Origin of the sequence: Armatimonas rosea, assembly GCF_014202505.1 — a bacterium.
In the GTDB taxonomy this organism is placed as follows: domain Bacteria; phylum Armatimonadota; class Armatimonadia; order Armatimonadales; family Armatimonadaceae; genus Armatimonas; species Armatimonas rosea.
The window spans coordinates 1-112,011 of the sequence record NZ_JACHGW010000004.1 but is presented as its reverse complement, the minus strand read 5'-3'; the positions used below and the strand labels follow the sequence as shown (position 1 = coordinate 112,011).

Below are 112,011 nucleotides of genomic sequence, written 5' to 3'. Positions count from 1 at the left end.
CACTCGGACCGGCCCATGCCCACACGATCTATGCGGGAACTCCAGCCAACCTGAGGGACTTCTTGTTGCGGATGCAGGGCAGCGCCAGCGATGTGGTCAACCGGCAGATCGAAAAGTTCCTGGACAACGCCCACGCGGGGCTCCGTAAAGACGCGGAGATGGAGACGATCAAGAGCTACAACTCGGCGCGGCAGATCTACGGTGCGCTGGCGAGCAAGGGGAAGAAGCTGGACCGTGGGGCGCTCTCGCGCCTCTTCACCGACCCGGTGCTGAAGGAGAAGTTCAAGGTCAAGCCGGTCGATGAGCTCATCACCTACCGCTCGGTCAATGGGAACAAGGCACGCACCAAGTTCTGCCCGGCGACTAATGTCCAGGCAATGATGACCTATGAGCTGATGCGCGAGAACCTCTCCTGCTCGTACTTTATCGAGACCCGTGATATCCGGCACTTCGACTCCCACCACAACCGCAAGAGCCTCTGGGCGGCGGATGGGGTGACTCCCAAGGGCCAGCCAGACCAGACCACGGGGCTGAAAGAGGAGCTCTGGGAGCCGCTCTTGACCCTGGTGGAGCTGCTCAAGAACACGCCGCATAAAGTGACCGGGAAGCCGATCTGGGACTACACGACTATCGTGCTGACCAGCGAGTTCGGGCGCTCGATCCACGGCGATGTCGATGACATCATCAAGTCCAACCTGCCGCTCTCCGAGAAGAAACAGAAGATCGACGGGCAAGATATCTCGGAGCACTGGTTTGTGACCAGCGCGGCGTTCCTTGGGCCCAAGGTCAAGGGCGGCACACAGTGGGGCCGCGTGGGCACCAAGACCATGCAGGCGATTCCGCTCCTGCCCGACGGCTCCCTCCACCCCGATTTCCATCCGGTGACGGGCGAAGGCCCCGTGGGCTGGAACGACAAGTCCAGCGCTCGCTACAGCCTCGCCAAGGAGACGGAGTACCGCAACGCCATTCCCAACCACGGCGATGTCTACGCCACCGCGCTCTATCTCTGCGACATTCCCAAGCGTAGCCAGACCGGCCGCAACGACCGCAACCCGCTGACCTACATCAAGAAGTCCGTGTGAGAGACGACGGGGCGATATAATGCCCCTCGTGATTGAACTGAAGCGGGTCGGGGTGACCTATCCTACCGGCAAGGTGACCGCCTTGTCGGATGTCTCCTTGAGTATCCCGGCGGGGGACTTTGTCTTTCTGGTGGGGCCGACCGGGGCGGGGAAGTCCACGCTCCTGAAGCTACTCTACGCCGATGTGCGGGCGACCGAGGGGAGCCTGACGGTCGCGGGGCGCGAGATCACCCAGATCGCGACGAAAGACATTCCTGCGCTCCGGCGGCAGATGGGGATCGTCCTTCAGGACTACGGCCTGCTTCCCCAGCGCACGGTCTGGGAGAATGTCTTGTTCGCCTGTGAGGTGCTGGGACTCCCGCGCAAAGACGCTCGCCAGCGGGTGAAGGAGCGCCTGGAACAGGTCGGGATGCTCCACCGCTGTGATGCCTTTCCCGCCCAGCTCTCCGGCGGCGAGCAACAGCGCGTGGCGATTGCACGCGCACTGGTAGGTAAGCCGCCGCTGCTGATTGCGGATGAGCCAACCGGCAACCTAGATCCCGAGACCAGTGCAGGGATCATGGACGCGCTCTTAGCCGTAAGTGCGGAGGGTACAACCGTCGTGGTGGCGACCCACGACAAGAATGCTGTCGATCGGCTCCGGCGTCGCGTGATCGCGATTGAAAAAGGGACCCTGGCCCGCGACGATGCCGAGGGGCAGTACGGGTACGCCGAGTGACACGCTCCTTCCCCTTCCTCCTACGCGAGGCGCTCATCAACCTCCGTCGCCATGGCCTGATGACGGTCGCGGCGGTGACCACGATTGGGGTGGCGCTGACCTTGATTGGCTCGTTCTACCTCACCTTTGTGCAGCTACGCAGCATGAGCCGGCGCACGGTCGATGCCTTTGAGATGCGGGTCTTCTGTCGGCCAGAGCTGACGGCGGAAACGCTCAAGTCGACCGAAAAGAAGCTACGTGCCCTTCCTGGGGTCGCTGGTGTGACCTACCGCTCCCGTGACGATGCCTTTGCAGACGCGTCGAAGAGCCTGCCAATCGACACCGAGGGCCTCCCGAACCTCATGCCCGATACGTTTGTGGTGAAGCTCCGAAGCGCCGAGCAGACCGCGGGGATCGCGGCGGAGATTCGGAGCTGGATGGGCGAGGTCGAGAATGTCGATGTGCCAGAGGAGGAGCTCAAGGTCGTCGTGCGGCTCGCGGAGTTTATCCGTAACCTCGGGCTCTTAGGGGGAGGCTTTCTCTTGCTGGGGGCGCTGGTGGTGGTCGTGAATACCATCCGGCTCTCGGTGTTCTCGCGGCGGCGTGAGATCCAGATCATGAAGATTGTCGGGGCGACTCCTGGGTTTATCCGCCTCCCGATGCTTATCGAAGGGCTTCTCCATGGGGTTGTCGGCGGGATCCTTGCCACTTTAGCGCTGGCAGGGCTGCTGCACTACACCAACACCCTCACCGCCGCGATTCCCCTCCTGGCGAGCTACCTGGAGCCGGTCAGCCTCCCCAAGGTCGCGGCCTCGCTGATTCTTGGGGGCGGAGTGCTGGGCGCGGGTGGCGCGCTCTTAAGTGTCCACCGCTATCTGGGCCGCTAGAGAAGCTCGCGCAGGGTGAGGGTCACGCGGCGGGTGCGGCCACTCGGGGCGCGCAGGAGCAAGGGAATCTTGGTGCCCGTGGGCCGTCGGAGCAGCTCATTGAGCGCCGAGGCGGTCAGCCGCGCGGCAGAGCGCCCATCGACGAGGAGGAGCTGATCGCCGGCTTGGATGCCAGAGTCGCTGGCGGGGGAGTCGGGGAGTACATGGAAGACCACCCAGTCTAGGCTCTCACGGATCGGGAGGAGCCCTGAGCGGGAGAAGACAAATGGCTCCGCGAAGCGTGTGTTGGGGGTGAGAAAGAGCCGCTTGCCGGCGTAGTCGAGGGTCACTTGAAACCGGGAGAGAATCTCCCCCCCGATCCTACCATCCACCTTGGACGACGCATCGGCCCCGCTTTTCTGCGACGAGAGATGGACCAAGGGCTTTGTGAGGGAGAAAGGGCCGAGCTCTAGCCGCTCCGCACGGGCCACCTCCCCGTAGGTCACCCCCCCAACCCCGACGCCGGTTGGCATGGCGATCTGCTTGGGATAGCGCTCCTTCACCTCATTCTTGACCACAAACGGCGTGTTGAGGTCGAGCTCACCGCTAGAGCCCGTGTCGAGCTCAACCCAGGCGGCGAGGCCATCGAGGCGCACCTCAACCTGCGGGATATTTCCCACGATCCGCAGGGGAAGGCTGGCCGCGTTGGCTGGCGGCGTGAAGGCGGTATAGGGCGTGAGGGTGACGGTCGCTGCCTCGTAGTCCAGCGTGACAGCGAGCTGGGCAAAAAGCGGGTAGCCAAGGAGACCATCCCCACCGAGGGAAGCGGGGAGCGCAACCATCACACCATCGGTGTCCGCGAGAGCGGTCGTGCCCAGGGTCAGGTTGGTGAGCTTGAGCGAGCGGGCCTTGACTGTCGCTGCCGTACCCGTGACCGGGCGGTCGTCGGTGTTGGTCGGGTAGATTCCCAGGCGCACGGCGGCATCGGGGGTGACAACATGGATACCCGCACCGGAGTCGAGGCAGAGCAGGAGCTTCTGGCCCGCCCGCTGCGCCTCAAGGAAGAGATAGGTTCCTTGTCGGATCGCACGGAGGCGCTCGCTCACCCGGCGGCTCCGTGACGGAGAGCGGCCTCCACTCCCTGCGCCATCGTGTCCACGCCAAACCGGGCAAAGACCGCCTTCTGCCCCTCCGCCCCGAGGGCGAACGCCGCTTGTGGGTCGGTGACGAGAGACTCCAGCGCGTCGGCGAGGGCGGCCGGGGTGAGTGGGTCGTAGAGGAGGCCGCCGCGGGTCTGGGCGAGGAGCTCGGGGAAGACCGCGTGGCGCGGCTGGACCACGGGTACTCCTGCGGCGAGTGCCTCGATCACGTAGAGCCCAAACGACTCCCCATAGGTCGCGGGAACCGAGAGCACGGTCAGGCTCTGTAGAAACTGAATCTTTTCCTCGCGACTGATATTGGGGAGCCAGCGCACCCGGTCGCCGAGGCCAGCTGCGGTCAGCTTGGCGGTGAGCTGGGCGACATAGGTCGGGTCGTAGCCCACTTGAGCGCCAGCCACCGCGAGCCGGAGCGCAGGCACGCGTGGCGCGAGGAGCAGGAAGGCATCGACCAGGGTTCCCAGGCCCTTGGGCTCGTACATCCGGGCGAGGTAGCCAAGTGTCAGCTCTTGTGGCGGCACAGAGCGCGGTGTGTAGCCGGTCAGGTCGATCCCATTGTAGACCACGTGGAGCCGCTCAGACGGCAGCCCCGCGCGGCGCTGCATCAGACCGCCGTGGTAGTGGCTGACGGGGATCAGAGCATCGAACTCCGAGCCGCGCTCCCCAATCAGCTTCCAGCACTGCTCGCTGTAGGGGGCACCGAGAGCATCGAGAAAACCGTCCTCGCCTTGGAGCGTGCAGGCGATCTTCGCGCCGGTCGCCTCGCGAATCCGGCGGCCCATCCCGATCAGGAGCGCGTTGGAGAGAACCACCCAGTCCGGTTTTTCATCGGCGAGGAAGGCAACCAGGCGCTCCAGCTCCTTGACCTGGTTGCCCTCCTCGCCTTGGAGCATGGAGAGTGTCATCGGCCCCAGCTCACTTGCCCGCGTCATCCCCGAGCGCTTACCTGCCGCCGCCAGCATCCCCGGCGCATCAAAGAGCTTGTCAACCCAGCGCGGCGTCTTGCGAAAGAGCGGTGAGACCTGCTGGAGATAGGAATTAATGCCTCCAAAGAACACCGGCACGTTGTCTGCTGCCGACGCCTCATCCAGGGTCAGCGGAAGGTACATCGGCACGAGCAACGCATCGTGGCCGCGCGCCCGGAGCGCCCGCACCAGCGCATTGTCCCGCATACAGCTCCCGCAGTAGAAGCTCCCTGTTCCCGTCGTGAGATAGACCAGCCGCATGGCTAGATACTACCCGATTCTCACGCCGATGTGGGCAATCGTGTGTCGCCCTCGGATCACGCTTGTCAGGGACAGATTTGTTCCAACGTTGTTGATGAAATAGATCTAGTCTTGAAGAACTCGTCGTTGGTGCTCAATCTATGCGAGTATCTCAGACGAGTTCCAATCGCCATCTAGCTCCCAATCGAAAAGTGTCAGGAAAGCAACCCCCATCCCTGTCAGGTTATTTCGGGCTCCTGTTTCTCTGTAGCCAACCCATCCTGCGACAACATCTCTGAGTTGACTGAATTGTGAGTCATCGCAGTCTTCAAAATTTACGACCTCGTCATACAGTCGATCTACCTCGTCAACCAAATTAAAGTACAGCGCAGACAAGTGTTCGATGGGCGCGTCTTTTACCTTGGTGACAATACGGGCGATGAGAGTGAGTGATTCCTTAGGAAGATTGGGTTGAGTCTTCTCGTAGGTTCGATCAAGTAAATCCAAACCGAAACGTCTACAATGTTCGTCGGAGGCATCTTTTAGCCAGCCGATCAAGCCAACTTCGTACTCTGTATAGTTCAACAGGAACACTCTCTTGGCTGCGAAGGCAGCCGTCGCCCTCTGAAGCCGGAACACTCGTTGTTCCGGCTTGATTGAGTTCGCTACTTCGGCGGAAGGGTTAGGATAACGGGGCCGTTCTCCGTGACCGCGACCGTGTGTTCCCAGTGGCAGGCAATCGTGCCGTCTTGGGAGACAATGGTCCAGGGGTCTTCTTCGATATGCGCGACCTCGTGCTTGCCAAAGATCACCATGGGCTCGATGCAGAAGGTCATCCCGAGCTGAATCACGGTCTTGTCGGCGTCGCTACCCACAAAGCAGGGGACATCGAGGCCGTCTTCGTGGGGCTCGCGGCCGATCCCGTGCCCGACCAGCTCGCGGACGACGCTCATGCCGTTTTTCTCGACATGGTTCTGGATCGCCCAGGAGACATCGCGCATGGTGTTGCCCGCGACCGCCTTCTCGATCCCCAGGTACATCGCCTCGCGCGTGACTTGGTTGATCTTCTTGGCCTTGGGGAGCACTTTCTTCCCGACAATCGTGCTGATGGTCGAGTCGGCGCACCAGCCATCGAGCTCGGCGGTCATGTCCAGGCTGACGAGCTCCCCCTCGCGGAGCTTGCGCTTCTTGTTGGGGACCCCGTGAATGACCTCATCGCCCACGGAGATGCAGCTATTGTGCAGGTAGATATCGTCGGTCCAGGGCGGCTTGTAGCCCAGCAGGGCCGACTTTGCCCCGTAGCGCTTGAGCACCTCACCCGCGATCTCATCGAGCTCTCCGGTTGTGGTCTTTCCTGGCACGATTGCATCTCGCATCGTCCGCAGCGCCGCTGCCAGCGCGATTCCTGTTGCCCGCATCGCCTCGATCTCACCGGGCGTCTTGACTGTCCACTTCTGAGCCACTGTCTGTCCCATCCTCCATCAATCGGATAAAGGCATCTTCCAGGCTCTGGCGGGCCGGGGTCACGGCGCGCACCTGCGCACCGGCTCCCACGAGCGCACTCACCAGCGCGGCGGTCGCCTCAGTCTCGACTCTCAGCCACGTGTCCGTGTGCTCCACGGGACCAAAGGCCTGTGCCGCCAGAAGCTGCCTCTCCGAAATGCCTTCCAACTCTATCACAACTGAGGCCGGTTGTGCTGTCAGCTCCGCCAGTGTCCCTTGCTTGACCACGCGTCCGCGCCGGATTATCGCCACAAAATCACAGGTCGTCTCCACTTCTGAGAGCAGGTGGGAGTTGAGCACGACGGTAGTGCCTTCCTCCTTGAGCGAGACAATCAGCTCGCGAACAATGCGCCGACCGAGCGGATCAAGGGCGCTGGTTGGCTCATCGAGGATCACGAGGCGTGGCTTGTGGAGCACGGCCTGCGCCAGTCCGGCGCGCTGCTGCATGCCCTTGGAGAACGCCTTGAGTGGCGTCTTGGCTTTTTCGCCGAGCCCAACCCGCTCCAGTGCCTCCGGGATGCGGGCCTTGCGCGTGGCGGCGTCAAGCCCATAGAGCCGCCCGTGCAGGTCGAGAAACTCGGTGCCGGTCAGAAACTCATGAAACTGGAACTTCTCGGGGAGGTAGCCGATAGAGCGCCGCGTGTTGCGGTCTCCGATCGGCTTTCCGAGCACGGTCGCCGAGCCACTGGTGGGGCGGACATTGCCCAGCAGCATCCCGATAGTCGTGGTCTTGCCTGCCCCGTTGGGCCCTAGAAACCCAAACACCGCGCCCTCGGGGACACTCAGGTCGAGGGCTTCGACCGCCGCTTGCGGGGCGCCAGAGTAGACCTTGCGGAGCTGGTGGGTTTCCAGGGCCAGGTTAGGCATTAGCCGAGCAGTGCAGACACAGGAAGCGCCGCGAGGGCGGGGAGGCTTTCGGGGCGCTCGACCGTGGTCTGCATGGCGTAGTGGGTGCCGCTCTCCGACGAGGTGTGAAAGCCGATCATGGCCTCCAGCACGTGGCAGGCAAGGTCGCCCGAGCAGCGATGCGCACGGTCCGTCTGGATGGCGACCGCGATATCGGCAGCTCCAATTCCGCGGCTGTTGTTGGTATAGCCATGAGTCAGGGGAACCTCGGTCCAGTCGTCCTTGCCGCGCTTGAGCTTGACCGGGCCACCAAAGCCATTGGGATCGGGCACGGCGAGGGTTCCCTCGGTGCCAAAGACCACGATGGGCGAGAACGGGGGGACGCCGTAGACATCGAAGCTCTGGACGATCTGTGCGATTGCGCCGCCGGCAAAGTCGATCACACCGGAGTAGTGGGTGGGAACCTCGACATCGATCACCGTCCCATTGAGCGGCTGGCTGGTGATAGTGCGCTGGGCAAAGGTCGTTCGCGTGCTACCCGTGAGGCGCTTGATCGAGCCGAGCATGTTGACCAGGGCGGTGAGGTAGTACGGGCCCATGTCCAGCATCGGGCCGCCGCCGGGCTTGTAGTAGAACTCCGGCGCGGGGTGCCAGGTCTCGTGGCCGCGGGAGAGCATGGTCGCCATCGCCGCCACGGGCTCGCCAATCGCGCCATCGTCGATTAGCTTACGGCAGGTCTGGTGCCCGCCACCCAGAAACGTATCCGGGGCGCATCCGAGCCGTAGCCCTTTCTCTTTGGCCAGCGCGACCAGCGCTGCACCCTCTTCAAAGGTCACCGCGAGAGGCTTCTCCAGGTGGACATGCTTACCCGCCTCCAGCGCTGCCTTGGTGACCGCATAGTGGGCCTTGGGAATGGTCAGGTTGATGACAATCTCAATCTCCGGGTCGGTGAGAAGCGCATCGACCGAGAGGGCGCGGCAGCCATTTTTCTCTGCGGCGGCCTCGGCACGGGCCAGATCGAGGTCGGCGCAGGCGGCGATAGAGAGGGTGGGGAAGAGCTTTGTGGCGTTGAAGTAGGCTCCGGAGATCGCTCCGCAGCCAATGACGCCAAATTTCACGGGTCGCAGGTCAGACATACTCTCAGGTTCGACATGGACCACGGTTTTCCTGCTGTGTGCGGGGATTTCAATCCCCGTTTCAAGGGTGGGAGCGCCCCGTGGGCGCGGAAAACGCGAATCCTGCGCGTCCTCGGGACGCTCCTAAATTTGGTGCCGGGGATTTCCAATCCCCGCACACGGCGGCGCTAGCGATCCCGCGCGACCACGTAGCCGGCGAGGCGGATGAGGGCATCGCGGTAGGCGGACTCGGGGAAGCGGTTTAGCTCGGCGAGGGCGCGCTCCATGCGCTGCTCGGCCTCTTGGCGTGCGACCTCGAAGCCTCCAAGGCGGGCGATCACAGCCGTGAGGGCCGCGATCTCCGAGTCGGTGAGGGCCTGGCCACGCTCCAGGGTGGTGAGGAGTTCGGCGCGGGTTGCCGGGTCGCAGTGGGCGAGGGTGTGGATCAGCGGGAGGGTTACGCGGCCGTCCTTGAGGTCCGTTCCCAGCGGCTTGCCGGTCTGCTTGGGGTCGCCTAAGAAGTCCAGAAGGTCATCGGCGATCTGGAACGCGATTCCGAGGTGGTGACCAAAGGCGCGCATCGCGGCGGTCTCGGCCTCGGTGCCGCCCCCCAGATAGGCTCCCGCCTCGGTGCAGCCCGCGAGGAAGCGGGCCGTCTTGCGCTCGATCACCTGCTCGTAGGTGGTGAGGTTCAGGTTCCAGTTTCGCGCAACCGCGGCCTGGAGCACCTCCCCCTCCGCCATCGCGATCGTCACATCGGCAAAGAGCCGCACCAAATTGAGGTTTTCTTCATCGCGGGAGAGCAGCCAGATCGACTTCGCCAGGAGGAAATCGCCCGTCAAGATCGTGATGCTATTGCCATAGACCGCGTTGGCGGTGGGGCGGCCACGGCGCTCGGGGGCCTCATCGACCACGTCATCGTGCATCAGCGTGGCCATGTGGATCAGCTCGACCGCCGCGGCGGCAGCGTAGGCACGGTGTGTGTCAAACGAGCGCCCGACACAGCGTGCGGCGAGGAGCGCAATGGCGGGGCGGAGGCGCTTCCCACCCGAGAGGAGCGTGTGTCCCGAGATCGCACGAACCTCGCCGATATCCGAGCGGGTCTCTGCGACCAGGCGCTCTTCGACTTTTGTGAGGTCGTCTTCAATGCACGCAAGCAACCCTTCCGGGCGAGTGGCTGTCATTTCTTTATTCCTCGGTGGATCACCACCGTTCCCAAGTTGAGGTCCGTCACCGTGACGGAGTGGAGGCCCGCGGTCTCCATGAGTGTCTTAAGCTGCTCGCGGGAGTGGAACGCATCGATGGAGGCTGGGAGATAGACATAGGCGCTCCGTCGGCCCGAGATCATCCCGCCAATTGCCGGCATGAGCCTCTGATAGAGCCCATAGCCCCAGGCGACAACCGGATTGGTTGGGCGATTGAACTCCAGGATGACCACACGCCCTCCTGGCTTGGTCACCCGCGCCATCTCGTTAAGTCCCTGCTGCGTATCGGCGACATTGCGAATTCCAAAGGCAACCGTGACCGCCTCGAAGTGCGCATCGGGGAAGGGGAGGGCTTGGGTATCGGCCCACTGGAGTGTCACATTGGGGTGCTTGGCGAGCTTGGGCTCCCCAAACCGGAGCATCTCCTTGGAGAAATCGGTCCCGATCACCTCTCCCGTGGGGCCAACCCAGCGGCCTAGCTCGCAGGCAAAATCCCCCGTGCCAGTGCAGACATCCAGCACCCGATCTCCCGCTTTGAGCTCTGCTTGACGCGCCGCCGTGTGCCGCCAGCGTCCATGGAGCTTGAGGGAGAGCACCGAGTTGAGCAGGTCGTAGCGTGGCGCGATCGCATCAAACATCGCCTCAACGTAGTCGTGCTTGGCTTCGGGCGCAGGGAGGGGCTCGGAGACTGGGTGTGTCATTTGCTTTCTTCTACCGACTTTGTGAACATGTTCACAAAGTCTTACAAGCGGATTATACCGTCCCTTTGTGCCCAATGCAATGGACTTCAAGCAATTTTTCCGGAAGGCTTGCGCGGCCACTGTAGGCATGGTATAACCCAGTTCGCCGTTCCCTTGTAGCTCAGCGGTAGAGCATTCGGCTGTTAACCGAAGGGTCACTGGTTCGAATCCAGTCGGGGGAGCTTTAATCGAGATAATCGATTTTGAGGAGAGGTGTCGTCGCAAAAGTGACGCCATCTCTTCTTTATTTTTTAAACGGATTGTCTCGCCTGGCGGTTTGCTTAGCGGTTTGACGCCACGGGGGGACGCCGAAGAATGTAGTCTCGGAGCTCGGAGATGGGCCGGGGGGAGTTTGCTTCGGTCGCCTTGATAATGTTGTACATCTCACGGGCCGTCACATAGTGGAGGCGGTAGTTTTTACCGTCGTTGTAGCGGCTCTCGGCATCGCTAAACATCGTGTCAAGATCGTGATCGAGCAACGCGGCTCGGTTGGCATCGGCGGCCCCGTGGCAGTGAAGCTTGATAAAGACCCGATCTGGTCTGCCCTTCACTTGGATGCCTGTCTGTACCCAGTTATCTAAACGTGCCGGTGTGTACCGCCGGTAGGAGGCTAGGTCGCCATCGTCCATCGCGAGCCGAGGGCCCTTGCGTGTACTTTTCCAAGAGACGTGCAAGGGGCCCTGGACGAGTAGCAGCGTCCCCGATGCCCTACCGCCGCACCGGATCGTCACCCCCGTGTCGTACGACTTTGGCTGCGTGGGATCGTCGGCTGCGTAAAAAATACTATTGATCTGCCGTGGTTGCGCACTCTGTTGCCAGGCGGGAAAGGTAAAGTCCGCGTAGCAACCTTCTTCGGCAAGCAGGGTGAGCTCGTTATTGACGCCACAAAAATTTCGGCCATGCTCGTGGCGCGAGTTGTCCAGAGCCCAGTTGCCATGAATAAAGCCCCAGGCGGGCCTATCGTCGGGCCAGAGGGGCAGCACGCCCGACTGATGGTAGAGCTGTATGGCCGCTCGAAACTTCTCCCGAAGCGAGTCCGACGTATCATCACGGTGGTGGAGGTGGAGGTCGATCTCGCCCCAACCCTGAGCGCAGAGCTCGGCGAGTTGAGAGAACTCCCAGGCATCAAACTCATCGTAGGGATAGAAAAAGGAGTGGGCAGGGTGCACGCCGTCGGCATCTTGGTGGCGCTGCGCGATCTGGGGATACCGGACCATCCAGTCCTCCATGCGAACATGCGCTTGCTCATCCGACACTTGCCCGACGTGTGGCTCAAAGTGGTCAACCAGGCAAAGGAAGATATCCCGTGTTCTGGTTTTAGGGGGAAGGACGCACTGCTTCGCCGCTCGGAGCCCAAGCTTGAGCACGATTTCAAGATTTAACAGTGACTGTTCCAAGGACATGTTCACGTTCGAGGTAGACAGAGGACACTACCTATTTTCTGACATAGGTTTAGATACACCGGAATTGGTTGTTGTGCAAGACCCGTACCTATAACTTCAGGCGCGCGAAGTTTTTGCGCCCTACTTGAAACTCCGCATTGTCCGTGATGGTAATCAGGGCCGCGGGGTCGGAGATTTTTTCACCGTTGAGCTTGACACCACCTTGCTCAATGAGGCGTCGGGCCTCGCCGTTGCTGGGAGCAAAGCCGGCGTGGCGAACGAGTGCGACAATATTGATAGGGCTCTCGGGGACAACAAGCTCCGGTGCATCGCTGGGGAACTGCCGCGCCGAGTGAATGCGCTTCCACTCGGCGCTCGCCGCCTGGGCTTCGTCGGGGCCGTGGTAGATCGTCACGATCTCCGTGGCGAGCCGGTGCTTTGCCTCCATGGGATTCGGGGCCTTGAGAATCTCCTCAAACGCCGCGACGGGCACATCGGTGCAGAGCAGAAAATACATCGACATCTGCTCATCGCCGAGGCTCATGACCTTGGAGTACTGACTCAGCGCGGGCTCGGCGATTCCAATGTAGTTGCCCAGGCTCTTGCTCATCTTTTTCTGACCGTCTAAGCCGACCAGGAGCGGCATGAAGAAGCCAATCTGCGGGTCCTGTCCGATCTCTGGGTCGCTCTGGAGCTCGCGGCCCGTGAGGATGTTGAAGGTCTGATCCAGCCCCCCCATCTCCACATCGGCCTGGATCGCCACGGAGTCGTAGCCTTGGGCGAGGGGGTAGAGGAGCTCGTGGAGAGAGATCGGCTGGCTGGCGTCCCAGCGCTTCTTAAAATCGTCGCGAGTGAGCACCTGCGCGACCGTGATCTTGCTGGTGAGCTTGACCAGGTCTGCGAAGCTGAGCTTGCCCAGCCACTCGGAGTTGAAGCGGACATCGGTCTTCTCCCGGTCGAGGATGACGGAGAGCTGCTCGACATAGGTCGCGGCGTTCTCGGCGATCTGCTCGGACGAGAGCATCGGGCGGGTGGCGGAGCGCCCCGATGGGTCCCCGATCAGGGTGGTGTAGTCCCCGATAATAATGGTCACACGGTGGCCCAGGTCCTGAAACTGGCGCATCTTGCGCAGGACCACCGCAAAGCCGAGGTGGATATCGGGCGCAGTGGGATCGAGCCCAAGCTTGACGATGAGGGGCTTACCGGTCTTGGCGGACTTCTCTAGCTTGGCTTTCAGGCCGTTCTCAGGGACGATAAGGCTCGCGCCGCGCGCGAGGAGTTCAACTTGCTCTTCAATGGTCACATCGGACATTCTACCGCGCCAAAACGCCAAGACAAAGGGGAGAGGGAACTTCCAAGGCGGGGCCACGGTACAATAGGCGACGTAGAAAGGAGGTTCGTTTGATGGTACTCAATCGCGTTGTCTTTATCCTCTCCATCTTCGGGCTCGTTGTCGCCGCCTACATGTGGAGCATGCACTCTCATCCTCTTGACATTCCCTGTGGCGAGACCCATGGTGCACCATCGCCCTGTGCGGGTGTCGCGCTGAGCAAGTACTCTCGATTTCCCGTGGGGGACGGCCCCCCGGTGGCGATGTGGGGGACCTTTGGCTATCTCGCCCTCGCCGCGCTCTCGTTCCTGCGGACCGGCACCGACGACCTCAAGCGCAGCCGGCAGATCTTGGGGGTCAGCTTGGCTCTCGCCGTGGGAGCGCTGGGGTTCTCTCTCTGGCTCACCTACATCGAGGTCAATATTCTCCGTCAGATTTGCAAGTGGTGCATGACCAGCCAGGGCATCATTGCGGGTATATTCCTACTACTCTTGACCGACTGGCTTCGGCCCCTTGTCGGTGGAACGACAAAGAAATCATGAAATCAGAGCAAAAACTTTTTGCAATCATGGGAGCCATTGTTGCGCTGGGAGCAGGCTTTCTGGTCTTCAATAAGGATGGCGTCCCGGAGACCCCACCAACCCCCAGCCCGACTCCGGCTCCCTTAGACGAGGCGAAGTTCGATGGTTTGAAGAAGACCACCCAGCACTTCAAGGGCAACCCGGATGCGCGCATAACGATTATCGAGTTTGCGGACTTCCAGTGCCCGTCGTGCCGGTTTGCCTACGACTCCGGGGTTAAGCTCTTTGGAAAAGAGTTTCCCGAGGTGTACTTCGGGTTTCGGCACTACCCGCTCGATGAGCCGCACCCGTTTGCTCGCCCCGCGGCGATGGCTGCAGAGTTCTGTGCAAAGCAGGGGAAGTTCTGGGACGTCTACGCGAACCTGATGAAAGGCCCCAAAGAGGACCTAACCGAGGAGATGATCGTCAAGGCGGTCCAGGCGACCGGAGTGGACATGGCGGCATTTGAGGCTCAGCGCAAGGACGCCGCCCTCAATAAGCTCGTGGATGCGGACAAAGAGGCGGGAATCGCTGCGGGGGTCTCGCAGACCCCGACCTTTATCGTCCATGACAAGCAAACCCATCAGGTCTCGATCATTACGGGCTACCGGCGGCTGGTCGAGGCGCTTAAGGGTGTTGTGAAGCTACCGCCCCCGCCCGACGATGGCTCCAAGCCCGCGCTGATGCCGCCACCACCGTAATGCCCAAGACACTTTTATTGGTGCGGCACGGTGAGACCGACTGGAACGCGCAGAACCGCTGGCAGGGGCAGTGCGATGTCCCGCTCAATGAAACGGGGCGGGCACAAGCACGCTTGCTACGGGACCGCCTCCAGCGGCTCTGGGAGCGGGGAGGGCTCCCACGTCCCGAGCGGTTGGTCGCCTCAGACCTCTCCCGAGCTGTTGAGACGGCGACGCTTCTTGAGACCGGGCTTGCCCTCCAGACCGACTCACGCCTCCGGGAGCGGGGGTTTGGCTCATGGGAGGGCAGGACCCATGCGGAGGTGGGGTATGCCCCTGGGAGCCATGAGCGCGCCGCCGATGCAGAGTCTCAGGAGAGTGTCTGGGAGCGCGTGCTGGACGCCATTGCCCCGCTGGAAAGAGTCGCCCTTGTCGTGGGACACGGTGGCGCACTCCGGGCCATTTTGGCCGCCGCCGCCGGGCACTCGGTGGAGGGAATGCGCTACTTCACCCTGGGAAACACCAGCCTCTCGGTTGTCCAGCTGGGCGAGGGAGACAACCGACTGGTGCGGGTCAACGATACCGCGCACCTTGAGAGCTAAGATGCAAGAAGACAAGAAAAACCTACCTAACTTCGCGGTGGTCGAGCCCGGCATCTGTCGCGGTGCCGCCCCGACCGCCGCGGGTCTCAAGCGGCTCAAAGACCTAGGGGTCAAGCTGGTGATCGACCTGCGGATCGAGAAAAAGGGCCAGGCCGAAGAGGAGGCCGCGGTGAAGGCACTGGGGCTCAAGCGCGTTCGCATCCCGCTGGGGGCCGAGGCACCCACGGAGAAGCAAGTCGCCCAGTTCTTGGCGCTCCTCAAGAACGCGAAGTCTGAGCCAGTCTTTGTCCACTGCCAGCACGGTGCCGACCGAACCGGAGCGATGGTCGGGATCTGGCGGGTGACCCAGAGTAAGTGGGGGTTCGCCCAGACCTACACAGAGATGAGAAAGTACGGCTTTAAGACCTATCTCAAGGACTTGAAGGGCGCTGTTGAGAAGCGAGCGACAAAAAAATAAGACCGGGGCCACGAGGCCCCGGTCTTATTTTGGGCAGCGACTTACTTCTTGCCGCCCAGCTTGAGGGCTTCTTCCTCTTTGATGAACTTGCCATTCAGGCGCCAGCGGTTGGCCTTGGCATCCCAGACAGGCTTGTCACCGGACTTGGCTGCAGGTGCCATCTTCGAGCCACCGGCCATCTTGCCACCGGCCATCTTGGAGCCCGCTTCCGCAGGCTTGCCGGCAGTGTCCGCCTTGACGAACTTGCCATCGGGTCCGCGCTTGGGACCTTCTTTTTTGGTCTCGTCCTTCTTGGCATCTGCCTTGACGAACTTACCGTCTGGGCCGCGCTTTGGGCCTTCTTTCTTGGCAGCAGGTGCCATCTTACCGGCGGGCTTCTTATCACCCGGTTTGGCGTCTTGTGCCAGTGCGGAGAGCGAGAACACACCCAAGGTGCTCATAGCAATCAAGGACGAAATCATACGGAAACGAAGCATGGTTGGCTCCTCTAAACTTCAAAGATCTATGTGTCGGAAGACACAGTTATTTGGGCGTCCGAGGAACCGATTTTGTTCCACGAACGGGTATATTATAACATGCCTTCTTCCCTCCAGAAAACTCAACCGCGCCGATGGTATCTGGATGGTCTCTCTGCGCTCGCTTTCTTGGCTCTGGCCGTTTTATTGCTTCGTCCACTCAAGGCAATCCCTGCCCTCGCTGTTTTCGTCGTGCTATTTTGCCTGGGTATGGCCTATTTATTGGGCCGGAGCGCACTTCGTGGGCTCCTGAGCATTCGGGATGCTAGCCTAAAGTAAATGTGACTTTTTGCCGATAAACCGTGAAGTAGGGGAAACTTTTTGGCCTCTTACGGTGTATATAGGACAGGCACAATGCGGATAGTAACCTCAGAGGGACGATTTATACAGGGACAGCCACTGGAGCTTGTCGCGCAACTCACGGCAGCGGTGCGTACGGGGACGCGGGTTCCTGTCGGTGCTCAGAGCCGCGAGAGCATGCTTCTACAGCTGGAGTGCGACCGGGTGGGACGCTACTCGTCGGAGATTGGTCCGTTGTTTGCTGAGTTTGCTGCCATAAAACTCTTGGAGAGCCTCGAAGAAGACGGCCTCCTTCTCATCCACCGCTAGGGCCTAAGGAGAGCGACGGAGCTCCGCGAGGCACTCCGTTGCCGCCTCACGTACCGACTCGGTGAGGCTGGAGCGCAGAAGAGTCTCCGCGAGGGGAAGGACCGCCACCTCCTGCGCAGAGCCCAAGACCAACAAGGCGCTGGTTGTCAGCTCCGGGCTCCGGTTGTCCTCAATCGCTTGAAGCAAAAACTGCCGGCTACTCTCGGGCAGGAGGGCCCCGTCATCTGCGGAGAGCCGCACCAGAATCTGCGCGATTCGCTGACGGAGCAGCCGCTCCACCTCCGCCTCCCAAGGATGCCGCGCGCCATCGACCAGCTGGGCGGCACTGCACAGTGCCTGCAGGCTCTCTTTTTCGTGAACATCGGTGACAACGCTCCGTAGACCCGTGAGCGCATTGTGGCGAAGCGGTCGGAAGCGTCGCGCTCCGAGGACAGCAGCCACGACGATCAGCAAGGGGCCAAACAGAAGGATTGCCCAGTCGCTTGCGGTCATGTAGCCCCCCGAGCCATTGAGGGCGATCCAAAGGACCAGTCCGATCAGCGAGAGCCCGATGACCAGCCGTTCCTGGCGCTGGCGCTGTGTGCGCTCCTCGGCGAGACAGGCGCTCAGGTAGCCTGCAGCCAGGTCAGGGCTAAGACCAGCCAGGCACCGCAGTACCTCGTCTTGGGGAAGCTGCTGGCCCTTGAGCTTGTCACGGAGCGCGGCGTAGGCAGGGCTATCTCGCTGGGTGGCAAGCATGGGCTAGTCCAGCCTCTGCCAGCGCAGGGACTTCTGCAGGAGCGCCTCGGAGAGCGTCGTGCGCTGGGCAAGCTGCTGGCGTGCCGCTGCGACCCCAAGTCGGCTCGCCTGCGCGAATGCATCAGGGAAAAATCCGCTACAGCTCCCCCAGAGGTAGCCATAGGTCCCACGCCCACGCCCCGTGAGCCCGACCTTGGTGATGAGAAAGTGCTGCTGGAGCTGGACAAGCGGGGGCGTCTGGCTCGTGTTGGGGGGATACGGGAGGCTCTTCTTGGCGCACGGTCCCTGGGCCTCGATGTGCTCACACAAGGTCAGCGCGACTCGGGTGAGGCGGTTCTTCTCGTAAAGATCGCGCGGGTCACAGTCCCCCTGTGCAGCGATGAGGGTGGGGAGGAGCTCTAAAGACACAAAGACCGGAGTCCCCGCGCCCCAGAGCTGGCCGTAGTAGAGCCGCTTCTCGATATGAAGATCGTCTTTCCAGAACCAGGTGTGGAGCATCGCCTGATCGCCCCAGGGAGTGTTCTCGGCCACAGACGGCAGCGGCGTCCCCGGGCTCCACGCACAGAGCCCGACTTCGTTCACAAAGGCCACACACTCTTCGGGAGTCGAGATCATCGCACTCATTATAGCCCGATTTGCACTGTACAATGGGAGCTGTGTATGCCTCGCTGATCGTCAATGTGGAAGTCCCTGACCTTAAGCAGCCCTTGACGTATCGCGTCCCGGAGGACTTGGACGAGCTGACGGTGGGGGACTGCGTGGTCGTGCCGTTTGGCCGCCAAGAGGCGATTGGCTATGTCATCAGCCGGGAGGACGAGCCGCCCAAGGACCTCGACCCGGCGGTTATCAAGCCCATCAAGGCCAAGGTGCTGGGCGATGGCGCGAGCCTGCCGCGGGCGGTGCTCCAGACCGCGCAGTGGATGGCGCGCGAGTACCTAACCGACCTCGCCACCGCCGTCCGCTCCGTGATCCCCGATGCTCAGGCGGCCCACCTCACGCGCCGTGTCCAGCTCTTGTCCGGCTGGGAGGAGCGCCTTCCTGAGCTCACCACGGCATCGCACCGACTCGTGATCGAGACGCTGGCGGGGTGTCCCAGCGAGGCCGCGACCCTGGAGGAGCTGGCAGAGCTCGTCGCGAGCCGTGTGGACTCGCCGGTCAAGCTGCTCCGAGAGCGCGGGCTCCTCCGCGATATCTGGACGGTCGAGCCGCCACGCACGGGGGCACGGCGCGTGAAGGCCGCGCGCCTGCTGGTGGTCTGGGACGATGCCGAGGAGGCAGCGAAGGTGCGCGAGGCCAAGGCACCGGCACAGGCGAAGCTCCTTCGAGCGCTCGCCAGTGCGGGAGGTGCGATCGCGGTCTCGAAGCTGGTCGCGGAGGCGGGAGTCTCGCCCGCTGCGCTCAAGAAGCTAGAGGCCGACGGCCTGATCCAGACCGAGACCATCACCGAGCGCCGTCGCCCCTACTCGCTCAGCACGAGTGCCGTGGTCGCCCCAGAGCTCATGCCCGAGCAGAAAGTCGCGCTCGACGAGATCAAGCGGCGCCTGGACTCCCGCGCCCACAATGTCGCGCTGCTCTATGGGGTCACGGGCTCAGGGAAGACCGAGGTCTACCTGCGGGCGATCGCGGAGACTCGCCGGCGGGGGCGAACGGCGCTGGTGCTGGTGCCGGAGATCGCGCTCACTGCCCAGGTGGTCGATAGCTTTCGCAGCCGCATCGGCGACCGGGTGGCGGTGCTCCACTCCCAGCTCTCGGTGGGGGAGCGGCGTGATGAGTGGCAGCGGATCGCACGCGGCGAGGCGGATGTCGTGGTTGGGGCACGCTCGGCGATCTTTTGTCCCCTGCCCAATGTCGGCCTGATCGTGGTCGATGAGGAGCACGAGGGGAGCTACAAGCAAGACCAGCCCGCGCCCCGCTACCACGCGCGTGAGGTCGCGATCGCTCGTGCCCGTGCCACGGGAGCGACCGTGATTCTCGGGTCCGCGACACCATCGGTGGAGACCTTCTGGCGCGCCGAAAAGGGCGAGTACGGGTTTCTGCCGCTTCGGGAGCGTGCTCTCTCTCGCCCGCTGCCCAGTGTGGAGATCATCGACCTGCGCGAGGGCTTTAAGAAAGGCCAGCCGGCGCTCTTTGCTCCACAGCTCCTCGAAGGGATCACCGAGCGCCTCGCCAAGCGCGAGCAGACCATTCTCTTTCTCAACCGGCGTGGCTTCTCGATGTTCTTGCTCTGTCGCGACTGCGGCTACACCACCCGCTGCCCCAACTGCGAGGTCTCCCTCACCTACCACCAGCGCTCCGCGCGGCTGGTCTGCCACCACTGCAACTACGAGCGTCCCGCCCCCGACATGTGCCCGACCTGTAACGGCAACCGACTCCGACCCTTTGGGATAGGCACCGAGAAGATCGAGACGGAGATCAAGCTGGCGTTTCCCACCGCGCGGGTGATCCGCATGGACCGGGACACGACCATGGAGAAGAACGCCCACATGAAGATGCTCCGGCAGTTTCGCTCCGGCGAGGCCGATATCCTGATCGGAACCCAGATGGTCGCCAAGGGGCTGGACTTTGCGGGGGTGACTCTGGTGGGGGTTATCTCGGCCGATACCGCGCTCAACCTCCCGGATTTTCGTGCCAGCGAGCGGGCCTTTCAGCTCCTGACCCAGGTGGCCGGGCGCGCGGGGCGTGGGCGGAAACCGGGCCATGTGATTCTCCAGAGCTTCAATCCCGAGCACGAGTCGATTGCCGCTGCCGCCGAGCACGACTACGAGCTGTTCTACAAGCGGGAGATTGTCTTTCGGGAGGAGCTGGGCTACCCGCCGTTTGCGCGTCTCGCCAATATCATCGCCCAGGACGAAGACGAGCGCCTGCCGGAGACACGGCTCCGGGTCCTTGCCGAGCGACTGGGGGATGCCGAGGGGCTAAGAGTTCTGGGGCCAGCGCCGTGCCCGCTCTCGCGGCTCCGGGGCAAGTTTCGCTGGCACCTGCTCTTGAAATGCGCCGATGGAGACGCACTCCGCGCCCACGTGCGGCGCGGAATGCTCTCCCTGAACTCATCGGAGCGCTTTGGCTTGACAGTCGACCTCGACCCGATGAGCCTGCTCTAGCCTAGCGGTTCCAGGTGGTCGCCGCCAGGGTTCCCACCGTGTCGCCAACCGCAATCAGCCCGAGGCGCACGGGGTACTTTCCAAGGGTTCCGACATGGCCGACGATCCCCAGCGAGAGCTTCTTGCCCTCCCACTGGGCTGAGGCGACGAGCTTATTCTTCAGGAGCGGGACGGCTGCACCCGCGAGAAGCCGAGGGGCGCTCTCACTGCTGACCTTGGCAACTCCCAGGTAGCCCGACCAGGTGATCGGCCCCATGTCTGAGATCGTGCGCCCCGCTGTGGCGTAGAAAGCGGAGCCCTTGCCCCCAACGCTGCTGTCGTAGTAGCCGATATTCAGCGACGGCGACTCGACCGACTCGGGGGTGAGGGTGTAGTTGACATTCGGGCGCAACGTTGCCTGCTTCTGGAGATGCATCAGCCCCACGGAGAGCTTCTCCGTGACAGCGTAGCGGAGCACCGACTCCGTCTTGCCCCCGATAGCGGAGTTGGTCAGGGTCGAGAAGGCAAAGAGCCCCTTGTTGAGGATCGCCGCCTGTGAACCCACAGGCCCGACACCCGCCTGCTGTGCCGCCCAGCCCGCCGAGGGGGAGAGGGGGCCACCCGGGGCGCTCTGTGCCCAGGCACTCGATGCGCTCAAGAGAGAAACCACTGCGATGGGAAGTACTGTCTTCATAGCAATTATCATAGCAGACCGAGCGGGATATTGGCTAGGGAGAGGTAAACTGACCCTGATGTCCCGTGACCCCTACGCCGCTCTGCGCTCCCCCAACTACCGCCTCTTTGCCCTGGGCGGGTTTGCCTCGGCACTGGGCGGACAGATTTTCTCCATCGCCCTCGGCTGGGAGCTCTACGAGCGAACCCACGATCCGGGCGCACTGGGGCTCCTGGGGCTCCTTCAGGCGGTTCCTGTGGTCGCACTCGCACTGCCCGCAGGCGATCTGGCGGACCGAAAAGACCGGCGGGGGATTCTCCTCTGGACACTGCCGTTTGTCTTTTTCTGTATGCTGGGCCTTGCCTATCTCTCGTGGAGCAATGCGCCGCTCTGGAGCCTCTATGCCCTCCTCTTGGTGGAGGCACTCTTCCAGGCGACCGCCAATCCCGCCCGCTCCGCGCTCCTGCCGCAGCTGGTAGAGCAAGAGGACCTCGCCAATGCGATTGCCTGGAATACATCGCGCTGGCAGCTGGCATCGCTGGGAGGCCCGGCACTCGGTGGGTTCTTGCTCGCCATCTTCCATGTCGCCTGGCCGAGCTACGCCATCGCGGCGGGCGCACTGTTTCTCTTCTGGATCTGTGTGTTTTTCCTTCGCCCCTTGCCAATGGCGGAGCGCGAGGTGACCACGGAGGGAGTGCTGGAGCGCCTTGCCGCAGGTGCGGCGTTTGTGCGGAGCCAGCCCCTGATTCTCGCCGCCATCTCCCTGGACATGCTTGCGGTGCTCTTTGGCGGCGCGACCGCGCTGCTCCCGGTCTTTGCCAAGGACATCCTGGAGGTGGGGCCGACCGGCCTAGGCTACCTGCGTGCCGCGCCGGCGGTCGGAGCGCTGTGTGTCAGCCTGACGATCGCCTACCGCTCGCCGCTCAAGCGCGCTGGGGTTGCGCTCCTCTGGGCCGTGGCGGGCTTCGGTATCGCGACGATTGTCTTTGGGCTCTCCAAGAACTTCTACCTCTCCCTCCTGGCGCTCGCCCTGACAGGAGCCACGGACAATATCAGTGTGGTGGTCCGCCACACCCTGGTCCAGGCCACGACGCCACGCCACATGCAGGGGCGGGTCTCGGCGGTGAACTCGGTGTTTATTGGGATCTCCAATGAGCTGGGAGCCGCGGAGTCGGGCTATGTGGCGCGGTGGCTCGGGGCGGTGCTGTCGGTGCTGACCGGGGGGATTGGGACGGTACTCGTGGTGCTCGGGGTCGCAAAAAAGTGGCCCCAGCTCCAAGAGCTAGGGCCACTAGAGAGCCTTCGACCCGAAAAGGAGAGCTAGTGCGCGCCCTTGGCGGCTTTCTCCTGCTGGACCATCTTGTCCATCTCGGCCTTGATCTCTGCGGGGGTCTTGACCTTGCTGGGGTCGATTCCCGTGACCAGATTGCCCTGGGCATCCCGCTCGACCGAGGGCTCGGTGGATTTTTTCCAGAGCATCAGGCCAATTCCCAGCACCAGTACCGCCACGACCGCGATAATAACGCCCGTGGGAATCTCTTGTTTCATTGGTTCAGCGGCTCCAGCACCAGACGCACGAGATCGAGGAACTTGCCGTTCTTATACTTCGCGTGACCATCGGCAAAGACCGCGAGGGTCGCCCCATTGGCGTTCTCACCCGTGCCGCCAAAGCTGGCAGGGATCACCGCTGCATCCTTGACGGCGGCATGGGCACCGTAGGAGTTACAGAAGATCATCACGACATCGGCGGGACGAGCCACCGCTGCGATAGACTGCCCGGCAATAAAGTGGTTCTGCGGGTTCTGGTCGTTGTAGGGGGCGCCCAGCGACGGCCCTACCAGGCGTAGGAAGAGCTCCAGCGGGGTCATCCGGGGGGAGGGGGCCAGGCCGATGCCTCCCCAGGAGTAGCCGTAGGAGCCGTACTGGTTCATGGGGAGCCCCGACGCATCCAGGACCGGCTTCGACGGCTGGAGAGTGGGGCAGTTGAACAGCCCGAGGTTCTTGACATAGGGCTGAAGGGTGTAGTCGATAAAGAGCCCACGAATGCCATTCAGATTGGGCGTCACCCCCGCATTGGTCATCTGTCGGCTCAGTCCGGTCGCATTGTCGTTGTTGCGGCCGTCTTGCATGAGCCAGGGATAGGTCTCGTCGTAGTCCTGGACATACATGAGCATAGCGGTGCCCATCTGTTTCAGGTTGGAGAGGCAGGTTGTCTTGCGTGCCTGCTCGCGGGCACGGGCAAAGACGGGGAAGAGAATGGCGGCAAGAATGGCGATAATGGCGATAACCACTAAGAGCTCGATGAGGGTGAACCCTCGTTTGGGATGCGGTCGTAGCATCAGTGTTCGTTCCTCCTGGAATCAAGGCACGGAAGCGCTCCCATGCCCGTGGTCTAGGGTTCGACACTCGCCCTCAGAATTCCTTTGTGGCAGGTATAGGTATTCCCTGGTAGACTGAGCCGTGCTCCAAGTGGGTGATGACCTTCACCGACTGGTATTGAACCGACAGCTCTAGTAGATCGCCTGCTTCTCGCTCCCTCTGCTCTTCTGCTCGCTCCCGTGCTGCACTATATTTCCAGGTCAACAGAGGACAGATACTATGCGTATTTTCGTAGGGGGGCTCCCTTATAACACCAACGACGACAGCCTGCGGAAGCTCTTTGAGCAGTCCGGCACGGTCAGCGATGTCCATGTCGTGCAGGATCGTTTCTCGGGCGAGAGCAAGGGCTTTGCCTTTGTGGAGATGCCCAACGACGGCGAGGCACGTGAGGCGATCTCCCGGCTGAATGGCTCCGCTCTCGGTGGCCGCAACCTGACTGTCAACGAGGCTCGTCCTCGTGAAGAGCGCAGCGGTGGCGGCGGCGGCGGTGGACGCAGCGGTGGCGGCGGTGGTTACGGTGGAGGTGGTGGTCGCGGCGGGCGCTACTAGTTGAGTACTGCTCCGTTCTTGGGTGGACGACGAGAGATCGTGATTGTCTGCCCAGCCTGCGAGTTCCGCTCAAGCATCCCTCCGTCCGCTATTAGCCGCAACGCGTACTTCTGTTCGCGTTGCGGTAAAGCCGTGGAGCTCATGTCGCAGATTTCTCGTCAACAGGGACCTTCCCCCGATGGAGCGCCCGCGCCCCGTCGTGACAAGGGCACCTCGCGCTACAAAAGCGCTCGTAAAGGACGTCGTTAGTCCGGTCTTACCACCGGGCAAGCGGCAGAGAGATAGCTTCCTATGCCTGCCCCTGTCCCTATTCCCCCCGGTGCGGCGGCAGGAACGAGCGCCCCGGATCGCAAGCTCTATCTTCCCTACAGTACGTTGCCCGTACTGGTCGGCCCTGGCCGGGGGAAGATAACGTTCCACTGGTTCCGGGTCGACCGCACCGAGCCCATTGGTGACTACGCCCGCCTGATCCTAGGCTACCGTGCCCTCGCCGAGGACGCCGCACGCCGCGCGGAGCGCCTCGTCGATGAGCTCTTTCGTGAGGATGAGTTCCATCTCCTGCGCACTTACCTGGAGTCTCGCCACGGGGTCGAGGTGCGGACCGGAATGCTCACCACGCCCCTTACCTCCGTCAAGCCCGATACCTCCACACGCCTGGGGACACTACGCCCCTGGCACATGGAAGGTGCCGAAGAAGCATCGGAGATCCTCCTGCACCGGCTCACCGACGATGAAAACTACGGCTTGCCGTTTGCGGTCTGGGGAGCCTACCTCAGCACGACCCGTCCCAGCCGCGCCGTATAGTATAGTAAGAGGGTGAACCCAACCCTCCTGCTTGCCACGGTCTGTGGCGCTCTGTTCTTGCTCGTGATCGCCCTCGCCCGCCGCATCCGCCAGCTCTCCGAGCGCCTCGATGCCGCCGACTTTCAGCAGCGCTCCCTCTCCACAACCTACGGCCGCATCACCGAGCAGTGGTTTCCCCTCATGGACCAGTACCCCTACGACCCGCAGGGCTTTCGCTTCCTTGGCACGCCCATCGACGGTGTGCAGTTCGAGGACGACCGCATTGTCTTTGTGGAGTTCAAGACAAACAAAAGCCAGCTCTCGAAGCTGCAGAAGCACTACCGAGAGCTGGTCGAGGCGGGCGAGGTCTACTTCGAGGAGTTTCGTTTCACCGACAACGGCTGAGCGTCCCTAGCCAAACCGCCCATTGATGTAGTCGTCGGTCTCTTTCTGGCTGGGAGAGCTGAAGATCTTCTGTGTGGTGGTGAACTCTTTGAGCTCACCCTTGAGGAAGAAGCCCGTGTACTCGGAGACACGCGCCGCTTGCTGCATGTTGTGGGTCACGATCACGATCGTGTAGTCCTTGCGTAGCTCGTTGATGAGCAGCTCTATCCGGTGGGTGGAGTTCGGGTCGAGCGCGGAGCAGGGCTCGTCCATGAGGAGCACCTCGGGCGAGACCGCTAAGGCGCGGGCGATACAGAGCCGCTGCTGCTGACCGCCCGAGAGCGCGAGTGCGGACTGCTTCAGCTTGTCTTTGACCTCGTCCCAGAGCGCGGAGTGGTGCAGGCACTTCTCTACCAGCTCATCGAGCTCCTTGCGCCCCCGGTGGGTTCCGTGAATCCGCGGTCCATAGGCAATGTTATCGTAGATACTCATCGGGAAGGGATTCGGCTTCTGGAAGACCATCCCGACCTTCTTGCGTAGGAGCACCACATCGACACGGGGATCGTAGAGGTTCTCGCCGTCGAGAGTCAGCTTGCCCGTCAGCCGCGTGCCATCGATCAGGTCGTTCATCCGGTTGATGGTGCGCAAGAACGTGGACTTGCCACAGCCCGACGGTCCAATAAACGCGGTGACACTCTTGCGGGCAATCGGGAGTGTGATCCCCTTGAGTGCCTGGAAGCTCCCGTAGTAAAAGTCAATATTCTCCGCCGCGATACAGATGTCCTGAGGGAACTCGGGGAGGTCATGTGCATCGATCGATGCGATCACGCTCGGGAGAATCTCTTCGTCTTTACTGTTGTTTACGTTCATCTTCAGCTCTATTTATCTTCCTGCATGCGGTTTCTCGTGCTTAGGCGCGCGATAATGCTCAGACAGAGCACCATCAGGATCAGCACCAGCGCAGCCGCCCAAGCGATCTGGTGGTGTGTCTCATCAACATCAGTGGCGTACTTGAAGAGGCGCAGCGGGAGTGCGTCCATCTGCCCATCCATCTTGCCCATAAACTCATTGCCCAGGATCGTGAAGATCAGCGGCGCGGTCTCTCCCGCCACACGGGCCACGGCGAGCAAAATTCCTGTGAGGATCCCCCCACGCGCCGCCGGCAAGACTACCGAGACCATCGTGCGCCACCGAGTCGCGCCCAAGCCTAGCGAGGCCTCGGATAGCGCGCTAGGGACGAGCCGCAGCATCTCTTCGGTCGTGCGCATGATCAGCGGGAGCATCATGATCGCCAGCGCGACACCGCCCGCCCAGCCACTGTAGCCCTTGCCGGGAAACGCCTGGGAGATCGGGAGCACGAGCGCGGCGTAGACAAAGATACCAATGACGATCGAGGGAATCCCATTGAGCACATCGGTGAGGAAGCGGACCGTGTTGGCGAACGTCCCCTTGGACTCCTGCTGGTAGATGCCGCCCATGATCCCAAGCGGCACCGCGACTGCACACGCCACCGCCAGGATCTGTAGGGTTCCGCGCAGGCTCTGTGCGAACCCATCCCCATCCCCCGAGGCGACCGTGAAGAGCTTGAGGTTGAGGTGCCCCAGGCCACGCTGGGCGAGGAAGAACAGCACGAGACCCAAGACGAAGATTCCGACAAGGGCGGCGAGGCTACACAGAGTCAGCATGAAGAGGCTCTGCGCGCGGCGGAGCTTGACCCGACCATCTGCTGCGTAGAGGCTCATTTATTGACGCTCTTTCCGGTGTAGCGCACCAGCAGGCGGGCACAGGTATTGACCAGAACCGCCACCACGAAGAGCACGAGGCCGATCTCGATCAGCGCGGCGGTGCTCAGGCCGGGCTGCGCCTCGTTGAACTTATTGGCAAGCGCGCTGGACATCGTGTAGCCCGGCTCGAAGAGGTTGAAGCTGATCCCCGAGTCGGTCTGGGCGGCTTGGTTGCCGATGAGCATAGTCACTGCCATGGTCTCCCCAAACGCGCGCCCCAGCCCGAGCATGATGGCACCGATAATTCCGGAGCGGGAGTAGGGAAGCACGACCCGCGAGATGGTCTCCCACTTGGTTCCGCCGAGGCCATACGATGCCTCGCGCTGTGCCTTGGGGATCGCCTGCAAGATATCGCGGCTCACGGCGGTGATAAACGGGAGGATCATGATCGCGAGGATCACGCCGGCGGCCAGCATCGACGGCCCATAGCCCGCGCCTTGGAGGAGGGGAATGTGCTTGTCGGCCAGCGGGGTCATGAGGCGATCACGCAGAAAGGGAATGAGCAGAAAGATCCCCCAGAGGCCGTAGACCACCGATGGAATCGCGGCGAGGAGCTCGATCAAGAACGTGATCGGAGTACGGAGCCACTTGGGGCAGAGCTCCGCCAGGAAGATCGCTGCGCCGAGACTGACAGGAACGGCCAGAAGCAGGGCGATCAGCGACGAGTACAGGGTACCAAAGAGAAACGGCCAGATCCCGTAGGTTCCCGCCGCATCGTCCCAGACCGACCCCGTGACAAACTTAAAGCCCGTTGCCTGGATGCTCAGCCGGGACTGCCAGGCCAGAGTGGCGGCAATCCCGACGATAAGCAAGAAGAGGATGAGCGCGGAGAGGCTGAGCACACCCAGGTAGACCCGGTCACCCAGGCGGCTCTTGCTCTGGGCGTTGTGTATACTGGGTGTGTTCATCGTGCCTTTCGAGAAGGACAGCGCCACGAGGGGCTAGCCTCCGATCTTCGCCAGTGCTGCCAGAGCGCGCTGCTGAACCGGTGCGGGAAGCGGGGCATAGTCGTACTTGGTGGCCGACTTCTGACCCGTGGTGAGACACCAGCGGAGAAACTTCTTGACCTCAGGCTTGGCATCGGGGTAGACCAGGATCCAGGTGAAGCCGGAGATGGCGTAGCCCTCAGCATCGCTGGTGTTGGTGATCATGGCACGGAAGTCGGAGGGGAGGCGCACACTGGTGGCCGCCTCAGTGACCGACTTCAGGCTGGCCTTGATAAACGCCCCCTTGGCGTTCTGGACACTGGCGTAGCTGATCTGGTTCTTGTCCGCAAACGCGGCCTCGATATAGCCAAAGGCTCCCGGAGTCTGCTTGACCAGCGCCGCCACACCCTGGGTCCCCTTACCGGCGATACCGGGCTTGGGCCAGTTGACTGCCTTCCCCTCACCGACACCGCTCTCAAACGCGGGGCTGACCTTGCAGAGGTAGTTGGTGAAGATCGCGGTGGTTCCCGAGCTATCGGCGCGGCTGACCGTCACGATGCGGGTCGGGGGGAGCTTGACACCCGGGTTGAGTGCGGCGATCTTGGGGTCGTTCCAGGTGTTGATCTTGTGCAGGTAGATATCGGCGATCACGGCCCCCGTGAGCTTGAGCTCGGTGACTCCTTGGATATTGAAGGCGGGGACAACCCCACCGATACACATCGGGAGGTGCAGGATTCCCGGAGCGCCCTGGAGCTCCGCGGGGCTCATGGGGCCATCGCTCGCCCCAAAGTCGACGGTCTTGGCCGTGATGGCCTTGATCCCACCGCCAGAGCCGATTCCCTGGTAGTTCACGGCTGAACCGCCGGCCGCCTTGTACTCCTTGGCCCAGTTGTTGTAGAGAAGCTCAGGGAAGGTCGCGCCGGCACCAGAGATCTGGGCCTGGGCAACTCCCGCAATGGCAAGCAGTCCGCAGACTGCGAGGGATGCTGTGGTTTTCTTGTTCATGTTGTTATCTTACGTTTCGTCTGCACGCGTTTTGTTAACTCAGGGTTAAAACTTGACCTGAACCTCAAAGGTGTAGAAGGGAGTGTGGTTCTGGAAGTCCGGCTTGCCGGGGAGTGCCGGGTTATGGATGGGGTCTTCGTACCAGAGGCGCAGACGGGTCACGGCATCGACTTGGTAGAGCAGACCGGCATGGATACGGGACTCCTCAAACATACTCTTGCTCACTCCCTGGATATTCGGAGCGGCTGCCGTCCCTAGGTTGATCTGGCTGAATGCGCCGGTCTTGGCGGGGTTGGCATTGCGGTTGTAGTACTCGTAGGCGGTGACGACCTTGAGCTTGGGCAGAGTCGGCTTACCCGGCTCGACCACAACTGTCCCGAAGTGGCGGTTCATCTCCACATACCAGCCCTCGACCTCAGCGTTGTCCACATAGGCATAGAACTCTTTGGGGACGACGGTCTGGTTGCTCCCGACCTGTCCACCATGGCCCTTGACATACTCAAACTTCAGCTCCGACGAGCTCCCGACAGCGTACTGGGTGTCGAAGCCAAAGAGGTGGCGCCGGCGCTCCCGGGTACTCAGGACCACCGGGTTGTTGCTTGCATTGAGCTTGGTACCGTCAGATGCCGTGGTGGGGGTCTCGGTTCCCACTAAGCCGATGTAGCCATTTGCCGCCACCTCTGTCCCAAAGGTCGAGCCATCACCGTCGTAGGCGGAGACCCCGACGCGCCAACCAGGGGTGACTTGCTTGCCGATCTGCCCGATAAAGTCCTTCTTGCGGCCTAAGTCGTTGCTAACCACGCCATTTCCATTGAAGAGCCCCATGTGGAACTCGTAGGCATTGAAGAGCTTCCCCTTGAGCGATGCGCCTTTGTCGTAGTCCTGGTTCACAAAGAGACCAGGGCCGGCATCGGAGAAGGCGATGTAGCGCTCCGGGGCGGAGCGATCACTGGACGAGTACGGGAGGTAGTGACCAAAGGGGGTGACGCCCTGCCCTAGCCACATGTCGGCCTGAAACCAAGGCGTGACCCCCGGATTCTTGAGCTGGAAGGGGAAGTTTTTGACGATCACATAGGCCTCTTTGACCGTCAGCTCCTGCGCGCCTGCGGTCGGGGCCGTACGGGCATCGAGCTGGATGCGGTAGCCACCACGCGTGGGCTGGCCCTGGGCATTGACCAGATCGCCGCGGAAGTTCAGACGTGCACGCCGCACATGGAACGTATCGCGGTCGCCGCCATTTCCTCGGGTGGTATCCTGCGCGACATTCTCGGGGGCGCGGAGCGGGTCCTCAGTGCCACGGCGGGAGTAGCGCGCCTGGATATAGCCATCCGCCTTCTTGGCATTGAGGATATTCAGCTGAGCTTGGTGCGCGGCCCCAAGGATCTTCATGTCCTTGATGTCCTGCTCAAAGTCCACCATCTTGGTGTCGAGCGCATCGAACTTGTCTTGTAGGGCCTTGAAGTTGGTGTTCATCACCAGTAGCTCCGGCAAGAACTCTTTGATCAGCTTGCGCAGCTCCGCCACTTCGTCCGACGAGAGCTGGACTTCTTTGAGAGCGTCTACAGAGAGCTTCAGGGCATCCACTTCCGCCTTGGTTGCGGTAGGGGCCTTGGGCGTGGTCGGCTTGGGAGCGGCGACCTTAGGCGGGTTCACCTTGGGCGCTTCGATGACCTTGACCTGAGTCTTGGCAAGGTAGTCCAGCATGCGCTTAACCAGTGATGCCATCTCGTAGCGCGTCAAGGTGCGTTCCCCTAGGTACTTGCCATTGGGGAAGTTCTGGATCAGGCCCTTGGAGATCAGGTCTTGGACCGCGGGGTAGGCCCAGTGGGTTGCAGGGACATCGTCGGGAGCCTGCTGTGCAAAGCCAGCAGCGGGCAGGGCGAGCAACGCGGCGAGCCCTACCATCCTATTAAGAGAGTTTTTCATTCCAGTGGGAGTTTAAGAGCACATCCACTCGTCCGTGTTAAGTACAGATTAACCCACGAAAGCTTAACAATTCATGTCCTTTTGGCTGATTTATTAACAAATAAATAACAAATCGCCGTTGAGGAGCTCCTCAACGGCGATGAAGGCATTGGTGCGGGGGGTTAAAACTCGACCTGTAGCTCCCCGATCACTTGCCCAAGCTTCTTGCGTGCGGCAGTGCCTGCGGCCGCCGATGGGTCGTAGGGAGTGAGGCCCTGAACATACCAGAGGCGCAGGCGGGTTCCGGGGGCGAGCTGGTGGAGGACGCCGCCTTGGAGGGTCTTGCGCCGGTACTCGCCCGGTGTCAGGCCCGCGACGGTCTGGTTGGTCGGATCGAAGACATCGTAGGTGAGAGAGGCGACCGTGTGCGGGGCGATAGGCTGACGCACGGTGGCATACCAGGCATGAATGTTGTTTCCCGCAAGATAGAGAGAGCGATCGGGGGTGACATCGTAGCGACCATCGATTCGCTCGTAGCGTAGCTCGGTGCCATTCTTGCCCACCCAGCGGGTTTCGAGGGCCGTCACCCGGCGGGCGGCGTTCTTAAAATCGGCGACCGTGGTGCCGACCGGCGCGGCGGCACGGGCGGGCCACTGGCCATCGTAGCGCGAGCCTCCCACAAAGACATCTCCCTTCGCGGCAGGAATGCGCTGCTCGACTCGCCCCATGAACGTCAGGTTGCCATTGATGGGCCTCTGCCCGTTGTTGTCGCGGCCCTCGCCGTTGTAGAGACCAAAGTAGCTGGTCGCACGCTTGGCCTTGTAGCTAAACATCGCCCCCTGATCGCGGTCCTGGTTCAGCAGAAAGGGAATCACCGTCCCCGCCGTGACCGTCCCCCCGGTCGCTGAGACCGTGTCTTTAAAGATGAAGTTGGCGTTGCTGCTGTCCGAGAAGCCTAGAGCGCGCTCGGGCGACTCTCGCACACGGCTACTCGACGGCAAAATGTAGGTGAACTGGGGCGGAAACTGCCCAACGCGTAGCTGCCAGTTGTGGGGCAGACCACTCTTAATATCGGCGTACATATCGCGGAGGTGAAGCGGGCCGACTGAGCCAAAGTCGAACTGGAAGGTAAAGGCATCTTTGGGATTGAGTGCGCCATCAACCTTGAAGCGCCCTCGTCGCAAGATAAACCCTTGCGATGCACCGCCCACATGGGGCGCCCCGACGGTCGGCCGTGGTCCTGTGCCGCCTGCACCCTGGTTCTTAAAGAGGGCTGCATCTCCGAGGAGAGCATCGTAGCGAAGCTGGAGGTAGCCACTGAACTTCAGCTTGGAGAGCAGATCGAGTGCCTTGACCTGCTCTGCGGTGAGGGCGGGTGGCGCACTGTTCTTGGTCTGGGCCGCGGCAGGGTGGGCACCGAGAAGGGCAAGGGCAAAGAGAGGAGCTGTATTAAGAATCGTCTTCATTTCGGCAAGTAGTTTAAGAGGCGAATAAGAACGCTCTGTTAAGAGTGAGTTAAATATCGGTCTCTTAATCTAAATCGCCCCATCATCAGGAAAGGTTAACATTTGCTTAACAGAGTCCGGTAAGGGAGATGGCATGATAGGGAAAAGGAGTCAGATAGAAATAGATTTATGGACATCGCAACAATTGGCCTGCTGGGGCTCTGCCTGGTGATCGCGCTGGGCTTTGAGTTTGTTAATGGATTTCACGATACCGCCAACGCGGTCGCGACCGTGATCTACACACGCTCCCTGAAGCCGACCGTCGCGGTACTCTGGTCCGGGCTGGTCAACCTGCTTGGGGTCCTGAGTGTCTTTGGCGCAGGAGCCGGAGTCGCCTTCAAAATCGTGGGCCTGCTTCCCACCGACCTGTTGGTGGGGGCGAGTGGCGCGATGGGGATCTGGATGCTCCTCTCGATCCTGATTACTGCAGTGCTCTGGAACCTGGCTACCTGGTTTGTCGGGCTTCCTGCATCCAGCTCGCACACGCTGATAGGCTCTATCACCGGAGTGGGGATCACGTGGGGCATGCTGGCGCACAAAGATGTCAACCTGGAGAAGTTCTACGACACACTAAAAGGCCTGGCTCTCGCGCCCCTGGTCGGGTTTGGGGTAGCGGCCTTGATCTTCCTGGCGATGAAGCTGATTGTCAAGCGCCCCGAGCTCTTCCAGTCGCCTGAGGATGTCGATAACATGGCCCCGCCGCCCTGGCCGATTCGTTTGATGCTGATTGGGACCTGTACCGGGGTGAGCTATGCCCACGGCTCCAACGATGGCCAGAAGGGGATTGGCCTGATGATGCTGATCCTGATCGCCCTGCTCCCCGGCCAGTTTACGGTCAACCCTAACTTCGGTGCGGAGAAGATCGCCAGCACGGTCGCGGTGGTAAAGCAGGTAGAGACCCTGGTCGAGAGCCCCGCGCTGGCCTCCGTGGAGAAGGCTGCTGAGGCCGACAAGCGTCTCAAGAAGATCGAGTCGCTCCTCGCCAACCGTGCGAGCCTGAGCGAGCTTCCCGCCGCCGATCAGGCAGAGCTCCGCAAAGAGGCACTCAAGGCCGCCTCCGCCCTCAAGAAAGTGGCAAAAGAGAAGGGGCTCAGCGCCGACGACAAGGACCTCTTGGAGAAGGGGCAGAAAGAGATCAAGGGCACGGTGGAGTTTGTCGCACCCTGGGTGACAGTCGCTGTGGCGCTGGCGCTGGGAGTGGGGACGATGTTTGGCTGGAAGCGGATCGTGGTGACGGTCGGGGAGAAGATCGGGAAGGCCCACCTCACCTACGGCCAAGGTGCCGCCGCGGAGCTCACCGCGATGCTGACGATCATGGTCGCCGATAAGCTCGCCGCTCCCGTCTCCACGACGCACATTCTCTCGTCGGGAATCGCGGGGACGATGGCGGCCAATAAATCGGGGCTTCAGCCCAAGACGATCCGAAATATCCTGATCGCCTGGGTGCTTACCCTGCCCGTTACCATGGTGGTCTCCGGCTTGCTGTTCTGGCTCACTGCGGGGCGGTTTATCGGCGGGCATTAGTCGCGGGCATTAAAATACCCGCCTGATGAAAATAGAGCGTCCCGTGGACGCAGGAGAGTTAGGTTTCCTGCGTCCACGGGACGCTCTTGTCTTGAGCCGGGGTCTTCAGCCCCCAGCAATCCCCAGCAGCTAGTCCCGGTCTTCGCGGTCTTTGGCGGCCTTGCGGCAGATGATCTTGAGGGGGGTCCCTTCCAGGCCATAGGTCTTGCGGAGCTGGTTCTCTAGGTAGCGCTGGTAGGAGAAGTGCATCAGCTCTGGGTCGTTGACAAAGAGGACAATGGTCGGAGGCTGAACCGCCGCCATGGTCGCGTACTTGACCTTGAGGTTTCGTCCCTTGGTCGTGTACGGGCGGGAGTCGACGGCATCGCGGATGAGCCGGTTGAGCTCGCCCGTGGGGATGCGCATCGAGTGGTTCTCTGCGGCATGGATCGCGGTCTCTAGAAACGCACCAATCCCCGTGCCCTTGAGTGCGGAGCAGAAGGCGACCGGCGCATAGCTACAGAACGGCAGCTCATCGCGGAGGGTCTGGGTGAGGATGCGCATGGGGTTCTTGCCCGCGTTCTCCTCCAAGACTCCCTTGCGGCCCTCGTCCCACTTATTCACACAGATCACACTTGCCTTGCCGGCTTCGTGTGCCATCCCCAGGACGCGCTTATCGCCATCGCGGAGGCCTTCGATGCTATCGATCACCGTGACCGCGACATCGCAGCGCTCGATCGCGCGCTGGGCACGGAGCACGGAGTAGTACTCGACCGTCCCCTGGATCTTCCCGGAGCGCCGGATGCCTGCGGTGTCGATCAGCAAGATGCGCTTGCCCTCGAACTCAAAGTAGGTGTCGATGGCATCGCGCGTGGTTCCGGCAACCGGGGAGACAATCGTGCGCTCCTCACCAAGAATGGCATTGACCATCGACGATTTCCCGACATTCGGGCGGCCGACCAGCGCGATCCGCACGGTCTCATCCTCGTTGTCCTCTTCGGTCTCGGGGGGGAACGAGGCGACGACCTCATCGAGAAGGTCTCCCACACCGCGGCTGGAGATGGCCGAGACCGGGTAGATCTCGCCCAGCCCGAGGCTGTAGAACTCCATCGCGTCTTGGTCGCGGTTGGGGTTGTCGGACTTATTGACCACCACAAACAGCGGGACATCCACGACACCACGGAGCTCATCGGCTAGCTCGATATCGTTGGGCGTGATTCCCTGCGATGCATCGCAGAGCATGAGGATAACATCTGCCTCCTCCATCGCAATCTCCGCTTGGATACGTACCTGGGCCTGCATGGGATCGTCCTCGTCCATGCTGATTCCCCCCGTATCGATCAGGGTGTAGTTTCGTCCGTTCCACTCGCCCTCGGCATAGAGCCGATCACGCGTAATTCCTGGGGTGTCCTCGACAATGGCAATTCGCTTGCCGGTGAGGCGGTTGAAGAGGGTGGACTTGCCGACGTTGGGGCGTCCAACGATGGCGACAATCGGTTTAGGCATAAAACGCCGCCTCCTTTCTGACAGAGTTAGGGCCGCCTGGCAAAGCGCCACGGCGGCCCATCGTGACAGTATATCATGCCCGTGGCCGCCGCCCCACTCGCTCCTGACGCCACGCCAGAATCATCGCGAGGCCGACAACGACGAGCATGCCTGTCGAGGGCTCTGGGACCGTGGCGAGCTGGAAGTTGTCAAACTGGACGGTCTGGTTGGTGGCGGTATTGTAGTTCCAGAGAAAGCCAAAGTGGGTGAGCGGTGTCGCGGTGTAGGCCGTATCGAATGCCGTTCCTACCGAGGTGCTCACGGTCTGCGGATCGCCCCACGCACTTGTGCCATCGTCGCGCACCAAGAGCTGCCAGTCGTTGGTGTTTGGGTTGTAGAGCACTCTCACACTAAAGTAGTCGTTCACCGCGGCGAGGTCCGATGCGCCACTGGAGATCAGGGTGGTCAAGTTCGCATCGGCGTCCAGCCCGCCGGTGAAGCGCACAAGCCGGATCGGGTCGGGAGCGCCCGCGTTGCCGTAGGCGATGGCGTACCCGTTGGCGGTCGTGAGGTCACTACTGGTGGCCCCAAGAATGACCGCCATACTATAGAGGTTCGCATCGAAGCCACCGGGGTTCGTCGTGCGGTTGTAACGGGCATTGAAGCTCCAGCTCAAGGCTCCCGCGTTGCTACTGAGCGTGGGGCTGAAGCCCGAAAAGCTCATGGTCTGCCCGGCCACCCAGACGCGGCCGCTCGCGTTCGCCGCGGCCGTACCATCGTTGGTGAGCTGGAGGAAACTTCCGCCCACAATGCTGGCGTCGCCGTCGCCGCTGGTCACGGTGGTGGTGTAGGTTGTCGGGGCGCCGACCGTTAGCGCGGCGCGGTTGAAGTCATCGCGAAAGAGCACCTGAGCAAGGGCGTCGTAACGGCAGAAAGCGATGAGGAGCAAGGCAAGAAGAGAGCGAGTGTAAGCGTTCATAAAAACTCCGGTTTCCCATCTGGGTTGTCGCCCCTATAACGGGTGGGAGGTGCCAAATCTGATAAAACCGGACAAGTTTTTTTTCGGTACAATACGGGGCATGGACCCACTGGCAGTGACGCGACGGCATTTTTTGAAGAACTCGACTCTTGGGTTGGGGGTGCTGGGGCTAGGAAGCCTCGAAACGGGAGCATTTGCGGCCCCGCACTTTGCACCCAAGGCCAAGCGGGTGATCTATCTGTTCCAGAGCGGCGGCCCCGCAGCGCAGGACCTCTTTGACAACAAGCCATTGCTCCGCGAGAAACACGGCCAGCCCCTGCCGGACTTTATCCGCCGCGGCCAGCGCCTGACCGGGATGAGCGCCAACCAAGCGGAGCTACCGCTGGCGGGCTCGGCGTTTAACTTTGTGCGGGCGGGCAAGTGCGGGATGGAGCTCTCCGAGATCATGCCAGAGACCGCTAAGATCGCCGATGAGCTGTGTCTGGTGCGCTCGATGTGGACTGAGGCGATCAACCACGACCCCGCGATTACGTTCTTCCAGACCGGGAGCCAGATCGCGGGCCGCCCGTGCCTCGGCGCGTGGGTGAGCTACGGCCTGGGCTCGATGAACGAGAACCTGCCCAGCTTTGTGGTCTTGGTGACGGCCAATCAAGGCGACCAGCCGCTCTACTCGCGTTTGTGGGGCAGTGGCTTCCTCGATGCACGCTACCAAGGGACACAGTTCCGCGCGGGCAAGAGTCCCGTGCTCTATCTCACCAACCCGGAGGGCGTCTCGAACCAGAGCCGCCGTGCGCTCTTGGACACGCTCGGACAGTTAAGCAAGCTACAATCCCAAGCGACACTCGATCCCGCGATTGAGAGCCGCATGGCGCAGTACGAGCTCGCCTACCGCATGCAGACCAGTGTCCCCGAGGTCACCGACACGTCCACGGAGCCCGACGAAACGTTCGCCCTCTACGGCGAGGACGCCCGAAAACCGGGGACGTTTGCCGCCAACTGCCTGCTCGCGCGCCGCCTCGCCGAAAAAGGGGTGCGTTTTATCCAGCTCTACCACCAGGGCTGGGATCACCACGGCGGGCTTCCCGGCGCGATGCGCGGCCAAGCAAAGCTCACGGATAAAGCGTCCGCCGCACTCGTTCTCGATCTCAAGCGGCGTGGGATGCTCGACGACACGCTGATTATCTGGGGCGGGGAGTTCGGGCGGACGAGCTACTCGCAGGGGAAGCTGGAGAAAAACAACTACGGCCGTGACCACCACCCGCGTAGCTTTTCTCTCTGGATGGCAGGCGGGGGAGTCAAGCCCGGCTTCACCTACGGCCGCACCGACGACTACGGCTACAATATCGCCGACGCGCAGGGCAACCCCATCACCCCCAACAAAGCCGAGTTCACCCCCGGCGTCGTGCACGTCCACGATCTCCAGGCGACTATCTTGCACCTGCTCGGATTTGACCACACCCGCCTAAGCTACCGCTACCAAGGCCGAGATTTCCGATTAACGGACGTGCACGGGCACGTCGTAAAGGATTTGTTAGCATAATAATTTGAATTTTTAGACGGTGAGTAAGTTATGCACGACTCCAGAATATTTGGAGGATATATTGATATTATTGAATCAGCATTAATCGCTCCTTGGTGTGATGATGATCAAGCGGATTTGATTCGTTTGCTGAATGATATATTTGTCACGAAATTTACTACTCTGAAGGAGTGGAGGGATTACTTGATTCGTAAAGAATCTATCTTGGAGGAAATGGAATATTGTCAATTTCGTAAAAGCTACGATGCGCTATTTGTTAATCACTCTAGGTGTGAAATGTAAAAAATGGATAGAGAGAATCTTATAAAGCGTTATTGTGGTGTTGAATCGGTTACTTTTGTTTCTTCTGATGAGTTTGATTCACTCGTACTGCATCAAGCATTTCATCATCTTTGTGACACACAAGAGACGTCATTTTTAGTGATTCGTCAACCGAGAACTGAACGATTCAGTAATGAACTAGAAGATAAATTGATTCAAAAATTTAAAATAAAGCATCCTCCATTTTTTGAATCAGACTTTAAAAAAGGGAAGATCGAGATCGAATCTAATAGTGGTGTGATTTATACTATGTTTCAAGATGGCAAAAGAAAAGATTTCCTGGAGGAGATAATGAAGATGAAATGTGTTTCTTTGTATCATGTAAAATTTCAATATTGCAGTCGTGAGTTCCAGAAAATTATCATCAAAATATTTCTGAACAAATTAAATACAGTGCAAATTCCTAGTGATGTCATGGAAAGATTTTACTCAATTTGAGTGAATGATTTTGCTGGTTCATTGTTGTTCGAAATAAAGGCTGGTAGTTCGATAATTTAAATATAGTGGGATGGACGTAAAACAGATCCATCCCACTACCTGTTTTAATGTAAAATGTCTATACAGTGACGGGCCAAGAATAAAAGTAAACCTTAACTAGAAGATTTTTTAGTTCTAGGTTTTCTTTCACTCAACGGTGTTCCACCTGCTTGTTTGTACTGAGCAGAATCAGCTCCATACGTGAACTTAATGCCACTTCGTGCCCGAACGGCTAGATCATTTCCACGTGATGCTTTATCATCGCGGCGATCAATCATTCCGGTAAGCTTGGTACGCTGAACTTCGATATCTTCATTATCGCTGATAATCTCGGACGGCTTTGTTGCACAATGGTCTAGCCAGTAGTTTTTCCAGGTAGTCACGGGCACGATTCTGGCAGTCCAGTAATCTGTGAAAAAAACAAAACCTCAGTACCGCACCCGCAACTGGAAACAGTATAACACCGCTCTGGTCAACCGTGGCAGGGTCACCCTCTGGATCAATCAAGAAGTCGTCAAAGACTTGTTGGCATAGGCAACAGCATTTGCTCGCCGATTTAAAATCGGTAACAATCTAATATTAAGAATGTTTATTGAGATAATTTTGAATGGTTTTTGGATCAATATACTTGGAAAGAGCAGTGATATCTATCTTTTCTCCTTTGAGTATGTCAGGATCAATGTAGCGGCTAATTACACTAATTCTAAGATTGATCTCTTCGATTTGATTACATAATGAAAGAAGTAAGTTATGACGGTTTGTCCTGCAACAAAAATCACAGGTTGCTTCTATTGCGTAATCTTTTTCTAAGCTACTCTCCATAGAATCAAGAATAGAGATCTCTCTCATAAAATACAAATCCGATTTATCAAGATTCTTTTCTTCAAAAAAATGAACACTCAGACTAGAATTTAAGTAAAGTAGATCCCATTTTGATGTCACATATTGAAAATATTTATCCGATTCTGGATGATCTGATTTTACGAGTAGAAGGCATAGCTCTAAGTATACAGTTTGCATTGCTGCTTTTTGAAGATCAAATAAATTAAGGAAAGTCAAACTATCGTCTAAGTTATTTGTCGATACAATGTATTCTAATACCCGAAAGGACATCGGCATGAATATCTCATTCACAAAATCATATTTATCTATGAATGAGACACCATGTGTTCGATAAGAGTTAATTAACTCCTCGTACTGAAGTATATACCGATGATTACTTCGCATAAATCTAAGTACGTCTACATTGAGCTTGATCTTCGTACACGGGGTTTTCGTTCACTCAACGGCGTTCCACCTGCTTGTTTGTACTGAGCAGAATCAGCTCCATACGTGAACTTAATGCCACTTCGTGCCCGAACGGCTAGATCATTTCCACGTGATGCTTTATCATCGCGGCGATCAATCATTCCGGTAAGCTTGGTACGCTGAACTTCGATATCTTCATTATCGCTGATAATCTCGGACCGAAGTTGTTCTAGTTGCTGCCGTGTCGTTCCATCGGGGAGCGAAAAATCAGGGTTCTCTCCCCAGGTGTTAATGATCTTCTCCAGATCGTCAATGACTTTTGATACTGCTACTTTCGATGCCATGAGAGTTGCCTCACTTCCTCATAACGCTGAGATTTTTTGTGTATACCATAGACATGGTTTATCTTGCAAGGGCATTACCAAAAAACGTCAGATAACGCTTATCTTTCAAGATTTTGAATCAAATCTGTCTGCCTAGAACGACAATTTTGAATTTTAATTTTAGGCTCGATTCCGAAGTATTAGGATAAAAAATTTGACTTTAGGATTGGTGCCGATGATCTAGGAATCATTCCCATGATCTTGATTTCGATATTTCGTTCTGATCTTGCCTGATGTCAATTTCAGAGAGAGCGGGACGGGCTCGAACCGACAAGCTCCCCTATGCTATTTGTCATACCTATCTCACGGGAAACGACGTTGCCATCGAAGCACGCGTGATCCAGTACACCCTGGGCATTCTTCCATTTTGAACTACTACTCTCTACGGTCATTCTAAGCAACGCGAAAAGCCCGTGCCACCTCGCACCGGGAGCCCGTACGAAGCAAAAATCGGTCAAAGTGGCGTGAACGAAGGACTGCAATCGGCACGAGGAGCAACGCAAGGCAGCATCCCATTGCGAGGGTGGGGTTGGTCTTCTTCAGGGCGATGCAGACAACGAAAAGAAGTACCCCACAGAGAATTGCGATCACGGATTTGAGCAGCTCGCCAAGGGTCACGGGATTAGCTCAAAAGCTGCGCGATCGAGAGACTCGCTTGTGGAGCAGCGAGGGGGGCGATATGCTCTGTCTCCCCAAGGTTCTGGATTGCTCCCCATCCCGACGCATTAGGGTTACGGTGAACGTAGAGGCGACGATTTTCCAGATCGAGAACCCAGTACTCTGGGATTCCCGCCTGAGCGTAGAGCGCGGCTTTCACGCTAAGATCATCACGGAGCGTTGTCGAGGACACCTCTACGAGAAGTCGAATATCTTCTGCGCCAGGTTGTTGGCTAGCATAGTCGGCGACGGTGCCTGCCGTGACGACAATATCCGGTTCAGGTTCATTGAGTGGACCAAGAACGATGGGCAGCTGCGTGCGGACGAACTCAAGCCCGAAAATAGGAACGAGCGCGAGGACGAGGCGCATGATACCGGTAGAGTGGGTGGGGCTTTGTGGCATGACTTCGACGATCTCTCCCTGAATCAGCTCCCAGCGCAAGGTGCCCAGCCAGCCCTGCTCCGCGAGGCGGTGGTACTCGTCGCGGTTCCAGCGTTTACGGCGGGGAGAAGGGGTGGGGGCAGGAGCGGTCAGGGGGGTCATAGCGCTATTTTATCACTGCACCTAAGAACAGAAAAGCCCGCCCCAAGCTCCCCAATTAGGAGCCCGGCACGGGCTTTGCGGCGGCCCCGAAGGGGGCATTTGAACGGCGCTTCGCGCCCGCCACTGCTGACGCCCAATTCTATTGGGCGAACTACATCCCCAGCGCTTTTTTCACCAGCCCCGGAATGTCGGCGGTGGTGTCGGCGACGGGGGCTCCGGCGGCGTTGAGGGCGGCGATCTTGCTGTCCGCACTGCCACTGGTGGCGGAGACGATAGCACCGGCGTGGCCCATTCGTTTTCCGGGAGGGGCGCTGCGGCCGCCGATAAAGCCGACCACGGGCTTGGTCATGCGCTTGATGACCTCCGCCCCGGCCTCTTCGTCTGCGCCGCCGATCTCACCGACCATGACGACTGCTTTGGTCTCCGGGTCGTTCTCAAAGAGCTCCAGCACATCGGCGAAGCGCATCCCAAGAATGGGGTCGCCGCCGATTCCGACCGCGGTGGTCTGGCCGAGGCCTGCGCGGGTGAGCGCGTCCACGATCTCGTAGGTGAGGGTGCCCGAGCGCGAGACCAGCCCAACCGGGCCTTCAAGGAAGATATTCTGGGGAATGATCCCGATCTTCGCCTTGCCCACCGAGAGCAGGCCAGGGCAGTTAGTGCCGATCAGCCGGGTCTTCTTGACGCGCTTGACATAGTCGGTGGCTGTGATCATGTCCTGCTGGCTCAGACCGTCGGTGATGCAGACAATCAGCTCACAGCCGGCGTCCGCGCCCTCGATGATCGAGTCGGCGGCGAACTTGGGCGGAACCACCACAAAGTGCGCATTGGCACCCGTCTTCTCGACCGCCTCGGCGACTGTGTTGAAGACCGGAACCGTGTACTTTCCATCATCGCTGGTCCAGGTCTGACCACCCTTGCCGGGAGTCACACCGGCGACGACCTGGGTGCCGTAGGCGAGCATCTGCCCGCTATGGAAGGTGCCTTCTCGGCCGGTGATGCCGGAGACGACAACCTTGGTTGTTTCATCAATCAGAATTGCCATAGTTTTATAGGTTCCCCGTGATCGCTCCCGTGAGAGGGGAGCGTCAACGAGCGTCGCAGGCTCCGCTAGGAAGGCCTTCGGCCATAAACTAGCCCGATGGCCGAAGGCCTTTCCAGCCGAGAAACGAGGCTCGTCGACGCCCCGCTCCAACCGGGGCGATGCGCGAGGGGGTTATTTCGCTCGCTTGAGGTAGTAGGTCGCCACTTCCTCGACGTACTCGTCGCCTTCTTCGCTCTCGGCGTTCTCTTCGACGTAGGTCACTTCGCTGATCTGCACCGAGATAAGCTCCCAGCCCTCAGCACCGAGCTCATTGAGCATCGTCTCATCGTCGGTGTCCTCTGCGGAGGTGATAATTTTATATTCCCAGGCCATGGTAGGTTTTCTTTCTTGTGGCTGTTAGAGCAGCGCGACAACTTTCTGAGCAGCTTCCTGCATCGTGGCGGCAGGGACCAGGTTGGCATCCTTGAGAAGCGCAAGGCCCTCCTCCGAGTTTGTCCCCGCAAGGCGCACGACCAGCGGAACTTGGATGTCCATCGTGCTTGTCGCCTCGATAATCCCCTTGGCGACTTCATCGCCGCGGGTGATACCGCCGAAGATATTGATGAGGATCGCTTTCACGTCTTTATCGAGCAGGATCAGCTCCAGCGAGGAGCGCACCAGCTCGGCCTTTGCGCCGCCGCCGATATCGAGGAAGTTTGCCGGCTGGCCGCCCGCACGCTTGACCTCGTCCATCGTGCCCATGACGAGCCCGGCGCCGTTGCAGATGATGCCGACATTGCCGCCGAGGTGAACGTAGTTATTGATCCCGCGCCGACGTGCTTCTTTCTCGAAGTCGTTGAGCTCGTCGGAGTCCTCGCCGTGGGCGGCGAGCTCTGGGTGGCGGTAGAGCGTGTTGTCGTCGATATTGATCTTCGCATCGCCCGCGATAAAGTTCCCATCCGCGAGCACAACCAGCGGGTTGATCTCCGCGAGGGTGGCATCGGACTTGAGGCAGGCGTTGTAGAGGTTCTTGACAAACGGGGCCAGCTTGCCCAGCTCGGAGTCCGGGATGCCGCCCTTGCGGGCCAGCTCACGGATGTGGAAGTCCTTGACCCCAATGGCCGGATCGACCGGGTGGCGTCCGATGGCATCGGGGTGGGAGTGGGCCACTTCCTCGATATCCATCCCGCCCTGCGACGAGAGAATCAGCACGTTGCGCTGGGTGTCGCGGTCGACCACCATGCCCAGATAGTACTCTTTGGCGATGGGGAGGAGCTCCTCGACAAGAAGCGTGTTGATCGCGAGCTCTTCCTTGGCCTGCTCAAAGTAGAGCTTCTTGCCCAGGATCGAGCCCGCAAAGTCCGCGCACGCCTCGGCGGTCTTGGCGACCTTGACGGCACCGGCCTTGCCTCGCCCGCCAGCGAGAACCTGTGCTTTGACAACAGCTCCGCCCCCGAGCGACTCGGCAGCAGCCTTGACTTCATCGGGAGTGGTACAAACAATTCCCTTGGGCGTCGGCACTCCAAACTGCGCCAGGAGAGCTTTGGCCTGATATTCCTGCATTTTCATAACGCAGGCATTGTACCCGACGATTAGAGAAAGCGTTATTAAACCGATGCCCTGCGTACAAAGCGGCTGGGGGCCTGCTCTTCCCCAAAGCGGTCTACCCCATCGGCGAGGTCACAGGCAAGGTCCAGGAGAAAGCGTAGGCGCTCGGGGCGGACGGTGTCGCAGGAGATCTGGAGGGTCTTGTCGCGGAGCTGGATGTGCCAGCGGTCCCAGACTCTCTGGGCGAAGGCAAGCGTGCTGAGCTGCATCGCCGCGAGCTCGCTGATCCAGGGCAGGGCAGGGACAGGGGTGTCGCTACTGAGCTCATCGAAGAGGCGCGCTTCGTTGCGTGTACGAATCGAGATCGAGACGAGACTACCCTTGCGTGTCACTTGGATCGCGCGGCCTCGGTAGATCCCCGCTCCCTTGCACCCCAGTCCCAGAACTTTGAGGCTCCGCTCCCACCGGGTCTTGGGAAAGCTGGACAACATCAGTCCCCCCACGAGGGCGATACTCAGTACCGCTCCGTAGGTTGTCCAGAGTGCAATATCTCCATTCATAGTTCCAGGAATCATGTCTTACAAACGACTCCACCTGGTGTGTTGTTCCCTGCTGTGAGCAATTGCATTCACACCACCCCACAATCGTCGGGGAGGCGACGTTTAGTTGGGCAGTCGGGAAAAAATCCTAGGGAACGGGGGGGAGATCGTGGCCCATGCGGGTGCGCTTGGTCTCGAGATAGCGGGCGTTGTGGGGGTTTGCCGTGATGGGGAGGGGGACCCGCTCCGTGACAACGAGATCAAAGCCCTGGAGACCGTCGCGCTTGCCGGGGTTGTTGGTCATCAGCCGTAGCTTTCGCAGGCCGAGATCCACGAGAATCTGCGCCCCGATCCCGTAGTCGCGCGAGTCTGCCTTGAAGCCCAGCATGGTGTTGGCATCGAGCGTGTCGGCACCTTGGTCCTGGAGGGCGTAGGCGCGCATCTTATTGACCAGCCCGATCCCACGTCCTTCTTGCTCGATATAGAGCAGCACGCCACGCCCCTCCGCCGCGATCTTCTCCAGCGCGAGCTGGAGCTGGTCGCCACAGTCGCAGCGGAGGGAGCCCAGGAGGTCGCCCGTCACGCAGGAGCTATGGATCCGGCAGAGAATGGCATCGTCGGGAGCGATCTCACCCAACACTAGCGCGAGGTACTCGTTGTTGTCCACCTCGCTGAGGTAGGCGTGGGCGGCAAAGGTTCCAAAGCGCGTCGGTAGGTCCGCGACCGCGAGCTTCTTGACGAGCTTCTCCGTGCGGCGACGGTAGCGGATCAGGTCGGCGATGGTGCAGAGCTTCAGGCCAAGCTCTTTGGCAAGCTCGACAAGGCCCGGCAGGCGCAGCATCTCGCCATCGTCGCCCATGATCTCACAGATCACCCCGACCGGCTGGAGCCCCGCGAGACGCATCAGATCTACCGCTGCCTCGGTGTGCCCGGGGCGCTTGAGGACGCCCCCGTTGCGCGCCATGAGCGGGCTGACATGGCCGGGGCGGTTGAAATCCGCGGGAACAGCGCTAGGGTCGGCGAGCTTTTGGATAGTGAGCACACGGTCTTGGGCGCTGGAGCCGCTGGTGGTCCCAAAGCGGGCGTCGACCGCGACATGAAACGCCGTGCGCATCGCCTCGGTGTTGTCCTGGACCTGGGCGGGGATATTGAGCTCGTCGAGGCGCTCGGCCATCATCGGGACCGTGATGATCCCACTGGCGCGCCGGTTCATGAGGGTGATGATCTCGGGCGTCACAAACTCGGCGGCCATGACAAAGTCGCCCTCGTTCTCCCGGTCTTCGTCGTCAACGAGGATGATCAGCTTTCCCGCCCGAAGGTCCTCGATAGCGTCTTCGATCCGGTCGAAGTGAAACTCAGGCTCGTGTGTGGTGCTCATAAACTCTCTCGTGCTTCCCAGAACCGCCCGATCTCGCGCAGGGTCGGCAGGGGGTCTTGCCAGAGCCAGGCGGTCTGAAGGGTCAGACCCGGAACGGCGCGGCTGGTGTAGGTTCCGTCTTGCGGAAGGATTCGGCGGTAGCGCCCGTTGTCCGCAAGGCGGTAGAAAAAGATCGCATGGTCGTCGGGATCGACAATCCAGTACTCCGAGATCCCCGCAGCCTCGTACTCCTGAAACTTATCGTTGAAGTCCCGGTCGGCGCTCTCCGGGCTGACGATCTCGATACAGAGGGCAGGAGCAGTGTCTAAGTAGGTGTCGTTGAGCAAGGGAAGCTGTTCCGGGCTCACGTAAAAAACATCGGGCTCCCTACCCGAGGGGCGTGACGAGAGGCGAACCGCAAACTCAGGGCCGAGCACCTCACCCCCAAGTGCGTTTTCTTCGAGCCAGGAGACGAGTAAACGTGAGAGGAAGAGCTGTAGCTTTTGATGGATGCGACGAACCGACACGAGGCTTTCTCCCTGGTGATTTGTGAGCACGATCAACTTCCCCGCAACCCACTCGGCGCGGGCTTCGTGCTGGAGTGCCCAGTCGTGGAAGGCTTCAAAGGTCTCAAACTGGAGCTTCTCAGAGGACTCTACCATCGTCGCGATGCCTCAGGCTCGGGCTGGGGCTCGATGTAGCCGCTCCGTGCCAGCAGGTCCATGGTCACACCACGCCCGCCGCCCGGAGCCCAGCCGCCCATGAGCTTCTCCACATACTTACCCACAATATCGGTCTCCAGGTTCACTTGGTCGCCCGCCCGCCGGTCCTTGAGGGTCGTGTTGTCCCAGGTGTGGGGAATGATCGAGAGCGAGAAGGCTTTATCGTCGGCGTCCATCACCGTGAGCGAGATGCCATCGACACAGATGCTTCCCTTGGTGACGACATAGCGCAGGAGCTCGCGGGACGCCTCAATATAGACAAACCAGGAATCCCCGACCGGGCGAATCGAGGCGATGCGGCCGGTGCCGTCGATATGCCCCTGGACAATATGGCCGCCAAAGCGCCCGTCGGCCTTGAGGGCGCGCTCTAGGTTCACGGGATCGCCGACCCGGAGTGAGCCCAGTGTCGTGCGGCGCAGGGTCTCGTAGACCGCCTCGAAGGTGAGCTGTGGGGCCGCGATCTCCACGACCGTCAGGCAGACCCCGTTGATCGCCACGGAGTCTCCGATCGCGACATCCTCGGCCACACGCCCCGCTGCCGCGGTCAGCCGCACCGAGTCTCGCCCCGAGTCCAGCGCGACCACTTTTCCCACTGCCTCTACGATTCCTGTAAACATGGTTTATTGTACCGCGCCAGCGGGGTTGTCGTCGGTGAGGGCCTTTCCGTATAATGCGCCATGGCTCCGTCACGTGTTTCCCGTCTGTCACTTGCGCTCTCCTGCTCGCTTCTCTTTCTCTCCGCCGCCTACGCCCAGCAGCCGCTCCCGGCGCGGGTGAACGGCGGGGGGACGATCAACCAGCTCCAGCCGGCCTCCACTACCCCGGTTGCAACAAAGCGTCCGCTTCAGCACTACGACTACGAGCTCTGGAAGAGTATCCAGCTCCCGCAGCTCTCGCGTGATGGCAAGTGGGCGGCCTACGTCATCGCACCGACAGAGGGCGATGGGACGCTCTTTATTCGGAGCACCAACAGCCCGACCGAGTACAAGATCCCCCGTGGCCGTGCGCCCCAGCTCACCCCCGACAGCCGCTTTGTGATCTTCACGATCGGCGCGCCGTTTGCCGAGAGCGAGAAGGCACGTAAAGAAAAGAAACCGCCCCTTCCGTCGGCGCTGGGCATTCTAGACCTGACCACGGGCAAGACCGAGACGATTGAGAAAGTCCGGCGATTTACTCTGGCGAGCGAGGGGAGCCGCTGGCTGGCCTACCAGCTGGAGAAAGCCGCCCCCCCCGCCCCCACAGGTGGGGGCGGGGGGGGCAAAGATCAGCCGCCCGCGGGGCGACAAGGGCGACGACCTCAAGGTGCTCCGCTCCCAGGAGGGGCAGACGGGCCGGCGGGCGGCGCACCGAATCAGCCGACAGGTGCGGAGCTGACGGTGCGGGATCTAAGTACGGGGCAGAGCACAACCATTTCAGACGTGGTTGAGTTTGTATGGAACAAGGCGGGTACCCGGCTGGCCTACTCGGTGGATAGCAAAGACGACACCAAAGACGGGCTCTTTGTCCGAGAGCTGGGCAAGGTCGGCGATGTGGCGGTGAGCGCAGGGCCGTCGGAGCTGCGGGGGATCGCCTGGGACGATGCCGGGGAGCAGCTGGTCTTTGTCCGAACGCCAAAGGCTCCTGCCGCCGCCGCACCGACGCCCGCCTCAACCGGCGCACCTGCGCCACAGCCGCCCGCGGCGGCTCCGACGATCCCTCCCGCTCCGGTGCGCGAACGAGTAAGTAGCCTCTGGCACTGGCGAGTGGGGGAGGGCAAGGCCACGGAGCTGCTGACCGAGAGGTCGCCCGGTGTGCCTGCGGGCTGGCAGCTCGCCGACGGTAGCAGCGCGCGGTTCTCCAAGGACGGGAGCCGCTTGAGCCTCTCGCTGGCACCAAAGCCCGCGCCGAAGCCCAAGGACCCGGTCGAGCCGCTGGCCGTGGATATCTGGTCGTCGGGGGACGGCCTGCTCCAGACCATGCAGAAGCTCCGCGCGGGGGCACGCCCCAGCTACCCGGCACTGCTGAGCTTGAAGAGTAAGAAGCTCACCGTGCTCTCGGGGCCAGACCTACCGACCGTGTTTGTGGGCGATGAGACCAAGCGCTGGACACTCGGGCGGGATGCCAAGCCCTACCAGCAGCTGACGTCGTGGGACCAGAGCTACGACGATGTCTACCTCGTGGATATCGAGTCTGGGGAGCGCAAGAAAGTGCTCACCAAGGCTGGGGGCGCGGTGCTGCTCTCGCCGACCGAGAAGTATCTTGTCTGGTGGGACCAAGCGCGGCGAACCTGGCTCTGCCGGGGGGTGAACAGCGAGAAGGTCGTCAATCTGGGCGAGAAGGTTCCGCAGGCGCTCTGGGACGAAGACGACGACCATCCGGCCCCGCCTCCGCCGTACGGGTCGGCAGGTTGGACCGAGGGCGATAAGTCGATCCTGGTCTACGATAAGTTCGATCTCTGGGAGGTGAACCCGGAGAATGGCGACGCGCGTCAAGTAACCGGTGGTCGAAAAGCAGGGCTTGTCTTCCGCATGAGCCGTGTTGGGTTTGATCCCGAGAAGCCCGCCGTTCCCACCGACAAGCCCATCCTCTTCACCGTCAACGACCTCGCCAGCCGGGCCGAGGGCTACTGGCAGCTCCCTTCGCTCCGAAGTGGGCGCCCCAGCAAGCTCCTGATGGACGACTGCTCGTTTGGGCCACCGACAAAGGCGCGCGATGCCGAGACCGTGCTCTTCACCCGCGAGCGCTTCGACCAGTTCCCCGATCTCTGGCTCGCGCCCAGCGTGGCCAAGATTCCCCAGGCGGAGCGCATCACCGATGCCAACCCGCAGCAAAAAGACTTTGTCTGGGGCAAGAGCGATCTGATTACCTACACCACCGGTGATGGGCAGAAGCTCCCGGCGGTTCTCACGCTCCCGGACAACTTCGACCCCAATAAAAAGTACCCCCTGATGGTCTATATCTACGAGCGCATGGCCGACCAGCTTCATAACTATGTCCGTCCCGGAGTTGGCACCAATATCAATGTTAGCCGCTATGTCAGCAACGGCTATATCGTCCTGCGCCCCGATATCACCTACCGCACGGGCTACCCCGGCGAGTCCGCGATGAAGTGTGTCGTGCCCGCGGTGCAGGAAGTGCTGCGGCGTGGCTATATCGACGAGAAGCGCATCGGGATTCAGGGACACAGCTGGGGCGCCTATGAGATCACCTACATGATCACCCGAACCAACCTCTTCCGCGCGGTCGAGGCGGGGGCGGCGGTCTCCAACATGGTGAGTGCCTACGGCGGGATTCGCTACGAGAGTGGCATGAGCCGCGCCTTCCAGTACGAGCGCACCCAGAGCCGTATCGGTGGGCCGCCCTGGACCGACCCGCTCAAGTACATCGAGAACTCCCCGATCTTCTGGGTGGATAAGGTCCAGACCCCGTATCTCTCGATGCACAACGATGCCGATGGCGCGGTGCCGTGGACCCAGGGAATCGAGTTTTTCTCCGCCATGCGCCGCCTCGGTAAGGAAGCCTTCATGTTCAACTACAACGGCGAGGGCCACGGCCTGACCAACCGGGACATGATGAAGCACTGGACCGTCCACCTGGCCGAGTTCTTCGACCACTATCTCCTAAACGCACCCCGCCCCGACTGGATGAAGACCGGCGTCCCGTACACCGAGCGCGGTGCCCGTGATCTGCGCCCCTTCTACACCCGCCCGGAAAGTAAGACCCCATGAACTACCCTCTGACAGTTTCGTTTAAGCTGCTTGCGCTTCTTAGCCAGCTCACGGTCACGGATGCGTCTGGCAACACCGTGTGCTATCTCAAGCGCAAGTTCTCCTGGAAAGAGAAGATCACGATCTTCACCGACTCCGGACAGACCGAGCCGCTCTATCATATTGAGTCCAACAAGGCGATCGCTCTCTCCCCGGTCTACACCTTCGTGGAAGCCGCGACAAACAAAGAGCTGGGAACCGTGACCTGTAACGGCTGGAAGTCGATCTGGAACATCGACTACCAGATTCGCCCCGTGGGAATGGAGAACGCGACCCTTGCCATCGACGAAGAAAACCCGTGGATCAAGGTGATCGACCATGTTGTCGGGGAGATTCCTATCATTGGCCTCGCAACCGCCTTTCTCTTTCACCCCGCCTATCTAGTCAAGCGCGGCGATACCAAGGTCCTGCGCCTGGTGAAGAAGCCGTCGCTCTTTGAGAGCAAGTTCGAGCTGGAAAAGCACGCGGACCTCTCGCCCGACGAAGAAAAACTCGCGCTTCTGGGCCTGATGGTCATGGTGTTGGCAGCACGTAGCCGGGGGTAGTATAATAGCCCCTAGCGTATGCAGTACTTCTCTCGCTGTGGCGGAATCGCCCAGATTATCCAGCGCTCCTGAGCAACACACGGTTCGGGACGGGCAGTGTCGCTCGTCCCAGGGTTCGGCGAATCGTGGTGTTTGCTTCCAGGGGCGCTGTTGTTTTGTCTCCGCCGCCGACCCCGTGACCGTTTCGTTATTTCAAGACTATGGACTACTCAAAGACACTTAACCTGCCGCAGACGGAGTTCCCGATGCGCGCCGACCTCCCGAGCCGCGAGCCACTCTTTCAGGCACGCTGGAAGTCACTCGACCTCTACCAGAAATCGCTCGACAAGCCCGCACCGAAGGGGCAGTTCTTGCTCCACGACGGCCCCCCGTACTCCAATGGCAATATCCACCTTGGGCATGCGCTAAATAAAACCCTCAAGGATATCGTCACCCGCTACAAGACCATGGCGGGCTACCAGTCGCCCTATGTGCCGGGCTGGGACAACCATGGGCTGCCGATCGAGGTGCAGGTGATGAAGGAGTTCCGGGAGAAGAAAGAGTCCTGGACCCCCGACACGCTCCGGGCACGCTGCCGCACCTACGCCGCCGAGTGGGTGGCGACACAAAAGACGCAGTTTCAGCGCCTGGGAATCCGTGGCGACTGGGACAATCCCTACCTCACCATGGCCCCCGCGTTCGAGGCGAAGATCGTCGAGACGTTTCTGGAGATGGCGCGCAAGGGCTATGTCTACCGCGGCCTCAAGCCCGTGCTCTGGGACAGCGCCAACGAGACCGCGCTCGCCAACACCGAGGCGGAGTACAAGGACCACGTGAGCCCGGCGATCTATGTGGGCTTTGAGAGCCTCGCCGAGCCGGGCCTGCGCGCCGTGATCTGGACCACGACTCCGTGGACCATCCCTGCCAACCTAGCCCTGGCGTTCCACCCGGACTTTGACTATGTCGTGGTGGAGACCGAGAACGCGGGCAAGCTGGTGCTCTTGGGCGAGCTACTGGAGGCCACGGCGACGGCCTGTAATCTCGGCGCAGTCACGGTGCTGGAGACCCGCAAGGGCGCGAGCTTCGAAGGGGCACGCTTCCGTCACCCGCTTCCTGAGCTGGACCGAGACTCTGTGGGCGTGCTGGCGACCTATGTCACCACCGACACCGGAACCGGTATCGTCCACACCGCGCCCGGCCACGGTGCCGATGACTATGTCACAGGAATGAAGTACGGCCTGCCGGTGCTCTCGCCCGTGGATGGCCGGGGGCGCTACACCGACGAAGCAGGGCCGTTTGTGGGCCTGAGCACCGATGAGGCCAACAAGGCGATCCCGGAGCGCCTAGCCGAGGTAGGGGCGCTGCTGGGGAGCTACAACTTCACCCACAGCTACCCGCACTCGCCGCGCGCGCCCTACAAGCCGCTTTTGTTCCGCGCGACAGTCCAGTGGTTTGTCTCGGTGGAGCACGATGGGCTGCGCCAAAAAGCGCTCGATGGGATCAAGAACGTGGCGTGGTACCCGGCGCAAGCGGAGAACCGCATCACGGCGGCGGTCGCCGGTCGGCCGGACTGGACAGTCTCCCGCCAGCGCCACTGGGGCGTCCCCATCGCGCTGTTCTATGCCAACGGCGAGGCAGTGATGGACGAGGTGGCGTTCGATGCGGCCGTCGCGGTGATCCGTAAGGACGGTGTCGAGGGGTGGTACAACACGGCTCCTGAGGCGATCTTGCCCGAAGGCTTCACCTACAACGGGGTCGCGGCCAAGGACTTTGAGAAAGAGAAAGATGTCCTGGATGTCTGGTTCGACTCGGGCTCGACCAGCTTTGCCGTGCTGGACTCCGGTGTCTGGCCCGGCCTGCGCTGGCCGGCGGACCTCTACCTGGAGGGCAGCGACCAGCACCGCGGGTGGTTTAACTCATCGCTGATGATCGCCTCCGCGCTCCGGGGGACACCGCCCTACAAGGCGGTGGTGACCAACGGCTTCACGGTCGATGAGCGTGGGATCAAGATGAGCAAGTCCAAGGGCAACACGGTCGACCCGCTCGGGGTGATCGATGAGCTAGGCGCGGACGTGCTCCGGCTCTGGGTGGGCTCGATCGACTTCACCGAGGACACGCGCCTGGGCAAGGGAATCCTGGAGCAGCTCGCCGATAGCTACCGCAAGCTGCGCAACACCCTGCGCTTCCTCCTGGGCAACCTCGCGGACTTCAACCCCGACACCGACCGTGTCGCCGCCGATGCGCTTGACCCACTCGATGCCTGGATTCTCTCCAAGCTCTCGGGTGTGGTGACCGACGTGACGGCGGCCTACGACGAGTACGCATTCTACAAGGCGACTCAGGCACTGATCGGCTTCTGCAACACGGAGCTCTCGGGCTTCTACTTGGATGTCCTCAAGGACCGCCTCTACACGCTCCTCCCCGAGGACCCCAAGCGCCGCTCGTCGCAGACCGCGATGCTCGAAGTCGCCACGGCACTGATCACCATGCTCGCGCCGGTGCTGGTACACACCGCCGACGAAGCCTGGGAGTTTCTGCCGAGCTGGGAAGGCAAGGCCGAGAGCGTCCACCTCGCCGACTGGCCCACGCCGGGCACGGCGGAGGCTGCTCTTGAGGCACGCTTCGAGGCGATTCTTGCCGTGCGCGATGCCTTCAACCTCAAGCTGGAGCCGTTCCGTGAGGCGCTGGCCGCCGCCCGCAAGGCCAAGGAATCGACCGAGGGCCTGATCTCCAAGTCCACCGAGGCCCACGCCGAGGTGACGCTGGATGCCAACCTGGCGGCGCTCTTGGCGGGCGACGATGCGCTTGTGGCGGAGTGCCTCATGGTCGCCAAGCTCACTCTGACATCGGGTGATGCGCTCTCGGTGACGGTCTCACCTGCTCCGGGCAAGAAGTGCATGCGCTCCTGGTTTATCCGGGAGGATGTCGGCAGCGACCCGGAGTTTCCGGAGATCTCCGCCCCGCAGGCGGCCATCGTTCGGGAGCTAGTGCGCCGCGGAACGATCACGCCCGACGGAACGGTATAATAACGCGTTATGCCAAAACGCCTCGCGCCTGCCTGGTTCTATCTCCTGGCAGGCGCTATTGCCGTCGCCGATCAAGCCGTTAAAGCGGTTGTCAAGGCACAGATCCCCCTCCACACCACCGTGCCCCTCTGGCCGGGGGTCTTTCACCTGACCCATGTCCAGAACGATGGGATCGCCTTCTCGATGCTGGAGAAGAAAACCTGGCTCATCATCTTCGCTTCGGTGATTATCATGGCGGGGATTGTGGTGACGGAGCGGCGGGCAAAAGGCGGGCTAGATCGCTTCAGTGGGATCGCGTTGGCACTGCCCCTAGGTGGCGCGCTCGGCAACCTCATTGATCGGCTCCGCACGGGCCTCGTAACCGACTTTCTCGACTTTCGCGCTATCAACTTTGCGATCTTCAATGTCGCCGATATGGCTATCACGATTGGAATCTGCCTCCTCGCCGTGCGTAGCTTCCTGCTGAGCGAGCCGACGGCGACGCCAACACCATCACCTGCGGCTCCTGTCGGGGAGGAGAGCTAATGCTTCCTGTTCTTTTTCATATCGGGAGCTTCCCCCTGCGCTCGTGGGGCCTGCTCCTGATGATCGCCTTCCTCATGGCCGCGTGGCGCGCCGCGAGTGTCGCCCCGCGCTACGGCCTCAAGTCTGAGGACTACTGGGACGCGTCGCTGGCCGGCCTCTTTGGCGGCGTCTTAGGCGGGCGGCTTGGCTATATCCTCCAGAATCTTGATACCTACAAGAGTGATCTCCTGAGTATTGGGGCGGTCTGGCAGGGGGGAATGACCAGCTTCGGCGGCCTGATCGGGGGCGTCCTGGTGGGCATCCTGGTCTGCAAGAAAAAAGGCATGAACCCCTGGGATGCCATCGACACCGCGGCACCGTCGCTGGCGATTGGGATGTTCTTTGGGCGTATCGGCTGCCTCCTCAACGGCTGCTGCTACGGCCACAAGTGCGACCTGCCCTGGAAGATGAACTTCTACCCCGACGAGCACACGCAGATTATCGGAGTGCATCCCACCCAGATCTACGAAGCCATTGGAGTCGCGATTGCGTTTGGTATCTTGGTCTTGCTGGAGAAGCACCGCACGTTCCGGGGGCAGATCATCTGCGCCTTCATGGTCCTCTATGGCATCGTGCGGTTTATTGTCGAGGTCTGGCGCGAGCAGTCTGGCACGGAGTCGGTGAAGGCTGGCCTCTCGACCGGTCAGTGGGCCAGTCTCTTCGTCTCGCTCGTCGGCATCGTGCTTGGTCTGGTGCTGGCAAAGAAGAACGCACTTAAGGGGGCGTAACCCAGTGCCCAAGAGCCGTGGTACCGGGTTTGTGCCGCCACGAACACGCGACGAGTACCACGCCCAGCGGGTTACGATTCCGGCGGGTGCGTTTCTGCGTGGGGACGATACCCGTGACGATCAGGCCCCTCGGCAAACGATCACGCTTGCGGAGTTTCAGATCGGAAAAACGCCGGTGACTGTGGCGATGTACCAGGAGTTTGTGCGCGAGAATCCCAATTTTCAGTCGTCGCAAGCCAGCCAGCCTGGGGAGATGCCCAAGCCTCCTGGGGGGTTCGGTTGGGGGGGGAAGTGGGACGGGAAAGAAGGGCACCCTATGGTAAAGGTCAACCACCGGGATGCGCTTGCCTACTGCTCTTGGGCGGGGCTCCTGCTCCCAACCGAGGCCCAGTGGGAAAAAGCGGCGCGTGGTGAGACAGGCCAGCGGTTTCCTTGGGGGGACAGCTTTATCCCCACGGCGCTGCGTTTTAGCACGCACGGCTTTGGAAGGGGCAACGGAACCGTCCCTGTTGGTTCGTACCCCACTGGGGCGTCTCCCTACGGTGTTTTAGACATGGCAGGATTGGTGTGGGAGTGGTGCCAGGACTGGTACGAGGCAGGATACTACCAGCACTGCAAGGCAAGCAACCCGCATGGGCCAGAGGACGGCACCCACCGTGTCGCGCGGGGAGGGGCCTGGGATACGTCGGGGGAAGACTGGTTCCACTGCGCCCATCGTAGCCGATTCTTGCCGCACTCGACCTTTACCAACCTCGGATTTCGCGGGGTATTTCTTCCGGATTCGCCTCTTGAAAGGGCATTATGATTGAGTTAGTGGTTGCAGAAGCGGGGGGACGACTCGATGCGTTTCTCGCCGCACATCTTCCTGAGGTCTCACGGGCACAGGCGGCGCGCTGGATCGACGAGGGCGCGGTGCTGGTCAATGGGAAAGCGGTTAAGGTTTCCTACAAGACCCAAGTCGGGGACACGATTGCCGTGACCCCGCCGCCGGTCAAGCCCACGGAGCTGGTTCCTGAGGCGATTCCGCTGACGATTGTCTACGAGGACGACGATCTCTTGGTCGTCAACAAGGCCAAGGGAATGGTGGTGCATCCTGCGCCCGGCGCGCGCACAGGGACACTCGTGCATGCGCTACTCGCTCACTGCAAAGGGAAGCTCTCTGGGATCGGGGGGGAGGAGCGTCCGGGAATAGTCCACCGACTGGACAAGGACACATCGGGCCTGCTCGTGGTCGCCAAGAACGATGTCGCGCACCGCAAGCTCCAGGAGCAGATCCAGGACCGGAGCGCCAAGCGGACCTATGTGGCCCTCGTCTGGGGGAGTCCCCACTTCGACGATGCCGTGATCGAAGCGCCCATCGACCGCCACCCCGGCGACCGGCACAAGATGGCGATCAGCGAGCCCGGCGAGGGCCGGGATGCCGCCACGGAGGTCCATGTGCTAGAGCGGCTGGGGCCGATGACCCTGATCCAGTGCCGGCTACGGACCGGGCGCACGCACCAGATTCGTGTCCACTGCCAGTTTGCGGGCTATCCGGTTGTGGGTGACTCGGTCTACGGTGGCCTACGCAAGCTCGATATCGAGACCAAGGGCCAGGCGCTCCATGCCTGCAAGCTGGAGTTCACCCACCCCCGCACGGGCGAGGAGCTCTCGTTTGAGGCACCGCTTCCCGGCTACATGCGCGGAATCCTCGCCGCCTACCGCCGCAACCATCCCAGCTGATCGCCCCGGTTAGAGCGGGGCGTCAACGGGCGTCGCAGGCTCCGCCGCAAAGGCCTTCGGCCATAAGTGAGCCCTATGGGTGAAGCCCTTCCCAGCCGCAGGCTCGTTGACGCTCCCGGGTACCCTCTGGGTGAACGGGAGCGCCCCTAACCGCGGGACAAAACGGTATAATCCTGGCATGCAACGACTTGCCGGAATTCTTGCCGCACTGGGGCTGGCTGCGACCGCGCTCCTGCCCGCACTCTCCCAGGACAAGGCCAAACCCGCCCCCGCCAGCCCTGAGGTCGTCCAGCTCTTTGAGACCCAGGTCCGCCCGACTTTTGTGGCGTCGTGCCTCGGTTGTCATAGCAAGGACAACGCGCTCGGCGGCCTGCGGCTCGATGCTCCCGTCACGCCCGCTATGGCCGCGGAGATCGTCAAACGTGTCAAGGGCGAGGGGGGGAAGCCGCGCATGCCGCAGGGCAACGCGGTGCTCGCACCGGAGAAGATCTCGGCGATCGAGGGCTGGGCCAAGGCCGGCGCACCCTGGCCGGAGCTCAAGGGAATGGTAGGCGGAAAGCTCTGGTCGCTGGAGCCACTCAAGAAGCCTACGCCACCGGCAGTCGTACTTAAGGCCTGGCCGCGAAACAGCATCGATAACTTCGTCCTTGCGCGGCTGGAAGGGGCGAAGCAGAAACCCACTGCCTACGCCGACCGACGAACCCTCTTGCGCCGGGCGAGCTACGAGCTCACGGGCCTGCCGCCCAGCGCCGATGAGATCGCCACTTTCGTGGCCGATAAGGCACCCGATGCTTGGGGGCAGGCAGTAGACCGACTCCTGGCATCGCCCCGCTACGGGGAGCGGATGGCGCGCTTCTGGATGGATATCGCCCGGTACTCCGATACCAAGGGCTATGTCTTCACCGACGACCGCAACTACTACCATGCCTACACCTACCGTGACTGGCTGATCCAGTCGTTCAACGAGGACCTGCCCTACGATCAGTTCTTGCAGTACCAGCTCGCGGCGGACCGGTTGGTGCAGGGCGACGACCGGCATCATCTGGCGGCACTGGGGTATCTGACCCTTGGGCGGCGCTTTATCAATAACCTCCACGACATCATCGACGACCGGATTGATGTGACGATGCGTGGGATGCAGGCCATGACGGTCGCCTGTGCGCGCTGCCACGACCATAAGTTCGATCCCATCCCCGCCAAGGACTACTACGGGCTCTACGCGATCTTTGCCTCTAGCGACGAGTACGAGCCAGCGATCTCCCCCAAGGCGGTCCGCGAACCGTACGAGCAGCACGATGGAAAGTTCCAAGCGGCCAAGAACGAGCGAGAGGCGACCCTTCGTAGCGAGGTCAAGCGCCTGCGGGAGACCGTGAAGGCAGGGACCGCGACACCGGAGCTACAGAAAACTCTCCAGGGCTTCCGGGAGAATGAGCTCCCCAACGACGCGCAGCGCACGGCTCTCTTACCGTCGTTCGATCCCGCCAAGAGAGACCGGCTGGCGGAGCTTGACAAGACCATGGAGACGCTCAAGGGGAGCTATCCCCCCAAGCCTGAGTTTGCCCATGCCCTGCGTGAGGGAAACCCGCGGCCGGGCGTGGTCTTCAAGCGAGGAAATCCTGGCAGTCCCGGCGATCCCGCCCCACGCCACTTCCTGACTTGTGTCGCGGGGGACAACCAGCCCGAGTTCCCCACGGGGGGGAGGCTGGAGCTCGCCAAAGCGATCACGGACAAGAACAACCCCCTCACTGCCCGTGTGATCGCAAACCGTATCTGGCTCCTGCACTTTGGCACCGGGATCGTACGGACGCCGTCGGACTTTGGACGTCAAGGGGAGAAACCCACCCACCCGGAGCTGCTGGACTGGCTAGCGTCTAGCCTGATGGAAGAGGGCTGGAGCCTCAAGAAGCTCCATAAGAAGATCCTGCTCTCGGCGACTTGGATGCAGAGCAGCGATGCCACCGAGGCCGCGTTTCTCAAAGACCCAGAGAACCGGCTCTACGGGCGACAGAACCGGCGGCGCTTGGAGATGGAGCAGCTGCGCGATAGCCTGCTCTTGGCGGCAGGGACGCTGGACATGAGTAAGGTGGGCGGCAAGAGTGAGGAGCTCTGGACGGGAAGCTACACCAAGCGCCGTGCGGTCTACGGCTTTATCGAGCGCCAGAACCTCCCCGGAATCTTCAAGACCCTGGACTTTGCCACGCCCGATCAGAGCAGCCCCCAGCGCTTCAAGACCATCGTGCCCCAGCAAGCGCTCTTCCTGATGAACTCGCCGCTCGCCGCCGATCAGGCACGCGCCTTGGCAAGCGCGGTGACGGGCAAGGACGAGACCGAGAAGGTGGTGGTTCTCTACAAGCGGCTCCTGGGCCGGACTCCCACCAAGGCGGAGCTGGATCTGGCGCTTTCGTATCTCATCGCCCCCGACAAGGCCGCGCTCAAGGCGGACTCGCAGAGTGGTGGAGCATGGCGCTACGGCTGGGGGCTGGTCGATGATGCCCAAGGACGGACCGCGGCGTTTCATGAGTTCAAGGCCTTTATCGACGGCCAGTGGCGAGTGGGGACAAAGCTCCCGGACCCTGTCGATGGCTGGGTGTTCCTGAGCCGCGAGGGCGGACACCCCGGCGACCCGAAGCACCAGGTGATCCGCCGCTGGGTGAGCCCGCTCGAGGGCACGGTGAATGTGAGTGGGACCCTCAACCACCCTGGAGCCGTGGGTGATGGGGTGCGGGGGCGGATTGTGCACTCGCGCAACGGCGTGCTGGGGGAGTGGATCGCCCAGAAGAGCCAGGCGGAGACAAAGCTCACCGCGGTCGAGGTCAAGCGGGGCGACACGCTCGATTTTGTGGTGGACTGCCGCACCAACGAGAACACCGACGGGTTTGCCTGGGCACCTGCGGTCACCCTCACGGGGGCCAAGCGCCAGGCCTGGCGCGCCGAACGCGACTTTGGCGGGCCGCCTCCCGCTCCCCCGGTGCCTCTGAGCAAGTGGGAGCGCTATGCCCAAGCGCTCCTGATGACCAACGAGTTCCTCTATATCGACTGAGGCTCCGGTAGGTGGGGAGTGCCCGTGCAGACGGCCACTCCCTCACCCCCGAAGATCTGCCCCGAGATTCCGGCAAAGATGCGCCCCGTATCGCTCCAGAACCGCGCGGGAGAGACACCGGTCGCTTTTAAGATGGCGCGGTGGTCGAGCAGGACCGCAAGGCAGGCGGCCCGGTAGAAGCCCCACCACAGGAGCCAGATCATGAGGCACGCGGGGGCTGACCATGGCCGAAAGGCCTCGGTGAGGTAGGCTGTATGAAACGCGAGATGCCCCTCCTCATCGAGACAGATCTGCGCGAAGAGCCGCTGGCACTCTTCGTCGGGGATCCCAGCGCGGAGGGCGGCGTAGTAGCGCTTGGCGATCATCTCCGCTACCAGTAACACACAGAGCTCCGTCTTGAGCCCCATCCGCCGCCGCAACCAAACAAAGAGGGCATCGCTCCAGTGCCAGGTTAGCGGGGAGACATTGAGGGTCGCGAGTAGCTCTCCAAGCCACCGTGCGTGGTCTTGCTCCTCCTGGATAAAGAGAGCGATCGCTTGTTCATAGGCGGGCTCCCCAAGGGCGGCGGCATGCGCCTTGAGGCGGTTGCCATCACCGGACTCCCCAAGCTCAAAGCGGCGCAGCGAGTGCACGAGCGCCTGCTCGGTCATGCGAGAGAGCGCCGGTGGCGTAAACGAAAAGTGGGGGCGGGTCGCACGTCGTGCCTGGAAGTAGTCGAGCCAGTCTTGCATTTTTAACAGCCTTAATCAAAGTACTTTGTTTTGCAAAGTTTATCGAAAGACAGACGCGCTGTCAAGGCAAGACGAAAAAATGGGCGCATGTCCTACAAGCGGTGGGGCGAACGAAGGCGAGGGATTTTCAACCCCTCGCACTGCCCGAAAAAAACGGGCTATTTTACAATTGCGGCTTTGTCGTGGGCCGAGTCCTCGGGCCAGAGGACACCGATGGTGAGGAGGAGATTGGCGTAGGGCTGCTGCTCGCCGGTCGCGATCAGGAGTGCGACATCGGGGGCGAGGGCGGCGGTATAGAACGCGGGGAGGGGGCGCTCGGTGAGGGCGAGCTCGGGGAGCAGGGCGCAAAACCCCGACCAGATCGGGGGCTCGGTGCCATCTTCGGACTGCATCACCTCGGCACTCTCAATGGGGATGACACTCGTAAGGGCCGCGAGCACCTCGGTGACCTTTACCGTTCCCGGTGCGAGGTTCAGAAAGACCCGCGTCGCGGCGGGGTTGGACTTCGTGCTGTGCGGGTAGTTACCGTCGGTGATGAGCACCTTCGCACGGTGGCCCGCCATCGCCAGGGCACGGAGGATCTCGGGGTGGAGGAGGCGTGTGCTGAGCATTGGCTAGTCCCGAGACTCCAGCAGAGCGACCTGTCGCTCGTACTTTTCGTAGGCGGTGAGGCACGCCGTGAGCCAGGGAACCGCCGCGGCGTAGCCTGCCAGGACATCGCTGGGGTAGTGGACTCCCAGGTAGACACGGCTCGCTCCGATCAGGGCGATAAACTTGGTCGCCAGGGTCGCGATCCAGAGCCGCTGCTTGAGAGGCTTGCCCTTCATCCACCAGTAGGCCAGGGTTCCGTAGAAGCACAGCGCGATAAACGAGTGGCCCGACGGAAACGAGAAGGTCTCCTCGACCGCGAGCGCCTCGACCAGGTTGGGACGCTGCCGCCCGACCCGGTACTTGATCGTCCCGATAATCGCACCGCCGCCCGAGAGCACCACCGCCATCAAGACCGCCTCGTTGCGCCACTTCTTGCTCCGCCAGGCGATAATCATGCTCGCGGCCCCGAGGGCAGACATAATATCCGGGCGCGCAAGATCCGATACCGTCCGCATCAGCGCCGTTCGTTCGGGGGTGCGCAGGGACTCCGCTAGGTTGAGACCATCGTGGTCGAAGCGCCAGACCCCATCCTGCCCCCGGATATCGTCGGCGATATTAAAGAACAGGGCCACCGCCCCCGCCGAGACCGCCGCCCCCAGCGCCACGGGCGTGATCGCGACCTCGACCAGGGGCAGGAGCTTACGTGCGGCTTTTCTTCCGAGAAACGCTGCCGCAGTCGCCCCGGCCGCTGCGGCAAGCCGCCTAGCCAGACTCATTCTTGCTCATCCTTGTAGCCTGAGTTTCGGAACATCTCGGCGATTTTCTTATCCCTCTCCTGGCGCTCGCGCTCCTCACGTGCCTTCTTAAACGGGTTGTTGGTAGGGCGGGCCCCACGGATGTCCTTGTCTAGGTCCGCAAAGCGCAGGTTCGGGGTATTTTTGTGCTTGCCAAAGCGCTTCTCCGCCCACTCCTGCCCGCCGCGCACCCACCACCACGCTGCCGCGCACCCGCTCAGGCCCGCGAAGCCGGCAAAGGGATTGCCCAGCGCCGATGCTGTCCCAAAGAACACAAAGGCCGCGGTCAGGGCCGCGATCCAGAGCGCCGGGATGGGAAAGATAAAGTTAAAGAGAATCGTCTCCCGCCGGTTGATCCAGCACCAGGCCAGCGCCACTGGGGAGAAGCCGATACTGAGTCCGGCAAAGACAGCCCCCCGCGTGCCCAGCAGGAGGAGCACCGGCAGTACCGTCAGGCTGGTCACCAGGGTCGTGGCGAGGAAGAACTTGAGCAGGCGCTCGGTGCCCCAGGCGCGCTCCATGCTTCCGCCCAGGGTCCAGACCCACAGCCCCGTGAAGATCGTCCCCAAGAGCCCCGTTCCCAGCAGCGGCCACGTCACCACGGTCCAGGGAAAGTGGAGGCTCTCGGCAGTCAGGGCGAGGCCACGAATCAGCCAGTCGCCGCGCAGAAAGAAGTCCAGCAGAAAAGTGAGGGCACTGGCTCCGATGAGGATGATCGTGAGGGGGGTGTCGCGTGAGCTGAGGCGCGGAAGCTGGGGCCGAGACTGCTGATTGTACATCAGGCCTATTTTACCAGAAGCGGAAAACTGGTAATCAGGTCAGGGCCAATCCTGGTAAATGCGCGGTGGAATGGGCCTTGGGTCGGGCCGAAGATTTCTGTACACCATGAAGACCCTATTTTTACTGTCTCTCACCTGTCTCTTGGGGCTAACCGCCTCTGTCGCCAATGCAGAGGCACAGGCGCTCCAACAAGAGGTGCGTGTGCTCAGTGGGGCGACAGTGCATGTGGTTCGGGTCAGCCTGGACTCCGATCGCGTGCTCGTCCAGCCGATGCTCGCTCAAGGCGGCGTAGGACGCTCCGAGAGCCTGGCGTCGATGGCGACACGGGGCGCTCGTGTGGTGCTCACGGGGGCATTTTTCGATACCAAGAGCCTCCAACCGATGGGGGATATCGTCATTGGCAAGAAGCTGGTCCACTTTGGGGGGCGTGGTGCGGCGCTCTGTCTGCGCCACGTGAAGAAGGGCGAGGGCTGGGTGGCGTCGATCCGCAGCAACGATGGGATCGACCGGCACACCGACTGGGGCAAGAGCGATATCGTCTTGGCGGGGGGGATTGCTCTGCTCAAAGACGGCAAGAGCGTGGTCAATCCGCGCAAGTCTGGCTTTAGCCCGCTCCTGGAGAGACCCGACCCCCGTGCCGGTGTGGGCGTCCTCAAGAACGGCGATCTTATCCTCTGTGCCACCAAGACTCCTGTCACGCTGACCGAGTGGGCAAAGGTGCTCAAGGCCGCAGGGGCGGTGGAGGCGCTCAACTACGACGGCGGCTCCTCGACCGGGCTCTACCTCGACGGCAAGGCGCTCGTGGCTCCGGGGCGCAAGCTCACCAATGCGCTGGCGGTCTATGTGGAGCGGCCGGTGGCGCTTGCGATGCGCAAGAAGCCGATCACGGTGGCGAAGCGGGACTAGGCTCCCAATACGGGGTAAGATACCCCTTGTGCGTACACGTGTCTGGGCGGAGGTCTCTCTGGAGGCCATCGCCCTTAACTTTCGTCTCCTGACAGCCCGCTACGGCGATGTCGCTGCGGTGGTCAAGGCCAATGCCTACGGCCATGGGCTCGTCCCTGTGGCCCGTGCGTGTGTCGCGGCGGGCGCGCAGCGGCTGTGTGTGGCGACCCTCGACGAGGGACTGAGCCTGCGCAAGGCAGGGATTACCGAGGCGATCTACCCGCTCAGCGCCCTGCTCCCGGAAGAGGCGGAGGACTGCCTGCGTGCCCACCTCACTCCCTTTATCTCCAGCCCCGCGTTCTTTCAGGCCTTCGCCACCGCGGCACAGGGCGCGCCCCTTCCCGCGCCCTGCTTTCTGGTCCACGACTCCGGGATGGGGCGGGAGGGCATGGACAGCGAGACCCTCGCCCAGCTACGCGCGTCTTGCCCGCCCCAGGTGGAGATTGTCGGTGTTGCGACCCACTTTGCCAGCGCCGATGAGCCGGAGCTCGCACCGACAATCGCACAGTGTGCGGCCTTTGCCGAGGCGACCCGCACCTGGCAGGGCGAGCGTTCCCTGAGCAACTCGCCGGGGATGTTACGGGTGCCCGGCGAGGGCTTTCCCCGAGCAGGGGCTATTCTCTACGGGATCGCGCCCTATCCGGGTGCTCTGGAGCAGTGCCCGGTCGTTCCGGCCATGACCGTGAAGGCGCGCCTGACCCTGGTAAAGCCACTCCCGGCGGGGGCGACCGTGGGCTATGGACGGACCCACACCCTCGAGCGAGACTCCGTGATTGCGACTGTCCCGGCGGGCTACGGTGACGGCTGGCTCCGGCGGCTGGGAAACCAAGGCTTTGTGAGTGTCCGGGGCGTGCGCTGCCCGATCGTGGGGCGGGTCTCGATGGACCAGTGCCAGATTGACGTGACCGATGTTCCGGGTGTTGAGGTGGGCGAGACGGTGACCCTGATCGGGGAGGGGATCACGGCGGAGGAGGTGGCGCAGTGGGCGGAGACCACGGCGCACGAGCCAACCACCCTGCTCAATAGCCGCGTGCCCCGCTACTATGTCACGGGGTAATCACGGAGAGAAAGCGCTCTAGGGCACGGCTCGGGGTGCGGCCCTTGGGCAGGAGAACCCCGGTCGGGCGCGTCAGCTCTCCATCGGCGAGGGGGCGGACGATAATCGTGCCATCGCGGGCCTCGCGCTCGACGGTCGGCTCGGGGAGGATGCTGACCCCCAGTCCAATCTCGACCACGCGCTTGATGGTCTCGATATTGTCGAAGGCCTGGGTGATGCGCACCGAGACATTGTGCTCGGCGAGGAAGCTGTCGATCAGGAGCCGCGTGGGGATGTCGGCGTCGAAGGCCACAAAGGGCCGGTCGGCGAGGTCACTGGCGTGGATGACTTTCTCCTTTGCCAGGATATGCCCCGCCGGGAGAGCGACCACCATGCGCTCGGAGTGCAGGGGCAGGACCGTGATTCCCACCCGCTCCCGCGGGCAGGCGACAATTCCGCAGTCAATGGTCCCCGCCAGCAGCGCCTCGTAGATGCGGTCGGTGCGCAGGTACTCCAGGTGCAGGTTCACCGTGGGAAACTGCCGCAGAAAGTCCGAGACCGACGGGGTGAGTGCGTGCAGCCCGATGGAGTAGACCGTCGCCACATTGAGCGCACCGCCAATCTCACTCCCGAGGTCTATCAGCTCACGCTTGAGGGCATCGGCGCGACCCAGGATCTCCCGTGCATAGCTAAGGGTGCGCTCGCCCGCCTCGGTGAAGTGCGCGCCGGGACGGCCTTTCCCGCGCTCTACCAGCCGGTGACCAAGCTCTTTTTCAAGGGAGCGCACCCGCTGGCTCACGGCGGACTGGGAGACGAAGTGTTTTCCTGCGGTTTTGGAGAAGGAGCGTGTCTCTGCAAGATCAACAAAGAGGCGAAGGGCATCGAGATCCACGCACGGATTCTACCGTCCTTAGAGAAAACTGTCCAAGGTACCGCTATATATAGTGTTTGCAGAACCTATCAGCAAGATCGGCGAGCGCTCGTCGCCATCCCAGCGAACCTGCACGGTGCCGCCCTTCGACGTGACCTCCACGGGGAAAACGGGGCTGGCCTTCCCCTCCACAATGGCGAGCACGGCGGCCGCGCAGGCTCCCGTCCCACAGCCGAGCGTCTCCCCAACCCCGCGCTCCCAGATACGGAGTTTCAGCGCATTGCTCCCCGAGACCGTGGCCCACATCAGGCTGGTCTTCTCGGGAAATGCCGGGCTATTCTCCACCCGCGGCGACCACGAGAGAAACTCCTCGTCACTGGGCAAGTTGCTACGAAACGTGACACTGTGGGTGGAGCCCGTGTTGACCGCGCTAAGCGCAAACGAGCCCCCGGCGACGGGAACCGGCATCAGGTTTCGTCCATCGAACAGGGTCCGAAAGCGTTCCCCCCAGGCTATAAGGTCAAGAGGAATGCTATCACAGTCGAAGCGCGGTGGGGGAAGCGTGAGGGTGATCTGTGTACCGTCGATAGCGTAGGGAACCTCCCCCGATGCCGTCTGGGCGATCCCGGTCAAGGGAACCTGCCCTCGCTCCGTGGCCAGCCGCACGACACAGCGTAGCCCGTTGCCGCACATCGTGTCCTCGGAGCCATCGGCGTTGAAGATACGGAAGCGGAACCCACCCCAGCCCTCCCTTGCCGCAAGGGAGGGTGCCTCGGAGAGAGGGACGAACGGAGAGGCGGGTGGGTTCGCTTTGTAAGTCAGCATGCCATCGGCCCCGATCCCAAAGCGCCGATCACAGACCTTGGCGGCGAGCGCGGAGAGGTCGATGTTTTCCGGCTCCTCGATCACGACAAAGTCGTTGCCGATCGCCTGCATCTTGGTGAAGGCGATCACACCAGCTCTTCGAGCCGTAGCTCTGCGGTATCGGCGACTTGGTTGAACCAGCGGCCGCTGGGATCGACCTGGGGGAACCACCACGCGGAGGGGCGCTTCTCGGTGTGAGGGAGCCCGTGGACCGTCTGGAGTGCGTTCTTAGCGAGGCGTGCCTTGGCGATCTCCGCCTCGGCCTCGATCCGGCGCAGGGTGGTGCGGGCGGCGAGGGCGCGGGGGGAGCGCTCGATAATCACCCGCTCGCGGTGAAGCTGCTTGGCCTGGAGAAGAAGCTGGCGGACCCGGCGGCGATTCTGGGCGAGCGGCAGATCGAAGCGCTCACGGCGCTCCTGCACGGCGGCATCGTCAAGGACCGAGCCACGGGCACGGAAGTCGTCCCCCTTGGCATGCTCGAGTGCGTTCGATGTTGCGCGGAGCTGGCGGACCTCGGTGAGTACAGAGCGCTCGTGGTCGCGCAGGGTTCGGGCCTGCTCCCAGAGGAGCTGGAGGGTGTTGTTGGCGCGGGCGTACTCCGCAGCGCTCATCAGCAGGCAGTGCCGCTCCAGGTAGGCCAGCAGCGACTTGGGCGAGCGCAGACCGGCTAGCTCGGTGAGGCGGCGGCTCTCCCACTCGCTGCCCCGTCGCCAGCACGCGGCAAAGTCATCGGCATCGAGTGTCTGGCGTCCGAGTGCTTGGGTAAGGTGCTCGGGGAGGGTGAGGCGGACACCGGGCGCGGCGCTGAGGCTGTCCCAGGTGTGGTAGGTGATGCGCAGGATCGGGCGAAGCGTCGGGTGCGAGACCCGCAGGCGGCGCAGCTCCGCCATCAGCCGCGCCGAGCGCCAGGAGTAGCCGCTCGCTCCCTCGTGGAAGACCAGAACCCACTCCGCCGTCAGCATCGGCAAGAGCGCGACTGCCTTGCCAATCAGCACACAGTCCGGCCCGAGCGCACTCTCTATCCGCTCGGCAAGCTGCCGGACGCTCGTGATGACCTTCTCGCCAGGCAGGTGGATCGGGTCGGGCGTATCGATCCAGACCGAGCCATCGGCGCGGACACGGAGCGTGCCACGGCCACGGCCGGGGACGACCAGATCAAAGGGGCGGGCACCGGGGCCGAACTGGTCCAGGGTGTACTGCTCGCCGCCCTCGACCGCCAGATCGTAGGCCTCACGGGCTTGGGCGCGGGTGGCAGGATCGAGGAAGGCTTGCACCAGCCAGAAGCGGGGGTGGGAGCAGGTCTCGGTGTTGAAGCGTAGGAGGGTAGTCGTGCGCGTGGTGGCGAAGTTCTGGGGTAGGGCTCCCAAGAGCTGCTCGTAGAGGCGTGGCAGGAGGTACTGGTAGAGACAGGGAAGGAGGGCATCGGGGTGCGCGGCGGAGAACTCCTCGACCCAGCCGATCAGGGTCTGGCCCACCGCACTTCCCTCGGTCGCCCAGCGAATCTGCTCCGTGAGGGTAGGGAGGATCTCGGCCAGCTTCACCTCTGCGGAGATCTGGCGCTCCCAGCCCGCATGGAGAATGCCCGTCCAGCCCCACGCCATGGTCAGTTCCGAGAGGAGTGCATCGGGATCGTCGGCGAAGGCCAGTGCTTTCTTGAGGGAGACCCCTGCCTCGCGGAGCAAGAGATCACGCGTCGGCACGTCCTCGGAGCCAAAGAGCTGACTCATCTCCCCAGCGGCCGACCAGAGCGCACGGGTCTTGTGATCGTCGTGGCCGACCAGCGCAAACGCCTCGCCGCCGGGCTGGTGGAAGCCATGGAGCTTGGCGAAGTAGTCGGTGTCGTGGACCCCCGCCAGGATGCTCGCCTCGGGCCAGAAGTGGTCGAGGCGGCGGCGCAGGGTTGCCTTGGTCGGCTCATCCCAGAGCGCGGTCTGCCCGAGCGCCAGGAAGGTGGTGTTCGGGAAGCGAGTGCGAAGGGCGCAGAGAGCGTCCTCCCGACAGTCTCCTTCGAGGGGGGCGGTTTCGGTCATGGCAGGGTTTAGTATATCAAAGATACTAATAAGGATACAAACGCCTGTTTAAGAAGTTCCGCTTAATTTCCGTCCACCTTGTCGCCGACAAGCGCGTGTGCCGCGGCGCGCCACGTCGGGAAGGTGAAGGTAAAGCCCGCCTTGGTGAGCCTGCCCGGAACCACACGGCGGCTCTTGAGAAGAAGCTCGGTCTCGGTCTGGCGGAGGTAGGCACCGAGCTCCAGCATCCAGCGCGCCGACGGTAGCCCGATAGGCATCTTGAGGGCACGGCGCAGCTCAGTGAGGAACACGCGGTTGGTCACCGGCTCGGGAGCGGCGAGGTTGACGGCACCAGAGAGCTCCTCGTGCTCGATCAGGAAGGCGATTGCGCGGCAAAAATCTGTAGCATGAATCCAGCTCACAAACTGTCCACCGCCTGCCATCGGCCCACCCAACCCAAGCTTGGTCAGCCCCAGAAACGCGCCGAAGACACCGTCGCTCCCTGGCCCCATCACCATCGCCGCACGCAGCGCCACTTTCCGGGTATGCGGTATTGGCGCATCCGCGAGCGCTTGCTCCCAGCGGGTAGCCACATCGACGGAGAAGCCTTTTCCCACCTCGCCCGTTGCCTCGTCCATCTCTCTGTCCTGTGCATCGCGGTAGATGGTCGCCGTGGACGCGTTGAGCCAGACCCGTGGCGGATTCGGGCACGCCGCAATCGCCTCGCCCACCGCCCGCGTCGTGTCCAAGCGCGAGGCATAGATCGCCGCGCAGTTGTCCGCCGTGTAGCGGCAGTTCACCGAGCGCCCCGCCAGATTGATCACCACATCGGCCCCGTTAAAGAGCTCCGCGAGCCGCGCCCAGCCCCCGTTTTGCCGCGAGACCACCACGACCTGGTCGCCACGCTCCGTAAAGAACGCCGTCAGAAGTTTGCCGCAGTACCCCGAGCCGCCCGTGATGATGAGTTTCATAGTCGTTACCGGTAGCGGCTGACGTTTTTTGTGGCAGCGTAGCAGGCAGTCCCCCCCGTGATCGCGCCCGTAAGAGCATCGAGCAGGAAGAACAGATTAACTTCCTTCCACGCACCAGTAACTGCAAGGAGGGCTGCTACCAACAAGCCACCCGCCGCTGCTCCCAAGGGGAGGGCAAAGCGTGCCTGCCAGAGGAAACTTTCTCGAGGCAGAAAGAGATAGAGTGGCAGGAGCACAAGGAGCCAGAGGGGAAGGATCACAAAGCCCATGTAGAAGAAGGCAATGGGTGCCCACACCAGCCAACAAGCCGCGCCGACACTCCAGCCGATCAGGGTTGCCAGAAAACTTCCTCCTACAGCGCGTAGCATTGGCCTCAAATTCATCCTCGAAACATTTTTGAACACGTTCAATTTTAATATATCCGTGGCAATCAACTCTGTCAAGAGGTAAAATGAACAAAGTTCAAAAAACAATCCAAAAACTTCCGTAGGCGCATTTGTGGGTCCTGCTGATCACCCAGCGTCCCTCCCGAATGCGCCCGAAAACAACCATGAGTGAGATAGCCACCACAGTTAACGAGAAGGTTTCCAAAGGGGAGCGCACCCGCGAGCGGATCTTAGCCGCGGCGCTGGAGCTCTTTGCCGAGCAGGGATTCGAGGGCGCGACCATGCGCGGGATCGCCGAGCGCGCCGAGTGCTCGCTGGGGCTTGCGTACCGCTACTTCCGCACGAAAGAGGAGATGGTCCTCGCCCTCTACGAGCGGCTGGTGGAGGAGCTGGCGACCGAGGCGAAGCGGTTGCCGCCCGGCTCGCTGGCGAGCCGCTGGGCGGCGATCGAGCGGGCGGATATCGCGCTGCTCCTGCCGCACCGTGCCACTCTCACCGCGCTCTTTGGGGCCGGGCTCACTCCCGGTAGCCCGACCCAAGTGCTCGGGGAGGGGGCGGCGCACTGGCGACGGCGGATCCATGGGGTCTTTCAGGAGGTGGTGGCGGGGGCAAACGATGTCCCCAAGGGCCCGATCCGTCAGCAGCTCCCGACCCTGCTCTACACGGGGCATCTCCTGTTGGTTCTTTTTTGGGCACAGGACCCAACCCCCAACCAGAAAGCGACCGCGGACTTACTTGCCTTTGGCGAGGAGATGCTCGGGCGAATGTGGCTTGCGCTGCGGCTCCCGTGGGCGGCGCAGTCGGCGGCGCGCCTCGGGGCGATTTTAGAGCCGCTCTTTGGCAACCCCGCCCTGCCGCCTCAAGAGGGAAGCAGCACGACCCCGCCCGAGTGAAGCGTAAACCCGAGCCGCTCGACTCCCTCCGCTTGCTTGCCCCAGTCGGCGAGGCGGTCGTTGGTGAGCAGGGGCGCTTGGTGCGCGTGGGCCTCGGTGAGGAGAAGCTCATCGGCGCTGGTTCCGGAGAGGGTCTCACGGACAATGTGCCGCTCGACAAGGGAGTCGTAGCGGGCCTTCTCGGTGACAATGTGCCGCAGGTTGGCATCGGCGATCAGCAAGACCGGAAAGAAGCCATGCCGTAGCAGAAAATCCCGGACCTGGAGCAGCTGTGCCGCGGAGCCGGTCGGTTTTTTCTTGGCGTTCATAAACGCCGCCATGGGATCGGCGACATGGCGTGCAACATTCGACGCGTCCACGACAATGGGACGAATCCGCTTGGCGGTCAAGACCGTGAGGGCGGGCTCGGAGAGGGCACCAACTGCGTTGTGGAGCGCGTCGGCAAGGGGCGGGTTGGTGCCGCGGAGCTCCTGAAGCCCGGCGCGGACCCGCGTAATCAGCACCACCTCGCCTTCGTCGATTGCCTTGACCAACTGACGCGCCGTCACACTGGCCGCGCGCTTCGACGCCGTGGGGAGCGCGACCGGCTCATCGGGGGAGAGCTTGGTGACACTCGGGCTGGGCAAGAGGTTCGGGTAGCGCCCCCCGACTGTCTCCAGCGCGGTAAGCAGGCACCGGTAGCCCGTCGGCTCGGTGAGGCGCTGGCGAGCCAGGCTCCGGCCCAGTGCCTCCAGCTCGCCGCGCCGCTCTGCTAGGGCGAGGAGCCGCTGGAGCAGGGCGCGCTCCGCAGTGCTTGGCTTGGGGCGAGGAAAGGCGCGGAGCAGGGTCTCGGCGGCATCGAGCACACGCCCGGCACTCAGATACGCCTCCGTGGCGACCCGAAACTGCTCCGGTGCATCGGTAGCCCCTAAACTCCCCAGCGCCATGGCATAGACTCCCTGCACACCGGCACGCGCCGCAACCGGGAGGTCCTTATCCGAGAGAAGCTCCCGGCAGAGCCCCAAGACGCTCGCATCGTGGCCGCGCAGCAGCAGGCGGTTGAGGGCATCAGGCATCCACTCAGCCTTGTCGTCCGGTGGGACGATTGGTGGTGGTGTGGGTGGTGTGGGTGGCGCGACAACCACGGCAGCGACCGGCTCGGGGGCCTTGCGCCGCAGTTCCCGCTCCAAGCGCACCTCGACAGCCTCCCGTGCCCTACGCTCGCTGTCACGCTCCGTGAGGGCGGCATCGCGCTCTTTCTCCAGTTGCGCGAGTCGAAGCGCCTGCTCGGCAAGGAGCGCTTCCTTGGCCTTGAGCGCAGCACGCTGCTCTTTTAGCTTCGTCTGCAGCTTCTCCGACGGCTCCACGCTCGGCTCGGCCTTGGCTTGCGTCGGTGGCGGCAGGGGTTTCGGCTTGGCTTCGACCGGCTCTGGTGCCTCCTGGCTCTGGAGTGCCTCGGCGAGCTTGGGGTTCTTGGGAAGCGCCTCGGCGAGCCGGCGCAGGACGACCGGGTTCTTGAGGGTCTCCGGGCCAGGCCGGAAGCCCGTGCTGATCTGCGCGGTCAGGCCTGGCTCGGACTTGAGCAGGCGATTTATCTCTTTGGTAGGGAGAGTGGCGAGCTTCTCACGCCACTCATCGGCGGTCATGCGGCCTGCTCCGGGTCTGAGATCACGTCGGCGACCGGGGTCTGGAAGAGAGGAAGCGGGCGCATGGCGGAGCCGGGCTTGAGGGCGGAGCGCTTGAGCTGCCCACACGCCGCAGCGATCCGGTGGCCCTTTTCGTAGCGCTGGGTGATGGTAACCCCGTACGATGCCACGATCTCTCGGAAGAGCCGCGCTGCCTCGGGGGTGGGGCGCTGGTAGCGGGCGGCGACATCGGTGGAGTTGTAGGGAATGGTGTTCACGGCGCAGAGCGGCTGGCGCTTGAGGAGCTCGCCGAGCTCGTGGGCCTCCTTCTCCGTGTCGTTGATGCCGGCCATGAGGACATACTCAAACGTGATGCGCCGCTTGGTGGTGTTCACATAGTCGCGGCAAGCCTCCATCAGACGACCAATCGGGTACTTCTCATTGAGCGGCACGAGCTCGGAGCGCAGGGCGTTGTTGGGCGCGTGGAGCGAGACCGCAAGCGTGATAGGCAGGTCCTCTTGGGCGAGCTTCTCCATCCCCGGCACCACCCCGACTGTCGAGACCGTCATGTTTCGGTACGAGAGCCCGACCTCGTCGTGGAGCACCTTGAGGGCCTTGAGGACATTGGGGAGGTTGATGAGCGGCTCGCCCATGCCCATGAGCACGAGGTGCGAGATGCGCTGCTCGGGGTGCTTGGCCTGCATGAAGAGGAGCTGATCGACAATCTCCCCTGCGGTCAGGTTGCGTGCCAGCCCCTCGGTGCCGGTGGCGCAGAACGAGCAGGCCATCGGGCAGCCCACCTGCGACGAAACACACACCGACGTCCGATCATCGTAGGGGAGATAGACCGCCTCGATCACCTCACTATCTTGCAGGTTCAGGAGATACTTCTCCGTGCCGTCCGGGGCGCTCTGTACACTGCGCTCGGTGCAGGGTCCGATAACGGTCTCCGCTGCCAGCTGCTCGCGCAGAGCCTTGGGCAGGTCGGTGAAGGCATCGAAGTCGCGGGCGAAGCGGGTGTAGATGCCCTTGGCAAGCTGCTTGCCCCGGTAGCCCGGAAGTCCTTTTTGAGTGAGGAGAGCGGTGAGTTCTGCGGTGTCGAGTCCGACAAGGGTGGGAGTCATGCCCTTAGATTATCATGCCGGAGTAGATCATCCGGTAAGCCAGGACGGAGATCGTCCGGCTATAGGGCGCTTCGCGCCGCCTCGCTCCGCTCGGAATTTTACCGACGAGGGACGAGGAGGCGGCGCGAAGCGCCCCATAGCCCCGAGGTTTACCGTCGGGGGCGAGGTATTTATAGTGTAGGCTGGCCTTCCTTCGAGAGGAAGTAACCATTGGAGAGGTCATCTTCCCGGATCATGAGGATCTTCTTATCATCAAAATACCCTCGGTTCATGTAGTGGATGGTGAGGGGCTGGTACTTCTCGAACGTTGCAGACACCTGAGGGTACTTTCCCTCGCAAGACCAATAGACTCCCTCAGAGACCTCGACCCCATCCATGCCGTCACCTTGCCCGGTGAAAATCATCCAATGGGAAGAGCTTTTGTAGAGAGATTTCCCATCGCGAGTGAACTCCTGAACCAACGTCCCATCGCCCTTGAAGGTAAACGTCTCATTGCCGCCAAAGTACGAACCTTGCCAAACGCCGATAATGTCTTCAGGTTTTAAGTGCTCAGGCTCCTGTTTGAGGCTGTAGTTACAGCGAAGGACAAGAGCCGTAACGGCGAGAAGGACAAGGAAGCGTTTTCGCATGACTACGCTAGATCATGGCCCAAACCCCTACTTGCCTGTAGGAGCCGCGCTGGCGCTGTCACTTGGGACTGGGACGAAGAACTGTGCGACCGCGCTGATTTGATCGGTGCGGGGGCAGGGGGGCAGGGCGTCGAGGAGCTTGCGGCCGTACGCCTTGCTCCAGAGCCGGGCGTCTAGGATCGCGACCACGCCGCGGTCGGTGGTGGTGCGCAGGAGGCGCCCGAAGCCCTGCTTGAGGCGCAGCTCGGTGACGGGCATACTGAACTCATTGAAGGCATCGCCACCGGACTTCTTGATGCGCTCCTCCCGCGCCCGCAGCGGCGGCGAGTCCGGGGTGGGGAAGGGGAGCTTGTCCATAATCACCAGCGAGAGCGCCTCACCGGGGACATCGACTCCTTCCCAGAAGCTACTCGTCCCGAGCAAGACCCCGTTTCCTGCTTGCGTAAAGCTCTCCACGAGGCGGGCATTGGGTGCCTCTCCTTGGGCAAAGACGGGATAGCCGAGGCTGGCCTTGAGCTGCTCCTTGGCCACCGTGAGCATCCGGTGCGACGTAAACAAGACAAACGTCCGGCCCTTGGCGAGGCTGATCAGTGCCTGCACCTCCAGGAGCATCCGGTCCGCGTACTCGTCGGTGCTGGCGGGGGGACCGAGGTGGCGAGGGACATAGAGCAGGCCGTTGCGCTCGTAGTCAAACGGCGATCCTTGGATACTCTGGAGAGCGTGGATGGTCACTGGCATCCCCCCGCTCGCACCGCTCGCGACCCCCTTCGCCTGAAACCCTCCTTCGTCGGGGCGAAGGGGGTGACTGCTGGAGGCTAAGGGTGTTGGCGTGAGAAAGTCGTCTTCGTCGTCCACAGGCTTTACTTGCTCGGTGGGGGCGACGGGGCTGGGGGCGCTTACTAGGCCGAGGCGCTTGGCGGCGCTCTCAAAACCGCCGCCCGTGGCGAGGGTGGCGGAGACAAAGCTGACCCGCTCGATCCGGGAGTAGAGCGACTCTTCCAGGGCCGGAGCGATCTCGTAGGGGGTGCGTACTAGGGTGGTGAGGATACCGCCGCCGCGGAGCTGGCGGTTGTGGTACCAGAGGAAATAGGAGTCGTCCTGCGGCTCGGTGTGGAAGGCGGAGAGCTCAGTGGAGAGGCGCGTGGCGGTCTTGGCAAGTCCGACCGCTTTCTCTTTCTCTTGGGTCTTGGTGGTGGTCTCGGCGATATTGACGAGGTCCTTGGCCAGCGCGTCCAGCGCCGTGCAGACCGCGTCACGCAGCTCCCGAAACTGGGGGGCCTCTACCTCGTGCATAAAGCCTTCGTACTTGGCCGCGCCCAGATACGGATCGAGCAGGCGCTGGTGGATCGCCTCGATCGCGGCGAGGTGCTGGCTCTTGAGCTGCGGCAGGCGCTTGCACCGGGCCAGCAAGATCGGCACCCGGCGTGAGCCCCACTCCAGCCCAAAGGCGCGGGTGGCGACATCATCCACATGGTGGGCTTCGTCGAAGACCACGGCATCGTAGGTGGGAATCAGAGTGGGGCCGCCCGGTGCCTGGCGCTGGAGCCGCAGGTCGGCGAAGAAGAGGGCGTGATTGACCACAAGGAGCTGGCACTTCTCGGCGTTGCGGCGGGCCTTGTAGTAAAAACACTTGTCGTAGTGGCGGCACTCCCGGTGGCGGCAGGTGTCGGGGTGGGCGGCGATATCGCTCCAGCCGGGGTACGAAAAGTCTAGCTCCGCCACATCGCCCGAGTCGCTCTCATTGGCCCAGCGCTGGATATTTTTAAAGACGGGATCGCCAAAGGTCCAGAGCTCGGTCGAGGCGATCTCCAGCTCCTGCCAGCAGAGGAAGTTCTGGCGCCCCTTGAGCACGCCCGCCTCAATCGGGGACTCCAGCGCGGCCAGCACCGCCGGGATATCGCGCTCGATCAACTGCCCCTGGAGTCCGAGCGTGTGGGTCGAGATCACCGCGCGGCCGTCGGTCTTCTCCAGCCAGCGCAGGAGGGGGACGAGATAGGCAAGGCTCTTTCCCACACCCGTTCCGGCCTCGGCGAGACACGGGCGGCTCTCCGAGAGCCCGGTTGCAATCGCCTCCGCGAGTGCGGTCTGCTCCGCTCGAGGCGCAAATCCCGGAAGCCGCTTGGCCAGCGGGCCATTTTTACCAAAGACACGTGTGAGGGAACCAGACAAGGCCTATTGTGTCCAGTCCTCAAATTTAAGTCCGGATATCTCCGAAAAGTGGCGTTGGTTGCGTGTGATAACCGTTGCGTTGTTTTGAAGAGCGATCGCCGCGATCTGACAATCACCGCGTCCAAGCCGCCGGATTCGGGCTGGGAATTCTTGAAAGCGTAACTCAGCCTCAGAATCGTAAGGAAGAATGGCGAACGTCTGGAGTGCCTGGAAATACTCGACAAGCAACTTATAGCCTAAGGATTCTTGATCTCTGGGCTGGAGCCTGCGTATCAATGCTAATGCTCCTTCCATTACCTCTCCAACCGTAATGGCACTGATGTAGATATCATCTCCAGGTGTTTGGCGAATTCGTTGGACAAGATCAGGATAGTTCTCTGGAGTTCTCAGTAGGAGTGAGACAGTGTCTGTGTCTAGGAGGATCACGTTTTCGTGGGAACCCGCTTTGGCGACGAACGTGTCTTCGGTTGCGAGGAGACACGGGAAGCGCGCTCGCGGCCCTTGCGGATTTCTTCCATCAGGTCGTCCCAGAGTGGCTCGTCCTTGAAAATCCCTATAATCTCATCTAAAGGGTGGTGCTCAGGGATGGTTACGGACGGTGTTTTCTGTGTTTGATCTGGAGAGTCAGGCATGGCGATTTTCCTGCCCAGAGTATACCGCGTCGTGGTTAGGGGCGCACAATCGTTTGTGCTACCGAGTAGATGTAGTCGTCGCCGTTGGGGTCGGTGGTGAACGGTGGGCTCGCATCGCTGGTGGCGCGAGCGCCGATTCGGCAGTAGACCGTGCTCCCTGGCGTGCTGTCGGCGGGCCAAGGGATGGTGATGAGGCCCTCTCCGCTGGTGACCAGCACAGGACCGCGGACGGTCTTACTGCGAAAATCGGGGTAGGCGGAGAGCTCAGCTTGGTACTGGTTTGCGCCGTCGAGCTTGGGGAATCGGAGGAGGGCCTCGCTCGCCTGGGGGGTCGCGCTGGAGAGAGCCGGGCGCACGAGTGCCGTCGTGGCCACTCCCGGCTCATTGAGCGTGGTCTCGGCGTAGCTCGTGGCCCCACTGGTCTCGATACGCTGGAAGAGCACCCGTACCTGGTAGCGGACACGCTTGCCGGGCCGGATCGCGCTATGGTTGCCCGTGCGCGGTGTCAGGGCGGTGCCACTGGCCTCCTGGTAGGAAAACGCCCCCTCTGCGGTCGTGTCTCGGAAGCTTCTGCCGTCTCTATCGACCGCGCCCACCCGGTTGCCATCGCGGAAGACATGGTACTCAACAATGCGCTGCGCGGAGATATCCAGCGGTGCAGCCCACTGGACCAGCACCTCGGGCGCGGAGTCGGCGGCAAGGGTTGCCCGCGCCGCCACAACCGAGCTTGCCCCGGGATCGTCGCTGCCACCACCCCCGCCGCAGCCGGCAAGGAGGAGCAGGAATAAGAAAAACGGACCTCGGGGCAAGCGCATGGTGAACTACTCCATTCCGGTGAGCATTCCTAGGATGTGGTACCCACTGTCCACATACAACGTCTCCCCCGTGATCCCGCGTGACAGGTGGGAGCAGAGAAACGCCGCCGTATCGCCGACCTCGTCGATATCGGTCGCCTTCCGCAGCGGGGCAACCTCTGCAACCGACTTGTACATCCCGGTAAAGCCTGAGATTCCACGCGCCGAGAGGGTCATCACGGGGCCGGCGGAGATCGCATTGACCCGGATCTTCTTGGGGCCGAGCTCATGGGCCAGGTACCGCACCGACGACTCCAAGGCGGCCTTGGCGACTCCCATGACGTTGTAGTTTGGGATTACACGATCGGCACCGATGTAGGTCAGAGTGAGGATGCTTCCGCCCTCAGTCATGAGCGGCTCGGCGGCGCGCGCCGCGGTCACGAGGGTATAGGCGGAGACATTGAGGGCAAGGCCAAAGCCTTCCACGGACGTCTCGAGAAAGGGATTGGTCAGGTCTTCTTTCTTGGCAAAGGCAACTGCGTGGATCACGAAGTCCAGCTGGCCCAGGCTCTCCTTGATCGCGGCGTGGAGCGACTCCACCTGCTCCGGCTGGGTGAGATCGCAGCCGTGGATCAGCTTGACCGCATCACCTAGCTCAGGGGAGAGCTTCTTGACATCCTGCTCCTCACGCTCCCCGAGAAAGGTCAGTGCCAGCTCCGCGCCCTCACGCGCCAGCGACTGCGCACAGCCCCATGCAATGGAGCGCTGGTTGCGCACTCCATAGATCAGCCCCTTCTTACCTTCCAGAAAACCCATTCAAAACCTCACAGTTCCTGTCAAGGAGTTGCTCCCTTGATCACAACCTCATAGTATATCGTCGCTTTTCCGTCTGGTCCGAGAACCGAGAGCGGCAGGCTCAGCTCGGTGCCAGTGAGCTTTGCCGCGAGGGGCGCGACACGCTTGCCCGTGGTGTCGAGCCGCCAGGCCTCCACCTTCCCCGGAAGTTTTCTCGTCAGGGTCAGGTTTGCCAAGCCGCGCTGGACTAGGTGCGGGAGGGTGCCCCAGCTCTCCAGCACTTGCCGATCGGGGGCACTGTAGCGCAACCCCGTGTTTTGGACATCGGTGATATGTGCCACAAGGAGCCGCCCACTCTCCGCCACCGGCTTGCCGTCTAGCGACGACACATAGACGGCGGCCTTGGCACCCTCGATATCGATACGGAGGGGGCCACACTTGATCGCATCGCCCTCAGGGCAGATCCCCCCCAGGGTCCGTGGTGTCACCACGCGGAGCGAGCCAAACTGGCCATTGACAAAGACCTCGTTGGTCTCCGACTGCCGCTCTTGGGTGTCGAAGTTGGTGCGGTTCGTCTCAGGAAGCCGACGGGTCTGAAAGAGCTGCGCGAGAGCGTCCTTGGAGTCTCCCTTGGTTAGGCGGAGCTCGGCGGGCCGGGGGGGAGCCAGCGGGCCGCTTGCATCCTCGACCCAGCTACCGACGCGCGTGACAAGCGCAAGCTCGCCGAAGCCGGGCGTCGGTGTCAGCTCAGGCTTGGTCAGGAGCTCGTCGCGGCGCAGGTAGCGGCTGATCGCGCCCGGTGCGGGGCGGACATCGCCACGGACAAAGAGCAGAACGGCCGCCCGGTCGCTGAGGAGCCCGGCGGGATCGCTGGCGAGGTCGAAGTAGCTCAGGGGGCTCGCCGCGAGGGTGGCCTCTCGGGAGTGGGCGTAGGCAAAGCGCCAGACCGCGTCCCAGTCCTGCACCGCGGCGGCGGCCCCGACCAGCAAGCCCCCCTCGACCCGGTAGTTATTGGGCGCAGAATAGTTAAACTCGCTCACCGTAAAGGGCTTGCCAAAGAGTCGGCTCATCGCAACCTCGCCCGGCCCCGCACCACCACTCCCCAGCGCCGAGGCACCTTCTTGGAGACCCGCAGAGGGGAGCTTCCAGTCGCTCTCCAGAAAACGCGGATGGTCCCAGTAGAAGTGGGTGTCGATAAAGTCGAGGCTCGTGCGGGCCGCCATGAACGCGGGGGACTCGGACCAGCCATTCAGGTCGGTCAGGAGTGCCTTGCAGCCGAGCTCCCGAATCGCAGCCTTCATCTTGGCGTAGCCTCGCTCATGGAGAATCGCGAGAAACGCCCCCACCTCGCGCCCCGCTCGATCGTTGCCCACCTGCCGAGGCAGGGCTGCAGGAGCGAGGCTCCGGCTCTTGCGCCAGGCTTGCCACTCTTTCTCGAACAGGGCGTAGAGCTCGGGCTTGAAGGTCGCAAACCCATTGGTCAGATTGGGCTCATTCACGACGCTCAGCCAGCCAATCGCGGGCTCGTCCTTCCAGGCGAGCTGGGTGTAGGGATTGACATGGGTCAGGAGCGTGCGGGTGAAGTCTCTCCAGTTTGCAAAGGCGGGCTCGGAGACCAGCACGGCTGCCTTGAAGTCTCCCAGCGCGATCGTATCGGGGATCTGTCGGGAGACAAAGAGATCGGTCTTGATGTAGATGCCCTGCTTCTTGAGCGCGGCGATCAGGTAGTCCAGCTTGTCGAGCTGCGCGGGCACGAGAACCTCGCCATCGAAGTGGTGGATGCGGACGGTGTTGTAGCCGAGGCGTGCGAGGCGTGTGGCGAGGGCATCGGCCTCGGGCTTCTCGAGGTAGTTGGCCCCGAAGCAGAGGTTCACCCCCCAGAAACGCTGGGGCTTGGTGCCACGCTCAAACCCAAAGTGCCCGCCCGTGGAGACAACACGTCCGTACTTTCCGGCGGGGGCATCCAGGAGGGTGGAGAAGTCCAGCGCGCTCCCTGGAGTGATCTCCAAGCTCGGCTCGTCCAGCGGGATCCAGTCCTCACCCGCCGTGATGGTCACCGGCTCCTCGCGAATCAGCGATGTGGGAGAGGGAAGGTTTATCAGGAGCTCAAAGGTCTCGGTCTCGCCCGCTTTCCAGACACGGCCTGTGGTCTCGGGGGTTTGCTTGCCAAAGCGAAGCTCCAGCTCCTTGGCGTTGAAGGGGCGGTTATCTTGGAGCAGGGCGGGCTGGTCCTTGGCCTCGGCAGCGAGGCGCGCCCCGCGTCGTGTCAGAACCAGTGTCCCGGTCCCGGAGAGCCGGGTCGCGGACTTGGGGGCCGTCTCCTCGATGAGCGCCTCGCTCTCGGCCAGCACGCCCCTGCCTTCTGTCCACTCATCGGTAGGGGTCAAGAGAGCGACATGGACACTATTTACCTTAATCTCTTTGTCGGGGGTGAGGGTGTAGCGGAGCTTGAGGTTGCGGTCGGAGGTCGCCTCCAGGCTGGCGTCAAAGGTCACTGCGACTGTCGCCCCGGCGGTGCGTGCACGCAGTCGGGCGGTTCCGGGCTGTGCTCCTGCAACCGCGGTGCGGAACTGCCAGGGTGCCTCAAAGATTCCTGGGCGGATGGTCGCGTAGACCCGCTGGCTCGCTGCCACCCGGATAGTGACCGTCCCTGCCCGGTCCACGGTCGCTGTCAAGCGGGCCGGCGGCTGGGCGTCTGCGGCACGAACCACAAGTAAAAGAGTGCACAAGAAGCACAGGAAAACACGGCCGACGTGCATAAATTGCTAATCCTCTGGTACACTTCGTTCGACATAATGCGTGCAAAAACCTTTTAAGCACGTCACCCAACTAGGAAATTTAGGGTGATGCTACCCCAGGGTATCGTCCGATGATGAAACGGGGTAAGCTAGCTCCTGTTTCCCAGAGAGGGAACCAATCGCAGTAACTCTTTCGTAATCACGGTAATGTGTTCGAAACAGCGAAGAAAGTCAGGAAGTAAGTCACTATGAAGCAATGGATGGTGCGGCTGGTTGCCGCTCTCTCACTAGCGGTAACGGTCAGTCTGGTTGCACCAGCGCATGCCCAGAAGCCAGCGGCAGGAAAGGCTCCCGCCGGGGGTCAGAAGCCTGCCGGACCTGGCGCGATGTCCGAGGCGGACAAGAAGGCCTACCAGGACTTCACCACGAAGGCACAGGCGATTCAAGCCAAGTACATGCCGCAGATTCAGGCCATTCAGAAGAAGTACCAGCCGCAGATCCAGGCCGCTCAGACCAAGAACAAGGCCACGACCGATAAGCTCCAGGCCAAGTACAAGGCCGAGGCCGAGGCTCTTCAAAAAGAGGGCCAGGCCATCAAGCCTGAGGAGCAGCAGGGACCGAAGGGCCAGGCCTTCATCAAGAAGATGCAGGCCTTTCAGGCGAAGATGAAGTCCGATCCAGATGCCAAGAAGCTCGAGGGAGAGATCAAGCCGATCCAGACCAAGATGCTTGCCGAGATCAAGCCCATCGCCAAGAAGATCGGCGACGAGGTCCTGGCGGCGGCTCCGGAGAAGTTCAAGCCGATGATCAAGCAGCAGATCGACCAGCAGATGAAGATGATGGGCGGCTAGGCGCGAGCCTGCACCCAGCCAGCAGACCGGGGGTTATCCCCCGGTCTGTTTTGCTTTTAGCGCGGCCTCAACCAGCCCGGCAAAGAGCGGCTGTGCGCGGTTGGGACGGCTCTTGAACTCGGGGTGGAACTGGACTCCCACAAAGTAGGGGTGGCCAGGAAGCTCGACAATCTCGACCAAGTTCTTCTCTTTGTTGATCCCTGAGCACACGAGGCCCGCATCGACAAGCCGCTCGCGGTAGTCGTTGTTGAACTCGTAGCGGTGGCGATGGCGCTCCTGGATAAAGGTCGTGCCGTAGACCCGTGCAGCAAGGCTCCCCTCGCTCAGGTGGCAGTCCCAGAGCCCAAGACGCATGGTCGCGCCCTTGTCCTCGATCCGGTACTGGTCGTGCATGAGGTGGATCACGGGGTGGGGTGTCTTCTCGTCCATCTCGGTGGAGTTGGCTCCGGTAAGCCCACAGACCGTCCGCGCGTACTCGATCACCGCCATCTGCATCCCCAGGCAGATCCCAAAGTAGGGAATCCGGTTCTCACGGGCGTAGCGCACCGCCTGGATCTTGCCCTCGATCCCGCGCGCCCCAAAGCCCGGGCAGACCACGATGGCATCGTTGCCCTGGAGCCGCCCGACCACATCGAAGCCCTCGTTCTCGAGCTCCTCGGAGTCTACCCAGTCCAGCTCCACGCGGCAGTTGTGGGCGATCCCCGCGTGGCGCAGGCCCTCCGCGATCGAGATATAGGCATCGCCGTTCTGGACATACTTGCCCACCACCGCCACTTTGATCGCATGGGCGGGGTGTAGGACGCGCTCGACAATGGTCTTCCACTCCTCTAAATGCGCATCGCTATCGGGGAGATTGAGGCGCTTGACCACGAGCTCGGCAAAGCCCTCTTCCTCGTAAATCACGGGGATCTCGTAGATGGAGGCGACATCGCGGGCCGGGATCACCGCCTCGGCATCGACATCGCAGAAGAGCGCGATCTTCTCCCGGTGCTCGGCGGAGAGGCCCTCCTTGACGCGGCAGACCAGCACATCCGGGGCGATCCCGACCTCGCGGAGCTTCACCACCGAGTGCTGGGTGGGCTTGGTCTTGATCTCCCCCCAGGGCCCAACGGTCGGGATCAAGGTGACATGGACAAAGAGCACATTGCCCGGGCCGGCATCGCGCTTCATCTGGCGGATCGCCTCCAGAAACGGGAGTCCCTCGATATCGCCTACCGTGCCGCCCACCTCCGCGAGGACCACGTCCGCGCCCGTGGACTTGCCCAGCCCGACAATGCGCTCCTTGATCTCGTTGGTGACATGGGGGATCACCTGAACCGTCCCCCCCAGGTAGTCTCCCCGGCGCTCCTTGGCGATCACTGCGCCGTAGACCGTCCCCGTGGTCACGCTCGCGGAGCGGCTGAGGTTGATGTCCACAAAGCGCTCGTAGTGCCCCAGGTCCAGGTCCGTCTCCGCGCCGTCGTCGGTGACAAAGACCTCGCCGTGCTGAAAGGGGTTCATGGTTCCCGCATCGACATTAATATAGGGATCAAGCTTGACCATCGCGACCTTGAAGCCACGGTTACGGAGCAGGCGTCCCAGGGCAGCGGAGGTGATCCCCTTCCCGATAGAGCTGACGACTCCGCCGGTGACGAAGATATACTTGGTGGATTTTTGTGGGTTTGTTTGGGTGGGCATGGCAATAAAAAAACGGACCGCAAGGGTGCGGCCCGTGCCGTAGTATATCATCAAAGGTTAAATCTGTCATACTAGCCCTATGATGCTCACACAAGAGGCAAGCAAGCCACTCTTTGACCTGACCACCCCCACAGGCCGTGATGGCTGGGTTGGTGCCCACGATGTCGCTGCCCTGTCGAGCTCGCCGGAGGGGCTGGTGATCGCTGCCACCGGGGACGATCCCTATGTCCATAGCCCGCTGGCAAAGGCCCCCGCAGGGAAGCCACTCTGGCTCCGCGTGCGCCTGAAGGCAACCCAGAGCGGGATGGCCCAGGTCTTTTTTTTCTCGCCTCCTGCCTATGCCACGGAAGAGAGCTCCGTGCGGTTTCCCGTGAAGGCGGCGCGCTGGGAGGACGTTCGGATCGCGATTCCGGCCCTCACGGGCGAGCAGGTCCACTTTCGCTTCGATCCTCCCGGAACAAAGGGCGCTGTCACGACTCTGGCAAGCCTCACCCTGGAGCCCCGCACTCCTCTGACGGAGCCGACATGGCGGGAGCCGGTCGCCCCGCCCGCGCTCACGGCCTTTGAGGTGGTCAGCGGTCGGCTGAAGGTTCGCCATGCACTGGGGATCGGCTCGTTCGAGGTGCTCTGGGACGGCACCGGGCTGGCGCTGGGGTACTCACAGCTTCTCCTCGGCTACCAGACCGCGCCCGACAAGCCGCTCCAGTGGGTGAGCTGGTCCGAGAAGGCCACTCCCACCGTGATCGGCAGTGCGATCCGTGCCGCCGCCGCGGACCCCGATGGGGGCGTCTGGACCCTTGAGCAGCGCTTCCAGGCCGAGAAGGGCGATCGGATCCAAGTGGTCACCACCCTGCTGTGCGACCAGCCTCGCTACCTGGCCCATGTCCCGGCGCTCTTGCTTTTGGTGGGGGAGCGCCGCCAGGCATTGCTGAGTGGAGTCGAGTACCTGGACGAGCACGACACTAGTAGCAGTGAGGCAGACCTGCGTGGCCCGCAGGCACTTCGCCATGTCCCCGACTCCCACCTGCTCACCCTGCCCTTGATGGCGATGCAGCAAAAATCTGGCACCTGGCTCGCGCTTGCCTGGGAGAAGTCGCCGCACTGCGCTCCGGTCTTTGACTCGCCCAACCGGCGCATGGGGACACAGGGGGGGCATGTCATGGGCCTGCTCTTCCCGGGAAGCCCACGCCCCAATGGGAGTGTCTTACCCCATGCAGGAGTGCTGCTCAAACCCGGCCAGCCTCTGGTCATCAAGGCGTCGCTCTACGGGGGAGTGGGGGGCTCGGTGCTTCCCGCAGTCGAGGCGTGGCTCCGGGACAACCCGCTTCCGCCCGTGCCAAAGCCCAAGTGGGACGCGCTCACGGGGGGGGGCTGGCTCGACTCGGGGTGTGGTGCGCGTGGGGAGTTCCGCCATGCGCTACCAGGGACCTTTCCCCCACAGCCTGCCGCGGATGCCGCCATGCTCCTGGAGGCTCTCGGGCTACGCCGCCGCGAGCCACGCCTGCGCGCCGCCGCCGCAGAGGCAGCCGCACGGGTGGGGAAGGGGGAGACGGGGGGCGTCGGGCATGTCCAGACGCTCGGGCCGGCACTGGCTCGGGGGGGAGGACAGGAGCTGATCGCCAAGGCCAGGGCACAGGCAGAGCAGGCACTCGCTCGGTTTGCGCCGGATGGGACCGTGTCCTACGTGCCCGGAAAAGTGGACTACGGCGCGACACACTTTGAAAAGAGCGCCACGGGCCTTGTCGCGCCGATCTTGGCCTCCGCGCTGGAGCAGGCGATGCTCTCTGGAGACAAGGCGCTGCTGCGGGCGGCGCTGGAGCGCACCAAGCAAGCCCACGAGCGCTGGAGGAACACCGTGCCGCGCGGTGCTCAGACCTGGGAGGTCCCCCTCCACACGCCGGATATCCTCGCATCGGCCTACCTTGTCAAGGCAGGGACTCTGGCCTTTGAGCTCTCGGGCGAGCCGTACTTTCTGGAGATGGCAAACCACTGGGCCTGGACCGGCGTCCCCTTCACGTACCTGGTGCATCCCAATCCGGGGGAGGAGGTGGGGCTCTACGCCACGACTCCTGTCCTAGGGGCGACCGGCTGGGTGGCCCCCAACTGGATCGGGCTACCGGTGCAGTGGTGCGGCTTGGTCTACGCCGACGCGCTCTTGGACCTCGCACGCCACCTGCCTTCCTCCGCGCCCTGGAAGACTCTCGCGGAGGGGATTGTCGCCAGCGGTGCCCAGCAGTCCTACCCACCCGGCTCGGACAAAGAGCGCCAGGGCCTGCTCCCGGACTCGTTTAATGTCGTAGCCCAGCTTCGCAACGACCCGGCGATCAACCCGGCGACCGTTCAGATTCCGCTGTTGCGGGTCTCGGGGACGCCCCTCTACAGCCGGGAGCTTCTGGCACCAGGGCTCTTGGTGCACGCGCCGGGCCGGGTTACCAAGACAGGGCCGCGGAAGGCGCGTTTGGAGGGCTGGCCCGAGGGAGCGTACTCGATTCTTGTCACCGGACTTTCGGAGGAACCGGAAGAAATTCGGGGCAAGGCGAAAAAAGTCGGCTACAATAACGGCGTACTCGTTCTAGAGGCCACAGCGACTGTGGTGCTAGAGATTTGAGGAAAGGAATGGATGAAGAGATGGCAGGCGTGACAAAAGCGTCGTTTGGTAAGCTCAGGAGTGGTGAGCCGGTAGATATCTACACCCTCACCAACAAGAATGGGCTCTCGGCAAAGATTATCACCTACGGGGCTACCCTAACCTCCGTGATGGCACCGGATAAGTCGGGCAAGCTCGGCGAGGTCTGTCTGGGTTTTGACAATATCGCGGCCTACGAGTTCAATGGCAAGCCTGCACAACCCTACATGGGTGCGACCGTCGGGCGCTACGCCAACCGGATTGGCAAGGGGCGCTTTACCATTGGCGGCAAGACCTACAAGCTGGCGACCAACAACCCACCCAACCACCTGCACGGCGGCGAGAGCAAGGCCCTGTGCTGGGTTAACTGGAAGGCACAGATCGTCCCGCGCCCCGATGGCCCCGCGGTGCAGTTCACCTACCTGAGCAAAGACGGCGACGAAGGCTACCCGGGCAATGTCAATGCATCGGTGATCTTCACGCTGACCGAGGCCAACACGGTGAAGATGGAGTACGCGGCAACAACCGACAAGCCCTGTCCGATCAACCTGACCAACCACGCGTACTTCAACCTCAAGGGCTCGGGGACGATCCTCGACCATGAGCTGTATATCGCGGGGAAGAGCTACACGGAGGGCGACGACGATCTCCTGCCCACCGGCAAGATCCTGCCCGTCACCGACACGCCCTACGACTTCTTCACCCAGCCCGCGATCATCGGGGATCGGATCAATGCTGCGGGGGGGAAAGAGCCGGCGATCGGCTACGACCTGAACTATGTCCTGCTGCCGGGGGCCAAGGGCTACGCGACAGTCGCACGGGTCCACGACCACAACACAGGCCGCCTCCTTGAGGTGCGCACCGACCAGCCAGGGATCCAGTTCTACACCGGAAACTTCCTCGATGGCACGCTTGTCGGGCGGGGCGGCTGGAAGTATGTCCAGTACTCGGGCTTCTGCCTGGAGACCCAGCACTTCCCGGACTCCCCGAACCAGAAGAGCTTCCCCAACACGATCCTGCAGCCTGGTCAGACCTACCGCACCAAGACCGAGTATGCCTTTCTCGTGAAGTAGGCTCACAGCCGCTCGTTCTTCTTTTCGCCCCTCCCGGCATTTCGGTGTCAGGAGGGGTAAAATTTGCCTATGGAAACCATCTCTTCGCTCATGACCCGGGAGGTCGTGACGATTCCCAGTACGCTGACCCTCCGCGAGGCCGCGGTGATTCTCTCCGAGAAGGGGATCAGCGGTGCCCCTGTCGTCGATGCCACCGGAGCGCTCGTCGGGGTGCTCTCCGAGTCCGACCTGCTCAACGAGGCCCGCAAGCGCGCCGCCCTTCCCCGCACGGCAGTCTTTGGGCTCCTGCTGGTGTCGGAGGACACTCTCCAGCGGCTCTACCACTTCGGAGCCGATCTCCCGGTCTCCGAGGTGATGACCAAGAATGTGCTCACCATCACGGAGAGAACAAGCCTGCACGAGGCCTCCCAGCTACTCGTCCAGAAAAAGATCAACCGCCTCCCGGTTGTCGACGACTCTGGAGCGCTGGTGGGGATTGTGACGCGTGAGGACCTGCTAAAGGCAGTCTTTGCCCTATGAGTGTCGCGGAGATCTTTGAGACCATGGACTACGGCCCCGCGCCGGAGAGTGCGGCCCCGGCGCTTGCTTGGCTTTCCCAGCACCAGAGCCGCTTTGGGCACTTTATCGGGGGAGCCTGGACAGCTCCCACCGCGACCTTCCCCACGAACAATCCCGCCACGGGCACCGAGCTCGCCCAGCTCAGCCAGGGGAGCGCGGAGGATATTGCGGCGGCTGTCGCGGCGGCACGCACGGCCCTGCCTGCCTGGAGAGCCCTCGGCGGCGCGGGACGGGCACGCTATCTCTACGCCCTGGCACGCCAGGTCCAGAAGCACGCGCGCCTCTTTGCCGTCCTAGAGACCCTCGACAATGGCAAGCCGATCCGTGAGACCCGCGATATCGATATTCCCTTGGTCGCGCGCCACTTCTACCACCACGCGGGCTGGGCAACCCTTCTGGAGAGCGAGTTTCCGGGCTATGAGGGGGTCGGGGTTTGCGGGCAGATCATCCCTTGGAACTTTCCGCTGCTGATGCTCGCCTGGAAGATCGCGCCCGCCCTCGCGACCGGCTCGACTGTCGTACTCAAGCCGGCAGAGTTCACCTCGCTCACGGCGCTACTCTTTGCTGAGATCTGCCAGGAGGTCGGCCTGCCCGACGGAGTCGTGAATATCGTCACCGGCGATGGCACCACCGGCGCGGCTCTGGTCGCGCACCCCGAGATCGACAAGCTTGCCTTTACCGGCTCCACCGAAGTGGGGCGCTTGATTCGCAAGGCGACCGCGGGCTCGGGCAAGAAGCTGACCCTGGAGCTGGGAGGCAAGTCTCCGTTTCTGGTCTTTGAGGATGCGGACCTCGACGCCGCCGTGGAAGGGGTCGTGGACGCGATCTGGTTCAACCAAGGCCAAGTCTGCTGCGCGGGAAGCCGCTTGTTGGTGCAAGAGAGTATCGAGGCTCGCTTTATCGAGAAGCTCAAGCGCCGCATGGAGACCCTGCGTGTCGGGGACCCGATGGATAAAGTCGCGGATATCGGGGCGATTGTCGCGCCCGTCCAGCTAGCGCGGATCAGCGAGCTTGTCCAAGCCGGGGTGGAGGAGGGGGCGACTCTCTACCAGACGACCCAAGCGTGCCCGACCAACGGCTGCTTCTACCCACCGACCCTCCTCACTGGAGTGGCCCCTGCCTCCGTCGTCGCACAGCAAGAGATTTTCGGCCCCGTGCTCGTCGCGATGAGTTTTCGGACACCTGCTGAGGCCGTGGCGCTCGCCAACAACACGCCCTATGGCCTCGCCGCCTCGCTCTGGTCGGAGAGCCTGAATCAGTGCTTGGAGCTCGCGCCGAAGCTGAAGGCGGGGACGATCTGGATCAACGGGACCAACCTCTTCGATGCGGCAGCGGGCTTTGGTGGCTACCGTGAGTCCGGCTTTGGCCGCGAGGGCGGTCGCGAGGGCCTCTGGGAGTATCTCGTCGAGAGCACGCCTGTCGTGGTTCCGAGCTCCCAAGCCAGTGCTTCTGCAACGAAAGAAGCCCCCACACTCGACCAGACCGCGAAGCTCTATATCGGCGGAAAGCAAGCGCGCCCGGACTCGGGCTACAGCCGGCGCGTTCTGGGGCCAGACGGCACGTCTATTGGCTTAGTGGGGGAGGGCAGTCGTAAGGACCTGCGGAATGCTGTCGAGGCGGCACGAGCAGCGTCCGCAGGCTGGGGCACTACCAGTGGCCATAACCGAGCTCAGATTCTCTACTACCTCGCCGAGAACCTAAACTACCGCTCCACCGAGTTCGCCGCCCGAATCGCCCAGCAGACGGGACTAGATGGCACCGCGGAGGTGGATGCTGCGCTCCAGTCCCTCTTTGTCTGGGCGGCGTGGGCAGACAAAAACGACGGTGCCGTCCACCGGACCGTGCAAAAAAGTGTGGTCCTCGCGATGCCCGAGCCGCTTGGCGTCCTCGGAATCGCCTGTCCCAGCGCACAGCCGCTACTCGGCTTGATCAACACCGTCGCCCCAGCGATCGCGCTGGGAAATGCCGTGATCGCCGTTCCCTCCGAAGCACACCCGCTCTCGGCGACCGACTTCTACCAGGTTCTGGAGACCAGCGATGTTCCGAGTGGCGTCGTGAATATCGTCACCGGCGAGCGTGACGCGCTCCTAAAGACCCTGGCGGAACACGATGATGTCGATGGTGTCTGGTACTTTGGGGAGAACCCTGCACTTGTCGAGGCCGCGTCGGTGGGGAATCTCAAGCGGACCTGGTGCCCCAAGCCCGGCACGCTTCCCCGCCCCGATGCGTTTCTCCGGGCCGCGACCCAGGTCAAGAATATCTGGCTTCCCTACACCGATGAGCTTCCTTGGTAATAGATAGATGGCAAATACGCTCACGGTTTCTTACTACGGTCATGACTTCAAGAAGATTCGTGCTCTTCTTATAGCTATAGCAAGAAACCTTCCAATAGAGTGGGATTTTGTCTATGACGGAAATCCACTGGATATTATCGGTGAGAATTTTGTCGTCACCAATATCATTATCTATGATGTCTCTACTACCAGCGATAGCGATTGCTCGCGTATTTTTGAATTCCTATTGAGTACGGGAGTGATGGGGAAGTCGAGAGTCTTTGCAAACATCAGCGGCAATAAATTTGCAGAAAAGTACTGTGCTGTGAATCACAACGTCCCTTACGAGATCCCTTTTGATGAAGGAACACATTATCTGCTTTGGTACGATATGATCCGAAGACTTTATTCGTTATAGTGAACACGTGAGCCCTTAGGCCAGCCTAGGGGCTCACGCTTTGTCCAGCCTAGGGGCTCACGCTTTGTCCGGTTCAGGATTATCCCGGCTTGACTTTGGACAGAGCGGCCTGGGCAACAAAGGCCGTGTCCTCGCTGGCGGACTTAGTGAGCGCCTCAAGCGCAGAAGCGGCTTTCGGGTCGCGGATCTCGCCGAGGGTGATCGCGGCCCAGCGGGCGGCGGGGTTTCCCTCGGTTGCCAGTGGCAGGAGACCGGGGACGGCATCCCGGCCGACTGTTGCGAGGGCCTTGGACGCATAGTACGCCAGGGTATCGTCTCCGCTTCCTAACTTTGCCTTGAGCGCCTCGACCGCGACAGTTCCCAGTCTGCCCAGTGCGATTGCTGCGGCCTCGGAGGCACCTTCTTTATCGCTCAGCGCGGTGATCAGGGGCAGAAACTCGGTGGGCTGGGCGAGCGCGGGGGCGAGGCTCGGGGCCGAGAGAGCGGCGATCTTCTTGTCCCAGGGGGCTTTTTTCTTGTCGTCTTTCTCGGCATCGCGCTTGGCGGTGTAGTAGGCGATCAGGCTGGTCTTTGCTGCAGGTGGTGCGCCCACGGCGTTGGTTTCCTGCTCTGCGCCAAAGCGGATCAGGTCGGTCACAGCGGCATCCCGGGCCTTGTCGTCCGCAGCGCTTGCAAGGGCGGCGAGTGCCTGACGAATCCCGGCGGCGCGGAACAGGACATCCCCAAGGGCAGCCGCGGCCTTGGCACGGACGGCGGGATCGCTGTCGGTGAGGGCCTTGGTGGCGAGGGTCGCGGTGCGCTGACCACCCGCCGCCTCTGCCGCGAGGCTCCGTACCCAAGGGCTGGGGTCGGTGAGGGCTTGGGCGAGCTGGGTCGTGGCTGAGCCACCCGCACGGCGCAGACCCGCCGCCGCCGCGACCCCCACAAACGTGTCGTAGTCGCTGAGGGCCTTGAGCATCGCCGCATTGGCCTCGGGCGTCCCGATTCCTCCCAGCGCCCCTGCGGCAGCCGCACGCGCGGAGGCGTCGGTGTCTGGGCTCGAGAGTGCCTGGATCAGCACGGGAGCGCCCACGGGGTCCCCAATATTGGCGAGGCTTGTGATCACCGCACGGCGCACATTGGGGTCTTTGTCGTCGATAAAGGGCAGCAGGGGAGTGGCCGCCTCCGCCACCTTGAACTTGCCGAGCGTCTCGATCAGCGTGATCTTGGCCCCGGCATCGTCTTTGATCTTCTCATCGGTGAGGTAGGGGACGATGAGCGGGATCGTATCCGGGCCGATACTGGTGAGGATATCGCCGATGGGCCCACGCAGGCCGCCATCCGAGAGCCGCTTTGCCATCTGCTCTTTTAACGGCGCACCGATCTTCTTTAGCGCATCGCGGGCACCGTCGCGGATGTTGCTGTCCGGGTCCTTGGCGGCATCGAGCAGGCGCTCGGCGTAGGTGGCACCGACGGCGGCGACCGCGGCGCGCGCGGCATCGCGCACGGGGTGGGTCTTCTTCTCCGCAGACTCTGTGTCGGGGTCTTTGCACATCTGGAGGAGCTGCTCGAAGGCGTCCTTGTTCTTGCCGCCGTCGGACATCTTCTGCAGGGTCACAATGGCCGCGAGCCGGGTCTCGGGGGGAGCGCCGCCCTGGAGGGCGTCGAAGAGGACCTTGCGGCCCATTAGCTGGGTAACCCCTTGCTCCTGCGACGACGCATCCTTGCTGGCGACGAGACCTAGCTGGCTCCGGGTGAAGTAGGTCTGAATCCCGAAGTTGATCACCCCAAACCCAATCAGCGCCAGCAGAGCTCCGCCCAGGACCTTGCGCGGAGTAAACTTTGTGCCTGTCGGCGAAACATCCATGCTCATTGCAACAGATTATACACGCAATTGTGGTACAATTATTTTATGAACACGTTCAATTTTAAGCTGGGCTCCGTTCCGTACCTCAATGCGCGCCCGCTCACGGACTGGTTTAGCGAGACCGACGAAGGCAGGGCGCTGGGGGCGAGTGTTGAGTTTATCCTGCCGTCGCTCTTGGCCCCGCGCCTTGAGCCCGGCGACTTCGCCGCGGGCCTTGTCTCCGCTGTCGCGTGGGTGCGGCGTCCCCAGCTGACCTACGCGCCAGGAGTCTCCGTGGCCTGCGATGGCCCCGTGCGCTCGGTGCGCGTCTTTTCCCAAGTGCCCGTGGAGAAGATCAAGCGAGTCGCGCTGGATACCTCGTCGCTGACCTCCGTGACTCTGACCAAGATCCTGCTGGAGGAGCGCTTTGGGCTGACCCCGGAGTACACCCCGATGGCCCCGGAGCTCGCTACGATGCTCGCCGACCACGATGCCGCGCTCCTGATCGGCGACAAGGGCTACCGCGACTACGATCCCGGTCTGGTCGCTCTCGATCTTGGTGAGATCTGGAAAGACTGGACCCAGCTACCGTTTGTCTTCGCGCTCTGGATCGGCCGCCCGGATCTCCTGACCCCCGAGCTGTGCGCACAGCTTCTTAAGGCCAAGGAATGGGGCGTCTCGCACCTGGAGCTCGTGGCCGCCCGGCGCGCCAGTGAGCACGGCGAGAGCCTGGAGCGAGCGTCTGCTTACTTCTCCCACGCCATTGTCTACGACCTTGGGGAGCGTGAAGAGGCTGGTTTGCGGCTCTTTGCGGAAAAAGTTCGGGCACATGGCCTTATCTAGCGCCAACAGGGAACCGAAAATGCAGCTAATGCTTCTAAGATATGAGGGATATCACAGAGGTCACGCAGGACGCTCATGATACACTGAAGACGAACTTCAAAGGGAGACCAGGCGATGAGGACAGACAATAAGAAAGCTTTTTGGGTTGTAGGTGTGGTGGCAGCGACGGTTTCCGCAGCCACAGCGGCCTACATCATCTGGACACACGGCAAGAAAGCGGGCGTCGCGTCCGCCTCGGAGACAGTTGAGGATCTTCTGGATCGCTGTCACGACCAAGTCAAGCAGATCGAGCAGCGGCTCAGCGAGGTTCCGCAGGCAGCCTAAGCCTTCTTGACACCAACAATTCAGGCCCCGCACACGCGTGCGGGGCCCTTGTTTTTGATAAAATCACAACGTCCGATAATGTTTATTATGTTCCATCACCCGAATTGTTTACATTCTCCACACCTTCGGCGGTCTTGTCAAGTCCCGCCCGTAAAATTCGGCGGACACATTGAGCAAGAGTCTCTTTAGGACGACAAAGGGCACGGAGCGCCTCAGCCTCGGACTCCGTAATCCGACAGGCAAAAACGACCGACAAGCGATCTTCCGCAGACTTTGGCGTCCCTGATCCGGGGCCACCCACGCAAGAACCATTGTAACACCGGACACAACAAGTCCCAAGACCAGGCCGAAAACGCCGAGACGGACGCCCACACTTAACCTCTGTGCCACAAGTGCAAACACACGGATAATCGACGAGAGCCACAAAACACCTCAACTCCATGGGGAAGCATGGAAAAACTTATACATGCCAACAGACAAATCAATAAAAGCCAGCAAACTACAGGCACCCGTACTGAACACCCAGGAGACACAATCCGCATTTTTCGGGGGGCTAGGTTTCGCCTTCAAGCTAGGAGCACCAGTACTGCTCTTTGCCATCCTGGGCAGACTAGCTGTAGAAAAAACCCTGAGGAAGATCGGGAAATAACCTCCTGCCCTGCGGGCCATCGGAAGCGGATTTTTTTGCTATTCCGTGCGCCGAGCAGCTCCCCCCCGGCATCGAGGGGGAACACACAAAAAAACCGCACTAAGTTACCGCCTGGTCGAGACCTCGCGCCCGTTTCAGGAGCTCGCGGAAGTCACCACCACCAGACGAATGGGAAGGGGGATCGAGAGGCGCAGGAACCTCCCACCCCCCCGGATCGAGGGCAGGAAGAGGCGCAGGAACGCCTATATCACCAGGCCGATAGTATCGAACACCACCGCCGGGCAGCTCCTCCCGCAACAGGCCGAGAGTAGGAAAAAACTTGGATGGCTCTCTATCGGCGAACCGTTCCGGGAACTTCTCACGAAGGCACCGCAACTGCTCAGGCCGCACCGAGATTGTCAGATCATGAGGCCCCCAGTTGGGCAAGACCAGGCCGCGTTTTGTCGCCAGAGCGCCCAGGCCGTAGCCTTTTCCCGTCCTATCGCCCACCTCCGCGAAAGTCTGGTACAGATCAAAGATACTAGGCTCCACCCAGAACCAATAGTACAACGGCTTCCCCTTCATATCATCCGCGTCATAAGACCGCTGGAGTATGAGAGAGGGCATGGTAGGCACTATTGTATATTTATAACAGAACCTATATTCGCAAGTGTTATCGCGTATTTCGTTCCATACCCTAGTATGTCTATATGTCCACCAAATATTAAGACCGTTTCTCCTATCCTGAGTAATTAAACGGCGAAAAGATCGCGGAATATCTTTATGTTCATCCGCTGGCAACCATGCGCCTAATTCATCTAGTAATAATTCACAGTCACGAGCTTTTAAAACCCCTTCAACATCGTATACATAATTCTCAGCCCAGCTTTCCCCGAAGGTTTCAGGATCATAGGGGACATATTTCCCCGTCGAATTATCAAATTTAAGGCGCAAATCAACTAAAGGAGTATTTGACCATATAGGCCGACCTTCTTTGTACTTTTTCCACAAACGCGCCACGGTGGACAGAGTTTTACCCCGCCCACCAAGGCCAACAGTAGCAAATACAGACATTTTACACCTACGGAATCACAGATATAACCTGCTCGACTATCCATTTTACGACACGATAGCCAAGAAGAGCCCCCCAAAGGGCAAACGTGAGCGTGACAACTTGAAATAATTCATGTATAGGTAAAATTGCGTCCCATCTTGACAACTCATATTTAATTCCGTCCACTACACCCGATGGTAATTGCCAATCCCAAGCAGGCAACCACCCACGAACGGTAGAGAAGAACGCGTTAAGCAAGTCCAAAAGTGCATTAGTTATCATTTTAAGCCTTCCATTTTGGCGACAAGTATTTATATACCCCGAAGATCGCCCCCGCCCAGACGACCAGGCCGACCAGGACACGCGCAAAAGCAAGCGCACCCCCACCGAGAGAACCCCGTCCCCCGTCAGCATAAGGAGCGCCCTCTGTCTTGAGTGGCCTAAAATCTAGCTTGGATGCGCCCAGGACACCAGAGAACTCCCACACAAGACCATTGTATTTAGATTCGTCATTAGGGAACGTAGCAACACCCCAAACAGTTATAAAACCGTTAAAGAGCCCAAACGGCCCCCAGCTCTTCCAAAAATCTAAGTGTCCATGCATCTGCTCTAGTTTTTCGGCGTCAGGAGTCCATAAATCAGCCCAAAAGCCCGAATAATTGTCTGAACTATTAGAACTAGACTTTTCTCCGAATGTGGGAACAGAAGAAGGAGACAAGGTAAGTACGAAATCCTTGACAACTTCACCAGTTGGCCCTCCTGCGAACCCATCGGGTAAATTTTGATCCCTAGGAACGTCCCAGAAACCTTGTGCAGTACCGTACAGATACCGCGAGTCAGCATCTACCACAACAACCAGACGAATACCGACAGGTACAAGCAAATCAACATAACCGGAATCGTCAGTCACACCCCGTTGCCATGCAGGAACGGGGACGGTGGACATAGCCGGACAGACCGCCCGAGGATTAACAGAGAAATTTTTAACTGGTTTACCATCTAACTGGACATATACCCTTATATGGACGAGCTGAGGACACCACCAACCACGGTAAGAGCCTAGATTCCCGTTCCCCCTACTGTCTTGATGCGATGCGCGGGCATCGTAATATCCCGGAGGGAATTTACCAGATACTAAAGTAACATCGTAATTTATTCCAAGAGGCGAACCAGGTTTCCAAGTAGAAGATGCGGCATCGTATCGCGCCGATTCCGTTTGTTGGTACAAAATATTATTAGTTGGATGACTACCATCCCATAAATTAGTTAAATACAGGTCAAGATTCGCGCCGCCTGGGTCAGTAATAACCAAAGGCGGCATACCTACGAACTCATAACAGTTAGACAGGGCATACATTCCGGGACGCCCGTCCCCCATCGTCCTGGTGGAGATCGCAGGGAGAGGAGGAGAGGCCCCCTGATACTGCCCAGGCCCCGAAGCAGTTCCAGACGGAGAAGGAACCTCCCCCCAGGGTGAGCCGTCAGGATATGTGCCATGTTGCGCCCAGGACGCGCCAGAAAGCCCCAGGACAAGCCCCAGGAGTAGAAACCGGAACAACCGCCAACCAAGTAAAAAACGTGCCATTGTAGAACCTCACGAAACGAAGACAGGCCGCAATTTTTTGTAGAGCCCGAACAATGCCGCGCACCAGACGACCAGGCCGACACCTACCCGGATCACGGACAAAACCGTCCCACCAGGCCCCCCACGCCCCCCGGTGGGATAGTCGGGAACACCTGAGCCCAGCTCAGGCCGCAAGTCAATCGAGGATGACCCCAACGGCCCGACAATGGGAAAAACCAAACCATCGTACTTATGGTCATCCGAGACCGCTAATGCCGCATTATTCCAAATCCCTGCCACCTGCCCGACCAGGCCGAACGGCCCCCAGCTCTTCCAGAAGTCCCCATGTGATTGGAACTGCTCAAGTTTAGCCGCGTCAGGAACCCACAGCGACGACCAGAAATCAGGCGAGCTAGTACCAGTACCGCCAGAACCAGGCGAAGGAGTAGGAGAGGGAGAAGGCTCAGGAGTTGGCATTGTATCCGCGTTGAGTTGGGGACGAGCTCCTGACTGATACACGACGACCTTAACGGCCATTCCTGCCGGGCCTGGAGACTTCCACTGCGCCCCAGTAGCATGGAAAGGATTTTCCGCGACCCCTCCCCCATAGAGCCCCGGCGCGCCCTCGATCCGCACAGTGTTGGCGTTCCCCTCAGCTTCAGGGAAGACCAGAAGAACCTGCCCCGCAGAGTTGGTGATACCCGGCTTCCATGCGTCAGGATAGAACCCGTAAGGAGCCCACATGGAACACCAGGCCGCAGGAGTCACCTTACAGTTAGCGACAGGAGTACCGTTCTGGTCTACGACTTTCACGAGGACCTTGTAAAGAATCGGACAGTACCAACCGTACAAATACACCTGAGCTGCTATACCGTCGTTTCGACTCGATACGGCATCCACCCAGGCCCCGTACACACCCGGAGGACAGCCTAACTGTTTTAGAGCGAGACTCGGAGCAATGCCAACACCACCACCGACACCACCAACGCGCCAGTAATTCCCCCATTCAGGATCACTAAGCCAGTAAGAACGCTCCTCGTAATTGTACACACCGTTGAACGGTGCACCCGCGTAAGAAGTGCCTTTATAGTCTTGCTCGAAATAAAACCGGACACCCATCCCGCCGTATTGACCGCCCGAAATAGGGGGAGAGCCGTAATAAATCCCAATGTTCCCATAGCCACCCCACCCGGCACGCTGGTCACCTTGAGGAGTATCCTGCCCCGTCCAAGGAGCCGCCCAAGAACTAGGGTTTGACCCGATCCCCTGAGTGGCTAGCCCCGGCTCAAAAGGGGAGCTTTCAGGATAGGTGCCCTGCGCCCAGGCCGACCCGCACAAGGCCAGGACACAGGCCAGGACAAAGATTCTCATTTTGTCACCCGATCCAGGATAGTACGCACCAGGGCAATACCGATCACAATTGCCAAAATGCCAGTAATGAACGGCCAGAACTGCTGAATTATGCCCATAAAGAGAGACCACGCAGAATTTATCGGCGCGGAAAAGTCAGGGACATTAAAATTATTATTCATTTTTACTTTCTCCTAGACACATAGCCTTTTATCGTGTCAATACCCCACCCAAGAGCAAGACAGACGACGAGGATACCGAGGCAATAGGGCAAACATTGACCAAGAACAGCCCAGAGATAGGGCCATACTAAATCATACATATGGAAACCTCCAAAAAAAAGGGAGGCAGAATCACCCTGCCCCCCTTCTTTATGCGACCAGGCCCAGGTTAAACGGACTTCGCGCCACGCTTGACCAGACGCCACACGACGCCAAGCCCGAGCATACCGGCGAGGACCGCGAACGCCACCGGAGCGCCCGCACCCAGAGCCGAGAACACACCGTCCTTGGTGGACGTAGCCAGAGCGCCGTAATCAATCGTCGGAGAGGACGACTGAGCATGAGCACCAGAGGCCAGGGTAAGAAGGCCACCGCACAGAGCGGTAAGCATGAGGAAACGACGGGATGCAATATTTTTTTGCATAGTTTTACCTTTCAAACAAGTTAGTACCGACCATAGGAGGGATCGCGATCCGCTCTCCAGTCATCATAACAACGACGCAACCACCTAATAAGGATGTCACCACCAAGTATTGCCGCTACTAGGGCCGCAGTTATGGCGTTAGTCGTGTTAATAGAGCCGAAGATGCTAGAGACGACACCTCCCAAAATCGTAGGATAATCAATCATCCCACGACCCCCCTTTCAGGGATTCGCCTAGAGTGTCCTAAGACCTCCCTAGAGCGCTTGAAACCAGCTTACTTAGTACAGCAATACCAAACGCCGCACCGAGCAAGCCGATAAACTGTGACCACAGAGAACCATCCGGCAAGATGGAAAAAATGTGATCTTCAAGGAGTGTAGACAAGTCAGAAATCAACCGTCCCCCTCCTCAAAAACGAGATAACCAGGGTAGCACCACCCACCGCCGCAAGGTAGGCAACGAACCCCAAGGCCAAGGCATGGCCTAGTGACGGGATGACCATCAGATAGCCCTCCGGAGCGCCAGGAAGACGACGCAAAAGGCCAGGACAAAGAGGGTAAGCAGCTCGTAACGCTGGACGACCTCAGCCCGAACGAGTTCCAGGCGAAGAGCTTCCACCAGGGCAACGAGCTGCCCCCCTTGCTCCTCCGTCACGGCTTGCCGACCCCTACGGGCAAGTTCCCCGAGGCGATAAGCTCCGCGACCTTCTGAGCCGCCCCAGCTCGGAACGACAGACGCCGAGGCATGAGCACCTGCTCAGTACGCCCGTACTTATTCTTTTTCGGCGTGGGAGCGTACTCAAGATCATAGAAGCCAGGAATCTCCTTGATCTGCACCGCCTGGTCGAAGGGAAGCGATTCGCCCTCGATCACCGCGATACCACATTCCCCCTCCGAGTTCTCAGGGGGATCACACGGGATATAGGACAGCTTCAAGCTCTTCACCTGGTTTCCGTCCTGGCCCTTAAAATCGTTTTTCTTGCTATGAAGCACAAGCACTATGCTCTGCATTGCTGGTATTTTCCTTTGCTGTTATAGGCCACTAAGGCGTTTATGTGATGACTCTTTAACCTCTCGCCACCTTCGAGGACAAGGGAGGATATAAAATCCCACCCCAAGGCCGACGCATTAACGATAACGTGAAGAGTGGGAGCAACTTGGCGTTTTACCCACTGCTTCATTTTTTCAACGTCTACAATTTTGGGAGCAACCCCCAAACGGGACTTTTCCACGCGATCTATAAAGATTTTCCACCAATCAACCGTTTCACGTTTGTATTTATCGCTGGAAAGTTTAAATTTATCGCGTGATTCTGGCGTTTTAAAGTCCAGATACGACCACAAAACCGAGGCAACCGAGCGCATACCGTGTTTTATGATCTGGTTTACAAGCGCGTCAGCTCTTTCGTCTCGCGCCTGGAGTTCGCACCTGATCCAATCTTCAGGATCACCCTCAGCCTTCCCCCGTGCTAGTTGCTCCAAACCCTTGTGGTAGATCCTCACAAACATCAGCGATTGTCGAGATCCAAAGTAGAGCGTGTGACCCGTGGTAACCCCCTCGGAGGTGTAGCCCACTTCAGCCCTCATATCACGGAACCTGGTAGAGCAATCGCCAGAGCGGAAGGACTCTTCCATCCCCGTGATGGACAGCAACCCCGAGCGATCATCTAGGGCAACGTCGAGACGGGCGAATGTAGCACCATCCCGCACCAGCTCATCTAGGAAGGCTTCCCAGGCAGAAGCGCCACGCAGAAGAACATCAGGCCCACCAATCAGCCCCTCCTCCTCCAGTTGGCGGCAACCCTGCCCAGAGACCACCACAGAGACCGTATCGGGATTGACGTTCCCCCCGTGGTAGATAGTCACCTGCCCCCGCTTGAGACTCTGAGAGTAGCCGTAGCCGCCACGCTCCATGACCACCCATTCAGAGTCCAGAGTGGCCCCAAAATGAAGTTTGGCAAGGTCTAAAGCGTCATCCCCTTTAAAAGTCACTGTAGCCCAGTCCACAAGGGGAATAACTTCCTTTGGCCCCTTCGGGGAGCCCTTCGGGCTTTTTTCTGTTATCGCCCCCGTGTTACTAGTCGGGGGCGACAGATGCGCCTTGCGGTAAGCCTCACCCGCTCGTTTTCTCAGCGCCTCGGTACTGGTCGAGACCTCGCCGGTAAGCTCGGAGATAGTCACCTGCTGTCGGTAGATACCCGACAGCTTCGACTCAAGACCCTGCCGAGTGTCGAGAAGCTCACCCGCTGGAGTACTTCCGCGCTTCTTCCTGCGCTTCTGAGCGCCGAAGGGATCGAAGTCACCTGTCAATGTCACAGCGACCCCCAGACCAGGCCGCAAGAGCCAAAGGAGACAGTACAAGCCCCGGAGCGCTTCGCCGTGGCCGCGCCGCTTCGCTGAGCGCGTGCCACCGGGGAAGCGTCCGGGGAGCTGCTGGAGAGTGTCGTCAGCTCTTCATCGAGGAACGACAGGGGGAACTCATGACCATCGAGAACACAGATAGAAGCACCCGAGCTAGCGGGAAACTGAAAACGTGATATATTGCCCATTGCCTACTAGGGCATTGGGGGAACGGCTTTCTTCTCAGGGATGCACCGTTCCCCCTCCGCGTTTTTTGACCTCGTCTAAGATTTTCGAGGACAGAACAGGCCGCTTTTTTCACGTCTCCAAATTCGCGTAAATCAATACACGAAAATGATAATGTTTATTATGTTTCAAATCACCGCCGTGTAAACCAGCGTTGGTCTACGCCCGCTTCCATCACGCGGTCCCGTAGCTGCCCGCCGTGCTCGGAGAGATGGCGAAGGTTGAGGATCACATGGTCGAGTTTCGGCAACGTGTACCAAGGAATCCCACACTCCGGTGCGCTCAGGTCAATTTTGTCAAACTGCGTGTCGATGTGCGCGTCTACGAGCGCCCAGTACTCTAAAAGCTCTTCACGAGTGTACGGAGTCGCATCGAGCCGCTCGCGCTCCTGATCGCTCTCCACCTCATCGCGGTGTTTCTCCCAAGCCTGGAAGTCCGCTTCGGTGACTTCCAGGTAGAGATGCGTATAGAAAAGCGCATGGTAGGCCAGCCGCCAGAACTGCCGTGGCGGCGTTCCGCTATTCCAGATTGTCTCGGGGCATCCCTCCAGGGCGACGCGTAACATGTCCATCGCGGCATGGTACTGCCCTCTTAGTGCGAGTTTAAGATTCTCCAATGCTCGTGTCCTTCGTTAGGTATTGCTTCAAGTAGGCGTGGAATCGCTTCTGCCTGTCGAGGCGCAGGTCCGGGGGGCCGCCGCGGCTGAGCTCGTGGCTGGCTTCGGGGCCGTAGCGTAGGTAGAGCGTCTCTGCGGGGTTGGTGCGCTTGACCGCTCTAAAGTACTCATCGCCTTGGGAGATCGGGCAGCGCAGGTCGCCCTCGCTGTGGACGATCAGGACGGGGGTCTTGACCTTGCCGGCGTAGGTGATCGGCGAGTTGCGCCGGAAGCTCTCGGTATCGTCGGTGTGGTTGGAGCTAAAGTAGCCGTGGTCCTGCTGGCAAAAGTCCGACGTCCCCCCGAAGCTCTGGAGGTTGTAGACCCCCCGCTCGGCGATGGCGCAGGCAAAGCGGTCCGTGTGTCCGATAATCCAGCCCGTCAGGTAGCCGCCGTAGCTGCCGCCCATCACCGCGAGGCGCTCCGGGTCGGACCAGCCTTGCGCGATGGCATGATCGACTACCGCCATGCAGTCGGCCATAGCGGGCTCGCCCCAGTTGTCCTTGATCGCGCCCGTCCACGCCTCGCCGTAGCCCTTGGAGCCACGCGGGTTGGGATAGAGCACGGCAAATCCTGCGGCCGCGAGCGCCTGGTACTCATGAAAGAGATGCCAGCGCCCGTACATCAGGTGCGGGCCGCCGTGGATGTAGAGCACGGTCGGGTGCGGGCCGTCGCCCTCCGGGAGCAGCGCAAAGCAGGGCACGTCCCCCACCGAGAACGCCACCGGCTCGATAAACCGGACCTCCCGAGTGAGGGTGTCATTGTGCTGCGTGAGGCGCTTGCCATCGACATAGATATCCCCGGCATCTTGGCTGGTCAGGCGCAGGGTCGCGATTTTTCCCGCCGCAACGCTCACGCCCACCTCCGAGCAGCCCTCCGGGGTGAGTTTCTCAGGGACTCCCCCCTCCAGCCCCACCCGATAGACCCCGACCTCGCCCTTGTCCGACGCCACAAAAACCAGGCTGGTCTCGCTCTCCCAGACCGGCCCGATATCGCCGCGCCCGTAGACCTCGCCCAGCGCCAAGTCCCCTGCAGTCACATCCCAGCCCGGTGTCAGATCACGCGCCTTGCCCGTTGCGACGTTGACCACCCAGAGATGCATATTCCACGTCCCCCACAGCTCATCCGGGTGATCGTGGCCCAGGTAGGCGATGTACTTCCCATCGGGCGACCAGCTCAGGTTGCTCTTTGGCCCCAGCGGCCCCAGCGGCGTTTTCTTGCCCGAGACAAACAGCCCCACAGCTCCCGGCTGGCGATCGGGATCGTCGGCGATATTTTCGGTAAACGCGAACCGTTCCTCTTTCTCTGGAGACCAGCAAAGGCTTCCTCGATCTCGTTTTCCTGCTTTGAGAGGACGCTCCGGGTGCTCATAAAGGTACAGCTGAAAGGTTGCCTTGGGAAGCCAGCCGCTCCCCTCTTGTCGCCAGCGCAGGCGCTCGATCACGCGCGGCGGAGCGGACTTATTTTCTTTCTTACGTGCCTCGACAGCGCTCTCGCTCCACTCCTGGTCAGCGGGACGGAAGGTGAAGAGAATCTCTCCCCACTTTGGTGAGACCGAAATCTCCCCGATTGCCCCTTGGGGCAGCGAGGTGAGGATGAACGGCTCGCCCCAGCCTGCTTCCAGCTGCCAGATCTGTGGGCATTTTGCGCTATCGTTGCGCACAAAGACCAGGCTCTTGCTATCGGGGAGCCAGTGGTGCTGGGAGACACTGTTCTCGCCTTGCGTTACCTGGAGAGGCTGGGCGTCGGGCGTCTCGGTCGAGACCAGAAAGAGCTGGGTGATGTAGCGGTTCTTGGCTTCCCAGACCCCCTTCACGAGATAGGCGACCCACTTGCCATCGGGCGAGAGGTGCGGTTCAGACGGGGCGGCGAAGCGCAGGAGATCATCGATTGTGGTGAGACGTTTTGGCACGGGAGCATGGTACCCGATTTCCGCTCCCTACTGCCGCTGTTGCTGCGCCTCGACTACCTGGGAGCCTTGGGTCCACCACGCGCCGCGCTGCATGGTCGGGATGGGCGTCCCCGTGACATTCTGCCGGTAGTGCTCCGCCAGCTTCAGAAACTCCGCACCGTGGGTCTGGGTGGCGAAGGCACGCTTGGGGATCGTGATGCGCACCGCCGACGAAAATTGGATAAAAAAGTGCGTCTCCGTCTCGATCAGCTGCTCCACGGCGCTCCAGTAGTAGAGGTTCTCCGAGATCGGCCCCTTGGTCTTGATGCCCTGCGGCGTGAGCGCGAGCTCGTAGTGGCCAAAGAGTGCCCGAAAGTCCCCTTGATTGGTCTGGCGCTGGATCTGCTTGCGTAGCAGCCCGGGGATTCGGGTGAGATTGAAGAGAAGCGCCCCCCCGACCGAGGCAAAGAATAGAGCCGGCAGGTACCACTTAATCAGCAGGCAGGCAACCACCTCCACCGCGCAGAGCGTGATGAGCATCCGGTAGCGCTTCTGGTTCTTCTCGATGAGCCCGGACTGCTCCATGTAGTGCAGGTTCATGGTCAGCCAGTCGTCTTCGTTCAGGTCGTAGTGAACCGTCATGGGGTGGCTCCGATCATCTCCAGGGCTTGGAACTTGGGGCGCGGTGCTTGCGCGAGAATCCGTGCGAGCTCCGGCTCGGGGAGGACCAGTGTCCCAATAGCACCCCCATCGGACTCCACGGAGTCTAGGCGCACCGGAACGAGCTCGCCGTACAGCGCGACCGGGCCTGAGAAACGGACCTTGATGTAGTTGGGCGTGTAGCCCGTGAGGGTCGTGCCCTCGGGGTGCTCGACCAGAACGCTCACGGTCTCCCCGAGAGAGCGCTCGGTGAAGGCATGGTTGCTGGCATCGACCACGGCCTGCAGCTCGGCGTGGCGGCGCTTCTTGACCTCATCGGGGATGTCGTCGGGCAAGGTCGCGGCGTAGGTCTTGTCCCGCGGCGAGTAGCGAAAACAGTGGGTCTTCTGAAACCCGACCGCACGTGCAAAGTCGAGCGTGTTCTGGTGCAGCTCCTCCGTCTCGCCCGGATAGCCCACAATTAAATCCGTAGTGATCGCCACATCCGGGACGGCGGCGCGCAGCTTGGCGACCAAGGCCTTGTAGAACGCGGCATCGTAGGGTCGGTTCATTGCCTTGAGAATCGTATCGTCGCCGCTCTGGCAGCTCAGGTGCAGGTGCGGACAGAGGTTGGGGTGCGTGGCAAAGGCATCGATCAGGGCATCGCTGACCTCAATCGGCTGGATCGAGCTCAGGCGCACCCGCGCAATCCCCGGCACATCGGCCACTTTCAGCAGAAGCTCCGCCAAGTCCGGCCCACCCGACCCCGTGGCTTCGTCGTAGGCCCCCACACAGACCCCCGTCACCACCAGCTCCCGCGTCCCACTCTCCGCCAGCGCATGCGCCTCCGCGACAACGTCCTCCCAGTGCCGGGAGACCTTCACTTTTCGGGTGTAGGGAATCTGGCAGAAGCCGCAGAAGTGCGTGCAGCCGTCTTGGACCTTCAGCGTCGCCCGCGTGCGCCGCTCCCGCGCGGGCAGGACCGTGGCCGGCGACGACGAGTAGCTCAGAATCTCCGGCGCGTGCTCGACCACCTTGGCAAACACCCGCATCTTGTCCTCGTTGTCCACGAGCAGGGTCGCGCCCTCGACCCACTCGCCGTGATCGAGCACCTGCTGGCTATGGCAGCCCGTCATCACCACCACCGCATTGGGATTGGTCCGGCTCGCCTTGCGCGCCAGATACCGGGACTTCTTATCCGCCGCCGCGGTCACCGAGCAGGAGTTGATCACATAGACATCGGCGGGGGCGTCGAAATCAGTGAGCACAAAACCATTGGCGGCAAACTCTTCCGCGATCTTCTCGGTCTCGTACTGGTTGACTTTACAGCCTAGGGTGGTGAGGGCAGCAACGGGCATGATGTTCTCTCTCCCCGCACGGTAAACGTGGGGCAATTGGGCGTCGTGCCTCCGCCGCGCCTTCGGCGAATATTTACCGACGAGGCACGAGGAGGCGGCCGAAGGCCCCATAGCCGCACGTTTACCGTGCAGGCTAGCCCGCCGATCTCCGTCGAGGATTTCCATTCGGGCAAAACGATTATATCGCGGAGTCGGGTATACCCTCTCCATGAAAACACGCTCTCTTGGCTCGCTCCAAGTCTCCGAGGTGGGGCTGGGCTGCAATAACTTCGGCATGCGCTGCGATCTGGCGCAGACCCAGCTCGTGGTAGACGCGGCGCTCGACTCCGGCATCAACTTCTTCGACACGGCCGATATCTACGGCGGCACCAATAGCGAGGTATTTCTCGGGCAGGCACTCGGAAAGCGCCGTGCAGACATCCTAATCGCAACCAAGTTCGGGATCAAGATCGACGACGACCGACCGGGCGGTGCGCGGCCCGAGTATATTTTCAAGGCCTGCGACGACTCCCTCCAGCGCCTTGGCACCGACTACATCGACCTCTACCAGATCCACCGCCCCGACGAAACCGTGCCAATCGCGGAGACGATGGGAGCGCTGCGGGAGCTGGTGATCCAAGGCAAGGTGCGTGAGCTGGGCTGCTCCAACTTCTCGGTCGCGCAGCTCCGTGCCGCCGCCGAGAGTATTGGGCCGCAGTTTGTCAGTGTCCAGAACGAGTACAGCCTCTTTGCGCGCCAGCCGGAGACCGACAGTGTCCTCGCGGAGTGCGCCGCCACCCATGTCGGGCTCCTGCCCTACTTCCCTCTCGCCAGCGGCATGCTCACCGGCAAGTACCGCAAGGGCCAGCCGCTCCCCGAGGGCACCCGCATCAACGCTGAGTCCCGCTGGCTCACCGACGAGAACCTCACCAAGGCCGAGGCGCTCCTTGCCTTCTCCGAGGCACACGGCCACACGCTCCTAGAGCTCGCCTTCTCGTGGCTTCTCGCAAGGTCCGCGGTCTCATCGGTGATCGCCGGTGCCACCAAGCCCGAGCAAGTTCGTGCCAATGTCGCCGCCGCAAGCTGGCCCCTCACCGACGACGAGCTCGCCCAGATCGATGCACTCTTGGCGTAGGCCACCTAGCCTACCCCTGCCCCACGGCATGCAGCTCCTCCCTGAGATTCCCACTCCGGAGGAGCTGCGCTCTGTCTGGAACGAGAAGGCTTGGCGCTCTTACTCGGAGACGGAGCTTGACAGCGTCCGCCTCCCCCGCTCTCTGAAGGAGTTTTTGTGCTGGCCCGGCATTCCCAGTGCGCTTCGTGAGGGAGTTTTTTCGGAGGTACTTCGCCCAGACTTGACGACGACTGTCACGATCTTGGCCATCGAGCAGCACCAGGTCTGCTCGCGCGAAGGCTATCACCTTGGTGACTCGCTCTTTTTGGAAGCAGAGACCGGCTTTGTCTACAGCAAGCAGGGGGAGCTTTTCGGGAGGGACGGCCTCTACCACGGGATCGCGGAGGGCCTCCCGCAGTTAATCCTCTACGCCTACCTCATGGAGGAGGTAGAGGCCACGGAGGCGGATGGCTGGCGAACGTGCGACACGGAGGGAGCCTACCCTCCGCCCGACACCTGGCTTGAGGCGACACATGGCAGGGAGGCACTGCTGGAGTTCCTCGACGCGCGCATTCGTGATTCAGGCTACTTTGAGCTCTAGACAGTTGTCCGGGCTACGGTACAATACCGGCGTGACGTCTGATTTTCGCTACCATGTTGCTTCTCTTGCAGCGGTCTTTCTGGCGCTTGGGATTGGGATTCTCATCGGCACGGCGTTCGTGGGCTCGACCGTGGTCAACCGCCAGACCGTGATGATGAACAAGCTCAGTGCCAACTACGCCGAGCTCCGCAAAGAGACCCATGAGCGCGAGCAGACCGAGCTCACTCTCCAAGGGGCGGTTCCCCTCCTCGTAAAGGATGCCCTCGACCACCAGCGCGTCCTCGTGGTCCAGACCGGAGTGGGACGCGAGGCGGCGGACGAGACCCAGAAGGCCCTGGAGCTGGCCGGTGCGACCGTGACCCGCGAGGCGCTCTCCGACAACGACTGGCAGGTTCTGGTGCGGACCGGTGGGCTCCCCAAGCTCGTGGTGCTGGCGGGCGGCGAGAGCGAGGAGCTCGCGCAGAGCCGCGACCTGCCGTTTGTCAAGGCGCTCCACCAGACCGGAGTCCGTGTGGTCGCCGTGGAGCTCTACGAGACCAAAGTCACGCTGGTCCCCGACTGGAGCAAAGAGGCAGACGCCACCGTGGACTGTATCAACCGTGCGACAGGCTGGCTGGCGCTGGTCGTGGCCCTGAACGGAGAGAATGGAAGCTTTGGCCTTAAGGCCGACAGCAAGACCCCGCCGCTCGATGCCCTGACCCGCGCGACACCATCCCCAGCCCCCACCCCGACGCCCGAGCCATGACCCTGACCGTCCTCATTCCCGCCTACAACGAAGCGGAGCGCATCACCGCGACGGTCGCGGTTGCCCTTGCCCTCCCCGATGTAAACGACGTTTTGGTGATCGACGACGGCTCCACCGACGATACCACGCGCCGGGCGACCGCAGCGGGGGCACGAGTGCTCACCCTCAAGCAAAATGGCGGGAAGGCGGCGGCCCTCACCGCAGGTCTTCAAGCGACAACCAGCGAGTTTCTCCTACTCCTAGACGCCGACCTCGGAGCGACCGCGGCGGAGGCCAGCAAGCTCAGCACTCCCGTCCTCCAAGGCGATGCCGACATGACGGTCGCGCTCTTTCCCGTGGTCCCCGGGCGCGGCGGGGGGATGGGGATCGTCCTGCGGCTCGCGCGCTGGGGAGTGAAGCGCGCCACGGGAAAGACCATGCAAGCCCCGCTCTCGGGCCAGCGTTGCCTCAAGCGTGCGGTCTTAGAGGCAGCCCTCCCGCTCGCGGAGGGCTTTGGGATCGAGACGGGCCTGGATATCTCCGCCCTCAAGGCCGGCTTTCGCGTGCTCGAAGTCCCCACGACCATGGACCACCGCGTGACGCAAAACGACCTCGCGGGCCGCCTCCACCGGCTCCGTCAGCTCCGTGATGTAGCAAAGGCGCTCCTCCGATGATCTGGATCGCGGCGACCCTCGCCCTTCTGTGTCCTGTCTTTACGCGGATGCTCTGCGCGGAGCTGAAGCTGGTGCGCCCCAACTTTCAGAAGAAGCCGATACCCTCAGCGTCCGGCCTGAGCTTTCTCCTCCCCCTCGCCTGCTACCCGCTCCTCTGGCCGGCGATCGCTTTTGGGGTACTCGGCCTCGCCGACGATCTCTGGGGCAACCGCTCGGTGGGAGGATTTCGCGGCCACCTCAAGAGCCTGTTCACCGGTAAGCCCACGACGGGTGCTCTCAAGCTCTTCGGGGGTGGACTGATCGCCTTGGGCTATGCCTGGTTCCTGTTTCCGGGCAAGTGGCTCGTGGTCGTGGTCGCTGCAGGAGTAATCGCGCTCTCAGCCAATACCGTGAACCTCCTCGACCTGCGCCCGGGGCGGGCACTGTTTGGCTTCGGTCTTTTAGTCGTGCCCGCGCTCGTGCTCGCTCCCCGCTCGTTTCTTGACCTCTGGCCGTTGCTGATCGTGCTTGCCATCGAGTGGTGGGCTGATGCGCGGGCAAGCGCCATGCTCGGCGACACGGGCTCGAACCTCTTGGGCGCGCTGGCGGGAGTCTTTCTGGTGCAGAGCCTGCCTTTGGTCGGAATGGTAGCCGTTCTGGTTCTGCTCCTGGCACTCAATCTTGCGGCGGAGCGCGTCTCGATCACGGCAACCATAGAGAAGACCTCGTGGCTCCGCTGGCTGGACCGACGGCTCGGGGTACGCTAGAATCGCTCGGATTTACTGTATAATTCGGGCACCATGTCGACCGCTCGCTCCTCGTCCCTCCGTCTTGGCTCTCTGCTAAGCCTCATCGTCCCTCTCACACTGCTATCAGGCCCCGCCCACGCCCAAAACTCCCTGGCAAAACCTCTCTTCGCCGACGGCCAAGCGCAAGTGGTCCCGGCCTTTGCGACGCCTACCGAGTGGATTCGGGAGCACCTCTGGGTGGAGACCGAGTTTGACTCCGACAACGACGGCAAGCGGGACCGGGTGCATGTCGATGTTATCCGGCAGCGCCAGACCCAGACAGAGGGGCTCAAGGTCCCCGTGATCTACGAGTCGTCGCCCTACTTTGCCGGGACCTCGGGCAACTTCGACGTGAACTGGGATGTCCACCAGGAGCTGGGCACCGATCCTCCGCAACGGACCGCCCACCCCAATGTCCCCTTTAACCCCAACCGGACCAGTGTCTCAGGCTCCCTGGCCGCCACCTGGGTCCCGCGCGGGTTTGCCGTGGTCCACTCGGAGGCACCAGGGACAGGCCTCTCGCAGGGCAGCCCGACCGTCGGTGGCCTACCCGAGCGCCTCGCGCCCAAGGCGGTGATCGACTGGCTCAATGGGCGGGCGAAGGGCTACACGACTCGCGACGGCCAGACGGAGATTAAGGCGGACTGGTGCACGGGAAAAGTCGGCATGACCGGGACATCGTACAACGGCACGATCCCCGTCGCTGCCGCGACCACGGGGGTGAAGGGCCTCGAGGCGATCATTCCGGTCGCCCCGAACACGTCGTACTACCACTACTACCGCACCAACGGCCTTGTGCGCAGCCCCGGCGGCTATCTTGGGGAGGACATCGACTCCCTCTACGACTTTATCAATAGCGGCGATCCCGCCAACCGCGCTGTGGGCGATCGGATCTACCGCGATGGCCTCTTTGCCCAGAACCAGGACCGCAAGACCGGCGACTACAGCGCCTTCTGGGCCGAGCGCGACCTGCTCAACTTCACCCAGAACATCAAGTGCGCCGTCCTCATGGCCCACGCCTTCAACGACTGGAATGTCGTCCCCGAGCACAGTGTTCGCATCAGCCAGGCCATCAAGGGGCGCGTCCCCCTGGTGCAGTACTTCCACCAGGGCGGCCACGGCGGCGATCCGCCCCTGGAGCTGATGAACAAGTGGTTCTCCCGCTTCCTCTACGGGGTCGAGAACGGGGTCGAGAAAGGCCCCAAGTCCTACATCGTCCGCGAGCGTGAGCCCGGCGCGCCCCGCCCGGCACCCACCGCCTACGCCGACTACCCCAACCCCGATGCCAAGCCGATCACGCTCTTCCTCGCCACGGGTGGCAATACCACGGGTGCCCTGAGCCCCGTCAAGCCCGCAAAGCAAGCGACCGAAGCGCTCCTCGACGATGTCGAGCTCGCTGCCCCAGCCTTGGTGCAGACACCGGACTCCCCCAACCGCCTGCTCTACGCCACCCCCGAGCTCACGGCCCCGCTTCACCTCTCTGGGACGGCACGGATCACGATCAAGCTGGCATCGAGTGCGCCCGCGGCGAATCTCTCGGTCTACCTGGTGCAGCTCCCGTGGACCGCTGGGCCGATGGGGACCGCGAACCTCATCACCCGCGGCTGGGCCGACCCGCAGAACTACAAGTCCCTCACCAAGGGCGGCGACTACCACTCGATGACTCCCGGCACGCCCCTCAAGCCCGGTGAGTTTGTCACGCTGACCTTCGACCTAGAGCCCGACGACCAGATCATCCCCGCCGGTAAGAAGATCGGCCTCATGATCCTCTCCAGCGACCACGACTTCACGCTCTGGCCCAAGGCCGGCACCAAGCTCACGGTCGATCTGGACGCCACACAGATCACCCTCCCGATCGTCGGTGGCGTCCCTGCCTTCAAACGGGCTACCAGCTCAAACTAAAAGCACTAGGGCGTCGGGGGGGGGCCCCCCCGCGCGCGGGGGGGGCGCCCCCCCCCCCCCCCCCCGGGGGGCAGCGCGGGCGCCCCCCCCCCCGCCCCACCCAAACCCCCAATAGAATGAGG

The 112,011-nt window shown here is 61.6% G+C and carries 107 protein-coding genes, 1 tRNA gene and 1 pseudogene (1 of these 109 only partly in view); 45 read left to right on the top strand and 64 right to left on the bottom strand.

What is annotated here, in order from left to right; translation table 11 throughout:
- The 3 genes in view from HNQ39_RS19915 to HNQ39_RS19905 are tightly spaced (at most 28 nt apart) and all read left to right on the top strand, a layout consistent with a single transcriptional unit that may run on beyond the window.
- Positions 1–1,082, top strand: the 3' portion of a protein-coding gene (locus HNQ39_RS19915; RefSeq protein WP_184200813.1) for a DUF1501 domain-containing protein. Its footprint begins 748 nt before the window's first position; only the last 1,082 of its 1,830 coding nucleotides appear in the window; the start codon falls outside the window, past its left edge; its stop codon occupies positions 1,080–1,082.
- 28 nt (positions 1,083–1,110) lie between these two features.
- Positions 1,111–1,800: a cell division ATP-binding protein FtsE gene (ftsE, locus tag HNQ39_RS19910; RefSeq protein ID WP_184200810.1), complete on the top strand. Its 690-nt coding sequence runs from the start codon at positions 1,111–1,113 to the stop codon at positions 1,798–1,800.
- On the top strand, positions 1,797–2,666 hold the full coding sequence (locus tag HNQ39_RS19905) for a permease-like cell division protein FtsX (protein ID WP_184200807.1): 870 nt from the start codon (positions 1,797–1,799) through the stop codon (positions 2,664–2,666). Before ftsE ends, HNQ39_RS19905 begins: the two co-directional genes overlap by 4 nt.
- Here the strand turns inward: HNQ39_RS19905 and HNQ39_RS30655 are convergent.
- The 8 genes from HNQ39_RS30655 to ubiE form a co-directional block, all read right to left on the bottom strand.
- The gene (locus tag HNQ39_RS30655; RefSeq protein ID WP_184200804.1) at positions 2,663–3,751 is read right to left on the bottom strand and encodes an aspartyl protease family protein; all 1,089 of its coding nucleotides are present in this window, start codon (positions 3,749–3,751) and stop codon (positions 2,663–2,665) included. The two genes, HNQ39_RS19905 and HNQ39_RS30655, sit on opposite strands and share 4 nt — an antisense overlap.
- A complete protein-coding gene (locus HNQ39_RS19895) occupies positions 3,748–5,028 on the bottom strand; it encodes a glycosyltransferase family 4 protein (RefSeq protein WP_184200801.1) in 1,281 nt (426 codons plus the stop codon). Before HNQ39_RS19895 ends, HNQ39_RS30655 begins: the two co-directional genes overlap by 4 nt.
- Before the next feature lie 138 nt (positions 5,029–5,166).
- Positions 5,167–5,592 (bottom strand): hypothetical protein, encoded by a 426-nt coding sequence (locus HNQ39_RS19890; protein ID WP_184200798.1) that lies wholly within the window; start codon positions 5,590–5,592, stop codon positions 5,167–5,169.
- A gap of 80 nt (positions 5,593–5,672) precedes the next feature.
- Positions 5,673–6,482, bottom strand: coding sequence for a type I methionyl aminopeptidase (gene map, locus HNQ39_RS19885; RefSeq protein WP_184200794.1), 810 nt, complete (start codon positions 6,480–6,482; stop codon positions 5,673–5,675).
- On the bottom strand, positions 6,436–7,377 hold the full coding sequence (locus HNQ39_RS19880; RefSeq protein ID WP_184200791.1) for an ABC transporter ATP-binding protein: 942 nt from the start codon (positions 7,375–7,377) through the stop codon (positions 6,436–6,438). Before HNQ39_RS19880 ends, map begins: the two co-directional genes overlap by 47 nt.
- Positions 7,377–8,492 (bottom strand): Gfo/Idh/MocA family protein, encoded by a 1,116-nt coding sequence (locus HNQ39_RS19875; protein ID WP_184200788.1) that lies wholly within the window; start codon positions 8,490–8,492, stop codon positions 7,377–7,379. Before HNQ39_RS19875 ends, HNQ39_RS19880 begins: the two co-directional genes overlap by 1 nt.
- 167 nt (positions 8,493–8,659) lie before the next feature.
- Positions 8,660–9,655, bottom strand: a complete 996-nt coding sequence (locus HNQ39_RS19870; protein WP_184200785.1) for a polyprenyl synthetase family protein — start codon at positions 9,653–9,655, stop codon at positions 8,660–8,662.
- Positions 9,652–10,377, bottom strand: coding sequence for a bifunctional demethylmenaquinone methyltransferase/2-methoxy-6-polyprenyl-1,4-benzoquinol methylase UbiE (gene ubiE / locus HNQ39_RS19865; protein WP_184200782.1), 726 nt, complete (start codon positions 10,375–10,377; stop codon positions 9,652–9,654). The genes HNQ39_RS19870 and ubiE overlap by 4 nt, the downstream gene beginning before the upstream one ends.
- Positions 10,378–10,526: 149 nt before the next feature.
- Between ubiE and HNQ39_RS19860 the strand changes: the two genes are divergently transcribed.
- Positions 10,527–10,598, top strand: a tRNA-Asn gene (locus HNQ39_RS19860).
- Between the two features lie 99 nt (positions 10,599–10,697).
- On the opposite strand, the gene HNQ39_RS19855 is transcribed toward HNQ39_RS19860, so the two are convergent.
- Both HNQ39_RS19855 and tyrS read right to left on the bottom strand, forming a co-directional pair.
- The gene (locus HNQ39_RS19855) at positions 10,698–11,672 is read right to left on the bottom strand and encodes a hypothetical protein (RefSeq protein ID WP_184200779.1); all 975 of its coding nucleotides are present in this window, start codon (positions 11,670–11,672) and stop codon (positions 10,698–10,700) included.
- A 235-nt stretch (positions 11,673–11,907) separates the two neighbouring features.
- Positions 11,908–13,110 carry a tyrosine--tRNA ligase gene (gene tyrS, locus HNQ39_RS19850; protein WP_184200776.1) on the bottom strand — a complete coding sequence of 401 codons (1,203 nt, stop codon included), beginning with the start codon at positions 13,108–13,110 and terminating at the stop codon, positions 11,908–11,910.
- 92 nt (positions 13,111–13,202) lie between these two features.
- Here tyrS and HNQ39_RS19845 point away from each other — a divergent pair, with 92 nt between their 5' ends.
- From HNQ39_RS19845 to HNQ39_RS19830, 4 genes are read left to right on the top strand one after another with little or no spacing between them, the layout of a single operon-like run.
- The gene (locus HNQ39_RS19845; protein ID WP_184200773.1) at positions 13,203–13,670 is read left to right on the top strand and encodes a vitamin K epoxide reductase family protein; all 468 of its coding nucleotides are present in this window, start codon (positions 13,203–13,205) and stop codon (positions 13,668–13,670) included.
- Complete coding sequence (locus tag HNQ39_RS19840; RefSeq protein WP_184200771.1) at positions 13,667–14,389, top strand: DsbA family protein; 723 nt, start codon at positions 13,667–13,669, stop codon at positions 14,387–14,389. Before HNQ39_RS19845 ends, HNQ39_RS19840 begins: the two co-directional genes overlap by 4 nt.
- Entirely contained in the window at positions 14,389–14,970 is a 582-nt protein-coding gene (locus tag HNQ39_RS19835) for a histidine phosphatase family protein (protein WP_184200768.1), read from the top strand. The genes HNQ39_RS19840 and HNQ39_RS19835 overlap by 1 nt, the downstream gene beginning before the upstream one ends.
- Position 14,971: 1 nt before the next feature.
- Positions 14,972–15,427, top strand: coding sequence for a fused DSP-PTPase phosphatase/NAD kinase-like protein (locus HNQ39_RS19830; protein WP_184200765.1), 456 nt, complete (start codon positions 14,972–14,974; stop codon positions 15,425–15,427).
- 41 nt (positions 15,428–15,468) lie between these two features.
- On the opposite strand, the gene HNQ39_RS19825 is transcribed toward HNQ39_RS19830, so the two are convergent.
- Positions 15,469–15,876 carry a hypothetical protein gene (locus HNQ39_RS19825; RefSeq protein WP_184200761.1) on the bottom strand — a complete coding sequence of 136 codons (408 nt, stop codon included), beginning with the start codon at positions 15,874–15,876 and terminating at the stop codon, positions 15,469–15,471.
- 420 nt (positions 15,877–16,296) lie between these two features.
- Between HNQ39_RS19825 and HNQ39_RS19820 the strand changes: the two genes are divergently transcribed.
- Positions 16,297–16,551: a hypothetical protein gene (locus tag HNQ39_RS19820; RefSeq protein WP_184200758.1), complete on the top strand. Its 255-nt coding sequence runs from the start codon at positions 16,297–16,299 to the stop codon at positions 16,549–16,551.
- Positions 16,552–16,554: 3 nt separating this feature from the next.
- On the opposite strand, the gene HNQ39_RS19815 is transcribed toward HNQ39_RS19820, so the two are convergent.
- Positions 16,555–17,289 (bottom strand): MotA/TolQ/ExbB proton channel family protein, encoded by a 735-nt coding sequence (locus HNQ39_RS19815; RefSeq protein WP_184200755.1) that lies wholly within the window; start codon positions 17,287–17,289, stop codon positions 16,555–16,557.
- A gap of 3 nt (positions 17,290–17,292) precedes the next feature.
- Entirely contained in the window at positions 17,293–17,904 is a 612-nt protein-coding gene (locus HNQ39_RS19810; protein WP_184200751.1) for an AlkZ-related protein, read from the bottom strand.
- Positions 17,905–17,936: 32 nt separating this feature from the next.
- Between HNQ39_RS19810 and priA the strand changes: the two genes are divergently transcribed.
- Positions 17,937–20,390, top strand: a complete 2,454-nt coding sequence (priA, locus tag HNQ39_RS19805; protein WP_184200747.1) for a primosomal protein N' — start codon at positions 17,937–17,939, stop codon at positions 20,388–20,390.
- A gap of 1 nt (position 20,391) precedes the next feature.
- Here priA and HNQ39_RS19800 read toward each other — a convergent pair whose 3' ends face one another.
- The gene (locus tag HNQ39_RS19800) at positions 20,392–21,063 is read right to left on the bottom strand and encodes a hypothetical protein (protein ID WP_184200744.1); all 672 of its coding nucleotides are present in this window, start codon (positions 21,061–21,063) and stop codon (positions 20,392–20,394) included.
- A 58-nt stretch (positions 21,064–21,121) separates the two neighbouring features.
- Between HNQ39_RS19800 and HNQ39_RS19795 the strand changes: the two genes are divergently transcribed.
- Complete coding sequence (locus HNQ39_RS19795; RefSeq protein WP_184200741.1) at positions 21,122–22,366, top strand: MFS transporter; 1,245 nt, start codon at positions 21,122–21,124, stop codon at positions 22,364–22,366.
- Here the strand turns inward: HNQ39_RS19795 and HNQ39_RS19790 are convergent.
- Positions 22,363–22,590: a hypothetical protein gene (locus tag HNQ39_RS19790; protein ID WP_184200738.1), complete on the bottom strand. Its 228-nt coding sequence runs from the start codon at positions 22,588–22,590 to the stop codon at positions 22,363–22,365. The two genes, HNQ39_RS19795 and HNQ39_RS19790, sit on opposite strands and share 4 nt — an antisense overlap.
- The gene (locus HNQ39_RS19785; RefSeq protein ID WP_184200735.1) at positions 22,587–23,381 is read right to left on the bottom strand and encodes a type II secretion system protein; all 795 of its coding nucleotides are present in this window, start codon (positions 23,379–23,381) and stop codon (positions 22,587–22,589) included. The genes HNQ39_RS19790 and HNQ39_RS19785 overlap by 4 nt, the downstream gene beginning before the upstream one ends.
- A gap of 259 nt (positions 23,382–23,640) precedes the next feature.
- Here HNQ39_RS19785 and HNQ39_RS19780 point away from each other — a divergent pair, with 259 nt between their 5' ends.
- The 3 genes from HNQ39_RS19780 (at position 23,641) to HNQ39_RS19770 (ending at position 25,158) form a co-directional block, all read left to right on the top strand.
- Positions 23,641–23,970, top strand: coding sequence for an RNA recognition motif domain-containing protein (locus HNQ39_RS19780; protein ID WP_184200732.1), 330 nt, complete (start codon positions 23,641–23,643; stop codon positions 23,968–23,970).
- Between the two features lie 291 nt (positions 23,971–24,261).
- Positions 24,262–24,774 carry a hypothetical protein gene (locus HNQ39_RS19775; RefSeq protein ID WP_184200729.1) on the top strand — a complete coding sequence of 171 codons (513 nt, stop codon included), beginning with the start codon at positions 24,262–24,264 and terminating at the stop codon, positions 24,772–24,774.
- Between the two features lie 12 nt (positions 24,775–24,786).
- Positions 24,787–25,158, top strand: coding sequence for a Holliday junction resolvase-like protein (locus HNQ39_RS19770; RefSeq protein ID WP_184200726.1), 372 nt, complete (start codon positions 24,787–24,789; stop codon positions 25,156–25,158).
- Between the two features lie 6 nt (positions 25,159–25,164).
- Here HNQ39_RS19770 and pstB read toward each other — a convergent pair whose 3' ends face one another.
- From pstB to HNQ39_RS19740, 6 genes are all read right to left on the bottom strand, one after another.
- A complete protein-coding gene (pstB, locus tag HNQ39_RS19765) occupies positions 25,165–26,007 on the bottom strand; it encodes a phosphate ABC transporter ATP-binding protein PstB (RefSeq protein WP_184200723.1) in 843 nt (280 codons plus the stop codon).
- 8 nt (positions 26,008–26,015) lie between these two features.
- Positions 26,016–26,879, bottom strand: a complete 864-nt coding sequence (gene pstA, locus HNQ39_RS19760; protein WP_184200720.1) for a phosphate ABC transporter permease PstA — start codon at positions 26,877–26,879, stop codon at positions 26,016–26,018.
- Positions 26,876–27,829, bottom strand: coding sequence for a phosphate ABC transporter permease subunit PstC (pstC, locus tag HNQ39_RS19755; protein ID WP_184200716.1), 954 nt, complete (start codon positions 27,827–27,829; stop codon positions 26,876–26,878). The genes pstA and pstC overlap by 4 nt, the downstream gene beginning before the upstream one ends.
- A gap of 33 nt (positions 27,830–27,862) precedes the next feature.
- Positions 27,863–28,852: a phosphate ABC transporter substrate-binding protein PstS gene (gene pstS, locus HNQ39_RS19750; protein ID WP_184200713.1), complete on the bottom strand. Its 990-nt coding sequence runs from the start codon at positions 28,850–28,852 to the stop codon at positions 27,863–27,865.
- Positions 28,853–28,897: 45 nt separating this feature from the next.
- Positions 28,898–30,778, bottom strand: a complete 1,881-nt coding sequence (locus tag HNQ39_RS19745) for an S-layer homology domain-containing protein (protein WP_184200710.1) — start codon at positions 30,776–30,778, stop codon at positions 28,898–28,900.
- 161 nt (positions 30,779–30,939) lie between these two features.
- Positions 30,940–32,223 (bottom strand): porin, encoded by a 1,284-nt coding sequence (locus HNQ39_RS19740; protein WP_184200707.1) that lies wholly within the window; start codon positions 32,221–32,223, stop codon positions 30,940–30,942.
- 168 nt (positions 32,224–32,391) lie between these two features.
- On the opposite strand from HNQ39_RS19740, the gene HNQ39_RS19735 reads away from it, so the two are divergent.
- Positions 32,392–33,786 carry an inorganic phosphate transporter gene (locus HNQ39_RS19735; protein WP_184200704.1) on the top strand — a complete coding sequence of 465 codons (1,395 nt, stop codon included), beginning with the start codon at positions 32,392–32,394 and terminating at the stop codon, positions 33,784–33,786.
- Between the two features lie 129 nt (positions 33,787–33,915).
- On the opposite strand, the gene der is transcribed toward HNQ39_RS19735, so the two are convergent.
- Together der and HNQ39_RS19725 are read right to left on the bottom strand one after the other, a co-directional pair.
- Positions 33,916–35,271, bottom strand: coding sequence for a ribosome biogenesis GTPase Der (gene der / locus HNQ39_RS19730; protein ID WP_184200701.1), 1,356 nt, complete (start codon positions 35,269–35,271; stop codon positions 33,916–33,918).
- 73 nt (positions 35,272–35,344) lie between these two features.
- Positions 35,345–36,229: a hypothetical protein gene (locus tag HNQ39_RS19725; protein ID WP_184200698.1), complete on the bottom strand. Its 885-nt coding sequence runs from the start codon at positions 36,227–36,229 to the stop codon at positions 35,345–35,347.
- Between the two features lie 100 nt (positions 36,230–36,329).
- Here HNQ39_RS19725 and HNQ39_RS19720 point away from each other — a divergent pair, with 100 nt between their 5' ends.
- The gene (locus HNQ39_RS19720; protein WP_184200695.1) at positions 36,330–37,769 is read left to right on the top strand and encodes a DUF1501 domain-containing protein; all 1,440 of its coding nucleotides are present in this window, start codon (positions 36,330–36,332) and stop codon (positions 37,767–37,769) included.
- Positions 37,770–38,054: 285 nt separating this feature from the next.
- Entirely contained in the window at positions 38,055–38,528 is a 474-nt protein-coding gene (locus tag HNQ39_RS19715) for a hypothetical protein (protein WP_184200692.1), read from the top strand.
- Between the two features lie 152 nt (positions 38,529–38,680).
- Here HNQ39_RS19715 and HNQ39_RS19710 read toward each other — a convergent pair whose 3' ends face one another.
- Complete coding sequence (locus tag HNQ39_RS19710; protein ID WP_184200689.1) at positions 38,681–38,950, bottom strand: hypothetical protein; 270 nt, start codon at positions 38,948–38,950, stop codon at positions 38,681–38,683.
- A 28-nt stretch (positions 38,951–38,978) separates the two neighbouring features.
- On the opposite strand from HNQ39_RS19710, the pseudogene HNQ39_RS30025 reads away from it, so the two are divergent.
- Positions 38,979–39,083 (top strand): annotated as a pseudogene (locus HNQ39_RS30025) (IS5/IS1182 family transposase); the annotation flags it as partial.
- A 63-nt stretch (positions 39,084–39,146) separates the two neighbouring features.
- Here HNQ39_RS30025 and HNQ39_RS19705 read toward each other — a convergent pair.
- The 10 genes from HNQ39_RS19705 to HNQ39_RS19660 form a co-directional block, all read right to left on the bottom strand.
- Positions 39,147–39,701, bottom strand: a complete 555-nt coding sequence (locus HNQ39_RS19705; protein ID WP_184200686.1) for a hypothetical protein — start codon at positions 39,699–39,701, stop codon at positions 39,147–39,149.
- Positions 39,702–39,808: 107 nt separating this feature from the next.
- Positions 39,809–40,159, bottom strand: coding sequence for a hypothetical protein (locus HNQ39_RS19700; RefSeq protein ID WP_184200683.1), 351 nt, complete (start codon positions 40,157–40,159; stop codon positions 39,809–39,811).
- Positions 40,160–40,820: 661 nt separating this feature from the next.
- Positions 40,821–41,399, bottom strand: coding sequence for a Uma2 family endonuclease (locus tag HNQ39_RS19695; protein WP_184200680.1), 579 nt, complete (start codon positions 41,397–41,399; stop codon positions 40,821–40,823).
- 151 nt (positions 41,400–41,550) lie between these two features.
- Positions 41,551–42,441, bottom strand: coding sequence for a succinate--CoA ligase subunit alpha (sucD, locus tag HNQ39_RS19690; protein WP_184200677.1), 891 nt, complete (start codon positions 42,439–42,441; stop codon positions 41,551–41,553).
- Between the two features lie 171 nt (positions 42,442–42,612).
- Positions 42,613–42,813 carry a DUF4177 domain-containing protein gene (locus tag HNQ39_RS19685; protein ID WP_184200674.1) on the bottom strand — a complete coding sequence of 67 codons (201 nt, stop codon included), beginning with the start codon at positions 42,811–42,813 and terminating at the stop codon, positions 42,613–42,615.
- A gap of 24 nt (positions 42,814–42,837) precedes the next feature.
- Positions 42,838–43,989, bottom strand: coding sequence for an ADP-forming succinate--CoA ligase subunit beta (gene sucC / locus HNQ39_RS19680; RefSeq protein ID WP_184200671.1), 1,152 nt, complete (start codon positions 43,987–43,989; stop codon positions 42,838–42,840).
- A 38-nt stretch (positions 43,990–44,027) separates the two neighbouring features.
- Positions 44,028–44,528, bottom strand: a complete 501-nt coding sequence (locus HNQ39_RS19675) for a hypothetical protein (protein ID WP_184200668.1) — start codon at positions 44,526–44,528, stop codon at positions 44,028–44,030.
- Between the two features lie 127 nt (positions 44,529–44,655).
- The gene (locus tag HNQ39_RS19670; RefSeq protein ID WP_184200665.1) at positions 44,656–45,885 is read right to left on the bottom strand and encodes a bifunctional 3,4-dihydroxy-2-butanone-4-phosphate synthase/GTP cyclohydrolase II; all 1,230 of its coding nucleotides are present in this window, start codon (positions 45,883–45,885) and stop codon (positions 44,656–44,658) included.
- On the bottom strand, positions 45,882–46,526 hold the full coding sequence (locus HNQ39_RS19665; protein ID WP_184200662.1) for a Uma2 family endonuclease: 645 nt from the start codon (positions 46,524–46,526) through the stop codon (positions 45,882–45,884). The genes HNQ39_RS19670 and HNQ39_RS19665 overlap by 4 nt, the downstream gene beginning before the upstream one ends.
- Complete coding sequence (locus HNQ39_RS19660; protein ID WP_184200659.1) at positions 46,520–47,203, bottom strand: riboflavin synthase; 684 nt, start codon at positions 47,201–47,203, stop codon at positions 46,520–46,522. The genes HNQ39_RS19665 and HNQ39_RS19660 overlap by 7 nt, the downstream gene beginning before the upstream one ends.
- A gap of 60 nt (positions 47,204–47,263) precedes the next feature.
- Here HNQ39_RS19660 and HNQ39_RS19655 point away from each other — a divergent pair, with 60 nt between their 5' ends.
- From HNQ39_RS19655 to HNQ39_RS19620, 8 genes are all read left to right on the top strand, one after another.
- A complete protein-coding gene (locus HNQ39_RS19655) occupies positions 47,264–50,293 on the top strand; it encodes an alpha/beta hydrolase family protein (RefSeq protein WP_184200656.1) in 3,030 nt (1,009 codons plus the stop codon).
- Positions 50,290–50,877 (top strand): LURP-one-related/scramblase family protein, encoded by a 588-nt coding sequence (locus HNQ39_RS19650; protein WP_184200653.1) that lies wholly within the window; start codon positions 50,290–50,292, stop codon positions 50,875–50,877. The genes HNQ39_RS19655 and HNQ39_RS19650 overlap by 4 nt, the downstream gene beginning before the upstream one ends.
- A gap of 200 nt (positions 50,878–51,077) precedes the next feature.
- A complete protein-coding gene (gene ileS / locus HNQ39_RS19645) occupies positions 51,078–53,882 on the top strand; it encodes an isoleucine--tRNA ligase (RefSeq protein ID WP_184200650.1) in 2,805 nt (934 codons plus the stop codon).
- A gap of 9 nt (positions 53,883–53,891) precedes the next feature.
- Positions 53,892–54,407, top strand: a complete 516-nt coding sequence (gene lspA / locus HNQ39_RS19640; protein WP_184200647.1) for a signal peptidase II — start codon at positions 53,892–53,894, stop codon at positions 54,405–54,407.
- On the top strand, positions 54,407–55,174 hold the full coding sequence (gene lgt, locus HNQ39_RS19635; RefSeq protein ID WP_184200644.1) for a prolipoprotein diacylglyceryl transferase: 768 nt from the start codon (positions 54,407–54,409) through the stop codon (positions 55,172–55,174). The genes lspA and lgt overlap by 1 nt, the downstream gene beginning before the upstream one ends.
- Before the next feature lie 31 nt (positions 55,175–55,205).
- The gene (locus tag HNQ39_RS19630; protein WP_184200641.1) at positions 55,206–55,979 is read left to right on the top strand and encodes an SUMF1/EgtB/PvdO family nonheme iron enzyme; all 774 of its coding nucleotides are present in this window, start codon (positions 55,206–55,208) and stop codon (positions 55,977–55,979) included.
- Positions 55,976–56,896: an RluA family pseudouridine synthase gene (locus HNQ39_RS19625; protein ID WP_184200638.1), complete on the top strand. Its 921-nt coding sequence runs from the start codon at positions 55,976–55,978 to the stop codon at positions 56,894–56,896. The genes HNQ39_RS19630 and HNQ39_RS19625 overlap by 4 nt, the downstream gene beginning before the upstream one ends.
- Positions 56,897–57,074: 178 nt before the next feature.
- Positions 57,075–59,936 carry a DUF1553 domain-containing protein gene (locus HNQ39_RS19620; RefSeq protein ID WP_184200635.1) on the top strand — a complete coding sequence of 954 codons (2,862 nt, stop codon included), beginning with the start codon at positions 57,075–57,077 and terminating at the stop codon, positions 59,934–59,936.
- Here HNQ39_RS19620 and HNQ39_RS19615 read toward each other — a convergent pair.
- The 4 genes from HNQ39_RS19615 to HNQ39_RS19600 form a co-directional block, all read right to left on the bottom strand.
- A complete protein-coding gene (locus HNQ39_RS19615; protein WP_184200632.1) occupies positions 59,924–60,667 on the bottom strand; it encodes a ferritin-like domain-containing protein in 744 nt (247 codons plus the stop codon). The two genes, HNQ39_RS19620 and HNQ39_RS19615, sit on opposite strands and share 13 nt — an antisense overlap.
- Before the next feature lie 158 nt (positions 60,668–60,825).
- A complete protein-coding gene (locus tag HNQ39_RS19610; RefSeq protein WP_184200629.1) occupies positions 60,826–61,278 on the bottom strand; it encodes an RbsD/FucU family protein in 453 nt (150 codons plus the stop codon).
- Between the two features lie 3 nt (positions 61,279–61,281).
- A complete protein-coding gene (locus tag HNQ39_RS19605) occupies positions 61,282–62,034 on the bottom strand; it encodes a phosphatase PAP2 family protein (RefSeq protein WP_184200626.1) in 753 nt (250 codons plus the stop codon).
- Positions 62,031–62,831, bottom strand: coding sequence for a rhomboid family intramembrane serine protease (locus HNQ39_RS19600; RefSeq protein ID WP_184200622.1), 801 nt, complete (start codon positions 62,829–62,831; stop codon positions 62,031–62,033). The genes HNQ39_RS19605 and HNQ39_RS19600 overlap by 4 nt, the downstream gene beginning before the upstream one ends.
- A 106-nt stretch (positions 62,832–62,937) precedes the next feature.
- Between HNQ39_RS19600 and HNQ39_RS19595 the strand changes: the two genes are divergently transcribed.
- Both HNQ39_RS19595 and alr read left to right on the top strand, forming a co-directional pair.
- On the top strand, positions 62,938–63,738 hold the full coding sequence (locus HNQ39_RS19595; protein ID WP_184200620.1) for a phosphodiester glycosidase family protein: 801 nt from the start codon (positions 62,938–62,940) through the stop codon (positions 63,736–63,738).
- 28 nt (positions 63,739–63,766) lie between these two features.
- Entirely contained in the window at positions 63,767–64,834 is a 1,068-nt protein-coding gene (gene alr / locus HNQ39_RS19590) for an alanine racemase (protein WP_184200617.1), read from the top strand.
- Here alr and HNQ39_RS30020 read toward each other — a convergent pair.
- From HNQ39_RS30020 to HNQ39_RS19565, 5 genes are all read right to left on the bottom strand, one after another.
- On the bottom strand, positions 64,824–65,705 hold the full coding sequence (locus tag HNQ39_RS30020; RefSeq protein WP_184200614.1) for a LysR substrate-binding domain-containing protein: 882 nt from the start codon (positions 65,703–65,705) through the stop codon (positions 64,824–64,826). The two genes, alr and HNQ39_RS30020, sit on opposite strands and share 11 nt — an antisense overlap.
- A gap of 18 nt (positions 65,706–65,723) precedes the next feature.
- On the bottom strand, positions 65,724–66,638 hold the full coding sequence (gene dapF, locus HNQ39_RS19580) for a diaminopimelate epimerase (protein ID WP_184200611.1): 915 nt from the start codon (positions 66,636–66,638) through the stop codon (positions 65,724–65,726).
- Positions 66,635–68,578: a hypothetical protein gene (locus HNQ39_RS19575; RefSeq protein ID WP_184200607.1), complete on the bottom strand. Its 1,944-nt coding sequence runs from the start codon at positions 68,576–68,578 to the stop codon at positions 66,635–66,637. The genes dapF and HNQ39_RS19575 overlap by 4 nt, the downstream gene beginning before the upstream one ends.
- A gap of 62 nt (positions 68,579–68,640) precedes the next feature.
- Entirely contained in the window at positions 68,641–69,528 is an 888-nt protein-coding gene (locus tag HNQ39_RS19570) for a TIGR01777 family oxidoreductase (protein WP_184200602.1), read from the bottom strand.
- Between the two features lie 5 nt (positions 69,529–69,533).
- The gene (locus HNQ39_RS19565; RefSeq protein WP_184200597.1) at positions 69,534–69,896 is read right to left on the bottom strand and encodes a hypothetical protein; all 363 of its coding nucleotides are present in this window, start codon (positions 69,894–69,896) and stop codon (positions 69,534–69,536) included.
- A gap of 182 nt (positions 69,897–70,078) precedes the next feature.
- Between HNQ39_RS19565 and HNQ39_RS19560 the strand changes: the two genes are divergently transcribed.
- Positions 70,079–70,807 carry a TetR/AcrR family transcriptional regulator gene (locus HNQ39_RS19560; protein ID WP_184200593.1) on the top strand — a complete coding sequence of 243 codons (729 nt, stop codon included), beginning with the start codon at positions 70,079–70,081 and terminating at the stop codon, positions 70,805–70,807.
- On the opposite strand, the gene HNQ39_RS19555 is transcribed toward HNQ39_RS19560, so the two are convergent.
- The 8 genes from HNQ39_RS19555 to HNQ39_RS19520 all read right to left on the bottom strand — a co-directional run bounded on the left by HNQ39_RS19555 (position 70,774) and on the right by HNQ39_RS19520 (position 81,265).
- Entirely contained in the window at positions 70,774–72,432 is a 1,659-nt protein-coding gene (locus HNQ39_RS19555) for an NYN domain-containing protein (protein WP_184200590.1), read from the bottom strand. The genes HNQ39_RS19560 and HNQ39_RS19555 overlap by 34 nt on opposite strands.
- Entirely contained in the window at positions 72,429–73,535 is a 1,107-nt protein-coding gene (rlmN, locus tag HNQ39_RS19550) for a dual-specificity RNA methyltransferase RlmN (protein ID WP_184200587.1), read from the bottom strand. The genes HNQ39_RS19555 and rlmN overlap by 4 nt, the downstream gene beginning before the upstream one ends.
- 170 nt (positions 73,536–73,705) lie before the next feature.
- A complete protein-coding gene (locus HNQ39_RS19545) occupies positions 73,706–74,164 on the bottom strand; it encodes a hypothetical protein (protein ID WP_184200584.1) in 459 nt (152 codons plus the stop codon).
- 27 nt (positions 74,165–74,191) lie between these two features.
- Positions 74,192–76,333: an ATP-dependent DNA helicase gene (locus HNQ39_RS19540; RefSeq protein WP_184200581.1), complete on the bottom strand. Its 2,142-nt coding sequence runs from the start codon at positions 76,331–76,333 to the stop codon at positions 74,192–74,194.
- A 3-nt stretch (positions 76,334–76,336) separates the two neighbouring features.
- Positions 76,337–76,759: a PIN domain-containing protein gene (locus HNQ39_RS30650; RefSeq protein WP_184200578.1), complete on the bottom strand. Its 423-nt coding sequence runs from the start codon at positions 76,757–76,759 to the stop codon at positions 76,337–76,339.
- Positions 76,760–77,000: 241 nt separating this feature from the next.
- The gene (locus HNQ39_RS19530; protein ID WP_184200575.1) at positions 77,001–77,780 is read right to left on the bottom strand and encodes a hypothetical protein; all 780 of its coding nucleotides are present in this window, start codon (positions 77,778–77,780) and stop codon (positions 77,001–77,003) included.
- Between the two features lie 6 nt (positions 77,781–77,786).
- Positions 77,787–78,575, bottom strand: a complete 789-nt coding sequence (locus HNQ39_RS19525; protein WP_184200572.1) for an enoyl-ACP reductase FabI — start codon at positions 78,573–78,575, stop codon at positions 77,787–77,789.
- Positions 78,576–78,595: 20 nt separating this feature from the next.
- Entirely contained in the window at positions 78,596–81,265 is a 2,670-nt protein-coding gene (locus HNQ39_RS19520; RefSeq protein ID WP_184200569.1) for a hypothetical protein, read from the bottom strand.
- Between the two features lie 275 nt (positions 81,266–81,540).
- Between HNQ39_RS19520 and HNQ39_RS19515 the strand changes: the two genes are divergently transcribed.
- Positions 81,541–82,143 carry an OmpH/Skp family outer membrane protein gene (locus tag HNQ39_RS19515; RefSeq protein WP_184200566.1) on the top strand — a complete coding sequence of 201 codons (603 nt, stop codon included), beginning with the start codon at positions 81,541–81,543 and terminating at the stop codon, positions 82,141–82,143.
- Positions 82,144–82,176: 33 nt separating this feature from the next.
- Here HNQ39_RS19515 and pyrG read toward each other — a convergent pair whose 3' ends face one another.
- Complete coding sequence (gene pyrG, locus HNQ39_RS19510; protein WP_184200564.1) at positions 82,177–83,820, bottom strand: CTP synthase; 1,644 nt, start codon at positions 83,818–83,820, stop codon at positions 82,177–82,179.
- Positions 83,821–83,899: 79 nt separating this feature from the next.
- On the opposite strand from pyrG, the gene HNQ39_RS19505 reads away from it, so the two are divergent.
- From HNQ39_RS19505 to HNQ39_RS19485, 5 genes are all read left to right on the top strand, one after another.
- Positions 83,900–86,428: a hypothetical protein gene (locus tag HNQ39_RS19505; RefSeq protein WP_184200561.1), complete on the top strand. Its 2,529-nt coding sequence runs from the start codon at positions 83,900–83,902 to the stop codon at positions 86,426–86,428.
- An 8-nt stretch (positions 86,429–86,436) separates the two neighbouring features.
- Entirely contained in the window at positions 86,437–87,519 is a 1,083-nt protein-coding gene (locus HNQ39_RS19500; protein WP_184200558.1) for an aldose epimerase family protein, read from the top strand.
- 69 nt (positions 87,520–87,588) lie between these two features.
- Positions 87,589–88,038, top strand: coding sequence for a CBS domain-containing protein (locus HNQ39_RS19495; protein WP_184200555.1), 450 nt, complete (start codon positions 87,589–87,591; stop codon positions 88,036–88,038).
- Positions 88,035–90,371, top strand: coding sequence for an aldehyde dehydrogenase family protein (locus HNQ39_RS19490; protein WP_184200552.1), 2,337 nt, complete (start codon positions 88,035–88,037; stop codon positions 90,369–90,371). Before HNQ39_RS19495 ends, HNQ39_RS19490 begins: the two co-directional genes overlap by 4 nt.
- A gap of 7 nt (positions 90,372–90,378) precedes the next feature.
- Complete coding sequence (locus tag HNQ39_RS19485) at positions 90,379–90,768, top strand: hypothetical protein (protein ID WP_184200549.1); 390 nt, start codon at positions 90,379–90,381, stop codon at positions 90,766–90,768.
- Positions 90,769–90,847: 79 nt separating this feature from the next.
- Here the strand turns inward: HNQ39_RS19485 and HNQ39_RS19480 are convergent, their stop codons facing one another.
- Entirely contained in the window at positions 90,848–92,620 is a 1,773-nt protein-coding gene (locus HNQ39_RS19480; protein ID WP_184200546.1) for a HEAT repeat domain-containing protein, read from the bottom strand.
- Positions 92,621–92,659: 39 nt separating this feature from the next.
- On the opposite strand from HNQ39_RS19480, the gene HNQ39_RS19475 reads away from it, so the two are divergent.
- The 3 genes from HNQ39_RS19475 (at position 92,660) to HNQ39_RS19465 (ending at position 94,409) form a co-directional block, all read left to right on the top strand.
- The gene (locus HNQ39_RS19475; RefSeq protein ID WP_184200543.1) at positions 92,660–93,436 is read left to right on the top strand and encodes a menaquinone biosynthetic enzyme MqnA/MqnD family protein; all 777 of its coding nucleotides are present in this window, start codon (positions 92,660–92,662) and stop codon (positions 93,434–93,436) included.
- A 156-nt stretch (positions 93,437–93,592) separates the two neighbouring features.
- Complete coding sequence (locus HNQ39_RS19470) at positions 93,593–93,760, top strand: hypothetical protein (protein ID WP_184200539.1); 168 nt, start codon at positions 93,593–93,595, stop codon at positions 93,758–93,760.
- A gap of 466 nt (positions 93,761–94,226) precedes the next feature.
- Complete coding sequence (locus HNQ39_RS19465; protein WP_184200536.1) at positions 94,227–94,409, top strand: hypothetical protein; 183 nt, start codon at positions 94,227–94,229, stop codon at positions 94,407–94,409.
- 99 nt (positions 94,410–94,508) lie between these two features.
- Here the strand turns inward: HNQ39_RS19465 and HNQ39_RS19460 are convergent, their stop codons facing one another.
- From HNQ39_RS19460 to HNQ39_RS19435, 6 genes are all read right to left on the bottom strand, one after another.
- Complete coding sequence (locus HNQ39_RS19460; RefSeq protein WP_184200533.1) at positions 94,509–95,462, bottom strand: hypothetical protein; 954 nt, start codon at positions 95,460–95,462, stop codon at positions 94,509–94,511.
- Between the two features lie 263 nt (positions 95,463–95,725).
- Positions 95,726–96,799: a hypothetical protein gene (locus tag HNQ39_RS19455; protein ID WP_184200530.1), complete on the bottom strand. Its 1,074-nt coding sequence runs from the start codon at positions 96,797–96,799 to the stop codon at positions 95,726–95,728.
- A 1,574-nt stretch (positions 96,800–98,373) separates the two neighbouring features.
- Complete coding sequence (locus HNQ39_RS19450) at positions 98,374–98,538, bottom strand: hypothetical protein (protein WP_184200527.1); 165 nt, start codon at positions 98,536–98,538, stop codon at positions 98,374–98,376.
- A 208-nt stretch (positions 98,539–98,746) separates the two neighbouring features.
- Entirely contained in the window at positions 98,747–99,001 is a 255-nt protein-coding gene (locus tag HNQ39_RS19445; protein ID WP_184200524.1) for a hypothetical protein, read from the bottom strand.
- A 650-nt stretch (positions 99,002–99,651) separates the two neighbouring features.
- Positions 99,652–100,011 carry a hypothetical protein gene (locus tag HNQ39_RS19440; RefSeq protein ID WP_184200521.1) on the bottom strand — a complete coding sequence of 120 codons (360 nt, stop codon included), beginning with the start codon at positions 100,009–100,011 and terminating at the stop codon, positions 99,652–99,654.
- On the bottom strand, positions 99,999–101,006 hold the full coding sequence (locus HNQ39_RS19435) for a replication initiation factor domain-containing protein (protein WP_184200518.1): 1,008 nt from the start codon (positions 101,004–101,006) through the stop codon (positions 99,999–100,001). The genes HNQ39_RS19440 and HNQ39_RS19435 overlap by 13 nt, the downstream gene beginning before the upstream one ends.
- An 87-nt stretch (positions 101,007–101,093) precedes the next feature.
- Between HNQ39_RS19435 and HNQ39_RS19430 the strand changes: the two genes are divergently transcribed.
- Positions 101,094–101,399 carry a hypothetical protein gene (locus HNQ39_RS19430; protein ID WP_184200515.1) on the top strand — a complete coding sequence of 102 codons (306 nt, stop codon included), beginning with the start codon at positions 101,094–101,096 and terminating at the stop codon, positions 101,397–101,399.
- Positions 101,400–101,718: 319 nt separating this feature from the next.
- Here HNQ39_RS19430 and HNQ39_RS19425 read toward each other — a convergent pair whose 3' ends face one another.
- The 4 genes from HNQ39_RS19425 to mtaB are packed head-to-tail and all read right to left on the bottom strand — an operon-like array spanning position 101,719 to position 106,128.
- Positions 101,719–102,156, bottom strand: coding sequence for a DinB family protein (locus HNQ39_RS19425; protein ID WP_184200512.1), 438 nt, complete (start codon positions 102,154–102,156; stop codon positions 101,719–101,721).
- Between the two features lie 31 nt (positions 102,157–102,187).
- Positions 102,188–104,152 (bottom strand): prolyl oligopeptidase family serine peptidase, encoded by a 1,965-nt coding sequence (locus HNQ39_RS30645; RefSeq protein WP_184200508.1) that lies wholly within the window; start codon positions 104,150–104,152, stop codon positions 102,188–102,190.
- Positions 104,153–104,179: 27 nt separating this feature from the next.
- On the bottom strand, positions 104,180–104,773 hold the full coding sequence (locus HNQ39_RS19415; protein WP_184200504.1) for a YcxB family protein: 594 nt from the start codon (positions 104,771–104,773) through the stop codon (positions 104,180–104,182).
- The gene (gene mtaB / locus HNQ39_RS19410) at positions 104,770–106,128 is read right to left on the bottom strand and encodes a tRNA (N(6)-L-threonylcarbamoyladenosine(37)-C(2))-methylthiotransferase MtaB (RefSeq protein ID WP_184200501.1); all 1,359 of its coding nucleotides are present in this window, start codon (positions 106,126–106,128) and stop codon (positions 104,770–104,772) included. The genes HNQ39_RS19415 and mtaB overlap by 4 nt, the downstream gene beginning before the upstream one ends.
- 208 nt (positions 106,129–106,336) lie before the next feature.
- Between mtaB and HNQ39_RS19405 the strand changes: the two genes are divergently transcribed.
- Genes HNQ39_RS19405 through HNQ39_RS19380 form a run of 6 tightly spaced genes read left to right on the top strand, consistent with a single transcriptional unit; the run spans position 106,337 to position 111,889 of the window.
- Entirely contained in the window at positions 106,337–107,242 is a 906-nt protein-coding gene (locus HNQ39_RS19405) for an aldo/keto reductase (RefSeq protein ID WP_184200498.1), read from the top strand.
- A 28-nt stretch (positions 107,243–107,270) separates the two neighbouring features.
- Positions 107,271–107,822 carry a hypothetical protein gene (locus HNQ39_RS19400; protein ID WP_184200494.1) on the top strand — a complete coding sequence of 184 codons (552 nt, stop codon included), beginning with the start codon at positions 107,271–107,273 and terminating at the stop codon, positions 107,820–107,822.
- 31 nt (positions 107,823–107,853) lie between these two features.
- Positions 107,854–108,567 carry a copper transporter gene (locus HNQ39_RS19395; RefSeq protein WP_184200491.1) on the top strand — a complete coding sequence of 238 codons (714 nt, stop codon included), beginning with the start codon at positions 107,854–107,856 and terminating at the stop codon, positions 108,565–108,567.
- Positions 108,564–109,220 (top strand): glycosyltransferase family 2 protein, encoded by a 657-nt coding sequence (locus HNQ39_RS19390; protein ID WP_184200488.1) that lies wholly within the window; start codon positions 108,564–108,566, stop codon positions 109,218–109,220. Before HNQ39_RS19395 ends, HNQ39_RS19390 begins: the two co-directional genes overlap by 4 nt.
- Positions 109,217–109,966, top strand: coding sequence for a hypothetical protein (locus HNQ39_RS19385; protein ID WP_184200485.1), 750 nt, complete (start codon positions 109,217–109,219; stop codon positions 109,964–109,966). The genes HNQ39_RS19390 and HNQ39_RS19385 overlap by 4 nt, the downstream gene beginning before the upstream one ends.
- Positions 109,967–109,999: 33 nt before the next feature.
- Positions 110,000–111,889, top strand: coding sequence for a Xaa-Pro dipeptidyl-peptidase (locus tag HNQ39_RS19380; protein WP_184200482.1), 1,890 nt, complete (start codon positions 110,000–110,002; stop codon positions 111,887–111,889).
- Positions 111,890–112,011 lie beyond the last annotated feature (122 nt).

Excerpts from the sequence above, each read along its gene's own strand:
- HNQ39_RS19895 (WP_184200801.1), bottom strand. The coding sequence starts at position 5,028 with ATGCGGCTGGTCTATCTCACGACGGGAACAGGGAGCTTCTACTGCGGG.
- map (WP_184200794.1), bottom strand. The coding sequence starts at position 6,482 with ATGGGACAGACAGTGGCTCAGAAGTGGACAGTCAAGACGCCCGGTGAG.
- HNQ39_RS19880 (WP_184200791.1), bottom strand. The coding sequence starts at position 7,377 with ATGCCTAACCTGGCCCTGGAAACCCACCAGCTCCGCAAGGTCTACTCT.
- HNQ39_RS19875 (WP_184200788.1), bottom strand. The coding sequence starts at position 8,492 with ATGTCTGACCTGCGACCCGTGAAATTTGGCGTCATTGGCTGCGGAGCG.
- HNQ39_RS19870 (WP_184200785.1), bottom strand. The coding sequence starts at position 9,655 with ATGACAGCCACTCGCCCGGAAGGGTTGCTTGCGTGCATTGAAGACGAC.
- ubiE (WP_184200782.1), bottom strand. The coding sequence starts at position 10,377 with ATGACACACCCAGTCTCCGAGCCCCTCCCTGCGCCCGAAGCCAAGCAC.
- tyrS (WP_184200776.1), bottom strand. The coding sequence starts at position 13,110 with ATGTCCGATGTGACCATTGAAGAGCAAGTTGAACTCCTCGCGCGCGGC.
- HNQ39_RS19845 (WP_184200773.1), top strand. The coding sequence starts at position 13,203 with ATGGTACTCAATCGCGTTGTCTTTATCCTCTCCATCTTCGGGCTCGTT.
- HNQ39_RS19840 (WP_184200771.1), top strand. The coding sequence starts at position 13,667 with ATGAAATCAGAGCAAAAACTTTTTGCAATCATGGGAGCCATTGTTGCG.
- HNQ39_RS19835 (WP_184200768.1), top strand. The coding sequence starts at position 14,389 with ATGCCCAAGACACTTTTATTGGTGCGGCACGGTGAGACCGACTGGAAC.
- HNQ39_RS19830 (WP_184200765.1), top strand. The coding sequence starts at position 14,972 with ATGCAAGAAGACAAGAAAAACCTACCTAACTTCGCGGTGGTCGAGCCC.
- HNQ39_RS19820 (WP_184200758.1), top strand. The coding sequence starts at position 16,297 with ATGCGGATAGTAACCTCAGAGGGACGATTTATACAGGGACAGCCACTG.
- HNQ39_RS19815 (WP_184200755.1), bottom strand. The coding sequence starts at position 17,289 with ATGCTTGCCACCCAGCGAGATAGCCCTGCCTACGCCGCGCTCCGTGAC.
- HNQ39_RS19810 (WP_184200751.1), bottom strand. The coding sequence starts at position 17,904 with ATGATCTCGACTCCCGAAGAGTGTGTGGCCTTTGTGAACGAAGTCGGG.
- priA (WP_184200747.1), top strand. The coding sequence starts at position 17,937 with ATGGGAGCTGTGTATGCCTCGCTGATCGTCAATGTGGAAGTCCCTGAC.
- HNQ39_RS19800 (WP_184200744.1), bottom strand. The coding sequence starts at position 21,063 with ATGAAGACAGTACTTCCCATCGCAGTGGTTTCTCTCTTGAGCGCATCG.
- HNQ39_RS19795 (WP_184200741.1), top strand. The coding sequence starts at position 21,122 with ATGTCCCGTGACCCCTACGCCGCTCTGCGCTCCCCCAACTACCGCCTC.
- HNQ39_RS19790 (WP_184200738.1), bottom strand. The coding sequence starts at position 22,590 with ATGAAACAAGAGATTCCCACGGGCGTTATTATCGCGGTCGTGGCGGTA.
- HNQ39_RS19785 (WP_184200735.1), bottom strand. The coding sequence starts at position 23,381 with ATGCTACGACCGCATCCCAAACGAGGGTTCACCCTCATCGAGCTCTTA.
- HNQ39_RS19780 (WP_184200732.1), top strand. The coding sequence starts at position 23,641 with ATGCGTATTTTCGTAGGGGGGCTCCCTTATAACACCAACGACGACAGC.
- HNQ39_RS19775 (WP_184200729.1), top strand. The coding sequence starts at position 24,262 with ATGCCTGCCCCTGTCCCTATTCCCCCCGGTGCGGCGGCAGGAACGAGC.
- pstB (WP_184200723.1), bottom strand. The coding sequence starts at position 26,007 with ATGAACGTAAACAACAGTAAAGACGAAGAGATTCTCCCGAGCGTGATC.
- pstA (WP_184200720.1), bottom strand. The coding sequence starts at position 26,879 with ATGAGCCTCTACGCAGCAGATGGTCGGGTCAAGCTCCGCCGCGCGCAG.
- pstC (WP_184200716.1), bottom strand. The coding sequence starts at position 27,829 with ATGAACACACCCAGTATACACAACGCCCAGAGCAAGAGCCGCCTGGGT.
- pstS (WP_184200713.1), bottom strand. The coding sequence starts at position 28,852 with ATGAACAAGAAAACCACAGCATCCCTCGCAGTCTGCGGACTGCTTGCC.
- HNQ39_RS19745 (WP_184200710.1), bottom strand. The coding sequence starts at position 30,778 with ATGAAAAACTCTCTTAATAGGATGGTAGGGCTCGCCGCGTTGCTCGCC.
- HNQ39_RS19740 (WP_184200707.1), bottom strand. The coding sequence starts at position 32,223 with ATGAAGACGATTCTTAATACAGCTCCTCTCTTTGCCCTTGCCCTTCTC.
- HNQ39_RS19735 (WP_184200704.1), top strand. The coding sequence starts at position 32,392 with ATGGACATCGCAACAATTGGCCTGCTGGGGCTCTGCCTGGTGATCGCG.
- der (WP_184200701.1), bottom strand. The coding sequence starts at position 35,271 with ATGCCTAAACCGATTGTCGCCATCGTTGGACGCCCCAACGTCGGCAAG.
- HNQ39_RS19725 (WP_184200698.1), bottom strand. The coding sequence starts at position 36,229 with ATGAACGCTTACACTCGCTCTCTTCTTGCCTTGCTCCTCATCGCTTTC.
- HNQ39_RS19720 (WP_184200695.1), top strand. The coding sequence starts at position 36,330 with ATGGACCCACTGGCAGTGACGCGACGGCATTTTTTGAAGAACTCGACT.
- HNQ39_RS19715 (WP_184200692.1), top strand. The coding sequence starts at position 38,055 with ATGGATAGAGAGAATCTTATAAAGCGTTATTGTGGTGTTGAATCGGTT.
- HNQ39_RS19700 (WP_184200683.1), bottom strand. The coding sequence starts at position 40,159 with ATGGCATCGAAAGTAGCAGTATCAAAAGTCATTGACGATCTGGAGAAG.
- HNQ39_RS19695 (WP_184200680.1), bottom strand. The coding sequence starts at position 41,399 with ATGACCCCCCTGACCGCTCCTGCCCCCACCCCTTCTCCCCGCCGTAAA.
- sucD (WP_184200677.1), bottom strand. The coding sequence starts at position 42,441 with ATGGCAATTCTGATTGATGAAACAACCAAGGTTGTCGTCTCCGGCATC.
- HNQ39_RS19685 (WP_184200674.1), bottom strand. The coding sequence starts at position 42,813 with ATGGCCTGGGAATATAAAATTATCACCTCCGCAGAGGACACCGACGAT.
- sucC (WP_184200671.1), bottom strand. The coding sequence starts at position 43,989 with ATGAAAATGCAGGAATATCAGGCCAAAGCTCTCCTGGCGCAGTTTGGA.
- HNQ39_RS19675 (WP_184200668.1), bottom strand. The coding sequence starts at position 44,528 with ATGAATGGAGATATTGCACTCTGGACAACCTACGGAGCGGTACTGAGT.
- HNQ39_RS19670 (WP_184200665.1), bottom strand. The coding sequence starts at position 45,885 with ATGAGCACCACACACGAGCCTGAGTTTCACTTCGACCGGATCGAAGAC.
- HNQ39_RS19665 (WP_184200662.1), bottom strand. The coding sequence starts at position 46,526 with ATGGTAGAGTCCTCTGAGAAGCTCCAGTTTGAGACCTTTGAAGCCTTC.
- HNQ39_RS19660 (WP_184200659.1), bottom strand. The coding sequence starts at position 47,203 with ATGTTTACAGGAATCGTAGAGGCAGTGGGAAAAGTGGTCGCGCTGGAC.
- HNQ39_RS19655 (WP_184200656.1), top strand. The coding sequence starts at position 47,264 with ATGGCTCCGTCACGTGTTTCCCGTCTGTCACTTGCGCTCTCCTGCTCG.
- HNQ39_RS19650 (WP_184200653.1), top strand. The coding sequence starts at position 50,290 with ATGAACTACCCTCTGACAGTTTCGTTTAAGCTGCTTGCGCTTCTTAGC.
- ileS (WP_184200650.1), top strand. The coding sequence starts at position 51,078 with ATGGACTACTCAAAGACACTTAACCTGCCGCAGACGGAGTTCCCGATG.
- lspA (WP_184200647.1), top strand. The coding sequence starts at position 53,892 with ATGCCAAAACGCCTCGCGCCTGCCTGGTTCTATCTCCTGGCAGGCGCT.
- lgt (WP_184200644.1), top strand. The coding sequence starts at position 54,407 with ATGCTTCCTGTTCTTTTTCATATCGGGAGCTTCCCCCTGCGCTCGTGG.
- HNQ39_RS19625 (WP_184200638.1), top strand. The coding sequence starts at position 55,976 with ATGATTGAGTTAGTGGTTGCAGAAGCGGGGGGACGACTCGATGCGTTT.
- HNQ39_RS19620 (WP_184200635.1), top strand. The coding sequence starts at position 57,075 with ATGCAACGACTTGCCGGAATTCTTGCCGCACTGGGGCTGGCTGCGACC.
- HNQ39_RS19615 (WP_184200632.1), bottom strand. The coding sequence starts at position 60,667 with ATGCAAGACTGGCTCGACTACTTCCAGGCACGACGTGCGACCCGCCCC.
- HNQ39_RS19610 (WP_184200629.1), bottom strand. The coding sequence starts at position 61,278 with ATGCTCAGCACACGCCTCCTCCACCCCGAGATCCTCCGTGCCCTGGCG.
- HNQ39_RS19605 (WP_184200626.1), bottom strand. The coding sequence starts at position 62,034 with ATGAGTCTGGCTAGGCGGCTTGCCGCAGCGGCCGGGGCGACTGCGGCA.
- HNQ39_RS19600 (WP_184200622.1), bottom strand. The coding sequence starts at position 62,831 with ATGTACAATCAGCAGTCTCGGCCCCAGCTTCCGCGCCTCAGCTCACGC.
- HNQ39_RS19595 (WP_184200620.1), top strand. The coding sequence starts at position 62,938 with ATGAAGACCCTATTTTTACTGTCTCTCACCTGTCTCTTGGGGCTAACC.
- HNQ39_RS19575 (WP_184200607.1), bottom strand. The coding sequence starts at position 68,578 with ATGACCGAAACCGCCCCCCTCGAAGGAGACTGTCGGGAGGACGCTCTC.
- HNQ39_RS19570 (WP_184200602.1), bottom strand. The coding sequence starts at position 69,528 with ATGAAACTCATCATCACGGGCGGCTCGGGGTACTGCGGCAAACTTCTG.
- HNQ39_RS19565 (WP_184200597.1), bottom strand. The coding sequence starts at position 69,896 with ATGCTACGCGCTGTAGGAGGAAGTTTTCTGGCAACCCTGATCGGCTGG.
- HNQ39_RS19560 (WP_184200593.1), top strand. The coding sequence starts at position 70,079 with ATGAGTGAGATAGCCACCACAGTTAACGAGAAGGTTTCCAAAGGGGAG.
- HNQ39_RS19555 (WP_184200590.1), bottom strand. The coding sequence starts at position 72,432 with ATGACCGCCGATGAGTGGCGTGAGAAGCTCGCCACTCTCCCTACCAAA.
- rlmN (WP_184200587.1), bottom strand. The coding sequence starts at position 73,535 with ATGACTCCCACCCTTGTCGGACTCGACACCGCAGAACTCACCGCTCTC.
- HNQ39_RS19545 (WP_184200584.1), bottom strand. The coding sequence starts at position 74,164 with ATGCGAAAACGCTTCCTTGTCCTTCTCGCCGTTACGGCTCTTGTCCTT.
- HNQ39_RS19530 (WP_184200575.1), bottom strand. The coding sequence starts at position 77,780 with ATGCGCTTGCCCCGAGGTCCGTTTTTCTTATTCCTGCTCCTCCTTGCC.
- HNQ39_RS19525 (WP_184200572.1), bottom strand. The coding sequence starts at position 78,575 with ATGGGTTTTCTGGAAGGTAAGAAGGGGCTGATCTATGGAGTGCGCAAC.
- HNQ39_RS19515 (WP_184200566.1), top strand. The coding sequence starts at position 81,541 with ATGAAGCAATGGATGGTGCGGCTGGTTGCCGCTCTCTCACTAGCGGTA.
- pyrG (WP_184200564.1), bottom strand. The coding sequence starts at position 83,820 with ATGCCCACCCAAACAAACCCACAAAAATCCACCAAGTATATCTTCGTC.
- HNQ39_RS19505 (WP_184200561.1), top strand. The coding sequence starts at position 83,900 with ATGATGCTCACACAAGAGGCAAGCAAGCCACTCTTTGACCTGACCACC.
- HNQ39_RS19500 (WP_184200558.1), top strand. The coding sequence starts at position 86,437 with ATGGATGAAGAGATGGCAGGCGTGACAAAAGCGTCGTTTGGTAAGCTC.
- HNQ39_RS19495 (WP_184200555.1), top strand. The coding sequence starts at position 87,589 with ATGGAAACCATCTCTTCGCTCATGACCCGGGAGGTCGTGACGATTCCC.
- HNQ39_RS19490 (WP_184200552.1), top strand. The coding sequence starts at position 88,035 with ATGAGTGTCGCGGAGATCTTTGAGACCATGGACTACGGCCCCGCGCCG.
- HNQ39_RS19485 (WP_184200549.1), top strand. The coding sequence starts at position 90,379 with ATGGCAAATACGCTCACGGTTTCTTACTACGGTCATGACTTCAAGAAG.
- HNQ39_RS19480 (WP_184200546.1), bottom strand. The coding sequence starts at position 92,620 with ATGAGCATGGATGTTTCGCCGACAGGCACAAAGTTTACTCCGCGCAAG.
- HNQ39_RS19475 (WP_184200543.1), top strand. The coding sequence starts at position 92,660 with ATGAACACGTTCAATTTTAAGCTGGGCTCCGTTCCGTACCTCAATGCG.
- HNQ39_RS19465 (WP_184200536.1), top strand. The coding sequence starts at position 94,227 with ATGCCAACAGACAAATCAATAAAAGCCAGCAAACTACAGGCACCCGTA.
- HNQ39_RS19460 (WP_184200533.1), bottom strand. The coding sequence starts at position 95,462 with ATGTCTGTATTTGCTACTGTTGGCCTTGGTGGGCGGGGTAAAACTCTG.
- HNQ39_RS19455 (WP_184200530.1), bottom strand. The coding sequence starts at position 96,799 with ATGTATGCCCTGTCTAACTGTTATGAGTTCGTAGGTATGCCGCCTTTG.
- HNQ39_RS19450 (WP_184200527.1), bottom strand. The coding sequence starts at position 98,538 with ATGAATAATAATTTTAATGTCCCTGACTTTTCCGCGCCGATAAATTCT.
- HNQ39_RS19445 (WP_184200524.1), bottom strand. The coding sequence starts at position 99,001 with ATGCAAAAAAATATTGCATCCCGTCGTTTCCTCATGCTTACCGCTCTG.
- HNQ39_RS19440 (WP_184200521.1), bottom strand. The coding sequence starts at position 100,011 with ATGCAGAGCATAGTGCTTGTGCTTCATAGCAAGAAAAACGATTTTAAG.
- HNQ39_RS19430 (WP_184200515.1), top strand. The coding sequence starts at position 101,094 with ATGCGCCTTGCGGTAAGCCTCACCCGCTCGTTTTCTCAGCGCCTCGGT.
- HNQ39_RS19425 (WP_184200512.1), bottom strand. The coding sequence starts at position 102,156 with ATGGACATGTTACGCGTCGCCCTGGAGGGATGCCCCGAGACAATCTGG.
- HNQ39_RS19415 (WP_184200504.1), bottom strand. The coding sequence starts at position 104,773 with ATGACGGTTCACTACGACCTGAACGAAGACGACTGGCTGACCATGAAC.
- mtaB (WP_184200501.1), bottom strand. The coding sequence starts at position 106,128 with ATGCCCGTTGCTGCCCTCACCACCCTAGGCTGTAAAGTCAACCAGTAC.
- HNQ39_RS19405 (WP_184200498.1), top strand. The coding sequence starts at position 106,337 with ATGAAAACACGCTCTCTTGGCTCGCTCCAAGTCTCCGAGGTGGGGCTG.
- HNQ39_RS19400 (WP_184200494.1), top strand. The coding sequence starts at position 107,271 with ATGCAGCTCCTCCCTGAGATTCCCACTCCGGAGGAGCTGCGCTCTGTC.
- HNQ39_RS19390 (WP_184200488.1), top strand. The coding sequence starts at position 108,564 with ATGACCCTGACCGTCCTCATTCCCGCCTACAACGAAGCGGAGCGCATC.
- HNQ39_RS19385 (WP_184200485.1), top strand. The coding sequence starts at position 109,217 with ATGATCTGGATCGCGGCGACCCTCGCCCTTCTGTGTCCTGTCTTTACG.
- HNQ39_RS19380 (WP_184200482.1), top strand. The coding sequence starts at position 110,000 with ATGTCGACCGCTCGCTCCTCGTCCCTCCGTCTTGGCTCTCTGCTAAGC.